Origin of the sequence: Lysinibacillus alkalisoli, from assembly GCF_014643595.1 — a bacterium.
Lineage (GTDB): Bacteria > Bacillota > Bacilli > Bacillales_A > Planococcaceae > Metalysinibacillus > Metalysinibacillus alkalisoli.
Genome location: NZ_BMJT01000001.1, coordinates 1 through 115,343, shown reverse-complemented (window position 1 = coordinate 115,343; position 115,343 = coordinate 1). Strand labels below are relative to the sequence as shown.

Annotated in this window: 100 protein-coding genes, 2 pseudogenes and 1 riboswitch (1 of these 103 running past the window's edge); of the genes and pseudogenes, 30 read left to right on the top strand and 72 right to left on the bottom strand. The window is 36.3% G+C overall.

All coding sequences use genetic code 11. From position 1 onward, the window contains the following. Nucleotides 1-224 carry the beginning of a Na+/H+ antiporter subunit A gene (locus IEW44_RS00500; protein WP_188613055.1) on the bottom strand. 2,176 nt of this gene lie to the left of the window's left edge, so only the first 224 of its 2,400 coding nucleotides appear in the window; the start codon lies at nucleotides 222-224; its stop codon lies off the left edge, out of view. 243 nt (nucleotides 225-467) lie between these two features. Here IEW44_RS00500 and IEW44_RS00495 point away from each other — a divergent pair, with 243 nt between their 5' ends. Both IEW44_RS00495 and IEW44_RS00490 read left to right on the top strand, forming a co-directional pair. Then, nucleotides 468-1,166: an adenine nucleotide alpha hydrolase family protein gene (locus tag IEW44_RS00495; protein ID WP_188613054.1), complete on the top strand. Its 699-nt coding sequence runs from the start codon at nucleotides 468-470 to the stop codon at nucleotides 1,164-1,166. 89 nt (nucleotides 1,167-1,255) lie between these two features. Continuing rightward, nucleotides 1,256-1,585, top strand: coding sequence for a hypothetical protein (locus IEW44_RS00490; RefSeq protein WP_188613053.1), 330 nt, complete (start codon nucleotides 1,256-1,258; stop codon nucleotides 1,583-1,585). A 21-nt stretch (nucleotides 1,586-1,606) separates the two neighbouring features. Here IEW44_RS00490 and IEW44_RS00485 read toward each other — a convergent pair whose 3' ends face one another. Further along, complete coding sequence (locus IEW44_RS00485; RefSeq protein ID WP_373286116.1) at nucleotides 1,607-2,500, bottom strand: 3-hydroxyacyl-CoA dehydrogenase; 894 nt, start codon at nucleotides 2,498-2,500, stop codon at nucleotides 1,607-1,609. A 201-nt stretch (nucleotides 2,501-2,701) separates the two neighbouring features. Between IEW44_RS00485 and IEW44_RS00480 the strand changes: the two genes are divergently transcribed. Then, nucleotides 2,702-3,163 (top strand): MarR family winged helix-turn-helix transcriptional regulator, encoded by a 462-nt coding sequence (locus IEW44_RS00480; protein ID WP_188613052.1) that lies wholly within the window; start codon nucleotides 2,702-2,704, stop codon nucleotides 3,161-3,163. Continuing rightward, nucleotides 3,144-4,472, top strand: coding sequence for a serine hydrolase domain-containing protein (locus IEW44_RS00475; protein ID WP_188613051.1), 1,329 nt, complete (start codon nucleotides 3,144-3,146; stop codon nucleotides 4,470-4,472). Before IEW44_RS00480 ends, IEW44_RS00475 begins: the two co-directional genes overlap by 20 nt. 65 nt (nucleotides 4,473-4,537) lie before the next feature. Here IEW44_RS00475 and IEW44_RS00470 read toward each other — a convergent pair whose 3' ends face one another. From IEW44_RS00470 to IEW44_RS00430, 10 genes are all read right to left on the bottom strand, one after another. Beyond that, complete coding sequence (locus IEW44_RS00470; protein ID WP_188613050.1) at nucleotides 4,538-5,242, bottom strand: hypothetical protein; 705 nt, start codon at nucleotides 5,240-5,242, stop codon at nucleotides 4,538-4,540. A gap of 186 nt (nucleotides 5,243-5,428) precedes the next feature. Further along, nucleotides 5,429-6,136 carry an ECF transporter S component gene (locus tag IEW44_RS15835; protein ID WP_229704124.1) on the bottom strand — a complete coding sequence of 236 codons (708 nt, stop codon included), beginning with the start codon at nucleotides 6,134-6,136 and terminating at the stop codon, nucleotides 5,429-5,431. Beyond that, nucleotides 6,124-7,755: an ABC transporter ATP-binding protein gene (locus IEW44_RS00465; protein ID WP_229704123.1), complete on the bottom strand. Its 1,632-nt coding sequence runs from the start codon at nucleotides 7,753-7,755 to the stop codon at nucleotides 6,124-6,126. Before IEW44_RS00465 ends, IEW44_RS15835 begins: the two co-directional genes overlap by 13 nt. Continuing rightward, nucleotides 7,728-8,609: an energy-coupling factor transporter transmembrane component T gene (locus IEW44_RS00460; RefSeq protein WP_188613049.1), complete on the bottom strand. Its 882-nt coding sequence runs from the start codon at nucleotides 8,607-8,609 to the stop codon at nucleotides 7,728-7,730. The genes IEW44_RS00465 and IEW44_RS00460 overlap by 28 nt, the downstream gene beginning before the upstream one ends. Beyond that, a complete protein-coding gene (locus tag IEW44_RS00455) occupies nucleotides 8,606-9,388 on the bottom strand; it encodes a DUF4430 domain-containing protein (protein WP_188613048.1) in 783 nt (260 codons plus the stop codon). Before IEW44_RS00455 ends, IEW44_RS00460 begins: the two co-directional genes overlap by 4 nt. Nucleotides 9,389-9,401: 13 nt before the next feature. Then, nucleotides 9,402-10,886 carry an S-layer homology domain-containing protein gene (locus tag IEW44_RS00450; RefSeq protein ID WP_188613047.1) on the bottom strand — a complete coding sequence of 495 codons (1,485 nt, stop codon included), beginning with the start codon at nucleotides 10,884-10,886 and terminating at the stop codon, nucleotides 9,402-9,404. Between the two features lie 81 nt (nucleotides 10,887-10,967). Next, nucleotides 10,968-12,671: an S-layer homology domain-containing protein gene (locus IEW44_RS00445; protein WP_188613046.1), complete on the bottom strand. Its 1,704-nt coding sequence runs from the start codon at nucleotides 12,669-12,671 to the stop codon at nucleotides 10,968-10,970. Nucleotides 12,672-12,754: 83 nt separating this feature from the next. Beyond that, on the bottom strand, nucleotides 12,755-13,540 hold the full coding sequence (locus IEW44_RS00440) for an ABC transporter permease (RefSeq protein WP_188613045.1): 786 nt from the start codon (nucleotides 13,538-13,540) through the stop codon (nucleotides 12,755-12,757). Beyond that, nucleotides 13,537-14,391 (bottom strand): ABC transporter ATP-binding protein, encoded by an 855-nt coding sequence (locus tag IEW44_RS00435; protein WP_229704122.1) that lies wholly within the window; start codon nucleotides 14,389-14,391, stop codon nucleotides 13,537-13,539. Before IEW44_RS00435 ends, IEW44_RS00440 begins: the two co-directional genes overlap by 4 nt. Then, entirely contained in the window at nucleotides 14,388-14,591 is a 204-nt protein-coding gene (locus tag IEW44_RS00430) for a PLD nuclease N-terminal domain-containing protein (RefSeq protein WP_188613043.1), read from the bottom strand. Before IEW44_RS00430 ends, IEW44_RS00435 begins: the two co-directional genes overlap by 4 nt. Nucleotides 14,592-14,809: 218 nt before the next feature. On the opposite strand from IEW44_RS00430, the gene pyc reads away from it, so the two are divergent. Further along, nucleotides 14,810-18,247 (top strand): pyruvate carboxylase, encoded by a 3,438-nt coding sequence (pyc, locus tag IEW44_RS00425; protein ID WP_188613042.1) that lies wholly within the window; start codon nucleotides 14,810-14,812, stop codon nucleotides 18,245-18,247. Nucleotides 18,248-18,408: 161 nt separating this feature from the next. Here pyc and IEW44_RS00420 read toward each other — a convergent pair whose 3' ends face one another. Then, nucleotides 18,409-19,155, bottom strand: coding sequence for a LytR/AlgR family response regulator transcription factor (locus IEW44_RS00420; protein ID WP_188613041.1), 747 nt, complete (start codon nucleotides 19,153-19,155; stop codon nucleotides 18,409-18,411). Further along, complete coding sequence (locus IEW44_RS00415; RefSeq protein ID WP_188613040.1) at nucleotides 19,152-20,402, bottom strand: GHKL domain-containing protein; 1,251 nt, start codon at nucleotides 20,400-20,402, stop codon at nucleotides 19,152-19,154. Before IEW44_RS00415 ends, IEW44_RS00420 begins: the two co-directional genes overlap by 4 nt. 109 nt (nucleotides 20,403-20,511) lie before the next feature. Here IEW44_RS00415 and ccsB point away from each other — a divergent pair, with 109 nt between their 5' ends. Next, nucleotides 20,512-21,588, top strand: coding sequence for a c-type cytochrome biogenesis protein CcsB (ccsB, locus tag IEW44_RS00410; protein WP_188613039.1), 1,077 nt, complete (start codon nucleotides 20,512-20,514; stop codon nucleotides 21,586-21,588). A 69-nt stretch (nucleotides 21,589-21,657) separates the two neighbouring features. Next, a riboswitch (adenosylcobalamin (AdoCbl) riboswitch) is annotated at nucleotides 21,658-21,796 on the top strand. Between the two features lie 4 nt (nucleotides 21,797-21,800). Continuing rightward, nucleotides 21,801-22,061, top strand: a complete 261-nt coding sequence (locus IEW44_RS00405; protein WP_188613038.1) for a hypothetical protein — start codon at nucleotides 21,801-21,803, stop codon at nucleotides 22,059-22,061. A gap of 179 nt (nucleotides 22,062-22,240) precedes the next feature. Here the strand turns inward: IEW44_RS00405 and IEW44_RS00400 are convergent, their stop codons facing one another. Beyond that, nucleotides 22,241-22,906, bottom strand: coding sequence for an ATP-binding cassette domain-containing protein (locus tag IEW44_RS00400; RefSeq protein ID WP_188613037.1), 666 nt, complete (start codon nucleotides 22,904-22,906; stop codon nucleotides 22,241-22,243). Between the two features lie 552 nt (nucleotides 22,907-23,458). On the opposite strand from IEW44_RS00400, the gene IEW44_RS00395 reads away from it, so the two are divergent. From IEW44_RS00395 to IEW44_RS00365, 7 genes are all read left to right on the top strand, one after another. Beyond that, complete coding sequence (locus tag IEW44_RS00395) at nucleotides 23,459-24,361, top strand: polyprenyl synthetase family protein (RefSeq protein ID WP_188613036.1); 903 nt, start codon at nucleotides 23,459-23,461, stop codon at nucleotides 24,359-24,361. Nucleotides 24,362-24,372: 11 nt separating this feature from the next. Then, the gene (gene comX, locus IEW44_RS00390) at nucleotides 24,373-24,537 is read left to right on the top strand and encodes a competence pheromone ComX (protein WP_188613035.1); all 165 of its coding nucleotides are present in this window, start codon (nucleotides 24,373-24,375) and stop codon (nucleotides 24,535-24,537) included. After that, entirely contained in the window at nucleotides 24,528-26,726 is a 2,199-nt protein-coding gene (locus IEW44_RS00385; RefSeq protein ID WP_188613034.1) for an ATP-binding protein, read from the top strand. The genes comX and IEW44_RS00385 overlap by 10 nt, the downstream gene beginning before the upstream one ends. Nucleotides 26,727-26,730: 4 nt before the next feature. After that, the gene (locus IEW44_RS00380) at nucleotides 26,731-27,351 is read left to right on the top strand and encodes a response regulator transcription factor (protein WP_188613033.1); all 621 of its coding nucleotides are present in this window, start codon (nucleotides 26,731-26,733) and stop codon (nucleotides 27,349-27,351) included. 118 nt (nucleotides 27,352-27,469) lie between these two features. After that, nucleotides 27,470-27,934 (top strand): NUDIX hydrolase, encoded by a 465-nt coding sequence (locus IEW44_RS00375; RefSeq protein WP_188613032.1) that lies wholly within the window; start codon nucleotides 27,470-27,472, stop codon nucleotides 27,932-27,934. 239 nt (nucleotides 27,935-28,173) lie between these two features. Beyond that, a complete protein-coding gene (locus tag IEW44_RS00370) occupies nucleotides 28,174-30,096 on the top strand; it encodes a bacteriocin-associated integral membrane family protein (RefSeq protein WP_188613031.1) in 1,923 nt (640 codons plus the stop codon). A gap of 3 nt (nucleotides 30,097-30,099) precedes the next feature. After that, nucleotides 30,100-30,741: an ATP-binding cassette domain-containing protein gene (locus IEW44_RS00365; protein ID WP_188613030.1), complete on the top strand. Its 642-nt coding sequence runs from the start codon at nucleotides 30,100-30,102 to the stop codon at nucleotides 30,739-30,741. Nucleotides 30,742-30,840: 99 nt separating this feature from the next. On the opposite strand, the gene IEW44_RS00360 is transcribed toward IEW44_RS00365, so the two are convergent. Continuing rightward, nucleotides 30,841-32,118, bottom strand: coding sequence for a dicarboxylate/amino acid:cation symporter (locus tag IEW44_RS00360; RefSeq protein WP_188613029.1), 1,278 nt, complete (start codon nucleotides 32,116-32,118; stop codon nucleotides 30,841-30,843). A gap of 241 nt (nucleotides 32,119-32,359) precedes the next feature. Beyond that, complete coding sequence (locus IEW44_RS00355) at nucleotides 32,360-33,406, bottom strand: DctP family TRAP transporter solute-binding subunit (RefSeq protein WP_188613028.1); 1,047 nt, start codon at nucleotides 33,404-33,406, stop codon at nucleotides 32,360-32,362. A gap of 73 nt (nucleotides 33,407-33,479) precedes the next feature. Between IEW44_RS00355 and IEW44_RS00350 the strand changes: the two genes are divergently transcribed. Beyond that, a complete protein-coding gene (locus IEW44_RS00350; protein ID WP_373286115.1) occupies nucleotides 33,480-35,078 on the top strand; it encodes an ATP-binding protein in 1,599 nt (532 codons plus the stop codon). Between the two features lie 3 nt (nucleotides 35,079-35,081). Next, nucleotides 35,082-35,792, top strand: a complete 711-nt coding sequence (locus IEW44_RS00345) for a response regulator (RefSeq protein WP_188613027.1) — start codon at nucleotides 35,082-35,084, stop codon at nucleotides 35,790-35,792. 93 nt (nucleotides 35,793-35,885) lie between these two features. Here IEW44_RS00345 and IEW44_RS00340 read toward each other — a convergent pair whose 3' ends face one another. The 7 genes from IEW44_RS00340 to kdpF all read right to left on the bottom strand — a co-directional run bounded on the left by IEW44_RS00340 (nucleotide 35,886) and on the right by kdpF (nucleotide 42,461). Then, entirely contained in the window at nucleotides 35,886-36,392 is a 507-nt protein-coding gene (locus IEW44_RS00340; RefSeq protein ID WP_188613026.1) for a YfiT family bacillithiol transferase, read from the bottom strand. A gap of 48 nt (nucleotides 36,393-36,440) precedes the next feature. Next, nucleotides 36,441-37,211, bottom strand: a complete 771-nt coding sequence (gene nadX, locus IEW44_RS00335) for an aspartate dehydrogenase (protein ID WP_188613025.1) — start codon at nucleotides 37,209-37,211, stop codon at nucleotides 36,441-36,443. Between the two features lie 449 nt (nucleotides 37,212-37,660). Continuing rightward, nucleotides 37,661-37,786, bottom strand: coding sequence for a hypothetical protein (locus IEW44_RS15970; RefSeq protein ID WP_268236340.1), 126 nt, complete (start codon nucleotides 37,784-37,786; stop codon nucleotides 37,661-37,663). Nucleotides 37,787-37,998: 212 nt separating this feature from the next. Next, entirely contained in the window at nucleotides 37,999-38,601 is a 603-nt protein-coding gene (gene kdpC, locus IEW44_RS00330; protein ID WP_188613024.1) for a potassium-transporting ATPase subunit KdpC, read from the bottom strand. A gap of 11 nt (nucleotides 38,602-38,612) precedes the next feature. Beyond that, entirely contained in the window at nucleotides 38,613-40,619 is a 2,007-nt protein-coding gene (gene kdpB, locus IEW44_RS00325; RefSeq protein WP_188613023.1) for a potassium-transporting ATPase subunit KdpB, read from the bottom strand. 13 nt (nucleotides 40,620-40,632) lie between these two features. Then, a complete protein-coding gene (kdpA, locus tag IEW44_RS00320) occupies nucleotides 40,633-42,330 on the bottom strand; it encodes a potassium-transporting ATPase subunit KdpA (protein ID WP_188613022.1) in 1,698 nt (565 codons plus the stop codon). Nucleotides 42,331-42,341: 11 nt separating this feature from the next. Then, nucleotides 42,342-42,461 (bottom strand): K(+)-transporting ATPase subunit F, encoded by a 120-nt coding sequence (kdpF, locus tag IEW44_RS16095; protein WP_188613021.1) that lies wholly within the window; start codon nucleotides 42,459-42,461, stop codon nucleotides 42,342-42,344. Nucleotides 42,462-42,664: 203 nt separating this feature from the next. Between kdpF and IEW44_RS00310 the strand changes: the two genes are divergently transcribed. From IEW44_RS00310 to IEW44_RS00295, 4 genes are all read left to right on the top strand, one after another. Continuing rightward, nucleotides 42,665-45,292, top strand: coding sequence for an ATP-binding protein (locus IEW44_RS00310; protein ID WP_188613020.1), 2,628 nt, complete (start codon nucleotides 42,665-42,667; stop codon nucleotides 45,290-45,292). Then, the gene (locus tag IEW44_RS00305) at nucleotides 45,285-45,968 is read left to right on the top strand and encodes a response regulator (RefSeq protein WP_188613019.1); all 684 of its coding nucleotides are present in this window, start codon (nucleotides 45,285-45,287) and stop codon (nucleotides 45,966-45,968) included. Before IEW44_RS00310 ends, IEW44_RS00305 begins: the two co-directional genes overlap by 8 nt. Nucleotides 45,969-46,082: 114 nt before the next feature. Further along, nucleotides 46,083-47,027: an ABC transporter substrate-binding protein gene (locus tag IEW44_RS00300; protein WP_188613018.1), complete on the top strand. Its 945-nt coding sequence runs from the start codon at nucleotides 46,083-46,085 to the stop codon at nucleotides 47,025-47,027. A 19-nt stretch (nucleotides 47,028-47,046) separates the two neighbouring features. Next, nucleotides 47,047-48,651, top strand: coding sequence for a helix-turn-helix domain-containing protein (locus IEW44_RS00295; protein WP_188613017.1), 1,605 nt, complete (start codon nucleotides 47,047-47,049; stop codon nucleotides 48,649-48,651). Nucleotides 48,652-48,726: 75 nt separating this feature from the next. Here IEW44_RS00295 and IEW44_RS00290 read toward each other — a convergent pair whose 3' ends face one another. The 8 genes from IEW44_RS00290 to IEW44_RS00255 form a co-directional block, all read right to left on the bottom strand. Then, entirely contained in the window at nucleotides 48,727-49,716 is a 990-nt protein-coding gene (locus IEW44_RS00290) for a zinc-dependent alcohol dehydrogenase family protein (protein ID WP_188613016.1), read from the bottom strand. Nucleotides 49,717-49,819: 103 nt separating this feature from the next. Further along, a complete protein-coding gene (locus IEW44_RS00285; protein WP_188613015.1) occupies nucleotides 49,820-51,010 on the bottom strand; it encodes a GTP-binding protein in 1,191 nt (396 codons plus the stop codon). A 121-nt stretch (nucleotides 51,011-51,131) separates the two neighbouring features. Beyond that, nucleotides 51,132-51,938, bottom strand: a complete 807-nt coding sequence (locus IEW44_RS00280; RefSeq protein ID WP_188613014.1) for an ABC transporter ATP-binding protein — start codon at nucleotides 51,936-51,938, stop codon at nucleotides 51,132-51,134. Next, nucleotides 51,935-52,936: a FecCD family ABC transporter permease gene (locus IEW44_RS00275; RefSeq protein WP_188613013.1), complete on the bottom strand. Its 1,002-nt coding sequence runs from the start codon at nucleotides 52,934-52,936 to the stop codon at nucleotides 51,935-51,937. Before IEW44_RS00275 ends, IEW44_RS00280 begins: the two co-directional genes overlap by 4 nt. 13 nt (nucleotides 52,937-52,949) lie before the next feature. Beyond that, on the bottom strand, nucleotides 52,950-54,077 hold the full coding sequence (locus IEW44_RS00270) for an ABC transporter substrate-binding protein (RefSeq protein ID WP_188613012.1): 1,128 nt from the start codon (nucleotides 54,075-54,077) through the stop codon (nucleotides 52,950-52,952). Between the two features lie 69 nt (nucleotides 54,078-54,146). Continuing rightward, complete coding sequence (locus IEW44_RS00265) at nucleotides 54,147-54,755, bottom strand: hypothetical protein (protein ID WP_188613011.1); 609 nt, start codon at nucleotides 54,753-54,755, stop codon at nucleotides 54,147-54,149. Beyond that, a complete protein-coding gene (locus IEW44_RS00260) occupies nucleotides 54,748-55,392 on the bottom strand; it encodes a phosphate starvation-inducible protein PhoH (RefSeq protein ID WP_188613010.1) in 645 nt (214 codons plus the stop codon). The genes IEW44_RS00265 and IEW44_RS00260 overlap by 8 nt, the downstream gene beginning before the upstream one ends. Nucleotides 55,393-55,590: 198 nt before the next feature. Continuing rightward, on the bottom strand, nucleotides 55,591-56,490 hold the full coding sequence (locus IEW44_RS00255; RefSeq protein ID WP_188613009.1) for a LysR family transcriptional regulator: 900 nt from the start codon (nucleotides 56,488-56,490) through the stop codon (nucleotides 55,591-55,593). Between the two features lie 210 nt (nucleotides 56,491-56,700). Between IEW44_RS00255 and IEW44_RS00250 the strand changes: the two genes are divergently transcribed. Continuing rightward, entirely contained in the window at nucleotides 56,701-58,149 is a 1,449-nt protein-coding gene (locus tag IEW44_RS00250; RefSeq protein WP_188613008.1) for a tryptophanase, read from the top strand. A gap of 86 nt (nucleotides 58,150-58,235) precedes the next feature. On the opposite strand, the gene IEW44_RS00245 is transcribed toward IEW44_RS00250, so the two are convergent. The 4 genes and pseudogenes from IEW44_RS00245 to IEW44_RS00230 all read right to left on the bottom strand — a co-directional run bounded on the left by IEW44_RS00245 (nucleotide 58,236) and on the right by IEW44_RS00230 (nucleotide 62,606). Beyond that, nucleotides 58,236-58,649 (bottom strand): protein-tyrosine phosphatase family protein, encoded by a 414-nt coding sequence (locus IEW44_RS00245; protein ID WP_188613007.1) that lies wholly within the window; start codon nucleotides 58,647-58,649, stop codon nucleotides 58,236-58,238. Nucleotides 58,650-58,651: 2 nt separating this feature from the next. After that, a pseudogene (locus IEW44_RS00240) lies at nucleotides 58,652-59,589 on the bottom strand (carbohydrate kinase family protein). Between the two features lie 243 nt (nucleotides 59,590-59,832). Next, nucleotides 59,833-62,313 (bottom strand): helix-turn-helix transcriptional regulator, encoded by a 2,481-nt coding sequence (locus tag IEW44_RS00235; RefSeq protein ID WP_188613006.1) that lies wholly within the window; start codon nucleotides 62,311-62,313, stop codon nucleotides 59,833-59,835. A 134-nt stretch (nucleotides 62,314-62,447) separates the two neighbouring features. Beyond that, nucleotides 62,448-62,606 carry a hypothetical protein gene (locus tag IEW44_RS00230; RefSeq protein WP_188613005.1) on the bottom strand — a complete coding sequence of 53 codons (159 nt, stop codon included), beginning with the start codon at nucleotides 62,604-62,606 and terminating at the stop codon, nucleotides 62,448-62,450. 598 nt (nucleotides 62,607-63,204) lie between these two features. On the opposite strand from IEW44_RS00230, the gene IEW44_RS00225 reads away from it, so the two are divergent. From IEW44_RS00225 to IEW44_RS00215, 3 genes and pseudogenes are all read left to right on the top strand, one after another. Continuing rightward, nucleotides 63,205-64,113: an EamA family transporter gene (locus IEW44_RS00225; protein WP_188613004.1), complete on the top strand. Its 909-nt coding sequence runs from the start codon at nucleotides 63,205-63,207 to the stop codon at nucleotides 64,111-64,113. Nucleotides 64,114-64,271: 158 nt separating this feature from the next. Next, complete coding sequence (locus tag IEW44_RS00220; protein ID WP_229704121.1) at nucleotides 64,272-66,008, top strand: methyl-accepting chemotaxis protein; 1,737 nt, start codon at nucleotides 64,272-64,274, stop codon at nucleotides 66,006-66,008. 1,073 nt (nucleotides 66,009-67,081) lie between these two features. After that, nucleotides 67,082-67,282, top strand: a pseudogene (locus tag IEW44_RS00215) (integrase core domain-containing protein); the annotation flags it as partial. 217 nt (nucleotides 67,283-67,499) lie between these two features. Here the strand turns inward: IEW44_RS00215 and IEW44_RS00210 are convergent. The 3 genes from IEW44_RS00210 to IEW44_RS00200 all read right to left on the bottom strand — a co-directional run bounded on the left by IEW44_RS00210 (nucleotide 67,500) and on the right by IEW44_RS00200 (nucleotide 71,155). Continuing rightward, the gene (locus IEW44_RS00210) at nucleotides 67,500-68,474 is read right to left on the bottom strand and encodes a hypothetical protein (protein WP_188613003.1); all 975 of its coding nucleotides are present in this window, start codon (nucleotides 68,472-68,474) and stop codon (nucleotides 67,500-67,502) included. Between the two features lie 143 nt (nucleotides 68,475-68,617). Beyond that, nucleotides 68,618-69,166: a GNAT family N-acetyltransferase gene (locus IEW44_RS00205; RefSeq protein WP_188613002.1), complete on the bottom strand. Its 549-nt coding sequence runs from the start codon at nucleotides 69,164-69,166 to the stop codon at nucleotides 68,618-68,620. A gap of 795 nt (nucleotides 69,167-69,961) precedes the next feature. Continuing rightward, complete coding sequence (locus tag IEW44_RS00200; protein WP_188613001.1) at nucleotides 69,962-71,155, bottom strand: ornithine--oxo-acid transaminase; 1,194 nt, start codon at nucleotides 71,153-71,155, stop codon at nucleotides 69,962-69,964. A gap of 217 nt (nucleotides 71,156-71,372) precedes the next feature. On the opposite strand from IEW44_RS00200, the gene IEW44_RS00195 reads away from it, so the two are divergent. Next, a complete protein-coding gene (locus IEW44_RS00195) occupies nucleotides 71,373-72,041 on the top strand; it encodes a GntR family transcriptional regulator (protein ID WP_229704120.1) in 669 nt (222 codons plus the stop codon). A 17-nt stretch (nucleotides 72,042-72,058) separates the two neighbouring features. After that, nucleotides 72,059-73,663 (top strand): M20/M25/M40 family metallo-hydrolase, encoded by a 1,605-nt coding sequence (locus IEW44_RS00190; protein ID WP_188612999.1) that lies wholly within the window; start codon nucleotides 72,059-72,061, stop codon nucleotides 73,661-73,663. 27 nt (nucleotides 73,664-73,690) lie between these two features. On the opposite strand, the gene IEW44_RS00185 is transcribed toward IEW44_RS00190, so the two are convergent. The 7 genes from IEW44_RS00185 to IEW44_RS00155 all read right to left on the bottom strand — a co-directional run bounded on the left by IEW44_RS00185 (nucleotide 73,691) and on the right by IEW44_RS00155 (nucleotide 82,749). Further along, nucleotides 73,691-74,377 carry a serine/threonine protein kinase gene (locus tag IEW44_RS00185; RefSeq protein WP_188612998.1) on the bottom strand — a complete coding sequence of 229 codons (687 nt, stop codon included), beginning with the start codon at nucleotides 74,375-74,377 and terminating at the stop codon, nucleotides 73,691-73,693. A 194-nt stretch (nucleotides 74,378-74,571) separates the two neighbouring features. Beyond that, entirely contained in the window at nucleotides 74,572-76,044 is a 1,473-nt protein-coding gene (locus IEW44_RS00180; protein ID WP_188612997.1) for a sodium:solute symporter family protein, read from the bottom strand. Further along, nucleotides 76,041-76,247, bottom strand: a complete 207-nt coding sequence (locus IEW44_RS00175) for a DUF3311 domain-containing protein (RefSeq protein ID WP_188612996.1) — start codon at nucleotides 76,245-76,247, stop codon at nucleotides 76,041-76,043. The genes IEW44_RS00180 and IEW44_RS00175 overlap by 4 nt, the downstream gene beginning before the upstream one ends. Before the next feature lie 37 nt (nucleotides 76,248-76,284). After that, nucleotides 76,285-77,895, bottom strand: a complete 1,611-nt coding sequence (locus IEW44_RS00170; RefSeq protein WP_188612995.1) for an amidohydrolase — start codon at nucleotides 77,893-77,895, stop codon at nucleotides 76,285-76,287. Between the two features lie 249 nt (nucleotides 77,896-78,144). After that, a complete protein-coding gene (locus IEW44_RS00165) occupies nucleotides 78,145-79,653 on the bottom strand; it encodes a CoA-acylating methylmalonate-semialdehyde dehydrogenase (RefSeq protein WP_188612994.1) in 1,509 nt (502 codons plus the stop codon). Between the two features lie 12 nt (nucleotides 79,654-79,665). After that, on the bottom strand, nucleotides 79,666-81,018 hold the full coding sequence (locus tag IEW44_RS00160) for an aspartate aminotransferase family protein (RefSeq protein WP_188612993.1): 1,353 nt from the start codon (nucleotides 81,016-81,018) through the stop codon (nucleotides 79,666-79,668). A 204-nt stretch (nucleotides 81,019-81,222) separates the two neighbouring features. Further along, nucleotides 81,223-82,749: a PucR family transcriptional regulator gene (locus IEW44_RS00155; RefSeq protein ID WP_188612992.1), complete on the bottom strand. Its 1,527-nt coding sequence runs from the start codon at nucleotides 82,747-82,749 to the stop codon at nucleotides 81,223-81,225. Nucleotides 82,750-82,951: 202 nt separating this feature from the next. Here IEW44_RS00155 and IEW44_RS00150 point away from each other — a divergent pair, with 202 nt between their 5' ends. Together IEW44_RS00150 and IEW44_RS00145 are read left to right on the top strand one after the other, a co-directional pair. Next, on the top strand, nucleotides 82,952-84,175 hold the full coding sequence (locus IEW44_RS00150; protein WP_188612991.1) for a Zn-dependent hydrolase: 1,224 nt from the start codon (nucleotides 82,952-82,954) through the stop codon (nucleotides 84,173-84,175). A gap of 298 nt (nucleotides 84,176-84,473) precedes the next feature. Next, nucleotides 84,474-85,682, top strand: coding sequence for an MFS transporter (locus IEW44_RS00145; RefSeq protein ID WP_188612990.1), 1,209 nt, complete (start codon nucleotides 84,474-84,476; stop codon nucleotides 85,680-85,682). Between the two features lie 52 nt (nucleotides 85,683-85,734). Here IEW44_RS00145 and ald read toward each other — a convergent pair whose 3' ends face one another. The 18 genes from ald to IEW44_RS00055 all read right to left on the bottom strand — a co-directional run bounded on the left by ald (nucleotide 85,735) and on the right by IEW44_RS00055 (nucleotide 104,254). Further along, nucleotides 85,735-86,859 carry an alanine dehydrogenase gene (gene ald, locus IEW44_RS00140; RefSeq protein WP_188612989.1) on the bottom strand — a complete coding sequence of 375 codons (1,125 nt, stop codon included), beginning with the start codon at nucleotides 86,857-86,859 and terminating at the stop codon, nucleotides 85,735-85,737. A gap of 197 nt (nucleotides 86,860-87,056) precedes the next feature. Next, nucleotides 87,057-87,323 (bottom strand): metal-sensitive transcriptional regulator, encoded by a 267-nt coding sequence (locus IEW44_RS00135; protein ID WP_188612988.1) that lies wholly within the window; start codon nucleotides 87,321-87,323, stop codon nucleotides 87,057-87,059. Nucleotides 87,324-87,426: 103 nt separating this feature from the next. Then, complete coding sequence (locus IEW44_RS00130) at nucleotides 87,427-88,149, bottom strand: 5-oxoprolinase subunit PxpA (protein ID WP_188612987.1); 723 nt, start codon at nucleotides 88,147-88,149, stop codon at nucleotides 87,427-87,429. Between the two features lie 4 nt (nucleotides 88,150-88,153). Beyond that, nucleotides 88,154-89,014, bottom strand: a complete 861-nt coding sequence (locus IEW44_RS00125) for a 5-oxoprolinase subunit C family protein (RefSeq protein WP_188612986.1) — start codon at nucleotides 89,012-89,014, stop codon at nucleotides 88,154-88,156. Between the two features lie 3 nt (nucleotides 89,015-89,017). Then, nucleotides 89,018-89,710, bottom strand: a complete 693-nt coding sequence (gene pxpB / locus IEW44_RS00120; protein WP_188612985.1) for a 5-oxoprolinase subunit PxpB — start codon at nucleotides 89,708-89,710, stop codon at nucleotides 89,018-89,020. Continuing rightward, on the bottom strand, nucleotides 89,694-90,308 hold the full coding sequence (locus tag IEW44_RS00115) for a pyroglutamyl-peptidase I (RefSeq protein WP_188612984.1): 615 nt from the start codon (nucleotides 90,306-90,308) through the stop codon (nucleotides 89,694-89,696). The genes pxpB and IEW44_RS00115 overlap by 17 nt, the downstream gene beginning before the upstream one ends. Continuing rightward, nucleotides 90,305-93,070 (bottom strand): M14 family metallopeptidase, encoded by a 2,766-nt coding sequence (locus IEW44_RS00110; RefSeq protein ID WP_188612983.1) that lies wholly within the window; start codon nucleotides 93,068-93,070, stop codon nucleotides 90,305-90,307. The genes IEW44_RS00115 and IEW44_RS00110 overlap by 4 nt, the downstream gene beginning before the upstream one ends. Nucleotides 93,071-93,087: 17 nt before the next feature. Continuing rightward, nucleotides 93,088-93,984 (bottom strand): ABC transporter permease, encoded by an 897-nt coding sequence (locus IEW44_RS00105; RefSeq protein WP_188612982.1) that lies wholly within the window; start codon nucleotides 93,982-93,984, stop codon nucleotides 93,088-93,090. 6 nt (nucleotides 93,985-93,990) lie between these two features. After that, on the bottom strand, nucleotides 93,991-94,917 hold the full coding sequence (gene nikB / locus IEW44_RS00100; RefSeq protein WP_188612981.1) for a nickel ABC transporter permease: 927 nt from the start codon (nucleotides 94,915-94,917) through the stop codon (nucleotides 93,991-93,993). A gap of 61 nt (nucleotides 94,918-94,978) precedes the next feature. Further along, a complete protein-coding gene (locus IEW44_RS00095) occupies nucleotides 94,979-96,550 on the bottom strand; it encodes an ABC transporter substrate-binding protein (protein WP_188612980.1) in 1,572 nt (523 codons plus the stop codon). Nucleotides 96,551-96,584: 34 nt separating this feature from the next. Beyond that, complete coding sequence (locus tag IEW44_RS00090; protein ID WP_188612979.1) at nucleotides 96,585-97,376, bottom strand: IclR family transcriptional regulator; 792 nt, start codon at nucleotides 97,374-97,376, stop codon at nucleotides 96,585-96,587. Beyond that, nucleotides 97,373-98,350: an ABC transporter ATP-binding protein gene (locus IEW44_RS00085; protein WP_188612978.1), complete on the bottom strand. Its 978-nt coding sequence runs from the start codon at nucleotides 98,348-98,350 to the stop codon at nucleotides 97,373-97,375. Before IEW44_RS00085 ends, IEW44_RS00090 begins: the two co-directional genes overlap by 4 nt. A gap of 17 nt (nucleotides 98,351-98,367) precedes the next feature. Further along, complete coding sequence (locus IEW44_RS00080) at nucleotides 98,368-99,330, bottom strand: ABC transporter ATP-binding protein (RefSeq protein ID WP_188612977.1); 963 nt, start codon at nucleotides 99,328-99,330, stop codon at nucleotides 98,368-98,370. 233 nt (nucleotides 99,331-99,563) lie between these two features. Next, the gene (locus IEW44_RS00075; protein WP_229704119.1) at nucleotides 99,564-100,436 is read right to left on the bottom strand and encodes a glycine betaine ABC transporter substrate-binding protein; all 873 of its coding nucleotides are present in this window, start codon (nucleotides 100,434-100,436) and stop codon (nucleotides 99,564-99,566) included. A 64-nt stretch (nucleotides 100,437-100,500) separates the two neighbouring features. Continuing rightward, nucleotides 100,501-101,403 carry a glycine betaine ABC transporter substrate-binding protein gene (locus tag IEW44_RS00070; protein ID WP_188612975.1) on the bottom strand — a complete coding sequence of 301 codons (903 nt, stop codon included), beginning with the start codon at nucleotides 101,401-101,403 and terminating at the stop codon, nucleotides 100,501-100,503. A gap of 15 nt (nucleotides 101,404-101,418) precedes the next feature. After that, nucleotides 101,419-102,270, bottom strand: coding sequence for an ABC transporter permease (locus IEW44_RS00065; protein ID WP_188612974.1), 852 nt, complete (start codon nucleotides 102,268-102,270; stop codon nucleotides 101,419-101,421). After that, nucleotides 102,270-103,457, bottom strand: coding sequence for a quaternary amine ABC transporter ATP-binding protein (locus IEW44_RS00060; protein WP_229704118.1), 1,188 nt, complete (start codon nucleotides 103,455-103,457; stop codon nucleotides 102,270-102,272). Before IEW44_RS00060 ends, IEW44_RS00065 begins: the two co-directional genes overlap by 1 nt. 158 nt (nucleotides 103,458-103,615) lie before the next feature. After that, a complete protein-coding gene (locus tag IEW44_RS00055; RefSeq protein WP_229704117.1) occupies nucleotides 103,616-104,254 on the bottom strand; it encodes a GntR family transcriptional regulator in 639 nt (212 codons plus the stop codon). 174 nt (nucleotides 104,255-104,428) lie between these two features. Between IEW44_RS00055 and IEW44_RS00050 the strand changes: the two genes are divergently transcribed. After that, complete coding sequence (locus tag IEW44_RS00050; protein ID WP_188612972.1) at nucleotides 104,429-106,294, top strand: SEL1-like repeat protein; 1,866 nt, start codon at nucleotides 104,429-104,431, stop codon at nucleotides 106,292-106,294. Nucleotides 106,295-106,383: 89 nt separating this feature from the next. Here the strand turns inward: IEW44_RS00050 and IEW44_RS00045 are convergent, their stop codons facing one another. The 8 genes from IEW44_RS00045 to aceA form a co-directional block, all read right to left on the bottom strand. Next, entirely contained in the window at nucleotides 106,384-106,785 is a 402-nt protein-coding gene (locus IEW44_RS00045) for a hypothetical protein (protein WP_188612971.1), read from the bottom strand. 71 nt (nucleotides 106,786-106,856) lie between these two features. Further along, nucleotides 106,857-108,227 (bottom strand): sensor histidine kinase, encoded by a 1,371-nt coding sequence (locus tag IEW44_RS00040; RefSeq protein ID WP_188612970.1) that lies wholly within the window; start codon nucleotides 108,225-108,227, stop codon nucleotides 106,857-106,859. Beyond that, on the bottom strand, nucleotides 108,224-108,898 hold the full coding sequence (locus IEW44_RS00035; protein ID WP_188612969.1) for a response regulator transcription factor: 675 nt from the start codon (nucleotides 108,896-108,898) through the stop codon (nucleotides 108,224-108,226). Before IEW44_RS00035 ends, IEW44_RS00040 begins: the two co-directional genes overlap by 4 nt. A 107-nt stretch (nucleotides 108,899-109,005) precedes the next feature. Further along, nucleotides 109,006-110,115, bottom strand: a complete 1,110-nt coding sequence (locus IEW44_RS00030; RefSeq protein ID WP_188612968.1) for a DUF1648 domain-containing protein — start codon at nucleotides 110,113-110,115, stop codon at nucleotides 109,006-109,008. Further along, nucleotides 110,115-110,504, bottom strand: coding sequence for a GntR family transcriptional regulator (locus tag IEW44_RS00025; protein WP_188612967.1), 390 nt, complete (start codon nucleotides 110,502-110,504; stop codon nucleotides 110,115-110,117). Before IEW44_RS00025 ends, IEW44_RS00030 begins: the two co-directional genes overlap by 1 nt. A 68-nt stretch (nucleotides 110,505-110,572) precedes the next feature. Then, a complete protein-coding gene (locus IEW44_RS00020) occupies nucleotides 110,573-111,253 on the bottom strand; it encodes a hypothetical protein (protein ID WP_188612966.1) in 681 nt (226 codons plus the stop codon). 210 nt (nucleotides 111,254-111,463) lie between these two features. After that, nucleotides 111,464-113,059, bottom strand: a complete 1,596-nt coding sequence (gene aceB / locus IEW44_RS00015) for a malate synthase A (RefSeq protein WP_188612965.1) — start codon at nucleotides 113,057-113,059, stop codon at nucleotides 111,464-111,466. 24 nt (nucleotides 113,060-113,083) lie between these two features. Further along, entirely contained in the window at nucleotides 113,084-114,364 is a 1,281-nt protein-coding gene (aceA, locus tag IEW44_RS00010; protein WP_188612964.1) for an isocitrate lyase, read from the bottom strand. 202 nt (nucleotides 114,365-114,566) lie between these two features. Here aceA and IEW44_RS00005 point away from each other — a divergent pair, with 202 nt between their 5' ends. After that, on the top strand, nucleotides 114,567-115,238 hold the full coding sequence (locus IEW44_RS00005; protein WP_188612963.1) for a LytR/AlgR family response regulator transcription factor: 672 nt from the start codon (nucleotides 114,567-114,569) through the stop codon (nucleotides 115,236-115,238). Nucleotides 115,239-115,343: the final 105 nt, after the last annotated feature.

Genomic DNA, 115,343 nt, shown 5'->3' with positions numbered 1-115,343 from the left:
AAATACGTTACAAAATTGATGTTAAATGAGGGAATCCACGCATATGTGGAAGTAAAAACTTTACCTGTTGCTACAGGCTGAATAAATCGAATAAAGAACATAAATAATGCCACTGGAACCGCTAATACGAACCAACCAAGATGCCATTGCCTTATATGTTTATAAATCAGTGGAATCAAGGCAGCTATGATAAACGGTAGCGCAATCGCTAACGAAATAAACATAGGACATGCCTCCAAACGTAATTTGACTTTTTATTGTGTTTTTGCGAAACTTGACTATCGTAAACACAGCATGCATAATAATATTCCATATGAGAGGAATTGATATTATCGCACAATAACGCTTTATTTCTATTATAAATTATACAAGACAATTATACACTTTGCACTAACACAGTATCTTTTTATTCTATTTAAAGCGTTTTTTTTAAAATGATATAAATAATATGAGGGAGGGGTTTAACAGTGAAACACTTAAAAGGCCGGCTAGATGAGAGCATTTTAGTCTGTGTCTATTATGGATTAAATGGGGAGCGCTTAATTCGTCGTGGTCATAAAATTGCAACAATGTTAGATTGTCCATTATACATTTTAACCGTTGACAGTATGCCTCTTGAAGAGTTTGACCCTGAAAAAACGAATTATATTAAATCATGGCAGCGTTTAGCGGATGAGTTAGAAGTAGAAGACTTTATCATCAAAGATCGTGAGCGTCGCCCTATTCAAAAAGTGGTACGTGAGGTAGCCACTAATTTAAATATTACACAAATCATTGTCGGTCAAAGTGCGCAAAGCCGCTGGGAAGAAATTATGCGGGGCTCTTTCTTGAATGTGCTATTAAAAGAAGTGCCTTTTGTAGACTTTCATATTGTTGCTGTTAAACGTCCAACAGAAGAAGAGGACTTTGATTTATATGAACGCGGTGTACGTGCTTACTTAACCGAAAATAATGGTGAGCATAATCTAGCCTTTGCTTGCCCGCATCAACCTACGTTAGAAGGCATTTTCTTTAAAGAAATTGGTACAGATTTTGACAATGGTATTTTTAAATATACCTACGATGGTACAATGTATGAAGTTGATGTAGTAGAAGGTAGAGTTATTGAAACAGAAGACATTCCACCTTATGAGAAATTGCGTAAAAAAAATATCATAATTAAATAAAAGATAGTGAGGCTGGGACAAAACCTGCCTCTTTTTTATTTGCAACTTATCACAAGCGATAACGTTTTAGTACTTAGGAGGGATAATATATGGAAAATTTATTTCCGATGTTTTCTTTGTTACAGCCTGTCTATTTCACTATACTCTTGTTAATCATTGCTGTACTTCTATTGATTTTAACCCAACGTAAACAATGGCTTAATCCTATAGCGGTCATTTTTGTATCCTTAAGCTGTGTGGTAATTGCTACTGTTTTACTCATTATAAATGATGTTATCATTGAACAATACAACATTAAACAAAGCCCTTTCGCACTGTATGCTTTTGTATTTGCACTTATTATTGCAAGTATCAACATCGCAACACCAAACGGTTTAAGTTATAAAAAACATATGACACATCAAAAAGAGAAGCGCTAAATTAGCGCTTCTCTTTTACATTTATGCTTTTAAAAAATCTGGTTTAGCAAAATTAGGGTTAGGATACGTATAGAAGCCTTGACCTGTTGCACGCCCTAATTTTCCTTGATCAATATAATCTGTTTTTAACATATTAGCTAATTTCAACAATGTTTCATCACCTGTTGCCTCTGCTTTAGCTTGTACAATGTTATAAGCTGTATTAATGCCAACAATATCTAAAATAGCAAATGGTCCTAGTGGTGCACCTGTACCAATCATCCATGTTTTGTCTATTGTTTCTGGGTCAGATACTTCCTTCACTAACAGCATTTCTGCTGCATCTAGGAATGGTACTAACAATGAGTTTAAAATATAGCCTGGTTGTTCCTTATGTAAAGGTAGTGCAACCATGCCAATCGATTTAGCAAAGGCAATGACTTCATCAAACACGTTAGCATCGGTATGTGGATGTTTCATTACTTCTGCTGTGTTATTCTTCCAAATTGTATTGGCAAAATGTAACGCTAAAAACTGCTCAGGACGACCTGTTGCTTCTGCAAATTGACTTGGCAACAATGTGGAAGAATTTGTTGCAAAAATGGTGTGTGCTGGCGCTACTTGTCCTAAGTTTGTGTAAAATTCCGTTTTAATTTTCACGACTTCTGGAATCGCCTCAATGACTAAGTCAGCGTCTGCCACAGCTTCTTTCAAATGGCTATTAAATTGAATACGTTCATAAGCGGTATTCACTTGCTCATCTGTTGCTTGTAAATCTGCTTTATAGTGCGGTTTCAAACCTTGAATGCGCTCCTTTGCCGCCTCTAAAGCAGCGTCATTAATATCATATACTGTTACATCATAACCATGAAAAGCTGTTTGATAAGCAATTTGACTTCCTAAAACACCACTACCTGCTACTGTTATTTTTTTCATATCAATATACTCTCCTTATCTTACTATAATGTACAATTTGTATTTCTAATTAATAATATAATATATCACACTTTTTTCTGCACATTATAACACCTAAAATTATTCCAAAAAAATAAATTCATTCAGTCATCTTATACTACACTTGACTTTTATGTAATACAAATGCATACTTTATATGAATTAAATATTAAGGTGGTTAAAATGAATCCTAAACTTCAACAACTTGTTCAACACATTTCATTTCTTCATTATGATATGAATGCGCAACTCACAAAAGCGCAACAACAACTATTTGTTGATGATTTACCTTTGAAACAAACAATGGTATTAGACTATATCCATAAACATAAGGCTTGTACGATGGGCGAACTCGCCGATTTTATGGAAACTTCTGCAAGTGCAGTTAGTCAAATTATTGGACGTTTGGAAAAAGAGCGGTATGTGCAGCGTCAAATTAACCCTAAAAATAGACGCGAAATCATGGTGCTACTCGACCTTGCTGGGGAGCGTTACTTTGCTCGGGAACAAGAAATCAACACCCTCATTATTAATAAAATCTATAGTAAAATGCCAATAGAAGATTTAGAAAAGTTGAACGAGATACTTACACAATTACATCAAATTGTAGAGGAGACGAATTTACATGATTTGGAGCAAAATTGAACAAGACTTACCTCATCGTTTTAACGGGAATGTACTACTAGCACAAGACCATAAAATACTATTACAACAAGCCTATGGCGAGAGTAATATAACTACAAAAAAGCCTCTACACAACACTACGCTTTTTAACTTAGCTTCTGTCTCAAAACCAATCACTGCCTTGGCTACACTTTTATTAATACAAAACTACAACGTCTCTTTACAAACTAATATTCAAAATATCTTCCCTGATTTCCCGTATTCCAACATTACCATTGAGAATTTATTACAACATACTGCTGGCTTACCTGATTATATGGCTCTTGTTGCTACGCATAATACTAAAGAATATGTTACAAACCAAGACATATACACACTATTGATCACACATCAACCAGATCGACTATTCCAAAGTAATGAAAATATGGCATATAGTAATACAGGTTATGTGTTACTCGCTCTCATTATTGAGCATGTAAGTAATATGTCTTTTGAAGATTTTTTGCAACAATTTATCTTTCAACCTTTGCAAATGCACAATACCATTGTAGGTTCTCCGCATATATTAAAAGAGAGAGGCGATATTGCACAACCTTATATTTATGACATATACCAAGGCGCACACATCTCCCCTGAACAATTTAAAGAAACACAACCTCTTATGTGTATGAACTTTTTACACGGAGATGGGAATATTTATGCATCCACGACTGACTTACACAAATTAGGTCTCGCCATTTTACATAATACTTTATGGGATAAAGATTTATTACGTAAAGCTCTAACACCTAGTGAACAATCTCGACAAAATGGGATGGGTTATGGTTATGGTTTTATTATTTCTGAAGATGAGGTTTTAGGTCAGTGTATTTGGCATAACGGGGGGTGGCCAGGTGTAAATACAACCTTTAAAATTTATCCACAACATCAACTTATCTTCGTTTATTTACGCAATAAAGAACAAAACCTAGACTATGATTTAGCACTTGGCGAAGCTATTGAACACGCCTACTGCACGCAGTCCTTTAATCCACCACAAAAACCCAAGCTAGAAAAAGCTATTTTACTACCTGTTTCGCAACTTCAACTCTACACAGGCACTTATCAAGTGGATGAGCACCCTGAACATGCTATTGATGTCTTCATAGATGACGAAACGCATTTAACAATTTCCTTACCTGCTACAATGCCTTTACAATTACATGCCCGTTCATTAGACACCTTCTTTGTTCGAGGTATTGGTGTAACTATAACTTTTGTCAATAATATGCTAACAATCACACAAAGTGATGCAGTAAATACGGCTACTAAAATAAGCCCTACACAATAAACAAAAAAGCAGTGAAGGAACTTACTTCCACTTCACTGCTTCTTATTTTAAAAAGAAGAGACACATTACTCAATTTTCATAATATCTAACGGTGTGATCATGCCGATTAATTTTTGCTCTTTCTTACCATGTTCTGTAATGAGTAGTGCCTCAAAACGTTTGCCACTCTCTACACCTTGTTTAAATAATTCTTCCGCTTCATACACTGTCATGTAACGACTAATAAATTTATAGTTTACACGTCGCTTCTCAAACTCCAAAATATCACCTATCGTGGGCATTTTATGTGAGAGTTTACCATGGTTAATGCGATTAGCAAACCAGTTGGTAATGCCCACTGTTGTTAATAACCCTCGAAACTGCTTACCCTCATAAATCGGAAACTGCGTATATTGTCTATTATGTATTGTTTTTAAAACTTTATGTAAGGAATCTTGAATCTGAAAAACACGCACTCGCTTTCGAAACATTTTGCCAACATGCGTAGGTCGTGATAACGTGATGTCAAGTTGTTCAATACGATCAACGATTTCATCATGTGGTTCTGCAATCACATAATCTAAAGCCGTTCGGTGATGTACAATAGCGTTACGTAAATCAGCAAATGCTCGTAAATCATCTTCATATTTACGTACGATAGCATCTTTCTTTTTGGATTGGTCAACTAAACGATAAAAAGGTAAAAAACTTTTAGCGCCTGCGATTTCTTTTAAGCGATGGTCAATGCGATTAAAGGCAAAGAGAAAACGGTCTGAGTTTTTGACAAACATTTATTTCAACTCCTATCATTTTAGACCTAAGACTATACTACCACATTTATTTTCAGACAATGATTAACTTTTTATTAAAACAAACGCTCATCTCTTTATTTCTTTTACAGTTCTGTAAAATGAGTCACATTACCATACAAAAAGACCACTGTGCGATTTTGCTTCAGTGGTCTTCAGGTCATCCATTTACTCCATGAGCCCGTACTTCTTTTTAATACGTTCCAACTTCTCTCCTATTGGTTTAGCTAATAATAACAGGAAAATAACGTTAGATACGGCATAAGTAATCGTGAATGGGATTGCTGTGACTAACGCGGCTGTATAGGCTTCCCAAGTGAAAATACCCGTTAATGACATAACTCCCCAAACATCCATACCAAAGGAAAATAATATTCCTGCAAAAACACCATATAAAATCAATGCTGTCTTTTTCTCCATGATGCCTGTCTTTGCAAGTAAACCAGCAATGAAACCGATAATACCCCACATAAACATTTGAAATGGCGTCCAAGGACCTTGTCCAAAATAAATATTAGAAACGAGCGCTGACAATGCCCCTGTTAAAAATCCAGCTTCTGCACCTAAATAAATCCCCGATATAATTGTAATCGCTGCTACTGGTTTAAACGCTGCTACTAAATAAAATAATAAACGACCTGCTACTGATAATGCCGACATAACTGCAATTAGCAAAATCTCACGTGTTTGTGTGCGTTTTTGTTCTAACGAGATGAAAAAGGGAACACAGGCTAATAATGCTATTGTTACAGAAATAAAGTAAAATTTACGGTCGCCTAAAAAAGCAATGCCGATATATAATACAATCGGTATGATAACAAATACAATAATACTCGCTACAATATTGCGTAACGGATTAGTCTTTAACTCTTGCATAACGTCACCACATCTTCTGGCGTAATCGCATTTACGAGTTGATTGCGTGAAATACGGTGTGCTGCAGTTGTATAAAAATTATTACCGCTATAAAAGGTACGCGGCATGCCTTCTGAAACGACAATACCATCGAAAAACAAAGCGCATCGGTCACTATACTTCGCTGAAAACTCAATATCATGCGTTACAATGACTAATGTAACATCTTGTTGTTGTAAACTACGTAAAATTTGTGCTAACTGTTGTTTAGCTCTCACATCTAAACCTTTTGTTGGCTCATCTAATAAAATGATTTTAGGCTGTAATAATAATAACTTTGCTAACGCTGCTTTTTGCTGTTCACCACCACTTAAATCATAGGGATGGCGCTCAAGTAAATAAGCGATATCCAACAATGATACAACTTCTTGCAATCTGTCTGTTGGCAATTGAAGCGAGGTACACATCGTTTCTAAATCTAAGCGCACCGTCTTTTCAAGAAATAATACTTTTGGGTCCTGAGGTAGCACCCCTAATACTTCTCTGTACAATTCATTATGGCCGTATTTATTTATCTTTTTACCAAACACTTTTACATCGCCACGGTAGGCTTTTTCTAGCCCTGCTAACACTTTTAACGCGGTCGTCTTGCCTGTACCATTGCCTCCTAGTAAGGTAAATAACTCTCCCTCACCTATTGTTAAGTCTAACCCTCTTAACACATCATCTGCATGTTTATCATAGCGAAAATAAACGCCTTTCACCTCTAAAACAGGTTGTCTTTTTATATCTTCTTGTATGGGTAACATAGTTTGATTGATAGCTTGTTTACTTAACCACGTTCGCCCTTCTTTAACCGTTAATGGTGGCTGACCTGTGCCGTTTAAATTATAAAAAATACGCATACTTGAAGGTAAAGCCTCTAGCAAATTTAATTGTGATAACGTTGGTAATAAAGCTGTCGGCTCACCATCAAACTGTATCGTCCCTTTGTCCATCACAATAACACGGTCTGCTAATGGCAACACATCTTCTAAGCGGTGTTCAATTAAAATAACAGTGAGGCCTAGTTCTTGGTTTAATTTTTTTAATGTTGTAATAAATTCCATAGCTGCTATGGGGTCTAATTGAGATGTTGGTTCATCTAACAATAAGATTTTAGGTTGCATTACCATCACAGCAGCTAAATTTACTAATTGCTTTTGCCCACCTGACAAAGTAGCTGTATCTTGTCTAAACCACTTTTGAATACCAAAAAAACTTGCCATCTCTGCCACACGGCGTCGAATGGTTAATGTGTCTACACCTAAGTTTTCTAAACCAAATGCAAGTTCATGCCAAACTTTATCTGTAATAATTTGGTTTTCGGGATTTTGCATCACAAAACCAATCTCTGATGCTGCTGTCCTTGCTTCTAAATCAGCCAGGTTTGTTTGTTGATACGTAATATTACCTGTCTTTGTACCATGTGGAGCGAGCTCTCGCTTTAAGTGGCGTAATAAAGTACTCTTACCGCAACCTGACTGCCCCATAATCGTAATAAATTCACCTGCTTCAACCGAGAAATCAATGGCTTGTAAAGCACATTCCTCTTCATCAGGGTACGTAAAACTTAAATTTTCGACTGCAAGGATCGCCATTGCCATCTCTCCTTCAATTCAATTACAACTGGTAATAGTAATAACATAGTGTAAATAATATAGAATAACACGTTATACCAATTAAACTCGATAGGTGAAAACGTGGGATAAAAGTAAAACGTTGTGTTGCCAATAAAGCTACCTACCACAGTGCCAATAGTTAATATGCCAATAAGGCTAAGCACAATAGTGTCGCGCAATTCAAAGCGGAATAATGAAAAAGTAGTACGCTTTGGCAAACCATAGCCTCTTGCTTTCATAGCGTCAGCTGTCTCAATCGTATTTTCCAATGCCCATGTTAATAAGATTGAAAAAATATGAACAATACTTTTGATACGATGCCAAATATTACCTACTGCATAATCCATACCAATTGTTTTTTGCGCCTGTGTAATTTGTTTAATTTGACGTTTAAATAATGGGACGAGACGCAATGTAATAGAAATGACTAAAGCAAATACTGGCACAATGCGACCAAACAAATAAATAAACTTATCTGAAGTCATGGTGTCATTGTATACCTTAAACCATAACAATACAGCGAGTAACATCAAGGCAATTGCCATACCATAAGCAATCGCCTCAACTGTCACAGCATTATGATTGACATAAAATAATACCATCTCACCATTATGACTAATTAATGGATTGATTATTGCCATACCAAGAAATAACAGTACATAAACCCAGCTACGTTTCCAAAAATGCGCACCAAATAAAATACTATTCATTAAAACGGCTGCGAGAAAGCTTAAACTCACATAAATCGGATGCATAAAAAACATCGTAATACCTATAACAGATACAAAGTAGACAAATAACACAATAGGATGATAGGTCTCAAAAGACTTCATGAGCCATCCACTTTCTGCCCCAAATCTTTACCTAAATCAACCGTGTAACTCCATTGAATTTTATCGCCATCTTGTAAAATATATTTACTCGAACCATAATTAGCGAAATTGCCATTTACACTAAACATCCACCCACTCAATTCGCCTGCTGAAAACTCGTAAAGATGATTAATACCTTCTACATACACACTATCATAAATAGAAGCCTTGGCATCTTGGTGCTCCATTTGTATTTTGTGCTCTCTTGTTGCCTGTAATAAAATATCCCAAACAGTGACTTTATCATGTGCCAACTCATAAGTTGTCTCTGGTAGAATAATGCCATCCTTCGGTACATATTTTTCACTTTGTAACGCAGGCTCTAACATATCCCAATGTTGTAATAATGTTTTAGCATCTATACTAATCGTTACTGTCTTTTTCTTTGGCTGCGGCGGCTGTGGTTTAGGGTTTGGCTGATTAGGTTGTTGAGTATTTGGTTTTGGTGTTGTAGGTACCTCTTTTTCTTTTTGTTGTTCTTTTGCTACACCTGTTTTTCTATCTTCTTGTTGTTCTGTTTTGGCTAGTGGTGTTTCACTCGTCTGTTGACTTTGCTCTGTGTCTTTTTTTTGTTCGCTCTCTGCTTCTTTAGCAGGGGCTTCTTTTACTATACTCTCTTTATTTTCTTCCATTATCCTTTCTTTAGAAGCTTTTTCGTATTCATCAACGCTCTCAATCGTACATGCACCTAAAAAAATAGTGAATAAGACTATACTTAAAGCTAAAAATATTCGTTTCATTTACTTACTCACCTCAGTTTTGCAATTGTTCATCAAAAAGGCTAAACATTTTAGCGGCTTGACCACGTGTTGTTGGATTAGCTGGCGAGAACATACCATTCACGCCCTGTGCAATTCCAAAATCATACACCATAGTAATCGCTTCTTGTTTTTCACGATCGAGTTGTGAAATATCCTTTAAAGGAGCTAACTCACTTGGCTGATAAGGCTGTTTTTGTTCATGATATGTGCGGTGTAACATAACAGATAATTGAGCACGTGTGATGTTTTTACCTGGATTGAAATTACCTTGTAAGTCTCCTTTAATAATACCAGCGTCTGCCGCTGCTATTATTTCTTGCTGTGTTTTTTTATCCAAATGTGATATATCTGGGAATGCGGTCGCGCTTGTAGGCTTCAAATCTAACATTCGTGTTAAAATGGATGCGGCTTGAGCACGTGTTAAATTCTTCCCAGCACGAAACGTACCATCTGCATAACCGCCGATGATTCCCTTTTCTTTACTTTCCATAGCATATGGATGTACCCAATGACCAAATAAATCAATAAATTGATAAGCTGTATCTGACATATCATATAAGGATGTTTTGTTATCATTGACACGCTTCATAGCAGCTAATGCATAATTAGCTTGAGATGTCGCCATACCATTAGCTCCCTTTTCCATCATGACATGTTTAAAACCACCATCTGTTGCACGATACGTCAATAAACTCGTTAATACATCGCTAAATTCACTATCTGTTTGTGGGTTGATACCATACTCGCCCAACATAGTAACTACTTGCGAAGCACTCTCTGACGTTGGATTGCCAAAGTAGTCTGGAAATGCGCCATCTGCTAATTTTTTTCCTTTAATAAATTGCTGTGCTTTTGCAATGGCTGGCGCTACGGTCTCATCATTACTGTATGGTGCTAAAGCTTGCAATGCCATTGCTGTAATATCTACATCACCTTTACCACCCGCAGTCGTTAAATTAAAGCCACCATCTGCTGTTTGTTTATTTAAAATAGCTTCAATCATACGTTGTTCGCTATTCGTACCACCTGTCGGGAATGTTAAATCTTTAGCATTAACAGCTAATAAAGCATAAATGGCCCCCATAACACCTGTTTTTGTCACTGCCGCATAATCTTTTAAAGGGGCTAAGAGATTATAACCTGCTACATTCGTTGGATCTTTAGCAATTGCAGATACGACCAAAGCCATTTTGGCATTGTCAATAGGATTGCGAGGATTTAAAATACCTTTCTTCTCCGCTACTACTCGCTCAATATCTTGATAATACTTTTGGAAATACCCTGTTGGAACAGCATAATCACCACGTGCTAAACCTAATACATACCACTCACTGCCATACTTAGCTTCTGGCATGGATTGAATAATATATTGTCCTGTTTTGTTATACTCTTGTGTAATATCAATTGTTGATGCTGATGCTACTGGTGCTACTGCAACTGTTAAGCCAAGTGTTAATGCGCCTAGCCATTTTTTCATTGTATGTCCCTCTTTCTATAATAAAATAAGACGCCTAACAAGAGCTTACCTTGTTGACGTCCCTTAGTTAGCACTGCTTGATTATTTAAAATCGATTGTTTCTAACGTTTTATACAAAATTTCTGCTAATTGTGAACGCGTTAATTGATCTTTAGGACCAAAGTTACCATTCAAATAACCATTCATAATCCCTTGTGATTTAACAAAAGCAATATCATCTACATAATCTGCATTGATTGCTTTTACGTCAGTAAATCCTAACTTCTCTGTTGTTTCTTCCACACCTGCATAGCGTAAAATACGTGCTGTAAATACTGCGGCATGTTCACGTGAAATTGTACCGCCTGGTCGGTAATTACCATTAGTATCACCCGTTGTAATACCTGCTTCATAAAGCGCTTGAATCGCATCTTCAAATGCTAAACCTTCAATATCTTTTAACGTTGTTTCTTTTGTAGGTACTAAACCTAATGAACGAGCTACCATGGCCGCATATTGCCCTCTTGTGACTTTATTAGCAGGCATAAAATTACCTTGCGAACCTTTAATAATATGGCGATTTGCTAAAAATTGAATGCGTTCACGGTTAGGAAGCTTAGCAATATCTTTTAATTCAACCGATTTCGCAATAGGCATAACTGTTTTATTTTCTTTAGTGAATACTGTGACTGTATTCCCTTTAACATGATATGGTGTTGCGTTTAATTTATCATCTGTGTAAGCAACTGCACCATCTTTACTCATAAAAGTGAAACTTGAATAGGCAGATGTAATAGGTAAGGCGATGGCATTACCATCTGCTCCCACTAAGTTGATGGCATATGTTACTTTTTCGTCTTGATGCGTGACATTAACCATGACCGCTGAAAAATCTTGCTTCAAAGAATCTTCTGTGAATAAGGCCGTTGGTATTGTCACAGTTGATAAGTCACTTTTAATTACAATGGTATCTACTTTATCAATAAGGTCCTCTAAAATTTTCTTTTCAATATTTGTATGCAAGACTGCCTCTGATGAATTTACAGTAGCTGTTGCTACACCGTCTTTAATCGCAAATTTCGGTGTATTTACAACGTTGATCGTTGTTGTCACAGGGTCTCTTGGTGTGCCAATAAACACATCATTATCCATAGCTACTGTTAAAGCACCTAACTTAGTTACTTCACCTGCTAATTGTAATTTCACTTGTTGGTTACTAACTCTTTCTACCGCCTTTACTGTGATGTCTTGCCCTGTAATCGTAAACTGGTCTTGTGCGAGCACTTCAGCAAACTCGTCCCCAACTAAGTCTAATGTTATGGACGGGTTTACAGCACCCATATCAACGATGTCCGCAGCAGTTACAGCTGCCCAGCGCGAATAATAGACATGCAATTGGTCATCCGCTTGTACTTCATAACTACCAATACCAACTTGTGGCTCCGCATCATTAATGCTATAACTCCAACCATCCCAGCCATTAAATTTGCCTGTTTGATCATCTGCTACCATATCTAAAAAGGGACCATAATCTGATTCTACTACGGAATAGGTTACGTCATTCTTCTCCACAAATTGCTTAAAAGCATCTAGTGCTGTTGCACCTTCTGCAACGTCAATCGGCCCCTCAGCTACTGTAGTACCACTAGCATTTGTAACTTTCATATTTACAGAAAATACTGCCTCTTTAGCTTGCTCTACTTTTTCTGTTACTTTTTCTGTAGCCATAGCTGAAGTAGGTGCTAAAATTGTTACACCTAGCATAACGGCCATACTTGCTTTTAACCATTTACTTTGTTTTTGCACAATCCCATCTCCCTTATTCATTTTTCTCTTATTTATTTTACCATAGTTTACTTTTTCATTGAGTGATGGAATAGATTAAAGCGTTAAATTGTCACAGTATCCTTTTTATGCTTCATCGCTATCATAGCTACGACAATGAAAATGACACTGCTCATTACACTACTGATAATACTCAACCAAACATCTTGTAGCTCCACACTATGCATGGACACACCGACTGCATAATGTGGCAATTTCCATGGTGAGATTGTCCAGTATTGACCAAGTATTGCATCTACAATAATGCCCCCATATAAAACAAGTACGCTTAATGCAATAGATAAAGCATTTTTACACCATGCGCTGCATAAAAGAGCAAAACTAATCACAAATAAAAGCCATATACTATATAGACTAAACGCAATACTCAACTCGCGTATCGTTATGGCACCATATAAAAGAGTAATATAATAAGTGCTTGCTAACATACCAACACATACACTAATTAATACAAGCGTCAACATGCTACACAGCTTACTCCATATAAATGAAGCAACAGGGATCGGTCTAATATAGAGAAGGGCGACTGCACCTTGTTCGCGTTCTTTACTAATCATCATAGCCGTAAGTACAATTACAATGACAATCCCTATCGTTTGGAACTGTGAAATAGTAGCACTTAACACCTCTAATGGGCTTAATTTTGGAAATGTTAAAGCCATGCCTTCGGGTATATTACCGACTGCCTGTAAAATATCTTTCATATAATAGGTAGTGAGTGGATCCATAATTCCCAATAAAATAAAGACTAAAGGTAACCAAATTAACCGATAACTACGCCATATTTCACGATACTCTTTTTGCATAAGTAACCATACAGGTTGATTCATTTTCCCACCTCCAAAAAAATATCTTCTAACGAAGGTTCCTTCCAGCCTAATCTTTTAATTTTTTCACTATGCGGTGCAGCAATAGCTAACAATTGATGCATCGTATAGCGAGTAGCACTTAATAACACACGCTCACCTTCTACTTTACTTGGCATCTGTGCAGCAAACTGCATAGCATCTTGAACGGTATAAAAAACAACTTCTAATTGTTTACCACCATATTTTTGTTTGACTTCTTGTAAACTACCTTGCTCTTTAATTTGACCATCTTGAATAAAAAGTACATTATCTGTTACTTGTTCTGCGTCATGTAAAATATGTGTGGCATATAATACTGTCGTATCTTGTAAATTATGAATAATATTCATTACATCACGTCGTCCAATTGGATCTAATGCCGAAACAGGCTCATCTAACAATAATAATGTCGGTTGGTGAATGAGTGCTTGAGCAATCCCTAGCCGCTGTTTCATACCTCCTGAATAACCTTCAATCTTTCTTTTGCTATCTTTTATCAAATCGACAACTTCAATTACTTTAGCACTTGCTAAAATAGCCTGTTTTTTTGTTAATCCACTCAATTGAGCTACCATCATTAAATATTCTTCAGCATTTAGCCATGAATAAAACTTAGGGTACTGTGGCAAAAACCCGATTTCTTTAGGGGGTGGTAACCAACAACGGCCTGATGTAGCAGTTGTCAACTGTGTCAACATAGATAATATCGTAGTTTTTCCTGCTCCATTTGGACCGATTAAAGCTGTTTTCGTATTTTTTTCAAGCGTAAAACTTACATTTTGGACTGCTATATGATGACCATAGTGTTTGGTTAAATTTTCTACTTTTATCATGATTGTCTTCTCCCTAAAATAAAATATAGAACAGGGCCTAACATACTGATAAAAAGGACAATTAACACCCATACTAACTTAGGTCCATTAACCTCATGTGAGCGTTTAATATCAATAAGTGCTATTCCCATTAGTAATAGTTGTATAACAATAAGCGGCAATATTAATTTCCAAGGAATACTTTGCCATACTTCTTCCATCTCAATCATCTCCTTTTTGTTATATACAAAGTATAACAAAATTGATGTACTTTTAATATAACAGATTTAAAGTCCAACTATTTGATAGAATTCAGGTTGAAATAGTTTAGTGCCTTTGATAACTTTAAAGTACTCATTGCAAAATGGGAAAATGTACATGAGCAATGATATTTTGCAAGAAACAAAGCTTATTTCGATACACTTACAAAGGGGTTGTGATGATGACTAAGCGCATTAAAAAGATTCTTGTAGCAAACAGAGGGGAAATTGCCATTCGTATTTTCCGAGCTTGTAACGAGCTTGGTATACAAACGGTCGCTATTTATTCAAAAGAAGATAGCACATCTTATCATCGTAATAAAGCTGACGAATCGTACCTAGTAGGCGAAGGGTTAGCACCGATTGATGCCTATTTAGCTATGGAGGATATTATTCGTATCGCGAAACTAAGCGGAGCGGATGCTATACATCCTGGGTATGGTTTTTTGTCAGAAAATATCGCATTCGCAGAACTTTGTGAAGAGTCCGATATTATTTTTATTGGACCTGCTACGAAACACCTCGACATGTTTGGTGACAAAGTTAAAGCGAAAGAACAAGCAAAATTAGCAGGGATCCCTGTCATACCTGGTAGTGATGGCCCTGTGACCTCATTACATGATGTAGAAGCATTTGCTAATACATATGGCTACCCTATTATTATTAAAGCATCACTAGGTGGTGGCGGTAGAGGGATGCGGATTGTACAAGAAGCAAGTGAATTAGCTGATGCTTACCAAAGAGCAAAATCCGAGGCAAAGGCAGCATTTGGCAATGATGAAGTTTATGTAGAACGTTTTGTGCATCAGCCTAAACATATTGAAGTCCAAATTTTAGCTGACCAACATGGCAACCTCGTGCACCTTTTTGAGCGAGACTGCTCTGTACAACGTCGTCACCAAAAAGTTGTAGAAGTAGCACCTTCTGTTGGGTTATCTATTGAATTGCGTAAACAGATTTGTGAGGCCGCTGTAAAATTAGGCAATAATATTAACTATGTGAATGCTGGTACAGTGGAGTTTTTAGTATCTCAGAATGAATTTTTCTTTATTGAGGTAAACCCTCGTATTCAAGTAGAACACACCATTACCGAAATGGTAACAGGCATTGATATTGTGCAATCGCAAATTTTAATCGCCGAAGGTTATGAACTACATGGCAGTGAGCTTAGTATTCCACAACAAGAAGATATTTCCACACATGGCTTTGCCATTCAATCACGCATTACAACAGAAGACCCATTAAATCACTTTATGCCAGATACAGGACGTATTAGTGCGTATCGTTCAGGCGGTGGTTTTGGGGTTCGTTTAGATGTAGGTAATGCTTTCCAAGGTGCTGTAATCACACCATTTTATGATTCTTTACTCGTAAAATTGTCTACACATGCCATGACATTTGAAAAAGCAGCTTCTAAAATGGCGCGTAATTTACGTGAGTTTCGTATTAGAGGGATTAAAACAAACATTCCTTTTTTAGAGAACGTTGTTAATCACCCTAACTTTTTAAATGGCGATTATAATACTTCATTCATTGATATTACACCTGGCTTATTCGCCTTCCCTGAACGTCGTGACCGCGGGACAAAAATGTTATCATACATTGCTAATGTAACTGTTAATGGTTTTCCTGATGTTGAAACACGCCAAAAACCAGTATTTGATAAATTAATCGTACCAAAAAGTGAAACACCAACAGAAATGGTTACTGCTAAAACAATATTAGACCAACATGGGCCTGCTGCTGTAAGCCGTTGGGTAAAAGACCAACCGAAAACATTAATAACTGACACTACATTTAGAGATGCTCACCAATCGCTATTAGCAACACGTATTCGCTCTAAAGATTTGCTTACAATCACAAAAGAAACAGCAGATTTATTACCTCATTTATTTTCGATGGAAGTATGGGGTGGTGCCACATTTGATGTCGCTTATCGCTATTTAAAGGAAGACCCTTGGAAACGTTTAGAAACGATGCGTCAACTTGCACCAAACACATTATTCCAAATGTTATTACGTGCTTCAAACGCTGTTGGCTATAAAAATTATGCGGATAATGTGATTGAGCGCTTTGTTAAAGAAGCTGCCAACGCTGGGGTAGATGTTTTCCGTATTTTTGATAGTTTAAACTGGATTGAAGGTATGCAAGTAGCCATTAATGCTGCTCGTCAAACGGATAAAATTGTAGAAGCTGCAATTTGTTACACAGGTGATTTAAACGATCCATCACGTGCGAAATATACAATTGATTATTATAAAAAGATGGCTAAGCAACTTGAAGACGCTGGTGCTCATATCTTAGCGATTAAAGATATGGCTGGACTATTAAAGCCAAATGCTGTGGAGCGTTTAGTAAGTGAGTTAAAAGCTACTGTAGACATCCCTATCCACTTACATTCCCATGATACAAGTGGCAATGGCATTTATATGTATGCGAAAGCCATTGAGGCTGGCGTTGACATTGTAGATACAGCGATAGGTGCTTTATCAGGTCTCACTTCTCAACCTAATATGCAAACATTATATTACGCTATGGAAGGCCATGACCGCCAACCTGAGGTAGCTATCAATGCTATGGAAGACCTGTCATCTTATTGGGAGGATGTGCGCAAATACTATAGCGATTTTGAAAGTGGACTTAAGGCATCCAACACAGAAGTATACCAACATGAAATGCCTGGTGGCCAATTTAGTAATTTACGTCAACAAGCCAAGGGTGTGGGTTTAGGTGAACGTTGGAACGAAGTAAAAGATATGTATGCGCGAGTCAATCTCTTATTTGGCGATATTATTAAAGTAACTCCTTCATCCAAAGTCGTTGGTGATATGGCATTATTTATGGTGCAAAATGATTTAGATGAACAAGCCATATTTGAAAGAGGCATGGCAATTGACTTCCCTGACTCTGTTGTTGAATTATTCTCTGGCTATCTAGGTCAACCTGTGGGCGGGTTCCCACAAGAGCTACAAAAGATTATCTTAAAAGGCAAAGCACCCATTACAGTACGTCCTGGTGAGCTAATTCCAACAGTAGACTTTGATGCACTTAAAGTAGAATTACAAGAAGAAATATTACGCGAGCCTACAGAGCAGGATTTACTTGCCTATGCCTTATATCCAAAAGTATTTTTGGAATATTGCCAAACACAAAGCCTATTTGGTGATATTTCATCATTAGATACACCTACATTTTTACATGGTATGACAGTAGACGAAGAAATTAGTGTAGAAATTGAAAAAGGAAAAACGTTAATCATTAAATTGATTGCTATTGGTGAGGCAGCCGCTGATGGCATGCGCAACATTACTTTTGAATTTAATGGGCAAACACGTACAGTTCGTGTTAAAGATAAAAACGTTCAAACGACTGTTAAGCAAGCAGCAAAAGCAGATGCTAAAAACCATAACCATATTGGTGCTACAATGCCTGGCGCTATCTTGAATGTTCTTGTGGATGTTGGTGAATCAGTGAAGCAAGGCGACCATCTCATTATTACAGAAGCTATGAAGATGGAAACGACGATTCAAGCACCTCGCGCAGGTGTCATTAAACAAATTTATGTACAGTCTGGTGACAGTATTCAAACCGGTGATTTACTCATTGAATTTGAATAATCTTATTTCGTACAATAGCACATCATAAAAAAGTGGCAAAGGGAAACATAAATGCTCCCTTTGCCACTTTACATTTTTATAGCTTCGCGCGCTCATAACATACTTATACTACTCGGCCCTACCATATCATGAATAATACGTTTTTTCTAAAGCATATTACATTACAATTTGGATACTATTGTTTGCCACTGTTGAATAATCGCTTTCATTTTACGAATCGCTACTGGTAATTCAATGCCATTATCTAATAATAATGTACGTTTTTTACGGTCTATCACACTGACAAAGTGCAAATTAACCATGCAACTCCGATGACATCTTATGAAATAGGGTACAATATTTTCATAGTCTGATAATTTACCATACCACTCATAATAACCATGACGCGCACATAAAATTAATTTATGTGGTTGTGCTGCTGCCTCTATACTATACACATCACGAAGGGCTATATTTTTTATACTATCTCCTATTGTCAGTTGTAAAACTTGTGCTTGTGAAGCATGCTTACCTAATTGTTGATAATATTGTGCTGCTGCCTGTAAAGCTTGTTGCACTTGGGCTTCTTGATTTGCGCTTGATTTAATAACAAAATCTAACGCCTGGACTTTATAAATAAAAGTATCACGCCAACGATTTGCATGGCTCGTTATAAAAATAATGACAGCTAATACATTTGCATTTTTAATCTGTTTGGCTAATGTTATACCATCTATCTCATGTTGCAAATCAATATCTAAGATATACACATCGGCTTGTGCTACTTTATTAAAAGTGAGTACATCTTCAGGTGTGCTAGTAGATAATACAATTTGCGCATAAGGGAGATGAAATAATATATAGTTTTGAATAATGCTCTCAAGTGTTAATCGTTGTTGTTCATGATCTTCACATAGCACAATTTTCATGCTTCTTCTCTCCTTATCATGAGTTGTTGTACGAATTGTTGTCTTTCCATATATGTTAATAATCGCACATGCGGATATTTCGTTAAAATCTGCTGTACATTAGCTAATCCCAACCCTTTCCCATTCTCTTTTGTAGTTATCCCTTTATGGAAAATTTCAGGGATATTTATCATTTCTTCTACGTTATTTTTAAAGGTACATATCATTTCATTTGGTAAAAGAAGAAATGATATATGAATATTGCCTTCTTCGCTATTCGCTTGCAAGGCATTATCGATAAAAATACCAAAAATCCGTGCTACATCAATAACATCCATATAAAAGTTTGTTATTTCCTCGGAAATTTCAATAGTGATATTAGCTTCTTGTTGTAGCTTCATCGCTAATAAACCTTTAATTGCAGGGATTTTCACGTGGCTGATTTGTTGGATCGTGTGCTGTTGTCGCCACATTTCCTGCTCTAATGTAGCAATATGTTGTTGATAAAATTGTGTTAAACTTTTTAAATCTCCCTTTATCATATATTGTTGCATAGTTAAGAAAATATTGTGGTAGTCATGTTGTAGGCTCTCTAATTTACTATTCACTTGCTCTACATGTTGAATATATTGCGCAAATTGCTCATAAATTACTCGCTCATAAACCATCTGTTGCCTTGTCAGCACCACATATAAACTACCAATACTCACCATTAAGAATATAGTAAAACTTAATACTACAATAACAAGTTGTTGACTGGTAGCTCTAATATATGAAGTGTCTTCAAGTAAAAAGAAAATCGTATAAAAAAAACATAATGCCACTATAACCGTGATAATGAATATAGTAACCGCCTTTGCAGATACATGAACATGCATAAAGTGCGCAATAAAATACCGATATAGCAATAAAAAGGGACTCACGAGGAAAAGTATAAACATCACATGCCATACAATAGACAACTCATAATGAAAAGCAAGCACCATAACAGCATACTGCGTGATCATAATGCATAAACTTATTACTACAACATGAAAAATCACCCATATATCTTTTGTAAGACGCCAAAAATAACGAATACTCGCTACAATTGTAATAATAGGGAAAAGCCAATCATAATGAGGTAATAAGTTAGCGACCAAACCAATACTTGCATTTATGAAGAAGCTTACTCGTAACCTGTGCCAAGTTAAACGAATACCACACACATAAAATATCGTTAAGAAAAAACCAAAATAATTGCCCATTATTAACAGCATAACCATCATTAGTTTGACACACCTTACATTAGAGAGTAATAAATGAACATTCATGATATTTTAATACACACACATTATAGTACCTCCTATACTGATTCATAACTGAGGAGGTATTTTAATGAATTTCATTACCATAAGTACACAATTATTATTTTTATCTTTTATTTTATTACTGCTAAGTTTAATTCCTTTAGGCTTTGTTGTTCGCAACAAAACACCACGCATGTTATTTTTAGCACATTCTTTTATTTATAGTACAATAATTTGTCAATTATTATTTATTATGACGCGTTGGATTGGTGTAGGTCATGCACCTGTTAGCAATATGTATGAGTTTATGACCTTCTTTGGTATTCTTTTTCTGCTTGTTAGCTTATTTATATATCAACACTATAAGCAAATAGCCATTTTATTATTTTCAGCTACTATTGCTATTATTATCATTGGCTACGGCGCTACATTCTCACATGATGCCTCGCCGCTAATTCCTGCTTTACAGAGCCACTGGCTAGCTGTTCATGTAATTACGGTTGCTTTATCTAGTGCCATCTTGTCTATATCGTTTATTACAAGTTTACTTTGTCTTTTACAAAAAATCGATCGTAACAAACATCCTAAAGCTCACATTGCTTTAGAATGTATTTTATTTCAACTTGTTGTCGTTATTGGTTATATTATCAATCAATTAGTAGTAGCTCGTTTTATTACTCCCACTATTTTAGCATATGACAACTCAGGATTATTCCATGCCCCACAGTGGTTAGACATCCATAAAGCCAATACGCTCTTATTGGCTTATGGCACTGGTTTTTTATTATATATAGGTCTTCGCATCATTGGCAAAAAAACGATAGTTGGTATTTTACAACCCTTTACTGTTACCTTATCGCCTCAAACTTTAGACGATATTACGTACCAAGCGATTTTAATTGGCTTTCCTTTATTTTCACTTGGCGGGTTAGTTTTTGCTATGATTTGGGCTCAACAAGCTTGGGGACGTTTTTGGGGATGGGACCCTAAAGAAGTTTGGGCACTTATTACATGGTTATTTTATGCTGGTCTTTTACACTTTCGTTTTGTTAAAGAGGCCGATGAAGAAAAAACAGCGTGGCTAGCTATCATTGGCTTTGCACTTATTATTTTTAATCAAGTTTTTGTAAACTTAATTATTGCTGGTTTACATTCTTATGCCTAACTATGTTGTTTAAACTAGCATGATAGGAAACAACAGACCATTAGTATTGCATGAAGCAATGCTATAATAGATGAAACGGAAAATGGAGAAGATTTGAGGAAACTAGTGAAAATCTAGTGCTGTCGCGCAACTGTAATAGGTCATTCCTAAAGCCAGATACTCTTTCTTCTCAAGTACAGCCATAACCTACGCGGAATAGGAGGTGCATGAGTATGACAAGAGATTTGCATACTCACAGTGCGACGGAATTTTTAGGGACCATACCTACAATACCTGAACCTGTGAAACAACAAGTCGACCTGTATCGTGCAATGCTTAAGGAACAATTGATGATGAATCTACACACTCAGCCTAAAAGTCTACAAACGTTAAGACAACAATTACTAGATGAACACGAGACAGCAACACATCCATTCATTGATCAAGCCTATGAACTTGTTAAGCATGAGCTCACAACATGGCAAGACTGGTAATATAACCATGTGGTAAAGGGATTTTAGTCAGCCCCTTTACCACTTTTATAGGGATGTTAACTTTCAAGCACACTATTTCATGAGATGAAATTTTATAGATTTTACCCACAAAAAAGTGACCACTGAGATAATTCAGTGGTCACTTTTTCTTATGGGAGACTAGTTATGAGCTAACCTCTTCATCCTAATAATTTTTTTAAATAGCGCTCACACGTTAGTTTCTCTATTTGTTCAGTAAAATCGCATTGCACCATGCTACCTTTGTCTAAAACATAAAGGCGCTCACATATGAGTGGCGGATTTTGTTTTTGAGACCCAGAAATAATAATGGTCATTCCTTGTCTCTTTAACATAAGTAACATAAAGGTTAACTCGTCTAGAGCTAATGATGTCAAATGTGACATAGGTTCATCTAATAATAAAATTCGAGGTTTTTTCATAAGTGCTCGTATGATATGCAATTGATATTGTTCGCAATTTGTTAGATTTTCTTTGTCTTTATGAAGAAATGCTTGTACATTCCAACTACATATAAAATCTTGTTGTGTGTGTAAAAAATATTCATATGCTTTCCATTCCTGCACCGTAAAAGTAGCATTATGCATAGTAGACATCGTTACAAGTTGTATCGCTTCTTTCGATTTTTCATCTTGATCAAACGAAATACGATACATGCCACTAGATGGTTTAAAAGCGCCTGTAATCAATTGAAGAAAAGCCGCTTTTTCCTTTAACTGTGTACTCATGACACCAACAATTTCACCTTGATTAACCGTTAATGTAATGTTATTCAATGTTGTAAAACCATCTATGATTTTTGTTACTTTATCTAGCATAATAGCCATCTTTTTTCACCTCTATGTTTCTCATTATATAGATGTTACTATGATTAGCGCTATGGCGGTATACCGCATACTACATTGTGCATTACTCCTAAAAAAAGAGCCAAACTGTCCAACCACAGTTTAGCTCAAGCGTTCTATCATATGTATTGCTTTAGAATAGGTGGTAAAGCAAATCTTCTATGATAAGAACTTGTCGAATAAAATTAGGATGTATAAGCCAACTTGACATCTTAAGTTAACTTAACTGGTATGACTCCATTATATAGTACATTGACCGCAATTACGATTGCGTGTTTCCGCATTACTTTATTGCGTGTTTTGCTATAAAAGGATATATATACATTTATTACATTAATGCTTTTATCCTACCTTTATTTATATTTATTTGTTTTTTCCCGACATTAACGTGCCATATCTTAGGTAATACGTATATCCCCTAGCCATACTTACATACTAAAAAATTGTAGCAAAACCTATGTATTGTATTTTTTTATTACTAAAGTTGAATATTTTTGGTAATTATATGTATAATGAGATTAGGAGGTATCGTGAATGATGTATGTAACACAGATTCATAAGGAAATGGAAACGTTGATTGAAAGCGTAACACTCACACATAATTTTAAACGTTTATTGCAAGATTGCTTAGTACGCAAACTATCTACAGAATATGATTTCTCATTTGGTAGTGTGTGCATTATGCATTTCAAAGAACTTGCTAACTATGATTCCGAAGAAATCTTTACCATTGCAGCTGCATTAGAGTTATTAATTTTAAGTGGCGATTTATTGGACGATGTTCAAGACCGAGATAGTGATGATAAATGGAATGCTACGTATGATGAATTATTATGTGCTTCACTTGCTTTTTTATCACTTTACAATGCCGTATTGGTACAATCCTCTTTTGTCTATAAAAATGAAGCTTTACAACACACTACCCAGCTACTACTACAAAGTATTAATGGGCAATATTTAGATGTAGGTACAGCTAACATGACAGAAGAGCAATACCTTACTATGACAGAAAAAAAATCAGGCGCATTATTTAATTTAAGTTGCCAGTTAGGCACTGTTTTAGCTACGGGTAATATGTGTGCAACAGTGACCGAATATGCTCTATGCTTTGGTATCATCCAACAAATTAATAATGATTTGCATGATTTACTACCAAGTAGTGCTAAAAATGATCTTGTGAATCGTAAGTTATCGCTACCAATTTTATACCTTTTGCGAGACAATAATAAAGAAACGGCTGCTATTCGGGAGTATTATCGTAATCTAGAACTTTCTCATTTCCCTATCTCTGATTATGCCTCAACAATTGTAGATAGCGGCGCTATACATTATGCTAACGCTATTAAATACATGTATAAACAGAAAGGACTGTTAGCATTACATAAGCAACAATTTCAATCACAACATACTTCCTACCTAAATAAACTATTGGAGTGAGGTGAAAAATAATGGAAAAAATCATTCGCTTTTTTATTGAAAATCCAAAAGCTGTACAACTCGTACAAAAAAATGAATTATCGCTAGTAGGTGTATCTTCTACAGAACAACAAGCAGCATTAGAGGCTTTTAATGGCCCTGTAGAACCTCTTAAATATGTTACAAAATGGAGATAAAGAAAACTTCTCTTATATTATTTTTTTGTTATCTGATTTTAATTAGTTATTTAGTATTTTTAAGTTTTAATACAAAAATTATAGAAATTACAGTCGAACAAAAAAATAATGAGTGGTTTATTACGTCTATTTATGACAAAAGTTGGGGCGACTCTTTAGGTATTAAAGAAGGTAATAAAGTTACACATATTAATGGTCAAAAAATTAAGAATTTGTCTCATGAGAAGTCTTTTAAAATTAGAACAGCTAATACCTTAACTATTATTAATGATAAAAAGGCTTTTGAATTAAAAGTTAAACAAAGTAAAAATGAGTTATTCTTCAAAGCCATTAAATTATTATATATTGTATTAGTAGGGTTTATCGCTCTTTATCTTTTAATTGGTAAAGAACATGGCTTTATACAACCAACCACTTTTATTATATTTCTACTTACTACAACAGTTGCATATATTTCTGTTGACCTATCTGTAAGTGACCATATTTTGGGTTGGCCACTATTATCCACGAGTATGATTTTAAGTTTGGTTTTATTAACCCACTATACACATATTTATGTGCAACATTTAAAACAAAGAACACCATATAAGCTTTTTACTATTAGTCTGTATAGCATAGTGATACTAAATATTGCTATGCTTTTACAGCCTAGTATGAATGCTTTTATGACAACTTTTGTGTTAGTGATGGTAGTAGGTTTATTTGTTTTGTCTTTAGCCTTGTTAATGCAAGGTTATGTACAATTAAAGTCTAAACAGCTCCTACTTCTTATCTTTTGTTTAATTGTACCTTGTTTGCCATTTATGTTGTTATTTGCTTTGCCGACAGCCGTATTTGGTGTAGCACTCATACCAGCCGATGTTGCCATGTTGTTTACTGTTTTTATTCCGATTTCATTTTTATTGGTGCAACTGCCTGAGCGTTTAGTGGATTTATCGTATCAAATGCCACGTTTGCGTTATTTTTCGGCATTTGCTATTTCGACGTCCACTATTTTAGCAATTGTGATGTATATTATGTTCAATTTGCCATTGTATCAATTAGGCTGGCTCTTTGTTACTACGGTCCTTACGATTATTATTTCTTTATATATTAAAGAGCGTGTGGATTATAATAAGCGCCATATTTTATATTCACCTCAAGGTGGATATATTCAACTCGTTTACAACAGTGTAGAGCGTATGCGTGATGCTACTACTGTTACAGAATTATTGCATCTTTGTTTAGATGAGATTAAAAAGCAACTACACATTCAACAGGTGCATATGTATGAGTATAACTTAATTGATGGGGCTGTTATGACCAATACCATTCCAGGCATTACAAAGGCGCAAGTTGAGAAAGCTCGCACAGGGCGCATGATTAAATATGATGATGGGTATGCTTTGTGCATTTATCATACGTTAGATACGAAATATATTATTACATTGACGGATTCCGACATCTTTCATATTAAACGTGAAGAAATTTTATGTTTAGAACTGCTTAGTTACTACACTAATTATTTCATTGAACAAACAAAGCGTGTAGAAGACTTAATTCAAGAGTTACAAAGAATGAAAAGTGCAGGCGTCAGTCAACCTGGGTGGCTCAACCAATTATTATGGCAGCAACTAGAAGAGGACAAGCGATTATTAGCTCAAGAACTACACGATACTGTATTACAAGAGCAAATCCATATTATTCGCAAACTAGAAAATGTAGATACTCCTTTTGTCAATGAACAACGCATCCAATTAATGAAAACTAATCAAGTATTACGCCATTATTGTGAGCAATTAAAACCTCCGTTGCTACATGAAAAGGGATTAACCATTGCATTAACACGCCTATGTGAAAATATTGAAGAAAAGACACCACTTACAATTTTACTACGAGATACAAGTGAAGATTATCATAATGAAGCTATGGCACTCGCCATTTTTAGATCCATTCAGGAACTACTTAACAACACGTTAAAACATGCGGATGCTAGCGAGGTCATTATCACATTAAATACAATTGATGATGAACTCTATGTTACTTACTCTGATGATGGAATTGGGTTTGACCTAGCTATTTTAGAACAAACAAGCTCTATGGGGTTGAATGGGATACGTGACCGCATTAAAGCATTTGGTGGTGAGATGACGATTGAATCTGAGCCAAATGAAGGCATGTTTGTCAACATCATCATAAAGGAGAGATAATTAATTGAATTTATTACTTGTCGATGACCACCCTATGATTTTAGATGGCACTAAGCAGCTTCTGGATGGGGTTGAAAATATTAATGTAGCCACTTTAAGTGATATTGAGACATTTGACAGTCATATTGCTTATCATAAATACGATCTCTATTTACTAGATATTAATCTTGGGGAGAAAAGTGGACTCCATTTAGCTGAAATTGTTAGGAGTCAACAACCTGAAGCAAAAATTGTCTTGTATACAGGTGATAATATTAAAGATTATTACAGTTTTATTGTAGACGGTAAGATTGATAATATTATTTCTAAAACGGCCTCACAAGACCAGTTTAGACGCACCATTATTGCTACTTTGCATGATGAGGTTTTATTACCTCAAGCTTTTATTCATTATGTTAATCAACAAATTTATAATCCCCCTGAAAAGCAACGCATGCGCTTTAGTACTCGGGAGAAGAAAATTTTGAAAATGCTACAACAAGGCTATACTAATCAAGCCATTGCCATTGAATTAGGACTTAAACAACGAACAATCGAAAATAACTTAACACAAATTTATTCTGTCTTAAATGTCGGCTCTCGTACTGAAGCGGTATTAAAAGCGCAAGAATTAGATTTATATTAAAGTGGCAAAGGGATAATTCTCATTCCCTTTGCCACTTTACTGTTTTTATAAGAAACGGGCTTGCGCTACTTGCCTATCATCACAACTTTTTTATACTACGAAAGGTGGAACTTCTAAAATGAGTTACATTACCCATCTACGTAAACAGATTGGACATGCACCTATTATTATGGTGGGTGCTTGTACTATCATCATTAATGAACAAGAACAACTGCTATTTCAATTGCGTAAAGATAATAATTGCTGGGGATTAGCTGGTGGTGCTATGGAATTAGGTGAATCTTTAACACAAACTGCTGCTAGAGAAATGTATGAAGAGACAGGATTAACTCCTCACCATTTAAAACTCCTACATGTATTTTCTGGGCAAGATTATTATTATCAATATCCTAATGGCGATGAAGTTTACAATGTCATTGCCGCTTATCTCTGTAATGAATATAGTGGAGATCTACAATTTGATAAGACTGAGGCTACAAATCTACGTTTTTTTGACATGCATCAATTACCAACAAACATAAGCCCACCTGACGCATTAATTCTCTCGTTTTTTTTACACAAGTTGAAAGAACAACAGACGTAGAAAAATTCTTTTGTAAGTTTATAGTATTTTAAAACAAAACATATCACATCCTATAATATATGTCTGAAATAAAATAAGCTTTATGCATGCTTCAACGATATTACATCGTTAATTTTCTCTATGCTTGCTAAACCAGCCTACAATAAAAGTTTGTACCCTTAACACTTTTTATCGCAAGTTAATTATTACTCGCCTTTGTTATTAATCTTGTAGAAGAAATACAATAAGGAAGTGTACATATGAAACGATTTTTAAAACTATTTCTGTTTTTACAAACATTAATTCTCTCGTTCTTATTCGTTAATTCCATTTATAACATTTACGAAAAAAACAACATTATTAATAATAATGACGTAGCTTATCAACTGAAAGATAATTCAGCAACGAACCGAGGGGCATTGTATGATGAATTACTACATAAGAAGACTCCTTTTGAGTTTATCAAAAATGATTTGAAATCAGATACCATTACCTATCATGTCTTTAAATCAACAAACAGCACGCAAAAAGAATATGCGATTTTAGCCTCGGACATTAGTATTAAATACTTTCCTGCAAATAAGCAAGACTTCCAAGATAGCTCAGGAATTTTTTATACAAACCCGGGATTCTCTATGTCTAGTAAGCCAGATTTAGCTATTGCACAAGTAGATCCAGATACGATTAATTACACTCAAATTCTCACGGTAAACGGGATTAATCTTCTAATTTTACTGCTATTTTCTCTCATTGTTTATTTTATATTTACATCAACTGAACTAAAAAAAATAACAGTAAAGAAAATGATAGGCTTTTCTAATTGGATGATCTCAAAAGAGTATTTATCTGCTATATGTCGATTACAAATGGGCTTTTTTATGCTCACCACTTTAATCATTACGATTTACGCATGTATGCATCAAGCAAATTGGCTAATGCTCCTACTTATTCTGTTGTTATGCTCATTCATAACAGTAGGACTGAATGGCCTTCTCATATGGTTATCACAAATATTAATCTTCAATATTAGTATAAGTTCTATGTTAAAAAACAGTAATTTTAATAAGACAATTAGTCGTATATTAATACCTGCTAAATTTTTATTTATTATTTCTTTATGCTTCTCTTTTTATTATTTAACAGCCGTCCTCAATAACATGAATCAAGTGACACAGCGCATGGAATTTTACCATTCATTTGCTAATCACTATACATCGGATGGCTTTAATAGCGATATCTATGAAAAGTTATTACATAATGACGACGAACGCAACTTATTCTCTCAAAATATTAAAAAGCTCTATACCACGTCTAATAATAGCTTTTTGGTAGATGATAGCGTCTTTCAAGTAGGCGATGAATTGAAGTACTTACTCATCAATCAAAACTTTTATTTATCTACTATTCGCGACAAGATAGATGGAAAAACAATGCATGCAAACCCTCATGATATTTATGTGTTGATGCCACGTAATGATACGATGGAAAGTGTGAAAAATGAGATTGATGAAGATTTAACTGTGACTTATGCTAACTACGATAAGTTTTACGGCGGTGAACCTCAAGTAAATCAGAAGCCGATTCATACCCATTACTTATATTATGATAATAAATTGTCATTAGAATATTTTAGCAGTCGTATGGGGGAGTTTAACAAGTCAGAAAATCCGATATTAATTGTTGATAATGGGGCTTTTTCGGGGCTATTCTATGCGGATTTATTAAATAGTAAAGCTTTGCATTTCACTGATGATTCACTAACAGCATTTTATGAACTTCTCGTTCGTTATCAATTACATGATATCGTGGTTCCTGGTAGTCTATTGACGCCTTTTGAAAAAGAAATTGAGAATGACCAATTTATGCTTAGTAATATGAGCTTCTTTATTGTGATTTTTATTGTTACTACTTTATTTGTTGTTGTGTTTTCTAATAAAATTAGGATTTTAGCCAATCGAAAAAAATATGCCCTACAACATCTACTTGGATTTTCTTTCTTTAAAACCTTTAGGTACACTATCATTTTTTCGGTGACCCTTATCTTTGCATTTCTTTTATTAGCGATCTTTATACCTATTTCTTTATTAGGCGCTAGTTTACTCTTAGTTGATTTATTTGTGTTGCACTGGCAATACAAACAGCTTATTGAACGAAAAATCAACAATTCGTTGAAGGGAGAATAAAATATGAATGCCATTCGGTTAGTAAATATTAATAAGCATTTTAAAGATAAACTCATTTTAAAAGATGTAAGTTTTGAAGTTAAGGAAGGCTCTTTTTTTGGCATTATAGGGAAAAGTGGTAGTGGCAAAACTACCATTTTAAATATTATTGGACTCATTGAAAGCTATGATACTGGTGAGTTGTTTATCAATGAAAAAAAAGTAGGTCACAATAAAAAGGAAAAATTACTACTTAGGCGTCACAAAATAGGCTATCTCTTTCAAAATTTTGGACTAGCAGATGATGAAACGGTCTTTTGGAATTTAAACATTTGCTTAACGTATAGTAAGTTGTCTAAAGAAGAAAAGAAAGAAAAAATACGACAGGCGCTGAAACAATTTTCTTTGGATGCATTGATGGACAAGTATGTGTATCAACTGAGTGGTGGTGAGCAACAAAGAGTTGCTTTAGTTAAACTAATGCTTCAAGACTCTGATATCATTTTAGCAGACGAGCCAACTTCTAGTTTAGATGTGGAGAACGAGAAACTGGTTATGGACATCTTAAAATCATTTACTGAAAAAGGTAAGACTGTAATTATTGTTACACATAATCAAAATTTGCATGAGTACTTTACAGACTCTCTTTCTTTAGAAAAACTATAAAAAACACTCACACAAAAAAGAGCCTAATTTCAGGCTCTTTTTTGTGTGAGTGTTTTACTACAATTTATTGGTAGTTCATTTGAACTCAAATTTCATCATCTATTCTTCGACTGGTTTCCCAATACCAGCACGTTTAATAGCAATTTTTTCTGCCGCTTCTGTTGGCACAAATTCATTCTCTGATTTCGATACGATTACACAAGCTACACCATTCCCAATTAAGTTGGTTACCGCACGTGCTTCGGACATGAAACGGTCGACACCTATTAATAAGGCAATACCCTCTACTGGGATCATAGGGAAAGCTGCTAGCGTAGCTGCTAACGTAATAAAACCTGAGCCTGTTACACCTGCTGCGCCCTTAGAGGTAATCATTAAAATACCTAGTAATGTAATCAGTTGAATCCACGTTAAGTCAACACCATAAGCTTGCGCAATAAAGAGTGCTGCCATAGATAAATAAATGGAAGTCCCGTCTAAATTAAACGAGTAGCCTGTAGGTACAACTAAGCCTACCACTTGTTTAGAACACCCTAACCCTTCTAATTTATTCATCATAGAAGGCAATGCTGACTCTGATGATGATGTACCGACTACAAGGAATATCTCCTCTTTTAAATAAGCAATGAATTTAAAAATATTAAAGCGGAAGTAATATGCGATTGAACCAAGGACAAAAACAATGAATAAGAACATTGTTAAGTACACAGCTAACATTAACAGCCCAAGTGACTTTAATGAAGCAATACCGAACGCACCAATCGTATATGCCATAGCACCAAATGCACCAATTGGTGATACACGCATTACAATGCTAACAATTTTAAAGAAAATCTCTGACACTTGTTCAAAAAATGTAATGACAGGTTTTGACTTCTCACCAAGTGCTGCTGCTGCAATACCAAATAAAATAGCGGCAAATAATGTTGGCAATAATTGACCATTAGCAATAGCACCAATCACGTTTTCAGGGATAATATTATATAAGAATGCCATTAAGCCTTGATCAGAATCTGCTGCTGCTGTTGTATATTTTGAAATATCAGCTTCAGATGCTTTGGATGTATCAATACCATTACCTGCATTGATAAAGAAAGCAACGCCAATTCCAATAGCTAATGCAATTGTGGATACAATTTCAAAGTAAAGAATAGCCTTACCACCAATTTTTCCTACCTTCTTCATATCGCCCATACCGCCGATACCAATCACGACTGTTAGGAAAATAATCGGTGCAATTAACATTTTAATTAATTTAATAAACATATCTGCTAGAATTTTTAAACTTGCGCCAAATTCAGGCCATATCGCCCCTACGATAATACCTAGAATAATAGCGACAATTACTTGAACGGTTAAATTTTTCAACCACTTCATCGCAGTCCCCTTCTCTCTTTACCGATTTTATAACTTAAAAGCTATGTTATCGCCAAAATATTGAGAAAAAAAGATTTAGAAATTAAAAAACTTAACGTTTATTATGGTCAGGCTTCATACTAACCTATGAAAACGCTATCATATCAACCGTTCATCTGTTATACAATGCGTATCTAAATTTCTTTTTGTTATAATACAAAATGATGTTTATTGAACAAAAGGCCCTTTTTGTTCATTTTGTTTAATTGATTTGTTCACGTAATAATTTATAATAATGGTCATCAATTTGCTTGTCATAACGTGAATAAATGGGCGCTAATTGAGCTTGCCATTGTTGCTTTTCATCTTTTGTTAATGTATGAATCGTGACATTTGGTAACTTTTTCAGTTCTGTTAAGCTCTTTTGGTTAATGTTATGACTTGTCATTAGTTGCCAATCTTTCATTTCATTCAAAGCATCCATAATTTGATTTTGAATGTTTGGTTCAAGCTTCTTCCAAAAAGATTCATTCATTAAAACGGCATAACCTAATATGCCATGATTGGATAGTGTAATATTTTTTTCAAAGGTATGAAAGCCTTTAGAATACAAATTAGAAATCGTATTTTCTTGAGCCTCTACACCCTTTTTCTCGATTTGCGTATATACATTACCAAAGCTTGTTGTAACAGGAGTTGCGCGTAATAACGTAAATTGCTGTTGCAACATCTCGCTTGGCATAATACGTATGCGTAAATTAGTAAAGTCATCTACTTGCTGTATGAGTTTATCATTGGCAGCAATCTGCTTAAAACCATTATGCCAAAAGTCTAAGCCTTTAATTTGCTCATCTTCAAGTTCGTCTAATAATGCTGTTTTCAGCGCATTATTTTGATACAATTTTTGCACTTGCTCTTCATTATGAAAGACAAAAGGTAAATCTAACACTTGCCAAGTAGGTAGTAAATCCGTCATTTTAGAAAAAGTAGGTGCAATCATTTGGATCTCATTTTTCTTCAAAGCTTCTAACTCATTATCATCACTGTATAAAATACCATTGGGATATACTTGTACAAGAACACGCCCCTTTGTCTTTTCTTTAACGAGCTCTGCAAAACGAGAAGCTGCTAAACCTTTAGGCGTATTCTCTGCCACAACATGACTAAAATGAATAATGATTTGTTCTTGTAAGCCAACTTGTTCATCATCATAAGGTAGCCCATCACTAGTGAAGCTATTTTGGCGGTAACCGATAAATCCTGCAATCAATAAGACGGTTGCTAAAGATATTGTAATAAAGTATTTCATTTACTAATCCATCCCCACGCTAATTTTTACTTAGTATAACGTGAGGTACTAAAGAAAAAAAGGAGTAAATCTATTGCGCAACTTAACAATGAATGAAAAGATTGTTTTAATGACCTTTTTTATCATTGCTTTTTCATTTTTCATTGCTGGCATTTTTGTGATAAGCAACTTACTAAAAGAACAAGAAGAAGATTATGGACAACGCGCAATGTTGATTGCACGTACCATATCTAATATGCCTGACCTTGTTCAACAACTCGAAAGTAAAGAAGCTAATGCTATGCAATATATTAATAAAACTGTAGAAGAAGTACGTGTTATCAATAAGGCTGAATATATTGTAGTCATGGATATGAACCGTATCAGATATTCTCACCCTGCTGAAAAACAACTCGGTACGCGCAGTGAATCTGACGATTTAAATCCTGCATTCAATGAACATTATTATATCTCAAAAGCAAAAGGCTCTATTGGTATGGTCATTCGTGCTTTTGTGCCTATTTTAAATCAGGATAAAAAACAAATTGGTGTAGTAGTTGTGGCTTACCCCATGCCTACCCTGCTTACCATCTTCTCTGACTATGCTGCTGAAATTAGCATTACTGTATTGTTATCTATGGTATTTAGCATGTGGGGCGCTTCCTTACTCGCAAGCCATATTAAAAAGAGAATGTTTGGCTTAGAGCCAGAAGAAATTGCTCAACTTTATGTGGAGAGACAAGAGACATTCAATGCCATTCAAGATGGTATTATAGCTGTAGACAATGAAATGAATATTACGATTTTTAATGCCAAAGCAGGAAATATTTTAGGAAAATATGACGATCCTGCTCACTACATTGGGCATAAAATTTTTGATGTACTACCTGATACTCGCCTGCCAGAAATTGTAGAAAATGGCACACCGATTTATAATCAGGAGTTGTATATTAATAAACATAGCATTTTGAGCAATCGTATTCCTATTCAAGTAGATGGCAAGAATGTGGGTGCTGTTGCCATCTTTAAAGACTTAACAGAAGTGCGTCAGTTAGCCGAGGAGTTAACAGGCGTTAAAGCATTTGTGCAAGCATTACGTGTACAAACACATGAACATAAAAATAAATTACACACCATTGCAGGTCTTTTACAACTTGGTAATACCGAACAGGCATTGTCTTATTTGCAAGCGCATAAAGAGACAGATGATAATAATGCGCAATTTTTACAGAGTCGTTTTTTTCATGAGCATATTTCAGGGCTACTACTAAGTAAAATTAGCCGAGGTAAAGAACTTGCGATTGATGTTGAGATTGATGAAGAAAGTTATTTATCGCGCTTTCCACCCTATTTAGACCATCATGATTTTGTAGTATTGCTTGGTAACCTCATCGAAAACGCCTTCGATGCCTTACAAGATACCACTCGTGAGGATAAACATATTTTAGTCTCCATCGCTGAACACGACAATATGTTAGCCATCATGGTGAGCGATAACGGTTGCGGTATGGACGAGCAAGTACGGCAACACATTTTTGAAAATGGTTTCTCAACTAAGGCAACAGAGAACCGAGGCATTGGTTTACATTTGATACAAGATATTATTCACAAAGGGAATGGCACAATTGAAGTAGAAAGTACAAAAGATATTGGTACAAGCTTTATTGTATTATTTGATATGGAAGGGGAATAATAAATGGGAATCATACAAGTTTTACTTGTGGAGGACGACCCAATGGTACGAGAGGTTAATCGCCAATTTATTGAACGTGTGCAAGGTTTCAAGGTAATTGGCATGGCCGCTAATGGAATTGAAGGTATCGAAAAAGTTCAAGCACTTAAACCTGATTTAGTATTTATGGACATATTTATGCCTGGCTTAGATGGTGTAGCTACTTTGCGTGAATTACGTCAACAAGATAGTCAAGTTGATGTAATATCTGTAACAGCAGCTAATGATGTCCCTACCATTCAAGCGATTTTACATTTAGGGGTCTTTGATTATATTATGAAGCCTTTTACATTTGAGCGAATTGAACAAACCTTAAAAAATTATCGTCAATTCAAACAAACAACGAATAATTCTCAAGATTTAACACAGCAACAATTGGACCGTTTAATTCGCAATGAATGTTTAACTGAACCACCATTAACTGTTAGAAAAAATGAAATCTTAGAAGATTTGCCAAAAGGCTTTAATAAATCAACGCTAATTAAAGTATTACAATTTTTGAAAACCCAACAAGATGGTGCTTCAGCTGATGAAGTAGCAACTGCAATCGGTGTTGCACGTGTAACAGCAAGGCGTTACCTCGACTTTATGGAAAAACAACAACTCATTAAAGTTGAAATTAGATATGGCAGTATTGGTCGACCTACGAACCAATATTATATTGAACATAATTAAAAATGACTCTATAAAATAAGGCTCAGACAATTAATTGTCTGAGCCTTATTTTTATAATAGTGCTAATACAGTTACTTCATCACAGTTTGGTGATTATTGCAAAGCGGTTTGAATATGCGCCAGATGATGCTCCTCATGCCATGCTAGTTTTGCTAATTTAGAAGCTACCGTGATCTCACCATCCGTAGCATGAATGAATGTACGTTGCCACTCGCTTGGTGTCAATGTTTGAGCTAATGCTACAATGCGTACATTTATACCCGCTAACATTTGTATAGAGCTATACACAGGTAACATTGTATCAGGTTGAATCGCCCATTTTTCTTCATTAAAAGCTGGTACGGTTGGCTTGTCCTCTGTTAAAGCTAATTTTAAACGCTGATACATATTAAGTTGAGAATCGGCAATATGATGAACAAGTTGACGTACATTCCAAGCACCTTCACGATAGGTTTTATTTAAAGCAACATCATCTAAATTACCCACCGTCTCTTCTAAACGCCCAGCATATGTGGCAATTTGCTCTAACCATTTTGTTACATCCTCTGTTGTCACTTGCGGTGGTACATATAATGCACCAATTGGAAACTTTACATCCATCTTTTCCACACCCCTTTATACTTTTTTAAATTGTACCATTACACTTTTTTACCCACCAATAGTAAAAGTATTCTCCATTCTTGTTAATGTACCTAACACACTAAGTGCCGCTAAATAGCTTGTTTTAGGGTTTTGAGGTAAGGCATTATTTTTAATCGTAAAACTAGCTTCACCAAAGTCACCTGTAATCTCCATACAATGAATATTTTTTGTAATATGTGGGTCAGCAATAATTGTAACTTTTGTTTGATCAAAGCCAATACCTGCTAATGCGAGTACAATAGATACATTCATATTTTTAGGGAATTTTTTAATTGCCTGTGTAGCTGTGCCTGTAAAAATAACACGTGCCTCTGTTACGATCGAATCTTTAATTAACGATTGAGCAGGCTTACGTGTTGTAAGTGCGACACGCTCTACTTGCCCTAATATTTGAGCATTTTGCAATAAATCTAAGCCACCAATCGCGCCTGATGGCAAATACACTTGATAAGCACTCTGTTGTATACATTGCACCATCTGCTCGTCTACTAATGCCCCTACACTAATGACAATCATGGGCTTTTGTTGTAGTACAGCAGGCATCATTTCTTTTACAGCGTCCACATTGGCTGCCTCAACTACCACATCAATGGGAGACGAAAGAAAGGACGATAAATCCGTATACAACTCAATGTCATACTTCTCCTGTAACATCTCATATTTCGCTCGGTCTCTCACATAAACGCTTGTCACGCGCATATGAGAACATGTTTCATGATGTAGTTGTTGCAGTAAAAACTGTGCGATAGCACCTGCACCAATTATGCCAATATTCATCGGTTCACCTCCTATTTCTCTTGAATCACTATGGCTTGTTTCGTATGAATAAGCAACTTCACTTGCTGTAATAATTGCCGCAATTTATCAATTTCAAGCGCGTCAATTCCTTTAAACCATTATAACAGGAGGTTATCTATATGTGAGTAAACACGTATGTGGCAACGATTCAATATGATCAGCCTACTACCCCTCGACATCTACGTGATAAGCATTTATCCGTTTGATAACGTTATGCACAAGGGTCTTATAAATGCTGCTTATTTTATTTACTAGCGTTATATGTACTGTAGACTAAAATGTGGATGATGAAGTGTCTAGACACCCAAGAAGCAGAAAAATTATTATTAACATAAAAAGATGCCACTCACACAAAAACCCTAAGGATTTGACACATATTACAATGTGCCAACCTTAGGGTAAATCAAGCTTTATCGATAAAGGATGTTTTATTTTGTGTATGAAAGCATAGCAGTTTGTGAAAAACGGCTTAAGCAGTTTGTTGCCTCAGCTTTAGTTTGGTATTCAAACATACGGTAAGTGTTTTGATCAAATACAGTTACAACCCACATCATTAAACGCTCCTTTAAAATGTATTTTGTGTACTAATACAAAGCATTTTTAAATATCTTTGTTATACATCAGAGTATACGCTCTTTTTGAAAAAAGAAAAGTGTTTTGTGAGTCTTTTCACAAAGTGTTCATATGTTTGACGCTTTCATATGACTGAGATGTGACAACCTCCTCTTTTATGTTTTTTTATCTTTAAAAGCGGTTATATAGCTAGTTAACTATTTTGAGCCATGGCTGCCTTAATTGCGAGATTTGCTGTGACAACATTTACCGTAACCTGTCCAAATATACCAAACTCTTTATTTGTTGTATTAGCCTCTATAATTTGCTGTACTTCTGTTGTACTAAGACCACTTGCTTTTACAATACGTGGCACTTGTATGTTAGCACTCGCTACTGTAATGTGTGGGTCTAATCCTGAGCCAGACGCTGTCATTAATTCTGCAGGAATATCCGCTCTTTTAACAGTTGGATTTTGCGCTAAGAATTTGGCAATATCTGCTGTCATTCGTTCTTGCAATGCTGGATTTGAAGGTGCGTAATTAAATGAGCCAGATGCCACACCCGCAAAATCCGCTAGATTTGTATACGTATTATAATGCACTGCTGAGACGCGCCCTTGTAAATAATAAGGTGCTGTATATTGTTGCCCTATTAAAGCAGAGGCAATCGGCTTGTCACCTTCTTTTATCATGCTGCCATTCGCTTGATAGGGAAACACCACCTGTGCCACGCCAGTCATCAAGAGTGGATACATTAATCCACAAATGACTAGCATAATAACAGCTAATAATAATGGCGATAATAATTTTTTCATAATGAGGCCTCCTAACTTATTAATGGTGTAATGACTAAATCGATGATTTTAATTCCGATAAAGGGAATCACCATCCCACCTAAACCATAAATTAGTAAATTACGATTTAATAAATGATTCGCATTCATTGGCTGATAACGTACACCCTTCATAGCAATAGGTATGAGTAATGGAATAATAAGAGCATTAAATAATAAGGCAGATATAATCGCACTTGTAGGGGAATGTAAATGCATAATATTTAATGTCTTCATTTGTGGGATGGCAACCATTAACATAGCAGGGATAATCGCAAAATATTTAGCCACATCATTAGCTATACTAAAAGTTGTTAATGCCCCTCTTGTCATTAACAATTGTTTACCAATCTCCACTACCTCAATAATTTTAGTAGGGTCGGAATCTAAATCGACCATGTTGGCTGCCTCTTTTGCTGCGTTTGTACCCGAATTCATAGCCAACCCTACGTTTGCTTGTGCCAAGGCTGGTGCATCATTTGTTCCATCACCTGTCATTGCCACAACCTTACCAAGTGCTTGTTCCGCTTTTATTACCGCAATCTTATCTTCTGGTCTACTCTCTGCAATAAAACCGTCTACTCCAGCTTCTTGAGCAATAGCTGCTGCTGTTAATGGATTATCACCTGTACACATGATGGTTTTAATACCCATTGCTCTCAGCTGAGCAAAACGCTCTTTCAATCCTTCTTTTACAATATCTTTTAAGTAAATAACACCTAATAATTGTCGCCCCCTCATAACAACTAAAGGTGTACCCCCCACCGAAGATACTTGTTTTACTACCTCTTCTAAATCGTTAGGAACGTGAGTAGCCATTTTTATCATGGCATCATAGGATCCTTTTCTTACTTGTAAACCCTCAGCCAAATCAACACCACTCATTCTAGTTTGTGCTGTAAACGGAATAACTGTAGCCGTTTGTAGAATGTGATGTTTATTTATTTGGTCAACACCTTGTTGTTCAGCCAATGTAATAATTGACTTTCCTTCAGGTGTTTCATCAGCTAAGGAACTCAGCCAAGCCATCTCCATTAATTCTTGTGCTGTTACACCTTGGACTGGCAAAAATGCTGTTGCCATGCGATTGCCATATGTGATGGTTCCTGTTTTATCTAAAATTAAAGTGTCCACATCACCACTAGCTTCTACAGCCTTGCCTGACATAGCAATAACATTAAATTTAGTGACACGGTCCATCCCTGCAATACCAATTGCTGATAATAAGCCACCAATGGTTGTTGGGATTAAACATACTGTCAATGCAATTAATGTTGCCACGGATAGAGAGATATTTAAATAATTTGCCATTGGTAATAATGTGACAACTACTAGTAAAAAAATAATTGTTAGACTGACTAACAAAGTATTCAAAGCAATTTCATTCGGGGTTTTTTGACGGCTCGCTCCTTCAATAAGGCGTATCATCTTATCTAGGAATGAGTCCCCTGGCATAGATGTAATCTCAATTTTCAACCAGTCACTTGTCACAACTGTGCCACCTGTCACAGAAGAGAAATCACCGCTACGCTCTTTTACAACAGGAGCTGACTCACCTGTAATTGCAGATTCGTCAACGGTAGCAATCCCCTCTACTACTTCACCATCATTTGGGATCGTCTCGCCTGCTCTCACAATAACAAGATCACCTTTTTGTAATTGCTCTGCTTGTACCATTTGTTCTGTGCCATCTGCTAAAATGCGGGTAGCTTTCGTAGTTGTTTTTGTTTGTTTAAGTGTTTGTACTTGAGCTCTGCCACGCCCTTCTGCAATAGACTCTGCAAAATTAGAAAACCAAATCGTAATGAATAAAATACTAGCTACACTTGCATTAAATAATCGACTACTCTCACCAAACATAGTAGGAAACATCGTTAAAACAACTACTAATATAAAACCAATTGCCACTACAAACATCACAGGGTTTTTCATCAAATATAGAGGATTTAATTTTTTACAGGCAGCTATGCTCGCTTGGCGTATCATCTTTTGTGTATTCATTATTATTCACTCCCTATCCAAACATAAGTAACTGTTCTGTTATTGGGCCTAAAGCAAGAGCTGGTAAAAAAGTTAATGCCCCAATTAATACAACAATCGCCACTAAAAAAATTGTGAATGTTGGTGTATCCGTCTGTAACGTACCAACGGACTCTGCATTAATTGCCTTATTCGCTAACAAACTTGCAATGGCCAATTGTAAAATCATTGTGAGATAGCGCCCAAAGAACATCACTAACCCTGTAGTAACATTCCAAAATGTACTATTATCTGCTAAACCTTCAAAGCCAGAGCCATTATTTGCGGCTGATGAAGCGTATTCATACAATATTTGTGATAAACCATGAGCACCTGGATTAGTAACTCCTGCTATACCTGCACTTGTCATAACAGCGAATGCAGAAAAGCCTAAAATTAAGACGGGATGTATTAAAATACTTAGTGCCATAAATTTCATTTCTTTTTGCTCAATCTTTTTACCTAAAAACTGTGGCGTCCTCCCAATCATTAAACAAGCAATGAAGATAGCTAATAATACGTACATCATCATATTCATTAAACCTACACCAATGCCGCCAAATACTACATTTAACATCATATTAAATAGCGGTACTAAACCGCCTACAGGGGTTAAACTATCGTGCATATTGTTAACCGTCCCTGTAGTAAAAGCTGTCGTAACCGTAGTAAATAATGCCGATTGCTCAATACCAAATCGCGTCTCTTTACCTTCCATACTGCCTTGTTGCGCAATACCTAACTCATCAATCATTGGATTGCCTTGTTGCTCTGCAAAATAGACAATTAATAAGCCTGCTAGAAATAACACGGACATTGCAGCAAAAATCGTAGTTCCCTGTTTACCGAGCCATGCCCTTTGGTGTTGAAAGCGTTTAGCAACGAGTAAACCAAATACCACAACACAGGCACCAGGCAATAACATCATGGCAAGCATCTCAATCATATTAGAAATAACTGTCGGGTTTTCAAATGGTGTACTGGAGTTTGCACCAAAGAAACCACCACCATTCGTGCCTAAATGCTTAATTGACTCAAGAGATGCTACAGGCCCTAATGCGATATCTTGGCTTGTTCCTTCAATCGTAGTTAGCGTCACATTTTGCTGTACTGTTTGCGGTGTGCCTTGCCAAACGAGTAGTAATCCTACTAAAAAAGCTAATGGTAATAATACTCGAATAATGACACGGACAAAATCAACATAAAAATTTCCTATCGTATCTGTTTTAGCAATCAATCTTTTACAAAATGCCATACACACGGCATAACCTGTGGCAGCCGACGTAAACATCATAAAGATAATGACAAGCATTTGAGATAAATAAGTTAATCCAGACTCACCACTATAATGTTGTAAATTAGTGTTTGTCATAAACGATATAATGGTATTAAAGGATAACGTAGCTTCCATATTATTAATTTGATTAGGGTTTAAAAATAACCATTGCTGTATACGTAAAGTGAAGTAGCCTATGGCAATCATGCAGGCATTGGTTATGAGTAAAGCAATAATATATTGTTTACCTGTCATCGCCTCTTGTGAAATATTAGCTAAACGATAAATACGATGCTCAATAGGCTGATAAACCTTATCCATCACCATTTTTTCTTGCATGGCTACAGCATATAAATAACGCCCTGTAATAAGGACTACTGGTAAATACACCAATAAAATAAGAGTAATTTGTAACATGTAATAACCTCCTAAAACTGCTCAGGTTGCAATAAAGCATATAGTAAGTAACTAAATAATAAGAGTACAATACTTAATAGTAGCCACACGTTGAGCGCCTCCTTATTTAAAACTCCATCGCACGATGCCATACAACACCGCAAAACTTAACACCACTATGATGAACATCATGACATCCATCATTATTAACACCACCCCATATCAGATTTGGTTTAAGCATACGCATTTTGCGCTAAAGGTAGTGTTAAGAAAATATGATTCATATTAAGAAACTATAAAGATAGGTATGTATAAACAAATGAAACGCTATAATGCAAGGAAAGAGGTGAAGTGTATGGTGCAACCTATACAAAAGAGAGGTCATTTGAAATTATTTTTAGGTTATGCAGCAGGAGTTGGTAAAACGTATAGCATGTTACAAGCAGCTCACCAGTTACAACATATGGGAGTCGACATTGTTGTGGGTTATATTGAGCCACACGCTAGACCTGATACAACAATGTTATTAGATGGGCTTGAAGTAATACCGCCCGAAGTCGTGATATATCGAGGAAAATCATTTAAAGAAGTACCATTAGATGCCATTTTAAAACGACAACCAGCAATTGTATTAATTGATGAGCTAGCCCACACTAATGTCCCCACTCAACGACATCGCAAACGTTACGGAGATATTGAGGAGCTATTGGCACATGGCATTGATGTCTACGCCACATTAAACATTCAACATATTGAGAGTTTGCATGATATGGTAGAAGACATTACCAAAATACAAGTACAAGAACGTGTACCTGACCAAATCTTAGATCATGCACAACAAATTAAAATTGTAGACATCGCACCTGAAGAGCTATTACAACGTTTACAACAAGGTAAAATTTATTCGCCTGTACAAGCTCAAAAAGCGCAACAGTCCTTCTTCACATTGGACAATTTAATTGCCTTGCGTGAGATTACTTTACGCCGAGTGGCTGATACCATTTATCATAAAAAATACGAAGAGAATGTAGCAATAGCACAGACAGATGAGCATATTTTAGTTGGCTTGAGTAGTTCGCCCACCAATGCGAAAGTAATTCGTTCAGCAGCCAGACTCGCCCAAGCTTTACATGCTAAATTTACGGCACTTTATGTACAAACGGAGGCTAACTCTATTAATAAACGGTTGCAACAACACATCACACTAGCCGAACAACTTCATGCCGAAATCGTTGTTATTCAAGACGATGATGTTGCAGCCGCTTTAGCGAATTTCGCCAAAGTAAGCGGCGTGACAAAACTGGTAGTAGGTAAAACTATTTTGCGAAAAAATTGGTGGCGATTTCATTTAACTATGAGTGAACGAATTGCTACATTAGCCCCTAAATTAGCTTTACACATCGTACCTGACGAAGAAAATCAAATAAAAGAAAAGCCATTATCACTTCCAGCCGTTAAAATCACACCTACTGATTTTATGAAAATGGCTGTTGTTTTCAGTATTACATCGGTTGTTGGGCTCATTGTGCATCATTACTTGTTAAGTGAAGCCAACATTATTACACTGTTTATTTTAAGCATTGTGATTTTATCTTTATGGACAACAAGTTCATTTATGCCTTTTATTAGTTCATTACTTGCCGTATTATTATTTAACTTTTTATTCACTGAGCCTAAATTATCTTTTCAAGCTTATCATCAAGACTATCCTGTCACTTTTAGTATTATGTTTATTGCTGGCTTTATTACGACCAGTTTAATGAAGCGCATTAAATCACAACAAGAGATGGCTGTTAGAAAAGCCTATCGTACAGAAATTCTATTAGAAGCCAATCATGTTTTACAACAAGCACAGACCAAAACGATGCTTATTCAAAAAGGTTTATTACAATTAAGCAAATTGGTGGAATTACCTATTCAATTGTATGTATTTGACGACAAACCCACTACACACTTTGTTTCTTATTTAGCATTAACTGAACAACAAACGACAACCGTAAAAAAAGATTTACATAATGTAAATGAACAAGGCGTGGTAAATTGGGTACAATTGAATCAGCAAATCGCAGGTATAACAACAGATACTTTTCCTGAGGCAAAGGCATATTATGTACCGTTAGTCACCACTCAAAAAGTGTTAGGTATTATCGCTATTCCATTAAACAAAGCGCAACCCTTACCTTCGTTTGAAAAAGACATTTTACATGCCATGATTAACGATTTTTCATTAGCATTAGAAAAGGAATATTTACAACAAGAAAATGAAAAAGCACAAAAACAAGCAGCGATTGAGCAAGCACGAGCCAATTTACTACGAGCTGTTTCACATGATTTGCGCACGCCTTTAACTAGTATTGCTGGCAATGCCGACCTTTTGCGTAAGTCATCTAATCAACTAGCTCATACTCAGCAAAACGCTATAAGTGAAGCGATTTACATGGATGCTAAATGGCTCATACAAATGGTGGAAAACTTACTTGCTGTGTCACGTTTAGAAGAGGGAAAGCTCGCTTTACAAAAAGAGGTTGAGCTTATTGAAGATCTAATAAAAGAAGCCATTGAACGTACTAATTCTTATCATGCTAAGCATACTATTCGCTACGAAGTCGTACCTGAATTGTTGTTTGGCGTCGTTGATGCACGTTTAATCATTCAAGTGTTAATTAATTTATTGGATAATGCCATTCATTACACACCTCCCACATCTACTATTACGATACGTGCTTATGTGAAGGAACAGATTTTGATTGATGTTGAAGATGATGGGCATGGTTTAGATGAGGCTACAAAGTCAACCATCTTTAAACCTTTTATCACAGGTAAAAAGTACACCGCAGATGCGAGAAGAGGACTGGGTTTAGGTTTATCATTATGTAAGACGATTGTTGCGTTACATGATGGTGAGATAGGTGTACGTGATGCATCTCCACACGGCACAATCTTTTATTTTTCGTTACCTAAAGGAGAGATAAAACATGAGTAATCATATTGTAGTCATTGAAGATGATACAGCCATTGCTAATTTAATAAAGACAACGTTAGCACTCTATCATTACAAATTTACGATAGCAAAGAATGGCACAGACGGATTAAAAGCGGTCGTGAGTCAACAACCTGATGTCATTATTTTAGATTTAGGGTTACCTGATATGGATGGTATAGACATCATTACCTCTGTGCGTTCATGGACGAGTACACCAATCATTGTAGTGAGCGCGCGCACAGAACCTGAAGACAAAATTATGGCACTTGATTTAGGGGCTGATGATTATGTCACTAAACCTTTTAGTGTTGATGAGTTATTAGCTCGCATACGAGTGGCGCTAAGAAAGCACCCTACAATCGATGAGCCTGTTTTTCACAATGGTGATTTAACGATTGATTATCAAGCTAAAATTGTTACCGTGGCGGATAAAGAAGTGCATTTAACACCTATTGAATACCAGTTACTCACCATACTAGCTAAAAATATGGGTAAAGTATTAACACATAATTATTTATTAAAAGAAGTATGGGATACTACTTTACAAGCTGACGTTGCTAGTTTGCGTGTTTTTATGGCAACGTTACGAAAAAAAATCGAACAACACTCCGCTGTCCCTATGTACATTCAAACTCACGTCCGTATTGGGTATCGTATGTTACATGTAGACCATTAAACATTTCCTACGTACATGGCGGAAAACTATACTGTTTTTTTGACGTTTTTGTTAATTGAAAAAAAACCACCTATAAATGATAATGAGAATTATTATCATAATAGGAGGCTATACATGATGAAAAGAATCATATCATTTATTACAATCCTCACTCTATTTATAGTAGTTGTAGGTTGTAGTGAAACAACTAAAAGTACAAAGAAAGAAGATATCCCTAGCTCAGAAGAAGAAGCAACAACCCAATATACAGACGCATTAAATCGCGAGGTGACCATTCCTACAAACCCTAAACGTGTTGTGGCGCTATGGTCAATTGGTGAAATGTTAACACTGGATGAAAAACCTATAGGCTCAACTTCATTCTTATTGCGCTTCTATTCTGATGAGGAGAAAAAAGATATTGAAATTGTAGGTGAAGAGTTAGCGGGCAGTTATGAGAAGATGCTATCGTTAAATCCTGACCTTATTATCGTATATGAGCGCGTAGCGGAGGACGAATTAGCACAACTAGAAAAAATTGCGCCAACTGTAACAACGCCTTTTTATGGTGACCCTGTTGAATCTCTAACACAAGTCGCTAAAATTTTAAATAAAGAAGAACAAGTGGAGGCATGGCTTGCCGATTATAATGAACGTGTAACACAAGCACGCGAAAACACTAAAGACTTACATTTAACGAATGAGAAAGCTTTAGTTTTACAATTATCACTTAAAAATATGTATATTTATCATAGCTCTACATTTCCAACAATTTATGATGCATTTCAGTTTCAATTGCCAGACAAACAAGCTGCACTACAACAAGCTGACGGCTTCACAGCTGAGCAACTCTCTCTCGAAGTACTACCTGAATTTAACGATGTTGACCGCATCTTCCTAATTGTTAATGATGATGAATCACAAGCAACCTATGATGCATTAATGACGAACCCTATCTGGCAAGAGATCACAGCTGTTAAAAATAATAAAGTGTATAACATTAATAAAAGACTATCTACTAAAGATGTATCTACATTAGACTGGGCTTTGGACGAGGTACAACAATTGTTAAAACAATAGAAATGGTGGTAGATAATTTATGAAAGTAGCAACAAAGTCATTATTGGAACATCACTATATGACTAAAATCACATACTTTCACCTTAACGCTTTTGAAACATTGCGTTATGGTGAAGGTGCTTTTAACTGTCTACTCATTATTACAAAAGGGGCATTACACTATCATTCCATCAGCCCTATATTATTAAATAAAGGCGATACTTTGATCTTGCAAGGTGTACAAAACATTACCATAAAAAATGAATCTCCCGCGACAGAAGGATACATTATTGAATTTCAAAGCGTTGCATTAGCAAGTAAAGTACATCAAAACATCCATCAAAAATTGATACGTTTAAAACCCTTTACGACTTATGTTACACATATTGAAAAACTATATAAGCAAAGTAATAGCGTCACCTCTCATGAACAGACTGCTCAACAAATTGCTTTTCAGAAAATCTGGCAACATGTAATACAAGCTTGTATCAATGAAGACATTGGCGATAGTATCACAAAAGTGAATGACTCTATCCGTTGGTTGCAGCAATACTTTATGACTAAAATTACCGTTAGCCAGCTTGCCTTACAAGCTAATGTAAGTACACGGCAATATTTGCGTATTTTTAAAAACTTAACAAATCATACGCCTATTGCTTATCTCAACCAATATCGTATTTATCGCGCTCAAGAACGCTTACTGCAAAGCAATGCGACTGTACAAGAAATCGCTTTACAAGTCGGTTTTGAGAACGTAAATTATTTTAATGCATTATTTAAACAAAAAGTAGGGTGTACACCAAAAGCTTATATTCGGCTAAAACAGAAAAACCCACGTATTCTCACTTTGCATTATGCAGGCGAATTACTTGCCATTGGTATTACACCTATTGCTGATATAGAAGTTACATGGTTGCAACTAACACCACGACCTAAAAATGCCTGTACGGTGGGATACTCCTGTTGTGATATTGATGCTGTTAAACAATTGCAACCCGATATCGTCATTTTATCTGATGCTATTGAAACAAAAATTAAAACTGCATTAGAGAACTTTGTACCTGTTATTGTCATACCTTGGGATATTGATCCTATGGAACGTCTATTACGCATTGCAAAAATATTAGGTAAAACAGTAGAAGTTCAACAATACATTACACATTATCAACAGCAAAGTGCTTTGCTACAACAGCAATATCATAATTATTATTCCACTAAACCACGTATCATTATTTTACGTTTAGACGAGCAACAAGTGTGGATTCATGCTTCTCGCTTCTTCCCCTTGTTCTATCAAATCTTACCATTCCAGCCAACTGTTTTAATGCAAGAAACGACCGAGAAATTTCAACAGATGCGGCGTATTGCCATACCTTATCACGATATTGCTTCCATCGAGGCAGACCGCATTTATATTGTCCGTGGTACAGAAGAAAAATTTCATACTTGGCTACAACAACTACAGAAATTACCAGCTTGGCGCATGTTAAGTGCTGTTAAAAATCAACACGTTTATCTTGTGCCACAAGCAGGTATTGCTAACCATTTATATAATCTTCAACAACAACTGACACACATTCCTTTGTTTCTTGAATGTGATAATGCACATAAAAATATTGTGTATCGCTTACCTAAATCTACATAAACCTGTGACCAATTGATTTATACGTAAAGCGCATAAAAGCCCCTTTCCACTGAAAAAAGGGGCTTTTTGATACCGCTAAACGTTGCCTATTAAAAATACTTTACCTTGTTCTCCACTATTTACTGCATCAATCGCCTGTGCAATTTGCGAGAATGAATACTGTTTACCTTCTGTGTATAACTTAATTTTCCCACTCTCTACTAACGCAACAACTATTTGAAAGGTCGCTTGCCATTTTGCTACAGAAGTTTGGCGATTCCAGTGGCGCAAATGAAATACTGTAGTATTCACTGTAGTATCATTTGCAATTCTAGCCCAATTTACTTGTTGCCCTGACAGTAAGCCTAGTGTAATAAAATCACCTTTAGCTTTTACACCAAAGGCTAGATTTGTCCCCGTCTCACCACCAATTGAATCAATTGCAGCATCTACACCTTGATGATGTGTTAATGCCATAATTGTCTCATGGATATTCTCGGTAGTAGCATTAATTACATGCGTGGCACCAAACGCTAACAATTCATTCGTATGCCGTTCATTACGTACGATCGCAATAAGCGTGAAGCCAATGATATGTGCCAACTGCGCGAATATTCTACCGAGTGAGGAGCCACAAGCATTGATTGCTACTGTATGATGCGGCTTTAATGATAATACTTCTGTACATACTACCCATGCAGTTAACGGATTAATATATAACTGAGAAGCCGTGATGATAGCCATATCATTTGGAACAGGGACAGTATAATCTACATGTACTTTAACCATCTCCTGCCATGTTCCTTCTCCTCTTAACGGTAATACATGTTGCCCTATGAGTTGCGATGATACATCGTCTCCCACAGCCTCTACAATGCCCACACCCTCATAACCTGGTGTGATGGGTAATCTAACACGATGAGCATAAGAACCTCTGAGTGGGATTAAATCGGATGGATTAATAGGGCAAGCTAGCATACGTACATAAAGCTCTTGGCTTGCTAATGTTACCATTGGCTTTTGTGCGAGTTGCAACACATCTTTTGGATTACCAAATTCATTACATACCAAATATTTTATTTGCATAAGATATCCTCTTTTCGTCACGATACGGCGTTTTTCCTCATCGTTTCTTATTGATATCATGTTAACGCAAACTTGATTTCTTTGTAATAAAAAGACTAAATTATTATGACCATTGCCACTCAAATGGGTCCTCTAATTGTGACCAATCACTCGCCATCTCTTCATCGGTTAGTAGACAAACATCCAATTGTTTTTCAATCATCGTTTGATTCATTTTAATGCCAATAATAACAAGTTGTGTGCCTCTATCACCGTATTGTGCGTCCCATGATGCTTTTAACAGAGGGTCTTGTAAAAATACCTCTTGTTGCGCCTGTTCAGTTAACGCTGCCACCCAATACGATACAGGCTCAAAACGAATTGCCTTACCTGCTTGTGATAATAATATGGCAACATCATTTTGCACAGCACTCCATATAATGCCTTTTGCTCGTACAATTTCCGTTGGCATATGCTCCGCCCACTCCACTAATCTTGCAGGATGAAAAGGTCGCTTAGCCTCATAAGTGAAAGAGCTAATACCATATTCTTCTGTCTCTGGTGTGTGATTTTCATGCCCTTGTTCCAATTCTTTTAACCAACCTGCCGAATCAAGTGCTGTATCAAAATCAAAAAGCCCTGTATGTAAAATCGCTTGAGGGTTAACTTTACCTTCTGTTGCATAAATCAATGTTGCTGTTGGTTGTAGCGCTTTTAATACAGCCGTCAATTGCTGTAATGTTTCTTTACTGACTAGATCACATTTGTTTACAATCAACACATCACAAAACTCAATTTGATCAATTAATAAATCAGCCACATCCCGCTCATCTCCTGCACCTACAGCCTCTTTACGTTGTAGCAAACTCTCACCCGACTGAAAATCATGCCAAAAACGATTGGCATCTACAACTGTTACCATCGTATCTAACGTACAAAATTTTGTTAAATCAATATTTAACTCATCATCAATATATGAGAATGTTTGTGCAACAGGTATGGGCTCACTAATCCCTGTCGACTCAATCACAATATAATCAATATTGCCACGCTTTGCTAACTTCTCTACTTCAATTAATAAATCCTCACGTAATGTACAACAAATACAACCGTTGGATAACTCTACAAATTTTTCTTCTGTGCGTGCAATACCACTGCCTTTTTCAACTAATGCAGCATCAATATTAATCTCACTCATGTCATTAACAATAACTGCTACACGCATATTTTGCTCATTTTTTAAGATATGATTTAAAATGGTCGTTTTACCTGCACCTAAATAGCCACTTAACACTGTTACAGGGATTTTTTTCATTATGTTAATCTCCTTTATAAAACGTAATGGTTACGATTTATAATTAAAACATATCTTTTTTATTTGTGCAACTACAAAAAAGCTTCACGCAAATGACAACTGCCATTTGCGTGAAGCTTCATTATTTACTGAGTGCTCGCGGAATCATAGTTTGCACGATACTATCGTTCTCTTCATAAATCACTTTTTTTACATCCACATCAAAGAACTGTTTCATACGTTGCTCCGTCATAATAGCCTCTACTTGCCCATAGACGACTTCTTTTTCTTTTGCTGTCATTAACACATAATCCGCAAGATAAAAGGCATGGTTAGGATAGTGTGTATTAATAATACATGAAATACCGCGTTCTTTAGCCAACTGTTTAATGGTTTGTAAAATAACAACTTGTTTTTGAATATCTAGATGAGATTCTGGCTCGTCTAAAATTAATACTTCTGGATCAGAAACTAGCGTTCTTGCAATTAAGGCTAATTGTAACTCACCACCGCTCACTTCGTTACACGTTTTATTTGCTAAGTGCTTGATACCCACAAGTGTTAAAGCCTCATAAGCGGCCTCAATATCAACTTTAGAAGGTTGAGCCAATGTGCTAATATATGGCGCTCTTCCCATCACAACTAACTCTATTATCGAAAAGCCAAACACCATTTTATGGGCTTGTGGCACGTAGCCAATACGTTTCCATAATGCTCGTTTATTTATTTTTGTCAGTGGTTTTCCATCAATATATGTTTGACCTTCTGTCCAATTTAATAAGCCTGTAATGCACTTTAACATCGTTGTTTTCCCTGCCCCATTTGGCCCTAATATCGCCATAACTTCACCTGTATCTAGTGAGAAGTTTATAGGATTTACGTACAAATTAGGTAAATTTTTTCTTCCTTTTTTATAATGGAAGTTAGCATTTTCAACAGTAATCCTCATGTCCAACCTCCTCGAGAACGACGTAATAAGTAGGCAAAGAAAGGAGCACCTATAATAGCTGTTAAAATGGATAGTGGGATTTCTGTTGCTGTAATCGAGCGAGCTAAATTATCAATAGCTAATAAATACGCACTACCTATAGCAATGGAAACAGGTAAGACATATTGATTGTTATTCCCTACTAACATACGAGCCACATGTGGAATAATTAACCCTACCCAACCAACAATACCTGCCACAGCAACTGAAGCTGCTGTAATCAATGTTGCTGCAAATATAATAACCCATTTTAGCTTGGTCACAGAGATCCCCATTGATTTTGCTTCATCCTCAGGTAAGGTCAAAATATTTAAACGCCATCTTAATCCATATAAAATGAGCATGCCAATAATAATCAAAGGCCCCGCAATCATGACATCTTGATAAGTTGCTGTCCCTAGACTCCCCATTAACCAATACGTAATTGCTGGTAACTTCTCTTCAGGATCAGCTACAAATTTTGTTAATGAAATTAAAGCATTAAACAAAGCCGATGTTATGACACCCGCTAACACAAACATAAAGATTGGCGCATTCTTTTTAGCGCCTGCTACTAAAAAGGTAAAGCCAATCGCCACTATACCAAAAGCTAAAGCCATCACTTGCGTAGTAAAGTTTTGGCCAAATAATAAAATACCTAATGATGCCCCAAAACCTGCTCCTGCCGAGACACCTAAAATATCTGGTGATACTAAAGGGTTGCCAAACATCCCTTGAAAGCTAGCACCCGCTATAGACAAACCACCGCCTATAAGCAAGGCTAATAAAATACGAGGCAATCTAATATTTAAAACAACACGCTCTTCCATCTCTGTCCAAGTTTGTTCAACATCAAAAAATTGTGAAGCGAAAATCTTAAAAACATGCTCCAAGCTCACGTCAAATCGCCCTACACTGAAAGAAATCATCGCAATGATAATTGGTAGTAACCATAGTACTATTTTTGCCCATCGTTTCATTGATATCCCTCTACTATTTCGCAGCAGCTGAGGAAGGATGTAAAATATCTTGTACATCATCCGCTGCAAGATCATACTCATAAAAATCTTTATAGTACGTTGTGATTTCATCTTCCATTTTGTAATCAAATAATTGTGGGTGATTTTGTTGAGCCATCCATTTTAACATAAGTGGTGCATCACCATTTGGTGGTGACCAACGATAAATCCCTAAAGGTATTTTGTATACTTTGCCATCTTGTACCGCTTTAATTTGACTCCAATCTTGCCCTTCTACTTTACCTTCTAGTAAATCTTGCGGCTGTGTTTGTGTAAAGTTAGTGATATAAATAATATCTGGGTTCCAAGCGTAAATCTGCTCAAGATTTACCTCTTTTTTACCTTGAATATCTTTCTCTGCAACATCAACTGCACCTGTGGCATTCAACCATTGATTACCAAAGAAATTGCGCCCTGTAACAGTAATTGTCTTATCATCATGCATAAATAACACCATAGCTCGTGGTTTATCTTTTTCTGCTAATGGTTTTAGCTTCTCGTCTAATTGCGCTTGAACTTTTTTACCTTCTGCTAAAAAACGATTGGCCCGTTCTACTGTACCAGTCATTTGACTTGTAAGCTCTAGCCAACTATTAAACGTTGCGAGTGGCTCTGCTGCTGCTGCATCAATCGCTTGAATACCTACCACAGGAATACCTGCCTCTGTTACTTTATCGATAGTAGCCTCATCATTAGCGTGTTCAATATAAACTTGTGGATTGATTTTCATTAACTCTTCAATATTGACTTCACCATTTTTAACAAATGAAGTATCAGCTCTTAAAATATCTGGTGAGATTTTTGCTAAAATGGAGTTTTCTGCTGCATTATAAGAGTTAGGGTGCATACCTACAATCTCTTTTGTCGAATTTGTAGCGACATACCAAGTAGAGTAATACGGTAAAATCCCCCCAACAACTACACTGTCAATCTCTTTTGGTAAAGTGACCTCTCGCCCAATTTGGTCTGTCACAACTTGCTCCTCTACTGTCGTTTTGGCTTCTTTAGTTGTTTCCTGTTTAGGTGTTGCTTTATCATCACTACTGCAACCTGCCAACAGCACAGTTAACGCTGTTGCGGCAAGTAAGTTTTTCGTTTTCATCCTGCTTCTTCCTCTCTTAACTACGGCATCTTGCCTTAAAAATATGCTGCTATCCATGAAAATGCTGCCTTAAATTTCGCCCTCTTTTAGCCATGGCAAAAACCCACGTAAAAAACGGGTCGTTGCTGGCATAAAATAAGAACCAAAATGAAAATCAGGATCTAAAGTTGTGTTAATCCATACGCCGTTTGTATTTACTCGGTCAATATAAAATACAGCTGCACCATCTGTTGTTGCTAACAATACTTCGCAATCTGCGGTTGGCCAATATACACCGTGTTGATGCCATGTTGCATCTTCAATCGTTAAATATTTTGTAAATAACTCGTTGGATTGAGTTGTTAATTTTAAACCACTATGCGCATTGGGGTCTAACCACCACCAAAAGTTTGTTGGCCGAAACTCCCATTGATGTGCTGGTAACCATTCTTCTGTTTGAGAACCCAACGTTACAACAATCTTGCCACGATTCGCGAAATCATAGATTTTTTCTATATTTTGATGTAAGTATTTCGCATGAGTTTGTGAGGGGATTATGAGCACATCAACATCATCAAGACTAGCCGTAGCAAACTCATAAATGGGCACACATTGATTAATATATACCGCGAATTCAGAGTCCTTATATGTGCGCTGATGTTGAGAACTCCCACCATACAGCACCGCAATATTACGCATGGTTTATCTCTCCTTTTTGTAAGTTTTTGTATTCGTCCCGCACCCATTGCCTAAGCTGTGGTGAGATACGGCTTGTTGAATTCCCGCTTTCTGTTCCCATTGTGCTAGGACCAATTAAATTATTACCTGCATGAACAAAGATGGTACCGTTTGTTGAAGTACGGTCAATGTAAGTAATCGGTGTACCGTCTGTAAAGGTGAGTAAAACTTCACTATGTGGCGGTACGGGATGATGCCCTCTCGCAAAAAAACCTTTAACACCTCGGTTGACTAGCATATGTTGCACCTTAACCCCATCAAAAATAGGGTGCGCTTGTGCTAACGCTATATCATAATCGCTGTGATGTTGAATTACTCTTGGTATAAACATTTGTTGCTGATGCAACCATGGCATACTCAGATGACCAAAGAAACATACCACTTTTCTTTGGGCTAAAAATCTATCAATTATAGCTTTATGCTTAGTTAAAAATGTTTGATCTACAAATGGTAAAACAACCATACACATATACTCAGATAGGTCTGTGTGTGGTAAATCATATTGATCCACAATTGCAAACTCTTCACTATAATTCGTTACAGAAAATATAGTAAAAGGGTGTATTACAATAAATTTTGCTGCACTCATACTTATCATTTATGCTCTCTCCTTCTCAAGCAAAAACTATAGCATTAGTGATAATGATTATCAATTTCATTTTATTCCAGTAACGTGTAATTACATACGTATTGCTTACTTTATGCCGTATTATAAAAATTTATAATAGTAGTATTGGCTTTTATAATAATAAAAAAACGTCATTGGGATCCCCAATAACGTGTACAGCTTTTGTATTTATCTTTCACAACTCAACTTATGTGTTGTTAATTGCTTTTTAATATGTTGACAAAAAGAAATTTCTAACTGATCTAATGCTTGATGACGGTTTACCATTAAACCATTTTTACGTGTCAACTTGAATCCTTTAATTGACTTAATTATAAGTTCATCATCATGAGTGGCCATCGTTTTACATGGTAAAAACGAGACACCAAGTCCCTGTACTACGGCTTTCTTAATAATTTCAAAACTTGCCATCTGTACATAATTGGCATGCACGTTTCGTGCTTGTAGGTGACCTACAATCTCTTGTTTTAAATAAAAGCTTTGTGGTAATAAAATGGTTTCGTGATTTAAATCTCTCATATAAATGGTTTGTCTTTGTGCTAATGGGTGATCTTTGCGCATAATAAAGACAAAGTCATCTTCAAATAATACTTCTTGCGTACATGTCGTTTGTAGTAACTTGTCCGCATCATAAATGGGCATCAATGCAAATTTAGCTTTATTGTTCAATAAATTAGTACGCAAATCATCGTAACAAAAGCTATTTAATTCATAAGGGCAATCTTTACAAATGGGACTATCCTCATTAAAAATATGTTGGAAAAAGTGACCTACAATATAATGGCTAATATAAAGTTGAATTGTAGGCATTTTAATTGACTCTACTAACTTCTCGCGTAGCTGATCGTCTAATCCTACGATTTTTTTAGCATAGGCTAAGACAACTTTACCTTGTTCGGTAAATGCAATTTGTCGTGATTTCCTTATAATGATTTGGCAATTCAGCTCTTTTTCTAACTGTTGGATATGTTGTGAGACGGTAGGTTGTGAACAAAATAAATATTTTGCTGCTTCCGTGAATGACCGTGACTGCTCTAAGACGATTAATGTGCGATAGCGTTCCATCATAACAAATTCGTTTCCTTTGCTTTTTATTGATAACTATTATCAATCATCATACTATACTTTACGCGTTCCTTCTCTTTTTATTTTGTACATTTTCTTGACTACACTATTTATTAAAAGCCTCTTTATTTTTCCTATTAACTGTAGTACCATAACTTCAATGGTTCAATACATTAATGCGGTGAATCAACAAATTAAATGGGGGCTATGTTCATGTCTAATATTACTTTCCATTCGGGTGAAAATATTCCGTTAGAGATGCATAAAGTACGTATTATTCAAAAATTAAATTTACCACCAGTGGAAACACGTTTAACAGCCATGCAAGAAGCTGGTTTCAATACCTTTTTATTAAAAAATGAAGATGTTTTTATGGATATGTTAACGGACAGTGGTGTAAATGCTATGAGTGATCGTCAACAAGCGGCGATGTTAATGGCTGATGATAGTTATGCAGGCTCTGCTACGTTTACACGTTTAGAAGAAAAATTAACAGACATTTTTGGCACACAATATTTTTTACCTACCCATCAAGGGCGTGCTTGTGAAAATATTATTGCACAAAGTTATGTCACAAAAGATAGCATTGTGCCTATGAATTATCACTTTACAACGACGAAGGCGCATATCACATTAAATGGTGGACACGTCGAAGAAATTTTTATTGACGAGGCATTGAACTTAACAAGTGATTGCTTATTTAAAGGTAATTTAGACACTGCAAAGTTAACACAGCTCATTGTAGATAAAGGTGCAGACAATATTGCATTTGTTCGTATGGAAGCTGGCACTAACTTGATTGGAGGACAACCTTTCTCTTTACAAAATATGCGTGATGTTAAAGCGATTTGTGAGCAGCATCAGTTACTCCTTGTGTTAGATGCTAGTTTACTTGCAGATAATTTATATTTTATTAAAGAGCGCGAAGAAGCTTGTAAAGATATGACAATACGTGAAATCACACGCGAATTAGCTGACTTATCAGATATTATTTACTTTTCAGCTCGTAAATTAGGTTTTGCGCGCGGTGGCGGTATTTGTACAAATAGTAAAGAAGCTTACGAACGTATGCGTGAATATATTACGTTATACGAGGGATTCTTAACCTATGGTGGCATGTCAGTACGTGAGATGGAGGCCATTACTGTTGGCTTAGAAGAAACAATGGATGAGGAAATGATTAATCAAGGCCCTCAATTTATCGAATATATGAATACCGCATTACAAAAACGTGGGATTCCTGTCGTTACACCTGCTGGTGGTTTAGGTTGCCATATTAATGCAAGTGAATTTTTACCTCATCTTAAACAAAGTGAATATCCTGCTGGCGCATTGGCAGCTGCCATTTATATTGCAAGTGGCGCACGTGGTATGGAGCGTGGAACTATGTCGGAGCAACGTGACGAGAATGGTGTTGAACCATTAGCACATATGGAATTAGTACGTTTGGCTATGCCAAGACGTGTATTCACATTGTCACAAGTAAAATATGTCATTGACCGCATCACTTGGCTTTACGAAAATCGTGACATGATTGGCGGCTTAACCTTCTCTGAAGAACCGAAAGTACTGCGTTTCTTCTTTGGGCGCTTACAAGCAACAACCAATTGGCCTGAACAATTAGCAACACAGTTCCGCAATGACTTTAAGGACAGTCTGTAAAAACAAGCGGCAAGAGAAATCAACGATTTCTCCTGCCGCTTGTTATTTTCTATATTTTTATAATAATCGTGAGCGTAGTATACGTTTTATTTTTCATACATTTGGCGTAATACGCTCGCCATTTCTGGACGCACATTAGCTGTTGGACGAATCTGTTGCACTTGGTCAATTGCCTCATCCACAGAATCCGCTTCACCAAGCTCTATTAATAAGGCACTTGCCATGACGCATGCTCGACCATTGCCTCCACCACAATGCATGTAAATCGTTTCACCTGCTTCGTAAGCAGCTTTAATCGTTTGTGCATTATGTTTAAGAGAGACGATTGTTTGTTCACCCTCACCAATAGGTAAATGACGATACTTATTTGGTGCGTCTTGTAAACCATTTACGCGTAAGTCAATGACTTGGTCAATGGTTTCATCTGTTAATGCTTGTTGCCCTACTTCATGTGAACCTAGAAAAATGCGACCTTCTTTTAATACACTATAATTTGTCATGATTACTCCCCCTCAATCCACTGTTTAACATCATCATAACAAGGTAATGCTGTTAAAGCTCCAATTTTAGTCGCAGCCATTGCACCTAATCGGTTGCCAAAACGCACACAACGCTCTAAATCAAAAGGTGTTGTTGGTAATCCATTATAATGCACATCTCGCAAAACACCTGCCATAAAAGCGTCACCCGCTCCTGTTGTATCCACAGCTACAATCTTTTCTGCAGGTATGTGATAAATATCGCCGTTTAATACAGCATATGTCCCCTTTTCACCTACAGTAATTAAAATAATCGGCACCATAATAGCATGTAACTTATTTAGCCCATCTTCAATCGTTGTTGTTTGAGTTAAGAAAAATAATTCCTCATCTGTTAGTTTCAAAATATCAGCGGATTCAAAAAACGAAGTAATCGTTTCTCGACAAATCGTCTCACTCTCCCAACGTAAAGGTCGTATATTAGCATCTATGGCAATAATCACACCTTTATCCTGAGCCAATGCTACTGCTCTTTGTGTAGTTGTTAAAGCTGTTGGATGAAACATTGTGCCTGAACAAACATTTAAAATAGATGCCTTTTTGAATGCCTCTTCATTCAAGTCACCTGTTGTTACTTGTAAGTCTGGTGTTTCGTCCACATACTCTTTAAATTCTCGTTCGCCATTTTCAGTTAGGTGTACGTATACACCACTGATACGCTTAGCTGGCTCATAGTTGTATCTACACCTTCTTTAGCCAACTCATCACGCACAAATTGCGAAGTTTGATCATCACCTGTAATTGTGATTAAAGAAGACGGTGCCCCAATGCGACTAATCCCCGTAGCAACATTAATCGTTGCGCCACCCATATATGTGGTAAACGTAGTATTGGTTGCATCATCTGCAATATAATCAACAAATGCATCACCATATACTAAAATATGTTCGTTATCCTTCATTCTACTACTATACCTCCAAGTGAAATTTGCATCTTACCTTGTATTAAAAAACACATTCGCCTAAATGGCAAAATAAATCTCATTTATTATGTTTGCCAAGCTTTATACAACGTATACTAAACAGCAAAATTCGCATAGCTACTTCAAGATATTGTTTTTATTTTGTCACAAAATAATGAGGCATGATTGGGTTCCATAAAAAACACCGTTAACCACTACCTTTTCATCAGTGTCTTTTATTAATTATAACTTCATAATCTTCGCAATCGCCTTAGCGCGTGAAGTCACACCTAATTTACTATAAATGGTTGATAAATACACACGTATTGTCCCTTCAGACAGCCCTAACTTAACGGCCATCTCACTATTTGAAGCACCTTCTTTTAATAAATGAATTAATGTATATTCTCTCGGTGTCAATTCCCTCTCAATAAGAGGTGTTTGAGCTTGATACTCTTTTAATAACATACGCATATACTTTTGCATCTCTGCATCTGGTTGAATTTTAGCATACATACGAACGATTGCTAACGCATCATCATTTTGAATAAACAATGTAATATAACGATAATCAATCGCTGTAGTTAAAGCGTTTTGAATAGCAATCAAGGCATTTGTCACTTGATCTAATGCTCTATAACAAATAGCCTCTAATATGCCCAGTTCAACTATCCATGTAATTTGTTGCTCATTTAAAGCATATTCCCTCATATAAGTGATTTCTTGTAGTGCTTCTTCATAAGATTGTTCTGTTATTAGTAATCGAACATAGGCAATTTTCCAAAACATATGTTGCATGGTAAAGTCAGACTCTTGTACATGTAGAATGTTAAATAAGTTTGCTCTTATATCCTTAGCACCTGATTGTACATCGATATACACTTGCGTTATGTGTAGCAGCTCTCTCCAATGATGTTCCATGTCCATCTTCAAAGCATGTTGTATCACACTATAGGCAGCATCGTAATTTTTTTGAGCCACATAAATTTTAGCTTTTAAAATATACATAGGTACACAAAGCCCCATATCTTGATATTGTCGGCCTAATAATAAAGCAGACTCCAACTCAAACAAAGCACGTGTCAACTCTCCCCTATGATAAGATGTTTCAGCCGAGACACCTATACCAAAACCAACGAGATTTGTTTCTTTAATGCTAGATCCTTCGAGAAGCTGTTGAAATAGTTCCATATCTTTGCGCCATATTAAACGTCCTCTTGCACCTATACTTGTTAATAATAAAGATGGCTGAGACGCATTATAATTCATTGGCACTTGGTCCCATCTTGAAGAAGGGATTTCTTGCTGCAGTGTATGGTGGAATAACTCTTTTAATTCCCCACCGTCCTTACCTCCTGCAAAATAAATAAAAGCATTTGTCATATTTAAAATATAAATCAAAGATTGATAATCAGGATGTGCTTGCCAACTCCCTTGTGCAATTTTATCGTTCACTTTATTCGTTAATGCTACCGCTTCATCTAACTCATAATCGATCCCTAATACAATAAGGTACATAATCAGGATCTCAAGATCAATATCATAGTTTGCAACTTTCAAAATATTTACCCATCGCTTAAACGTTACGATTTGTTGTGACGTAAATATATCTACTAAATGAGTAATCATCCATTGCTCTGCTTTTTCATATTGCTGATTCGTCAATAATAATTCAATCGCTTGCACATAATCGTCTTTTGCATATAAATGTTTGGCTGCTATGTAATAAAATTTTGCAATATCATCTTTTGTATAACGCTGTTGTAATTCTTGTTGTAACGCTGCTACAAAAAGAGGATGATAACGATAAATTTGTTCTTTCGACTTTAAACGCACAGTAAAAATATCATTTTTAGCTAATTGATTCAGATAATTTTCCGTATTAGACATTTGAGTAATAGCGATACCATTGGCCACCGTTAATTCATTTAACATAGAAGTCATCAACAAAAATTGCTGTAACTCATCATCTAATGTTGGTAACACTTCTTGTAATAAATAATTTTGAATAAATTCGTGTCCTGCTTGCATACCTTCTGTTTGCCAATTGGTTGTTAAACTAACAAGTTGAATAGCTGTAATCCAACCTTCTGTTAAATCTAATAACGTGTGTAACATCGTAGTATCAACATTTTTATCGCGATTTTTTGCGAATTTTTCGAGTTCTTGATAGGTAAAGCATAACTGTTGGCGCGAAATTTCTACTAATGTTTGATTAGCGCGCCATCTTTCTAAGGCTATTGGCAATTCTGCGCGCGTTGTAATATATAACTTTACTTGAGAAGGTAAATATTGAATGAACCGATTTACATGCTGATGAATAACAGGATTATGAATCAGCTGATAATCATCCAATATCATATGTAATGGCTCTTGATTGTTTGTGATTGCTTGTAATAACTCGTCCACTTCTAGCATGATATCTTCTCTAGTCTTTATGCTTTTTACGAGTGATGGATTTATTTGTTTCATAATCGTATAGGAAACATATTGCCAGAAACGAACGGGATCATTGTCTGCCGCATCAATTGTTAACCATGCTACTTGCTCTGATAACATATCAACATATTGACTTAATAATGTCGTCTTGCCGTACCCTGCAGGTGCCTTAATCACAAATAAACGTGTATTATCGTTATTTTTAAATAACTTCAATAACCGTTGTCGATTTAATACGCCTGCTGCTACATTAGGTGGCTTAATCTTAGTCTCTAACCAAACCATCCTGTACACCTCCTACCATATTTATGCCCATGATGCTAGTATACAAGAAAAGTAAAAGATAAAATATTTTATTTTTTATTCCTTTTTTACATATGCTAAATAATTATTATAAATATCGTATTATTATATCATTCTCACTCCTCATTCTTGAAATAGGCATACCAAGGAGACCCTATATAAAATAAAGCTAAAAATGCTAAAGCAAGAAAACTTCCCCACGAAAAATCATTTGAAAATACCATTATTCCTACACCTATGCCACCTACTATTTTTAATAAATTATACAGCGTCATTTTCCTTCACCTCCTTTATTTTTCATTACTATTACACTCAAAATATATTTTATTGAGGTATTCGCGCTTTAACACCCCTATTTTACTTAACAAAAAATAATTCTTATATTTATATATTTCTGGATATAACCAGCTTAGTCATATATGCTTAATCCTCTATGATATATCATACAATTAATTATTTAAAAATGACAAAAACAGCCATTAAAAATGGCTGTTTTTTGATATACATTTTATCTTGTTTTGCGAAATGGATATGGCATTTGAGCGTGAGTTGTCACTTTATTACATACAGAACGGTAAGAGGTGTATAAAATAAAGTCTGGTTGACAGTATGTTCATTAAAATTATTTATGGGCGGAATAATTTTAACGAATGAGCAAGTTTTGTATTGTCACATCCTTTGTTATGTATTGGGTACACTATGTAGTGTATAAGATGTCAGTCGGATTGCCTATTGAGGAATGTTAATATTGTTTGTTTTTTTAAACTATTTTTCTGTTATAGCAACTTTACCATATAGTCTGTTATACTGTTTTGATGGAGTAAATGAGTACATCTCGCTTCAAAATAGCACGTGAAAGTAGAGGTCTTTATGATGAAAGCAAATATTATATTTCCTTTAATGGTTGTCATCGCCTCTAGTTGTTACGGCGTCTTATCAACGATTATAAAAGTGGCAATGGGGCATGGCTTTACTTCTGAAGAAGCTGTTACAAGTCAGTATATTATTGGCTTTATGCTTGCCTTATTATTGTTTATACTTACGCAACGACAGCTACCTAAGATGACTAAATCAGGTTGGATTACGTTAATTGGTGCTGGTTTATTTACAGGAACAACTGGTATCGTTTATGGACAATCACTCAATTATCTACCTGCTTCTCTAGCAGTAGTTATGTTATTTCAGTTTACATGGATCGGTTTATTCATTGATTGTTTTATTAAGCGTCGACTACCAACAAGAACAGAAGTAATATCACTACTCTTTTTATTTGCGGGTACAATATTAGCCGCTGGTGTCTTAGACGTTGATTTAAGTGGTATTGCTTGGCAAGGATGGGCATTTGGCTTTGCAGCAGCTTGTAGCTTTGCTTGCTTTGTGCAAGTCAATTCGCGCCCTGTAGAAGGTGTTACAACAACAGCGCGTGTTACGATTATGTCTTTCGTAGCTTTACTGTTAATCAGTGCATTTTTAACACCTGAAATTGCTTTTAATGGCCGTTTATTTGGCGAAGGCTTATGGATTTATGGTGTCGTTTTAGGTGTAATGGGTATTATTTTACCGATTTATTTATTCTCTATTGCGGTGCCAAAAGTAGGTGGCGCATTAGCTTCTATTTTAAGCGCTATGGAGTTACCAGTAGCAATAACTGCCTCCGTCATCATTTTGAGTGAGCCTATTACAATTGTACAAATTATAGGTATTGGACTCGTATTATTTGGCATGATTTTGCCAACCTTATTAAGTACTCGAAAAACAAAACGGCAACATATAGCCACCTAATGAAAACGCCCTACATGGATGTAGGGCGTTTTTCTTATACTTTATTTTAAAGAAAATTCTGAATAATCATTTTTATCTAGCAGATTTTATACTATAATGAGAAGAAAGATACACTTCACTCTTCCAACAATACCATAAAGATGTAAGGGGGAATACATATGATGCACTCAGTACGTAATAAATTAGTATTACTTGCGATGGTTGTGATTTTAATCCCAATCTTATTAGTGGGGCTTGTCAATTATTATGTAGCAAAACAAAATTTAGATGCCAATGGAAAATTAGCACTCCAAAATAGTGTATATGCGATTGCAGATATGATTGATGAATTAAACCAAGAAGTAAAATCAGGAAATCTAACATTGGAAGAAGCACAAGAAAGAGCACGTATTAAAATAGTCGGTGCTAAAACAGATGAGGTAAATCGCAGTATTGATAACCCGATTAAATATGGGGATAACTTTTATTTTTATGCTTTTACGGATGACGATGGTTTAGCTACTGCTCACCCATCACTTGAAGGACAAAATGTTATGGATTTGCAAACGAAGAATGGACATTACTTTATTAAAGATGTAGCTAAAGTAGCCAATAATAACGGGGGCTATGTTAGCTACGAATGGCCGCTTCCAAGTAACCCAGATCAACTTGCCACTAAAATTACATTTGGTCTTAAGGAGCCTAATTGGCAGTGGATTATTGTTGCGGGAGCTTATGAGGTAGACTTTAATGCTGGGGCTAATCAAGTGTTATTTTATACATTCATTATGATGTTTGTCGCAACATTTATTGGTGTCGCACTTTATTGGTTCTTCTCTGGTCGAATGATGCGCTACATCCGCAATATTATGGAGACGACTTCCGATATTGCAAAGGGTCGTTTAACAGGGCCAGATATCCCGATTACTACAAAAGACGAACTTGGTATTCTAGCTAATAATGTGAACAATATGAAGCAGAGCTTAAATGAAATGGTTGGCAATACAAGAGAGTCGTCTACACAAATGAGAGAGTCATCCGAAACATTAAGCGCTATTACAGAAGAAACAACCGCTTCTGCTGATGAGATTCACACTGCTATTTCTGAAATTTCTAACGGTGCAGTGCTGCAAGCTGAAGAAGCCGAGCTAGCAATTGGTAAAGTGGAGATGCTGTCCTCCTTAATTGCTAACACAACAAGTCAGTATGCTGACATCACAGAGAAAATGACTTTAATTACAGAGTCTCAACAAAATGGGCAACATAAAGTGCAAGAGTTACAAGCGAACTCGGCTCAATTTTCACAAGTGATTGAAGAATTACGTCTTAATTTTTCGAGCTTGACTACACAAATGCAAGAAATTCAAAATGTCGTACAAACCATCTCTGCTATTTCTGAGCAAACCAACTTACTTGCTTTAAATGCTTCTATAGAAGCTGCAAGAGCAGGTGAACATGGTGCGGGGTTTGCGGTCGTTGCTGACGAAGTGCGCAAACTATCAGAAGATACAAATAGTGCAACCAACCATGTGCGTAATCTTTTACAACGCATTGAAAAAGATACGAGTAATTCTGATAGTAAAATGCAACATACACTAGCCTTGTCAGAGACCCAAGTCAATGCCATTCAAGAAGTGCAACATGCCTTCGCTTTTTTATCAAATGAAATTAAAGGTATTGAGTCTCACTTAGATGCCTTAGCATTAGGTATGCAAGAAGTAGATGAAAACCGTTCCGTTGTACTAAAAGCCATCAATGAGATTTCAACAGTAGCTACTGATTCTGCAGCTGCCACAGAGGAAATTAATGCTTCTATTGATGAGCAAAAAACAGCTGTTACTTCTATTATGCACTCTTCTGTACAACTCCACACGGAAGCTGAACGTATGCATGAATTAGTTGAACGTTTTACGTAAGACCATGCAAAAACCGTAACATAAAACTTAAATTAGAACGCCATTGTATTCTTAACAGGAGCCCTATGATAAAAAAACGAGGCTGGGACATAACTCGATTTTAAAGAGAAATATAAAACTCAAGTAATAATTTTCTTGGTTAAATGAATCAATTAATGTAATTGAAAGCAAAAAAATGTGAGGCAATTTTAAAAATCGCCTCACATTTTTTCTTTTGTACCAGCCTCAACATATTAGTAGCACTCAGTTTTATTAATACAAATTCCTCATAATCTTATTAAAAAAGAACACACTTACAAAAATAATAATATAGGAAAATGCAATAGGAAAGGAAGACACACGTCGTGTAAAGTAATAAATACACTCTGTAACAGGTGAAAGTATTTGCTCCTAAAGGATAGAATTCCTTTTTTCATAAGAATTATTGACGTTATACTAATAAATAGTACAGATACAATAAGATTTGCAAAAACAATGGAAAAGATGCCTTGATTAAAATTGAAAGATAGCGATGATTTTCATTAAATATATTCATAATTTCTAACCAACGATCATTAAATTCAGCTTTCAATTCCTTGTCAAAATTAGATATAGTCGGAGAATTGTCTATGAGTGTTGATGTAAACTTTTGCAATACTTCAGGAGATCTGGCTTGCATTTCTGTTTCATCATAAGAATATAACTCTAGATCTGAATTAAGTAATAATTCTAACCAATAATATTTTTTCCATACTTAAAGGTTTATATCGATAAGTCAAATGATGAAGTAACGCGCTGCAAGGCTTCCCTTGCGTCGTATAGCACACAATTGTAGACCAAGCATTAATTTTGCGTACATTAAAGAAAGAATGAGCTTGATATAAGAAGTCTTTCCCTTAATCGATTACAGGATATCAGAATTGGTGCCTATTAATTAAGGTTCTAATATAAAAAAACAAGAAAGCAAAAATAATTTGCTCTCCGACTTTTTATTTTCTAGATTATTCTAAACCTACTCACATATCTCCATGATACTTATAGTTGGCATAATCGATTGTATTTCGCAAGTTAAATTTGAGCCAATTGTTAATTAATATGATAATGCATGCATTGAATCGTTCCATGCGACACTAAAAAAAGAAGAAGTGTACCGCACACGCTACGCCAATTTTGAAGTAGCTCGTATGGCGCTGTTTCGCTACCTTGAAGGCTGGTACAACCGCAAGCGCATTCATGGCAGTATTGGCTATTTATCGCCAGATACCTTTGAGAAAATATGCCGTGCTGCAGCGTAAACGTGAGTGATGAAAATCCCCACCCCAACATTTTTGTGTGGCAACATCCTTATTTTTTTCGCTCTACATCCCAAGTAGGCGGTCAAAGGCTCTTTTCACTTTGACGGGCTACTTGGGATGTGGAACAATCCATTCGGGATGTTGCCCCAAGAAAACACTTAGGTAAAGTGTGTCCGAAAACTTGACGTAGAGCCACATTCATATATAAATTTTTAGTTTATTTCACTTCATGTAACGTATGGATAAATCCATTAAATTTATCTATATTAAAATTTACAGAAGGGCGAATAAATATTTGATAAATATAATTGCCAATCTTCCAATGAGCATACCACCCATAATATTGTGCATTTTGTTTATGTAATAACATTGTAATTTCTATATTACCTAATAAAAGTTTTTCCTTTTTAACGAGCCAACTCTGCCTTATACCAATATTTTCGCCCTCTTTATAGGAGAGATTTTCAATCATTTCTTCTGGAGCTAACCAAAACCAAATTCCATCAGTATAATTAACCTTTGATCTATATAGGAAATGGGTTTCTATACCGTATTTATTTTGATTAAATCCTATTGAGTCTAGGGAAAATTCTTGATATTCAAATGTAGGAATATAAATATTTTGCGATGAAATTCTCTTGTTGATATCGAAATTTTTTTCATACCATCGTACCCTAGAAATTTCATCTTCTTGCCACTTAGGTACTCCATATCTTGCTGTATAACTTGTTGTTGTAAATGATTTTTCTCCCCACTTTTCAATAAAAAATGGATCTAGGGGTTTAAAGGATTTAATGATACTTATAAGTTCATCATCTATAAATTTCCCTTCTAACACAGATAATTCTACATTTGTGAACCACCTAGCATAACAAGCTGCTTGATTTCCTTTGTAATCTACACCAATAAAACCGACAATACCGTTAATTTCAAAAGAATTACCAGGTGAAATAAGGTTAGTGTCAGCATAAATAGTAGGAATTCCCCAATCATAATAAAACTGTTTTACTCTCACTACTCTTCCTTTACTTAAAATTTCAAATCTTATTGAAGATCGAGAGCTTGTTGATTCTTTTTTCAAAGAAATATTTTTAACAGAACATCCAGCAGGCAAGTCAACAGGACTTAATATAACAAAATTAACAGATTGCTGCGCTAGTTCAAATGTTGAAACATTAGTAATTAAATTCAATATACAAACCTCCTTTGCTTACTAAGAACATAACAACTAACATGTATTATATTACAAATAATACTTATTTAACTAAAATGTTTCCTCAAACCTTCTTTTATTAGACGAAGGAAATTTAAGTGCGCGTCAATAATTAATGAAAATTAATCGATTATAGGCTTTGCATCAATACCAGGTATAGAAGTGCTTCCTATATGTTCAATGTTATCAGGTGCAATATCAGTATTTTGTATGATTTCATTTTTAATTATTTCAAATTCAAGTTTCCACCTTGGGTCATGACTTGTTAACCTTACCTCATTTTTTCCCAATCCTAATTCCATATTCTCTCCCCTTCCTATTGTTAGACAATATATGCTAGCGTCTCTTTTTCCTATAGTTATATTCTTCAACAAAATAAATCCTTTTTTCTCTAGAACTTTAATGCTTCCAGTATTATTAGTAAAAGTAAATGCGTATATTTTATTTATATAAATCTCTTTTAAATATTTCATTAAGTACTCTAAAGATTCGCTGATATATCCTTTTCTTGTGAAGTTTTCAGCCATCCAATAACCTATGTTAACACTATTGTTCTTCCAGTTTATTTTGTATACCGAAAGACTACCTATAAGTTGAGAATTGGATTTTAATTTAATACTGAAAAAAAGTACGATTTTGAAATCCGAAATCACAACGTTCAAAATATTCACGAATTATATCCAAATTGAAACTGGTGGGTTCTTTCCAATTCATCCAGGGACTAAGATAATCAACAGAACTATTCAGTAACACATTCAATGTACTTTAAGGGATACCAATTGCTTCACACATCTCTTTTTGAGTAAGCTAAATAAACGGCTCTGTCGTCCGTTTCTGAGCCGCAATGTACTCAATGATGTCATTCCTCCACTCGTCATAAGGGTTGTGTTGATGATCCTCTCTTGTCTTCTTGAACTTATACCAGCATCTATATCCGAGTGATATCTTGTAAGACGCATCATTTTTTACGTGGAGGGCTAATAACGCTTCTATATATTTCTTGCTCGGTTCATGGCATTTACCTGAGTATGCCGACTGCAGGACTGGTATGTAATGGCTGCATTCAGAGTAGCTTCCAGACGGGCGTTAAACTCGTCTAAAAAGCTCTCTCTATCCCATTCTTCACTATAATCGATTAAAGCAAAAGTGAACAACGTATTATTACGTCCCAATTTTCCTTTCTCTCCATTAATATTCACGGTATGGACGAGCGCATCGAACCAATCACTTTCTAAAATACTGCTTGCAGACTTTGCTTTATATTATCACTAATATGCTTGACCACTTTCAAGCCACGGAAATCATTTTGAGGAGAAATATAAAATTTAAGTAATAATTTTTTGGCTAAATGAATCACTTAATGTACTTGAAAGCAAAAAATGTGAGGCGATTTTAAAAATCGCCTCACATTTTTTATTTTGTCCCAGCCTCGTTTTTAGCTTTTATACTAACGCATTCATTGTTACTTATGCAGTAAATACTTTTTCGATTTGAGCAATTGACCAATCTAAATCTTCTTGAGAGATGATTAATGGTGGAGCAAAGCGAATTACGGTATCATGTGTCTCTTTACATAATAAACCTAATTCTTTTAATTTTTCACAATATGGGCGTGCTTCTTCTGTTAATTCCATACCGATGAATAGACCACGTCCACGTACTTCCTTAATGACTGGATTATCAATTTCACGTAGTTTACCTTTGAAATACTCACCAAGGTCATTTGAACGTTCTGCTAATTTCTCATCAAGTAATACACGTAATGATGCAATTGAAACGGCACACGCTAATGGGTTACCACCAAATGTAGAGCCGTGAGAACCTGGATTAAATACACCTAAAATTTCGCGGTTTGCAGCTACACATGAGATTGGGAAAACACCGCCACCTAATGCTTTACCTAAGATGTACATATCTGGTTCTACTTCTTCCCAGTCACAAGCAAACATTTTACCTGTACGTGCTAAACCTGCTTGGATTTCATCTGCAATAAATAATACATTGTTTTCTCGGCAAAGCTCGCGCGCTGCTTTTAAGAAACCTTCTGGTGGCATAACAATACCTGCTTCACCTTGAATTGGTTCGATTAAAAATGCAGCTGTGTTTGGCGTAATAGCCGCTTTTAATGCGTCTAAATTACCATAATCAATTAAATTAATATTTGGTAACATTGGACCAAATCCACGACGATATTCTTCGTCAGAAGATAATGATACCGCTAACATAGTACGACCATGGAAGTTACCATTACATGCGATTAGCTCTGCTTTACCTTCTTCTACACCCTTCACATCATAAGCCCAACGACGCGCTGCTTTGAAAGCGGTTTCTACAGCTTCAGCACCTGTGTTCATTGGTAATACCATTTCTTTATTTGTTAACTCACTTACTAGCTCGTACCATTCGCCTAAGTTATCACTATAGAAGGCACGTGATGTAAGCGTTACTTTATCTGCTTGTTCTTTTAATGCTTCAATAATTTTAGGGTGTCGATGCCCTTGGTTTACTGCTGAATAGGCTGATAGCATGTCTAAATATTTATTACCTTCTGGATCTGTTACCCATGCGCCTTCAGCTTCTGAAATAACAATCGGTAATGGAAAATAATTCGCTGCCCCAAATTGTTGTGTTTGTTCGATTACTTTTTCTGATTTACTCATTGATTATCTCTCCCTACCCTAAATTTTATAATCTTCAGCAATTAATATAACACACAATTCTAACTGTATACAGAACTTTTTAACAAATGAATTTTAATACGTATAACTGTATTAAAATAGTTATTTCCATTCATTGGTTTGTAGAGAAAAATTACATTTACATTCTAATAATGTTGAATTATAATTCCTGTATACAGTATACCGAGGGTGATAAATGATGAAAAGCATTAAGCCAACTACTTTAGCTGATCAAGCTTACCAAGCGATTAAAGATGCGATTACACGAGGTGAGTTTTTAGAACATGAAGTCTTGCCTGAGGAAAAAATGGCAAAGCGTTTAGGTATTAGCCGAACGCCACTACGCGATGCACTTAACCGTCTTGCATCTGAAGGCTTAATTGTACAATCTGTGGGTAAACCTGCTGTCGTAGCTGGCTTTAACAAAACTAGTGCATTAGAAACAATGGAATTGCGTGGCCTACTTGAAGTTAATAATTTAGAAAAAATAAGTCCACATATTGATGAAATATTTATTGCTCAATTGCGGGATAATGTCGCTGCGCAAACAGAAGCCATTTTGACAAATAAATACGATTTATTTATCGAAATAGACCGTGAGTTTCATTTACTATTAGCCTCAAAAAATAGCAATACTGCCTACAAAGAGCTGATTGCTAAAGTCAATGCCAGTGTTAATCGTTCCTTTTTGATTTTGTCTAACACTGTGCCTCAAAGCGCAAGTGAGGCTTTGATTGAGCATAAAGAAATTATTGATGCTTTAGAGCAAAGAGATGTCACACATGCCAAAAATAAAATGATTGTTCACATGAACAACGTTGAAAAACGCTTTTTAACCTACTATACCAACAAAGAAAACAACATCTAAGGGGGCTTACTTTTACAATGCAACGAGAGAAAGAAATGTGGCAAACGCCGCAAACACTACAACAATTATTATGTAAAGTCGTAAGTTGGGAGAGTCGAACAGGTACACAAGGGGAGATTGATTTTTCTTATAAAATAAAAGAAGAATTAATGAAATTAACTTACTTTAAACATCAACCAGATTATATTCAATTTGTTGATGCGGGGAAACAGCGTAATACCGTCACTGCGCTTTATAAACATCCGCAAGCGACGCGTACTATCGTCTTAATCAGCCATTTTGATACAGTCCATACGGCTGAATTCGGTGACTTAGGTGATTTAGCTTTCCAACCTGAATCATTAACGGCTGCCTTTAAAGAAAATGATGTGGCACTACCACAAGATGCTAAAATCGACCTGTATACAGACGAGTATCTTTTTGGTCGTGGCACAATGGATATGAAAATGGGGCTTTGTCTTCATATGCAACTGCTTGAAAAAGCAAGTTTGCACAATTGGCCTATCAATCTTTTGCTTGTCACTGTGCCTGATGAAGAAGTAAACTCTGCAGGTATGAGGGCTGCAGCTACGGCACTAAATCAGTTACGGGATCAATGGCAATTACATTATGATTTATTCTTAAATAGCGAGCCTTCTTTTTCACAAGTACCACAAGACGATAACTATTATATTTATTCAGGTACGATTGGTAAAATTATGCCTGCTGCTTTATTCTATGGTCGTGAAACGCATGCGGGCGAACCTTTAAATGGCTTAACTGGGCATTATATGGCCTCTTATTTAACGAAAGCGATGGAATTTAATGCTTGCTTTGAAGAAAGTGCTTTTGGTGAAAAAACGCCTCGCCCAATTTGTTTGCAACAAAAAGATTTGAAAGTAGATTATTCTGCTCAAACTTCTCATCATAGCGCGGCACTTTATAATGTATTTTTATTTGAACAAAATGCGGCTCAAGTAATGGCTACATTTAAAGAAATTGCAACAGAGGCAATGGCGGCATGCCAACGTGATTATGAAAATATTTGTAAAGCGACCAACGTTACACCTATTGGAACGATACGTGTTATGACGTATGACGCCTTATTACAATATGCTAATGAGACGTTAGGTGAGAAAAAGGTACAAATGATTAAAAATACAGGTTTAAATAACACCAATGACGAACGTGACCAAGCTATACAAATTTGTGACCAGCTTTTATTACATTGCTCAGAACTAGCACCAGCTACTATTTTATTTTTTGCACCACCTTACTACCCTGCTGTTAACTCATCAGAAAATACATTCATACAAGAAAAAATAGCTTTAGCCAAAGCTACCTTGGCAGACACTTACAAAGTAACTGCTAAACAAATCCACTATTTCAATGGTATTTGTGATTTGAGTTATGTTAACTATGATGCAAATGATCAAGGTTGGCACGTTTATCAGCAAAATACGCCTGTATGGGGAGAGTCGTATGACATTCCATTTACAGATATGCAACAGTTACAAGCGCCTGTTTTAAACATAGGGCCATTTGGCAAAGATGCCCATAAAATATCAGAACGCTTGCATAAGAAAAGTGCTTTTATTTATACACCACATGTATTAGAAACGGTAATTAAAAGTATGTTTTAAGAAAAAAGTTGAGTAGCGTTTTTAACACTACTCAACTTTTGTTAGTTTATATACAAATCGCAATATGCTTTTTACAAAGTCATCATAAGAAAAAGACTGTCTCCTTTGTTGATTGTAGCGCTTACGAATAGCCTCTACTAACCATAATGGCACTGCCCTTCCATCAATGAGATGATAATATTGTTTATAAGCTTTTTGTAAATGCTCCCATCTAAAATCGTCACCTGTTTTTTGGTATTCGGATACGTCAATAATCTTTACTTGCCCATCTTGGAGTATAATATTTTTCAAATGAATATCTCGAGGGTTAAGCCCCCTACTTCGAATATAATCCCTAGCCTCTTCTACAGCATCCACTACACAAGCTGGAATATGAATCCCCTCTACAATACAATCGTAGAGCGTTTTGCCAGCTTCGTAGCTCAAAACAAGGCCTTTTTCTGTTGTAGCAAAACAGTGCGGAAAATAAGACACATCACCTAAGGTTTGATAAACAGATGCTTCTACCGCCACTTTTTCCCTCTTATCCTCAGCATATATTTTGAACGCATATTTAGGCTGATGTACAGACTGAAATACAGCCGCATCTGTACCAACACCTATGCACCTCACATCATCCGCCATATTGCATACTGTTACCACTTCGTTATGTGGGTTTGATACCACTTTAATCTCAGCAAGAGAAGGCCATATCCTATCCCAATCGTTATCCATTTTATCTCTCCATTCGCTACAGAACCAATGCTATACATCAAGACGGCGAATAAGGCATAAAGTTCTATATTACGCTCAATCTTTTGGCACTGTAGAAAGAGAAGTTTAACACAAAAAAAGTGATAAAGGGGAAATAACCCTCTCCCTTTATCACTTCATACCACTTTTTCATATATTTTTTCTTCATCCCTATATTACTCAGCTACTAAGACAGGTTTCTCTGGAGTTACTATTTTTTTATGCGTGAATAAACTAACAAGTACTGCAATCACAAAATTAGCGAATAACGCTACCATACCAATATTTATATCATTTAAATAACTTGGAATGTTCGGGAAAAATGTAGCGAGTTTTGCACCTGTTACGGCATTGTATAACACAAAAGATACACCAATAATAATACCTGTAATAGCACCGTACTTATTCATATATTTTGTGCTAATAAAGCTAAGCAAGAGTGCTGGTACTAGTTGCGTAATTAAACTGTAAGACATAATATTGAGTAATGCTAATGCCTCTCCTCCAGAAATCGTAAAAACAAAAGCAATAATGATAATAACAAATACTAATACTTTAGATACCATGAGTTGTTGACGGTCTGTTGCTTGTGGCTTCACTAAACGGTAAATGCCTGTCATTAAACCAATAGATGCCGACATTAACATCACAGATGCTGGCACTAGTGCTGTCAATAAACCTGCCGCACCTACAATACCTACAAACCAAGGGTCGAAAGTTTGATTAACTAACCGTAATAATGATAAATCCCCATCTGCTAAGCCAGGTACTTGTATAATGGCAGCAAATCCTAAAAAGAACGCAAACAGTAGCAATAGTGTATAAAGTGGCAATGTGATGGCATTCTTCTTTAGGACACGCTCACCTTGCGCCGATAAAACGACAGAAAAAGATTGGGGTAATAAATAAAAACCTAATGCATTCAAAATAATCGTTGAAATAAACCACACCACACTAAAACCCTCTGAAGCAAATACTAACTTCTCTGGGCTCACAGCCTGCACTGCTTCAAACATAGGCTGTATCCCACCAAAATAATGATAAGGAATATAAATCCCTAAAAATACAATAACGAATAAAATCATAATATCTTTTAAAATGGCTGTCCATGCAGAGCCATGTATACCAGAGATCGTAACATAAATCGTAATAATCAACGCTCCAATGGCACTCGCCATAATGGGGCTTATTGCACCATTAGAGGACTCAGCTACAATAATGCCAAGCCCCTTTAATTGAATGACAATGTAAGGAATCAATGCAATCGTTCCTAACAATGCTACGACTACACCGAGTACTGGGCTTTTATAACGTGCGGCAAAATAGGTAGGCTGTGAAATGATATTATTATTTTTAGCGAAACGCCAAATTTTAGGTAACATCCAATAGGATAAAACATATGCCAAACAAATATAAGCGGGGACATAAAATGCAGCTGCACCTCTGGAGTACACCCAGCCACTCCCACCTAAAAAAGTAAATGTGGTATACACTTCACCTGCAATGAGTAAAAAGACAAATAAGGTACCAAATCCTTTATTACCTACTGCAAACTCATCTACGTTCATTTTTTTACCACGTGTTGCCCAAATGCCTAAAAATAATGCAACTGCCGCAAAAAAGAAAATAATAATTAAAGCAATATTCATGAAGGGTCCCCCTTATTATTACGATACTCCACACGATAAATAATAAACATCACAACAGAGGACAACACCATCCATAAGGCAATCCAAAATAATAAAAAGGGCAAGCCTAACACATAAGGCTCAATACGATTTGCAAATGGTACTAAACCTGCCATACCAATAAAAGGTATAATAAGTAGCCATTGCACCTTTGATTTTTTCATTCCTACTCCCCCTTATATTGATTAATAATTCTGATAATTAATAAGATGCATGTTGATATAAAATCTCCCCGTCAATCATTGTAAGTTGTACTTTTACATTTTGTAACTGCTTATGGGGTACTTGACTTAATGTCTCTGTTAGCACGATAATATCTGCTAATTTTCCTACTTCAATACTGCCTTTTATTTGTTCATCAAAACTTGCATAAGCAGCGTTATACGTATACATTCGCACAGCATCCATAACGGATACTTTTTGCTTAACACCAAAGTCTTTGCCACTCTCTGTTTGACGATTAACAGCCGCATGTATACCAATCATAGGATTACAACTGGCTACAGGCGCATCTGAACTTGCTGCACACATTGTTCCTAATTGTAATAAATCTTTTGCAGCGTACATATCGTTGGTGCGCTCACCATAATGTTGCTGATAAATATCTCCCGCTTGGGCTGGGAAAGGTGGATTAATAATAGGGATTACACCTAAAGTTTTCATGCGGTGTTGTAAATCTTTTGGTGCAATGCCTGCATGCTCTATACGGTGACGATGATTTTCTCTTGGGTGTTCTTGCAAAGCCCTCTCGACTACATTTAAATAGAGCTCAATAGCTTGGTCACCTTGTGCATGAACCGTAATTTGGTATCCTTTTGCATGGGCTTTACCTAATACTTCATACACCTCATCCTCTGTATAAATTAGCATCCCCTTATATTTGCTATTACTCGTGTAGCCTTCTCTTGTAGCAATCGTTGGCCCAGTACTACTACCATCTGTAAATAATTTAGCTGGCCCTACTTTAAAGAACGCATTACCTGTACCTGTTACCACACCTGCTTGCATCATATTAGTCGTAAACGTGTAACAATCATTTAAAGAGCCAATCATGGCATACACACGTATTTTTAATTTCTTTTGTTGGGAAGCCAGTTGTAATACACGGTAACTATCTCCATCATATGTACCTGCATCATGTACACTTGTAATGCCATGTTTTAAAAAGTGCTCTTGTGCAATAGCAATGGCCTCATATAATTCATGCTCTGTTAATTTAGCAGTTTCATTGAAACGCATATACACACTTTCAATTAATTTCCCTGTTAAATTACCTTCGGTGTCCTTTTCATAAATACCACCTTGTGGATCAGGCGTATCTTTTGTAATACCCGCACGTGCAAAACCCATCGAATTTGTAAAACCAATATGACCTGGTGTACGTGTAATGATGATGGGATGTTCACTTGTTACGCTGTCTAATTCAGCTAATGTAGGATTGCGTTGTTCTTGTAATGCTAGTTCATCGAATGCTACTGCTCGTATCCATTCGCCTTTAGGCGTTTGAGCAGCACGCTCCGTTAATAACCTTAATACGTCATCTATACTACTTGCCTGTTGTTTTTTAAAATCAACATCACGTTGAAACGCACCATAAATCATTAAATGGAGATGGGCATCAATAAACCCTGGCAACATTGTTTTTCCCTTTAGGTCTATAATGTCCGTTTCATTATGAACATAATGCTTCACCTCGTCATAACTGCCAACTGCGATAATCTTATTATCTTTTATGGCCACTGCCTCTACCACATCGTTATCCTGATTCATCGTCCAAATCTCGCCATTGCGAAAAACGATTGACGCATACATAATTTTATCCCCCTAACATGTAATCTCATATTTAGTCCGTAATAAAAATGGTGAAAACGCTTACCCTCTCTACATGCTATTATACAATTGTTAGAATGCTCAATTAATTGACATAATGTAAAATGAAACCTCGCATCTCATGTACAATAAATAAGATTTAATAAGCATATTTTTACATAAAAGAGCATAAAAGACCAAACTAATAATAAAAAGCACGACTGATTTTTTCAATCGTGCTCTTATTAAGTGTTACTCATTACTTGGGAAGGCAAAGGTTGAAGTGGTTTTTTCTGTTGGCTCTAACCAACGCTCTGAAATGGTTTTTGTTTTAGTAAAGAAGCGCGCTTGATCTGGGCCAAACATATGCCCTTCACCAAAACGAGAACCTTTAAATCCAGCAAAATTATGATAACCAACTGGAATAGGAATCGGCACGTTAACGCCTAACATCCCCACATCTACTTCGGTCGTAAATTTACGTGCAGCTGCGCCGTCATTGGTGAAAATAGTGACACCATTTGCCAGTTCTTGTGAGTTAATTAAAGCAATAGCTTCGTCTAATGACGCTACACGTACAATATTACGTGCAGGGCCAAATACTTCTTGCTCAAAAATATCCATATCCGTCGTGATATGATCTAAAAGTGTTGGGCCCACAAAGAAGCCTTGTTCATTCACCATCTCATTTTGACGACCATCACAGACAACGGTAGCGCCTTGAGCCTCTGCATGATTGATAGCTTTTACTACCATCTCTTTTGATTGCGCAGAAATAACAGGGCCAAAATCCGTATCAGCTTCTTCATAAGAGCCTACTTTTAGTGCATTAATTTTCTCTTTTAAAATAGCTACTAAACGGTCTCCCGTCTCCTTACCTACAGGCATAATCGTTGATATTGCCATACAACGCTGTGAAGCTGCACCATAAGCTGCGCCAATAAATGAATTGGCTACCTGCTCTAAATCAGCGTCTGGCATAACAACCATATTGTTTTTACCACCACCTAAAGCGGTGACACGTTTGCCATGTTTTGCACCTGTCTCATAAATGTATTTAGCAACAGGTGTTGAACCAACAAATGAAATGGCATGTACATCTTTATTTTCTAATAGCTCATTTACGGCATCCTTGTCACCATTTACAACTGTCCAAATACCATCTGGTAAACCTGCCTCTTTCCACAATTGGCTTACAAATAACGCTGTCATTGGTACTTTTTCTGAAGCTTTTAAGATGACCGCATTCCCTACAGCTACTGCCATACTTGTTTGTGCTAATGGCACCATAATCGGAAAATTGAATGGCGAAATCGCCGCAACCACGCCTAATGGATATTTAGCTGAGTAAGCATTAATTTGACCGCCTACATTTACAGAATACTCCCCCTTTGTTAAATGTGGTGCACCAATAGCAAGGTCTACAGACTCTAAACCTCGTGTAATCTCACCACGTGCATCTTCTTTTGTTTTTCCGCTCTCTGTACAAATAATTGTGAGTAATGTCTCCATATTAGCAGCTAATAAGTTTCTAAATTTCATTACAATAGAAGCACGTTTCGCTACTGATGTATCTCGCCACTGTGGGAAAGCTTTTTGTGCGAATGCGATTGCTTCGCGCGTTTCTTGTGCGGTAGCTAGTGGCACTTGTGCAATCACTTCACCTGTCGTTGGATTATATACATCACCAAACCGTCCACTCTTGCCTTCTACTTCTTGTCCATTAATAAAATGTGTTAAATGCTTCACTGCTACTGTCATTGATTTGCCCCCTTAATGATTATTCATAACTTCTACAAAGTGACTAACAATAAAATCATATTCTTCAGCTGTAATATTTAATGGTGGTGCAATCGTTAATACATTATTAAAACCTGCTACTGTCACACCATTTTTATTAATGATTAAACCTTTAGCTTTACATGCCGCAATAATAGCATTAACTTCGGCTACATCTAAAGGCGCTTTAGTCGTCTGGTCTGATACTAATTCGATCCCAATCAATAAACCCTTACCTCTAATATCGCCAACCTTAGCATGTGTGCCTAATTGTGTTTGTAAATCTGTTAACATTTGTGCCCCTAATTGTGCCGAACGCTCAAACAGCTGTTCATTCTCCATAATCTCAATATTTTTTAATGCGACTGCACAGGCTACAGGCGAGCCACCAAACGTATTCACATGGCGCATAAAATCATAGTCACCTGCACCTGTGAAAGCCTCGTAAATATCACGCCTTACAGCTGTAGCTGATAGAGGCATGTAAGCACTTGTTAAACCTTTCGCCATCGTTACAATATCAGGCTTTATATTATAATTTTGATGTCCAAAAGCTTTACCTGTACGTCCAAAACCACAAATCACTTCATCTACAATTAATAACGTTCCATGCTTGTCACACACTTCTTTCACGCCTCTTAAATAATCCTCATGTGGCATAATAACACCACCACCTGTAATAATAGGCTCCATAATAACTGCTGCTACCGTTTCCCCCATCTCCCAAGTTAATGTTTGGTCAATAGCTTGTACAGATGGCAGCGTTGTAGGTTCTTGATTGATAACGGCCTCAGGATTGCGGTATTGGTCTGGTGGTGCCACATGTAAAAAGCCAGGAGCTAGTGGTTCGTACTTATATTTACGTTGAGCTTGCCCTGTTGCGGCTAATGCCCCCATAGTGTTGCCATGATAAGCACGGTAACGAGACAATATTTTATAGCGACTACCATCACCACGTTGCTCATGATATTGACGTGCAATTTTAAAGGCTACTTCATTAGCTTCCGACCCACTATTGGAATAAAATACAACGTACTCATCGCCTAATAGCTTACTAATCTTTTCACTTAATTGAATGGCTGGCAAATGGCTACTTGATAATGGTGTATAAGAATTTTTCAGCATCTGTTCATAAGCCACTTCAGCAATTTCCTTACGCCCATAACCAACGTTTGTACACCATAAACCGGACATAGCATCTAAGTAGTTGTTGCCATCAATGTCAGTTAACCATGCTCCTTGTGCCTTATCGACAATAAATGTTGCTTCAGGATTATATGGTTTCATAGCATGCCATACATATTGTTCATCTTTTGTTTTCCAATTATGTTCAACCGTTTGTTTCATAACCCTCACCCCTAAATGTTGTTATCCTTATTTTGCATTGGAATGATAGCAAGCGTCATTATACATACTGTCAAATAGATAAAACCTTATATTGCACACTACGTTCGAGCAATCATAATGAGTTACCTCCTGAAATCCAGAAAAAACGAGCACATTTGCGATATGTTATACACATCTTAATGAGCTCGTTTTCTAACACTTTGTCTATTGCGGTGTAGTTTTTTGCGTGGCTACTAGTAACATCATTTCTAATAAAATACGATGGTGATAATTCATTAAATCCATAGCTAAAATTTGTTCGATTTTTTCTAAGCGATGGTATAACGTTTGGCGTACAATAAAAAGTTTCTCTGCGGTTTCTTTCTTTTGACCATTACATAAAAAGTACATTTGTAATGTATCCATTAAACTGCCATTATGTTTCGTATCATATGTGCTTAATAATTCAATACGCTCTGCTACCATCCGCATAATAAACGGATCTTTTTGTAAAGTAAAAATCATATGATGCAAATTTAAATCATCATAAAAATAAGGCAAGTCCATATTTTTCATCCGAATATGTAGAGCTGTCTTAGCCGAGCTTACACTTTCTACAAGATTATTATACTGCACACCATACTTACCAATACCAATTAAAATCTCTGCACGATATTGGGAGATAATATCATTCATCGCTCTTTTCATACGAGCGCGATAACTTTCTTTATCACGTAAATCGCCCAAAATAAAAATAACATATTGCTGTTGTTCTAAAATAAAACAACGAAAACCTTCCTTCTCCATCAATTGTCGTAAATTAATTTTGTAATACATTAAATCTTTCTTTTTACGATCTCTTTTTAATTGATGCACCATAACAAACCAAGGTTGGTCACACAAGCTTATACCTTGGTCTTGCAGAAAGTGTGTGACTTCATCATCACTTGCCGCCCCGTCTAGCCATTGCTCTAAAAACTGGCGATGTTCACTTTCTAATTTTTCTTCCGTATATAATTCACGTAATGCATATTGGGATAATGTCACTACTGTACGATCCAAAATTAACGTATCTAAATCCGTCAAGTCTCGGTCCAATGCGTAAATATACACTTTACCATAAGGTTGTTCAAACACATGAATATCACGTGAGGCGAGTCTTTTTGTTTTCCTATGGCTTAAATGTTCGAATACTTCTTTATTACGATTAGGAATGAATGTTGTGGGCTGGTCTTTAGACTCGTAAACGACGCTTAACTGCAAATATTTTTGCATATACATTAATATTTGTTCAGCATCCGTCACTTTTAATGAATATTTATTAATTTTCTGGGCATAATCCTCCAACACTTTTAAGGCTTCATACTGTTGCGAAATGATTTCGGTGTGAATACTTTGTGTAATATCGACAAAGCGTACTTGTTTATGAAAAACAATAATAGGAAGCTGCAATTCATCTGCCACTTTTTTGACTCGCTCAGGAATCGCTGCTAAATATCTTCCATACTCGATACAAACACCTGCTGCATCAACAGCCGCTAATTGTTGAATAAATTGAATAAAACCTGATTCATTATTTTTCAACTCCATACCTGTCATTAATAATAATTCGTCACCTTTAATTAACTCCTGTACTTCTAACACTTCCATAATATGAATCCACTTCACTGTATGATGCAAACCTGCTTTTCCTGCTATAATTTCTGCATCTTTGAACTGTTTATGAGATAAAATCTCTTGCACTGTCAACATATTTTCCCCTCCACCATTGTATGATTTAAGACATCAACACCCCCAAAATTCTTGAAATCGCAATATTATATAGCGAAAAACACCATTTTTTCTTACAAATCGTCTACACTCTCTATTGTAATGTTTCACGTTTTGTTAGTACAATATTTTATTAGGTTTATGATATATTCATTGCTAATACAACGAAAAAAGGAGGAAAAAAATGTTTAAAACAAATCGAAAGCGGTTACAAAGTTATTTAGAAACGTTTAGTCAGTTTGGCAAAACATCAAATGGTGGGGTAACACGTTTATCACTCTCACAAGAAGATATTGCGGCACGCACATACTTCAAAGAGATATGCGAAGCTAGTGGATTAACAGTCTGTTCAGATGATATGGGCACAATGTATGCTACGCTACAAGGTCAAAAATTGTTACCTCCCATCACAATGGGCTCACATGCGGATACGGTGATAAAAGGCGGGCGTTTTGATGGCATTTTAGGTGTTGTGGCAGCACTTGAAGTTGTTCAAACGATTCAAGACAACAATATTACACTTGACCACCCTCTAACAATTATCAATTTTACTAATGAAGAGGGAGCTCGTTTTGAACCATCACTTATGGCCTCTGGTGTGTTATCTGGGCAATTTGATAAAGAGAAAATGCTTGCATCTACAGATACAAAAGGTGTAACATTTGCACAAGCACTTACAAATAGTGGATTTGAAGGTAGAAAGGAAAATCGTTTGCAACAAGCGACTGCCTATGTGGAATTACATATCGAACAAGGGCCTGTATTAGCACATCATCAACAAACAATTGGCATTGTTGAAGGCGTATTGGGTATGGTATGTTATGATATCACCTTACTTGGTGAATCTAATCATGCTGGCACAACACCTATAAATATGCGTAAAGATAGTATGTTTGCTACCATGAAAATTATCTCAATATTACAAAAACAATTGCAACAACTGCCCGATGATTTAGTCTATACGATTGGTCGCATTACAGCCTTGCCTAATGTGCATACTGTCATTCCTAACCAAGTCACCTTCTCACTAGAAGCTAGACATCAAAATCCTAAAATCATCACACAAGTTGAACAAATCATTCACGATTTGCCAACAATGATAGACCAATGTGAGTTACAGTTCGCTAAATTATGGGCGCGTGATACTGTTCACTTTGCAAAGCCTGTAGTGGAAGCTGTAACAGCAAGTACAAAAGCTTTAGGTTTATCCCACCGTCATATGTATAGTGGGGCAGGTCATGATGCTCAGTTTATGTCTCATATTGTACCTTCAGCTATGATTTTTGTACCTAGCACACATGGTTATAGTCATCGAGAAGATGAGTACACATCTTATGAAGATTGCTCACAAGGAGCCGATGTCTTACTTAATACTGTATTAAATTTAGCGGGTTATCCCCAAACCTAAGCTAATTTAATAAATAGATACACCCCCGAAAAAACATCATTGCTACGAGAGAATCCCCACTCTAATGGCAATGATGTTTTATATTATTATTTTTTTGAATGCTTATATTTAGTAATGATACAACACCTATGCTAATGAACATCATAGAATATGAATTCATAATTCTGTGAGTAAATAACAATAATTTCTTTAAACTCGCCATCAAAAAGTGCATCAGTAACCCGTAATATAAATATCACCTTGTTCATCTGTTACGCAAGAATTAAAATAGAATAAAAGGAAATATGAGGTATTTAAAGTGTTAATTAATTCAAATTTCTCGCGTTTATTATTTGGTAGACTATTTGTGAATATGGGAGATAGCCTTTATTATATTACTATTATGTGGCTCATTTATGATTTAACAGAGAATACGATGTTTACAGCTATCGCAGGTGCTTTGTTTATGTTACCTGAAGTGTTTGCCTTTTTTTACGGCCCTTTTATTGATCATTGCAACAAAAAGAGAGCACTCATCCTCTTCTCTTTATTACAAGCACTTGTCATGGTGATATTATATGTTGTTTATACAACGACCCCTTCTTACTTCGTGTATATTCTCTTATGTATCATACCATTTCTCGCATTTTTATCGGAGTTCACATACCCTATTGAAAATGTCTTAGTACCCCGCTTTGTTAAAAATAAGGACTTAACAAAAGCTAATTCATTGATGGCTATTGCTGCAGACGGTGTTGATTTATTGTTTAATGCCATCGCAGGTATACTGCTTGCCATCCTATCTATTACATCTATTTTTTTAGGTAATGCACTATTATTTTTATTAGCTGCTCTTATGTTTCTACGATTACATACAAAAGAATCTACACAAGATATTAAGATGGCAGAATACGATGGCAATAAAGCCTATTTTACTGATTTAAAAGAAGGGCTACATTTTGTAAAGAAAAAAGAAATTTTAATGTTGATTATCCCTTTTATTATATTAAATTTATTGCTTGCCACCTTCACTGTTAACCTACCTGCTATCGCCAAATTAATCACAGGTTCTGCCATATCCTATGGCTTGCTGTTAACAATGGCGGGGCTTGGCGGTGTAGTAGGTGCAATGCTAAGTAATGTGGTGACACAACGCTTAAAAATAGGCACAATTATGATTAGTACCGTATTATTTTACGGATTATGTTGGCTAATTGGTATTTCATTGGGCGGTATTTTCGTTTATGTTTTTGCATTCTTAGCAAGTATATTCATTGGCATTATCAATGTTATCTTTACTGTACTTTTTCAAGAATTACCACCTGCAAACATGTTAGGACGGGTGAACACGACAATTACAACATTAATTACCATTTGTATGCCATTAGGTGCTTTATTTGGCGGCTGGCTACCCACATTATTGGGTGTTAAATATGCGACAATGTTAAATGCTAGTTTAATTATACTGTTAGCCCTTGTTCTACTATTATTGAAAGACGTTAGACAGCTAGATATCTCGTCATCTTAATAACTACAAAAAAAGCACGACTGAACAATACATGTTCAGTCGCGCTTTTTATTTATTGAACCGCTGCTTGTAACGCTTGGTCAACAGTTACATACTGATAGCCTAAATCATTGGCTACAGCTTCATACGTAACAACACCGTTGGCTACATTAACACCTAATTTTAAGGATGAATTTTTATCAATGGCTACAGCTAATGTTTGATTGGCAATTTGTAGCGCATATGGTAATGTCACGTTCGTTAATGCTTGTGTAGAAGTACGTGGCACAGCACCTGGCATATTTGCTACTGCATAATGAATCACACCATGTTTTTCATACGTTGGTGATTCATGCGTTGTAATGCGATCAGAAGTAGCAAAAATGCCACCTTGGTCAATGGCAATATCCACTAATACAGAGCCTGACTTCATATTTTTTACCATAGCTTCTGATACGAGCTTAGGCGCTTTAGCACCTGGAATTAATACCGCGCCTACTACTAAGTCGGCTTGCGCTATGGCCTCTGCAATATTATAAGGATTAGACATTAACGTTTGTACATCTCGTCCAAACAAATCTTCTAGCTCTCGCAAACGGTTGGCATTCACATCTAAAATTGTCACATTTGCTCCTAAACCGATTGCCATTTTAGCAGCGCCTGTACCTGCAATACCGCCACCCACAATCACTACATTTCCCTTATTAACACCTGGCACACCGCCCAGTAAAATACCTTTACCACCATATGTTTTTTCTAAAAACTGTGCACCAATTTGTACAGACATACGCCCCGCTACTTCGCTCATTGGCGTTAACAATGGTAACGTACGATTCACTTCCACCGTTTCATAAGCGATAGCTGTTGCGCCACTCTCTACTAAAGCTTTTGTTAATGCTGGTTCTGCTGCTAAATGTAGATATGTGAAGAGCAATAAATCGCTGCGGAAATAAACATACTCTGATGCTAGTGGCTCTTTCACTTTTAGTACCATTTCAGCTTGCCAAGCTTCAGCAGCTGTAGCTACAATTGTTGCCCCTGCTGCTTCGTATTCTTGATCTGAATAACTACTACCTAAACCTGCATTTGTTTCAATTAATACGGTATGCCCTGCTTTATAAAAAGCATCTACGCCTGCTGGTGTAATGGCTACGCGATTTTCATTATTTTTAATTTCTTTTGGAATGCCAATAATCATGATGAACTAACTCCCTTCAAAACGTAAGAATTAGCTCCATTATGCTATTTTTTTGTTTGATTAGCATTATACATTATGTTAAATCAAAACACTTCAGCATTTCACATTAGTAGCTAGCTTATATTTTCCTTATAAAGTTAATTCAACATAAAAAACATGCACTCGTTTGCAAACAAGCACATGTCAATTGAGTTTTGTTATCTACTTTTAACAACAAGGTTCATCGCTTCTTTAATCATTTCATTTACTTTCTCATCGTCGCCGTCTGCATTGCGTACACATTCTAATAAATTTTGACTGACAATTACACCCACTGTACGATCAACTGCTGAACGCACTGCTGATAGTTGAGTAATGACCGATTTGCAATCTTGTTCTTCATTCATCATTTTTAAAATACCACGTAATTGTCCTTCCATACGTTTCACACGATTTTTGATTTGGTCATCATATTCATAACTCATCTTATTCACTCCTCACACTTCATAACGCGTATTCTTTCCTATATTATATCATGCCAATAAAAAAGCACCTAGTAGGCACAAATTAGCCTACTAGGTACCTGGTTTATCGTTGTTGTAATTGGTATACTTCTTTAGCAAAAGCTAATGCATGAGCGCCATCACCATGAATACAAATGGTTTGTGCATTCACGGTTAATATTTCATTAGTTATCGTTTGTACTTGGCTATGTTTGATTAAACGTTCAACATGTTGAAGCATGTACGCTTCATCTTCAATCATGGCATTATGTTGCTGACGACTCACTAATGAACCATCTGCGTTATAGTTACGATCGGCAAATACTTCTTCATAAACGGCTAAACCTTGAGCCTTTGCTAACTTTGCCATCTTGCTACCTGAGAGGCAATACAATATTAGTTTAGGATTAAAATCCAAAATCGCTGCAATAATAGCATTAGCCATCGTTTCATCATTAGCACTTTGATTGTATAAGGCCCCGTGGGGTTTGACATGATGTAATGTCCCACCTGCTACTTGTACAAAGCCTTGTAATGCACCCATTTGATACATCATCAAGGCATAGATTTCTTGAGCAGATAATGTCATAGCACGCCGTCCAAAACCTTGTAAATCAGGATAACCAGGGTGTGCACCAATATTTACTTGATGTTTTAATGCTTGTTGTACTGTCTTTTGCATCACCATAGGGTCGCCTGCATGAAAACCACATGCGATATTAACGGATGTCACATAAGGTAAAATAGCTTCATTATGGGCTAACGTATAAGCACCAAAACTCTCGCCAAAATCACAATTAATATCCATCTCCTCACTCCTTCACCCATTCAAATTGTAACGACTCATACGTTTTCAATTGAGCTACAATAGCTAAATCAGCTTCATGTACAGTAGCAATAATAGGATAACCGCCTACCGTTTGTGCATCAGCCATTAAAATAATAGGCTGCCCACTTGTAGGCACTTGAATGGTGCCAAATTGTGTGGATTCTGATAAAATTTCGCGTGGAGAGGCTAATGTTAACATCTCACCGCTAAAATAATACCCCATACGATTACCACCTGTGTATTGATAACTTGTTGTGAGAAGTGCTTCTCTGCTTGTTGTGGTAAATAACTCATAATGCACACCAGGATAAATGCGCACCTTTTTACAGGAGAAGTTAGGCAATGCCTTACCCCAAATCCCTCGGCGTGGCTCTATTTTTCTACAGATTTGACTAGTTAATACCATGCCACGCATAATCGGTAAACCGATATTCCCCTTCTCATAAGCTGAACGACTACCTAAAGTTAATGGTGCCTCAAATCCACCTATCGTATGCAAATAGACAATAGAACCTTGTTGCACCGTTTTTATCGTTAATTCATCCCCTGCATACAAAGTAAATGTTACCCACATCGCAATTGGTTCACCATTTAATAAACAAATCGCTGGTGCTCCTGTCATCACATAGGACTGCGTAGTTAAAGCCTCAAAACAAAAGCCACCTATAAAAATTTCTAACGCTACAGCATTGGTATCATTTTGTAAAATTTCATTGCCAAGTTGATAAGATGTAGCATCCATAGGGCCAGAAGTAGGTATGCCATAGTTACGATAGCCAAATCGTCCTTGATCTTGCAAAGAGCCAAATACGCCTACTTTCTTTACTCGTAATAATCGTGCCATCAACTACAACTCTTTTCTTAACAAATTCTCATACTCTTTTTTGGTAATACGTTCTAATTTCACTTGCTGATTTGGTTTGATTAAAAAATGAGGTGTCCGTTTTGGATGAAATAAAGCGATGGGTGTGCGTCCGATAATATTCCATCCACCTGGCGAATCAATCGGATATATCCCTGTTTGCTCGCCACCTATCCCTACTGTACCTGCTACCACATGTTTCCTTGGCACTTCTAAGCGCGGCATATGTAATCGCTCATCTAATACACCCAAATAGGGGAAACCAGGTAAAAAACCCATTAAGAAAACGTCATAAACGGGCTTACTATGGCGTTCAATAATCGCTTCATAACTTAATTTTGTATACGTCATAATACGTTCCATATCAAGTGCAAACTCCTCGTCATAACAGACAGGGATCGTAATGCTTTGCACTTTTTCGTTATGTTGGCTCCCTTGCCACTCTACCCAATATTGTGGCATTTGTTGCACTGGCAATGTCGTATCTTGTAAAAAAACAGTAACTGTATGATAACTTGGGACAATTTCTCTAATTTGAGGTGCATAATGTGTCTGTAAAAACATTGTAAAACTACGCACTAAAGCTAAGTTATTTTGAGAGACTTCTTCTTGAAAAGCAAAACGTAATGTATGGCCATTAACATACATATAAGTGGGAAAATCAACGTTTAGCTTCACGAACGCTCTCCTCAATACAAAGCTTCACAGCATCAACTAAATCACGTGTATGCCATCCTGGAATTCTGCCGTGTGCAATAGATAACTCAAAGTTAGCTGGAATATGGATAAAACCTGCTAAAACAGCATCTCGTGATTTAGCATAACGAATTCCCTCATACATAATGTTATTACACAAATAAGTACCTGCTGAGTTAGATATGGTTGAAGGATAGCCTGCCTCTTTTAAAGTATTCACCATATTTCTAATTGGTAAATTTGTAAAATGACCATCTGCCTCACCCGTATAAATCGCTTCATCTATAGGTGTGTATCCATTGTTATCTGGCTCGCCATCTTTAACATTAATCGCGATGCGCTCTGGTGTAATTTTATAACGCCCTCCTGCTAAACCAAGTGAAATAATAATAGATGGGTTCACTTCTTCAATATATTGCTGAAATTGTGTTGCAGACTGTTCAAAGTCCACAACCATCGTACGACTCACAACCTCATATCCATCTATTGTTAAACCATTTAAAGCTTCAACAACTTGCATAGTAGGGTTTACTTTGTAATCTAAGAAGGGTTCAAAACCCGTCAATAATATTTTTGTCATGCTTCTCTCTCCTTTAACACAATAGGTCGTTGTTTATTCCACATTGCTTCACCTTTTATTACAGGTGTTTCATATACTTGTTGGATAATAGCCCAATTGAATAAGTATTGTGCTTCTATACAACTTGTTAACTCATCACCATACACGACTTCATCTGCTGCCTCCGAAATAACATCGGCTGCTACCCATTTGGGATAACGTAAGATGGATACAGAGGGATAGGTTGGTGTCACAGTAGCCTCTTGATAAAAATTAATATTGCCCATCGCTTCAACAGGATACTTGGTTTCATTCCATGCTGTACCGTACTTTTCAAACCTTGAACGCCAATATTCATTTTCTTGTGCGAATGGCGTATTAGCAAAAATTGTATTAATTTGAGTAGCAATACTGGCTAAATTCACTTGATGTCGATGTGTGTAATCACTATTGCCATAACGACCAATTCCATAGATTTTAGCGCTTGGCAAATTATAAGATACAGGGAATAAGGGTGGCGTTGTATAACCTGCAAAAGGTTGAACCCACTCATGTGCGGGTATACCATGATTATCAATAATAATGTCTGGTGCCCATCGTTTAAGCATAGTAGGTACTACTGCTGCCTCACCAAAAATACTTTCCTTAAATTTCATATGAGCAAACTCTAAGCCAACAGCATTAAATCGTGCCGCATGATGCTTCCATTCAGGGTGTTCTTCACAAAGCTCCTGTAATAAATGAGCACCATCCGGGTTTGCCATAGGTATGATAATAAAATTGAGGCGCTCTAAGTAATGGGCATGCGTTGTTTGAAGTTGCTCTAATAATAAAGAGACTGCAGGAGTGCTAGAAACTTCATTGGCATGATGCCCTGCTTCAATAAGAACCGTATGTTTATACGTTGTTTTCTTTAATGGTGAATAATACGTCCCCCCTAAACGCTGAGTAACTTCTACTACTGGAATTAACTCCCCTAAATAAGATTGATGATGCTGTGTAATAGTTGCACAAGTATAACTCTCAACTTGTTGATACCATTGATTCTTATTCATTTTTGCTTCTTTAACTACCACTCCATGCGACATACCATCTAATGTATAATATGCTCTTAACATTTTGCCTGTGTTATCACATGTAATACGATGTGTAATCATTCTTTTTGGTGTCTCATTTTGCCAATCATAACGGATAATTCTAGCATGCGTCTCTTCATACATGTTAGTATTGATATGAATGTATGGTACTACACCGCCAGGAGCTGTATACGGAGCTTGCTGCTGCTTTATGCCTAACTGTTTAAAATAGTGTAATGTATTAAAATATACATCCTCATACAAAGCTTCAAATGAAGAGTTACGCTCTGACTTCACAGGGATACGCTCTTCAATACCACTTGATGTATAATGAATTGCCAATTTATTAAATAAAGGCTTAACCGTTCCTGCACCCTCGTCATAAACCAGTTGCTGTGCAAGTTTCGGCAAATATTCCTCTGTATATTTACGATAAAATAACTCTCTATCTGTTGCCATAATTGTAGGCGTACCATCTAAACAATAACCCGCTGTTGTTGGACTAACTGTATGATGCCCATCAATATAGGGGAAAGTTTGGCATAGAGGTGTAAGTTGGGCATAATCTTCACCATTGATCCTAATATGATAAACATCCTCTTGCATGTTGTTAAGTTCAAACTGAATTGCGTCTTTCTCAATGCCATACTGAGTAGCAATCATTTCATCTACAGGATACATTTCCATAATCCAGCGATTATTTAACTCTAAGCCTCGTTCACAATCACCTGTTTTACATATAATTTCTATCTTTTTAATGGTTTGTGAATAACTTGGCAACACTTCTTCTAACAACCAATAATACCCTGTTTTAAAGGCTGACCTTACACATATCTTTTCAATGTCATTGTACTGCCTAATTGTCTGTTGAAACACTTGACGTTGTGATTGGTCTAATGTCATATAAACATTAAGTTGCGTACCTTCTAACCCCTGTAATTCATGTAAAAGACGTGTTGCCTCAGATGGTGCATGCCAAACTGTCTCTTCTGAAGGTTGAATCTCACGTTGTAATTGTCGCTCCCATACACCAAGTAGTCCACCTTCACCAACATGGTGTTCTTGTGCTATTTTTGCTACTACGTTAGGCAATGTTGCAACACCACCTGTAAATAAAATGGTATTCACATCTTGTAATTGTATAGTATTTTCTGTTGTTATGCGATAAATAAAAGTGCTATGACTACTGCGTTTTTCACTTACTGGTAAAGTGAGAGAAGTATGATACAAACCTAAACGTAAGACAAAATAACAAATATTTTTCAACATAGACACCGTATATAACTCATTATCAATACTAATATCTAGATGTTGAGTAGGTGTAGCTTCTTTTTTCATACCCGTTCCTATTGCTGACCAAAGATCTGTTAAGCTCTCATAAACAGGTAACTCATGTTGCTCTGTACAAGAGGATTGATAATATTGTGCTTGTTCATAAAATAGTTGTGACAATTTTTCGTTATCGGTATATTGAAAAATAAAATGATGACCCTTTTTAATAATTTGATTTATTGTTGTTTGTTCTACTGTAATCTGATACTTTTGCCCACAATCTTCAAAAAGATTAAAGCTAATCTCTTCTGAGGCAACACCTAATGCGCTACAAAAATCAATCAACCCTGCAATATAGGGTTGGTCTTGCGTTAATTTAATATAAACAGAAGGCATGCCTGTTTGTGTAATATCAGCTATAATATTGTATCGCATAATACACCCCTTATTTATTACATATTTGGATCTAATCGGTCACGTAACCAATCCCCTAAAAGATTGAAACCAAGTACTGTCATCATAATTGCTACACCTGGAAATACCGCTGTCCACCATGCTGTTGTTACATAGTTACGACTATCTGCCAACATTCCTCCCCATGAGGGAATTGTTGGGTCTACTCCCAATCCTAAAAATGTTAGAGAAGCTTCTAGTAAAATAAATTCCGCAATATACATCGTTGCTAATACAATAATAGAAGAAGCTACGTTAGGTAAAATATGTTTCATAATAATTTTGATATGTGTACCACCAATAGCTTTTGCTGCCTGAATATATTCTTGCTCCTTAAGAGATAATATTTCACCTCTTATTAAACGTGCAAAGCCAACCCAATAGGTAAGCCCTAATATAATAATGATTTTTTCAATACCTGTTCCTAATGCACTCATAATCACAATAGCAAATAACATAAAGGGGAAAGCCAATTGAATATCAGCGATGCGCATAATAAAATCATCAAACCATTTGCCAAAATAACCTGCAATAACGCCTAAAAAAGTACCTAAGACTAGTGAAATCAGTACACCAGAAATACTGACAATTAACGAAATTTGCGCACCATAAATAATGCGACTTAATAAATCACGCCCTACTTGGTCGCCACCTAAAAGATATTGCGACTTACCTGTATCATCCAACCACATAGGTACATCTAAACGATGAGCTAAATCCGCTTTACTCGCATCAAATGGTGCAATAACACCTGCAAATAATGCGGTAAATATAGCTATCGAGACTAAAATAATGCCTAATACTCCTGTAGGATTTTTCACAATAAATTTCCCAATACGCTTCCCTAGTGAGGGCTTTATCTTTTTCATATCTTTATTTTCTGTCACTTGTACCATAAACGATCAGCCTCTCCCTGTACGTATTCTTGGATTAATAATGGAATAACTTAAATCAACGAGTAAATTAACAACGACCATAACGATTGCTAAGACAATAACGCCACCTTGTACAACAGGATAGTCGCGCTGATTAATTGCATCTACAATTAACCGCCCAATACCTGGCCATGCAAATACCTGTTCCACAATAACTGCACCACCTAGTAATGCCCCAAATTGTAATCCCATGAAAGTAACAGTTGGCAATAATGCATTGCGAAATGCATGTTTAATAATGACAACCCAATCTTTAATACCTTTTGATTTAGCTGTTGTAATGTATTGCATCTTTAAAACGTCTAACATCGAAGAACGAATTAATCTTGCTAAAATACCAGATAAAATAAGCCCTAATGTTAAAGACGGTAAAATTAATGCTGAAAAACTATCAAAACCTGATGCTGGTAACCATTTCAAAGATACAGAGAAAATTAAAATTAACATAATACCTAGCCAAAAGTTAGGGAATGAAATACCGATTAATGAAAAGATACGCCCAAAAATGTCTACAGATTTTCCTTTTTTAACTGCAGAAATAATCCCTACAGGAAACGCAATCAATACAGCAACAACCATGCCACCCATTGCTAATAAAAATGTTGGCCAAGCTCGTTCTAAGATCAAATCTAATACGGGCTGATTAGAACGATAAGAAACACCTAAATCAAACTGCACTAAATCTTTCATAAAAATGAAATATTGCTCTGGTAAAGATTTATCCAGACCTAACTTTTCTGTAATTTGCTCTACTGCCTCTTTTGTTGGCTCTCCAGCGCCAAACATAACTGTGACAGGATCTCCAGTTAAGCGTATTGCAAAGAATATAATCATTGAAATTGCAATGATTACTAGCAGTGTATGCAACAATCTTTTCATAATGTACTTTGCCATTATTTCAACCCCTTATTATTAAATAAAGAGATAGTATGTTTTCATACTATCTCCTCGACAATTATTTTACGGACACACCTGCAAAATTCATGCGATCATCATGTGGTGGTACAAAACCTTCTACACGTTTATTAATTGCGTATAAATCGACTACTGAATATAAATTAACTTCAGGTGCATCTTCATAAAGCACTTCTGTCAACTCTTTGAAGATAGCTTCACGTTTAGCATTGTCCGTACTTTGACGTTGTTCTGATAATAGTTTTTCTACTTTTTCATTTTTATATGATGGATTCCAAAATTCGCCTTCATGATACATTAAATAAGCTGTATTATCGAAGTCTAATGTCCAGCCACCCCACCCATTACGATACATGTGACCTACTTCACCTTTTGGAATTAAATCTGAGTTCATTGTAGTAGAATCCGCTGTTTTAATTTCTACTTTTAAGCCAACCTCTTCTAAGTAATGCGAAACAACTTGAGCAATTTCTTTGAAGTTGCCATCATTACCTGGTAAATAAAACTCTAATGTTGTATCAGCAGGTACTTTTGCTTCTGCTAACAATGCTTTTGCTTTTTCTGGGTCATATGGATACGGGTCTAAATCTTTGTTATAGCCAAAGGAATATTCACTTTGGAAAGAACTAATTTGTTTACCATAACCACCTAAAATCGTTTCAATAATACTCTCTTTATCAATTGCATAGTTAATCGCTTGACGAACACGTTTATCGTCTACAGGAGCTTTAGCTGTATCAAAGCGAATCGCATAAGCTGTTGGTGTACCCACTTCAAGTAACTCTAAATAATCTTGTGCTTTAATGGTATCCACTTGTGCCACTTCTACACGTTTCATAATGTCAACTGAGCCTGATTGTAATTCAGCTAAACGGGTTGATGCTTCTGGGATAACTTTAAACGTGACTTTATCAACTTTATAAGCACCAGCATTCCAGTAAGCCTCATAACGTTCTAATACAGCTTGTTGATCACGTTTATATTCTGTCATCTTGTAAGGCCCTGTACCTACAGGGTTATTATTAAAGTGCTCATCGCCTTTTTCAGCAATATATTTCGGTGGTACAATTGACGCGCCATAACCTGCTAACTTTGTTAATAACACAGGGTCTACTTCTTTTAAATAAAATGTCACTTCATTGTCGCCAGTGATCTCCACTTTATCTATGGATTCATAATTGGCATATTGCGGACCTGCTTGCCCTTCTTCACCTAATAAACGGTCAAATGTAAATTTAACGGCCTCAGCGTTAAATGGTTCTCCATTTTGGAAAGTAACATTTTGACGTAGTTGGAAGACGAGTGTTTTATCATCTGTATACTCCCACGACTCTGCTAAACCAGGTCCTACCTCTAAATCTGTTGTACGATTAACTAACCCTTCAAAAATAGATGTTGCTACTGTACTCCAATCTAGTAAAAATGTATCGATTGGATCCCAATTCTGTGGATCACTTGATACAGCAATCACTAATTCATTTCCGCGAGAAACATCAGGCTCTTTACTTGAACCTTCTTTTTTGTTTGCATCCCCTTCACCTTTACCACCACATGCTGCTAGTACTAGCGTTAAACATGCCATGATGATGAACAATAACTTTTTCCCCTTCATGTTGCCAACTCCTTTGTCTATAAATGCTTTATTATTATTCCCCGTATGGATATGGGTGAGAATAACCTAAATCTTGTGATAATTTTGCTGCTGCTTGCCACATCTCTTGTAATAGTATGGGTACTTTATCTTTTGGTATCGTGGCTTCAATACCTGCCATACTAATCGAGTATTGTACGTTATTATCAGCATTAAAAATGGGTACTGCTAAGGCCACAGTGCCTTCTTCTAGTTCAGACACACTATAGGCATAACCTGTTAACTTGCTATTAGTTATTTGTGCTTTAATTTGTGCTTCATCTTGAGGTGTACCACTTGCAAACTTTGTACGCTTCTGTTGTAAGACAGCATTCACTTTTTCTTCATCTTGAAAAGCAAAAATAATACGTGAACATGCTCCTGCATACAAAGGAGCACGCCGGCCAATTTTAGTGTAAAGTAATACTGGATTTTGGCTTTCAACCTTTTCAATATACAAACCTTCTAAGCCATCCATATAAATTAACTGGACTGCTAATTTAAATTTGTCACGCAAAGCTGCCATATATGGTAATGCCATGCTCCTTATTTCAATTGAATTAGCAGAGACTGCACCTAATTCAATTAATTTGGGGCCTAAAAAATAATGATCTCCAGGTACCATCTTGTTGCCTACTAATTCATTTGGCCGACGCAAGAAACCAACATCTGTAAATGTTTTTAAAAAGCGTAAGAGCGTAGGCTTAGGGATCTTTGTAGCTTGTGCCATTTCATCTAAACGCCATGTTGGTCGCTCGTAGGTAAATAACGATAAGATATAGACACCCTTTTCTAATGTTTTACTCACTTATGCACCACGACCTCTTCTTCGTATAGTAAACATGACACTTGATGTTCTGGTTCATGCATTTGTAGCTGTGGGCTGTGCGTTTTACAAATTGCCATAACATTTGGGCAACGTGTGTGGAAAGTACAACCTGAAGGTGGGTTTGTTGGACTTGGAACATCGCCATGTAAAATAGTACGTTGTTTACTTTCATTGGGATGTGATTTTGGCAAAGCTGACAACAAAGCTTGAGTGTAAGGGTGTTTAGGATTAGTGAATAACTCATGTTTATCTGCTACCTCGACTAATTTACCTAAATACATTACACCTATGCGGTCACAAAAGTGATGGACAACATTTAAATCATGTGAAATAAAGATAAAAGTCAAATCAAATCTCTCATTCAAATCCTTCATAATATTTAATACTTGGGATTGAATAGACACATCGAGAGCTGATACTGGCTCATCTGCAATAATTAATTTAGGATTTGATACTAACGCTCTGGCAATCCCAATACGTTGACGTTGACCACCCGAAAACTCATGAGGATAACGCTCCAACTGCTTTTCTGTTAAGCCTACTTGTTTGGCCACTTCGTACACACGTTCTTTACGACTTTGTTTCGTACCTGTATTAAAGTTAATTAAGGGCTCCTCAATAATATTGAAAACTTTCATCCTTGGATTTAATGACGCAAATGGGTCTTGGAATACAATTTGCATATCTTGCCGTTTTTGTCTCATTTGTTTCGCAGGTAGCTGTGCAATATCTTCACCTTCTAGCCACACTTCTCCTGCAGTTGGTTCGATTAAACGAATCAATGATTTCCCCATTGTTGACTTACCACAACCTGATTCACCCACGATGCCAAAAATCTCACCTTTGTTCACATGAAAAGACACATCATCCACTGCTTTTAATACATGATTTTTGCCATGGCCTGTCTCATAATATTTTTTTAAATGTTTAACCTCTATCAATGGTTTTGTCATTTCAACCTCTCCTAACCTCACTGATGATAAAGCCAGCATTTTACCTTTTGATTATCTACAACAATAAACTCAGGTTGCACTAGGCATTTTTCATGTGCCGCTGGGCATCGCTCATAAAAGCGACAGCCAGATGGCATATCTGCCGGTGCTGGTACCACACCCTCAATTGTCTCTAAGCGCTCTTTCTCGTTATTAATATTAGGTAATGAATTAAGTAACCCTTTTGTATAGGGATGTTTTGGTTGGTCAAATAAGTCAGCGACAGAAGCTTCTTCTACAACCTCACCTGCATACATCACGATAACGCGATCACAAACTTCAGCAATAACGCCTAAATCATGTGTAATTAATACAATTGACATATCCATTTTGGCTTGAATACTTTTCATTAACTCTAGAATTTGTGCCTGTATCGTTACATCTAACGCTGTGGTAGGTTCATCTGCAATAAGGATTTCTGGATTACAAGAAAGAGCCATAGCAATCATGACACGTTGACGCATCCCGCCTGATAATTGGTGCGGGTATTCATCCACTACTTTGTCTGGTCTAGGAATCCCTACTAATGTCAGCATTTCTATCGCTCTTACTCTCGCTTCTTTTTTAGAAATTGTTTCGTGATTGCGAATCATTTCTATAATTTGATTCCCTATTTTATACACAGGGTTTAATGAACTCATGGGCTCTTGGAAAATCATCGCTATTTTTTTACCTCGTATTTTGCGCCATTCTTTTTGAGATGTCACATTTAAGGGGTTACCATCTAATAACACCTCACCACCCTGCCAATGAATACCACTTGGTAACAAGCCCATTAGAGAGAAAGAAGTCATACTCTTACCACAACCTGACTCTCCTACAATGCCAAGCGTCTCGCCTTGCTGTAATTGAAATGACACACCATTTACAATTGGCACATCCACTTTATCTTCTGTGAAACCTACTTTTAGGTCAGAAACTTTCAACACTTCTGTTGCCATACAAACACCCCTCAATTCCCTTATGTTACACATTTTACGTTCCATATATTGAAACGACGTTTTATTTATTGAATCATTTTTTAAAAGCATACAAAAAAATGATAACGTTTGCAATAATATTTCTGAAAATTTTATTATTTTATAAAATTAAAACTTTAATAGAATACTATTAATTTACACAAAAAGACATAAAATCGAATAATACGATTTTATGTCCTTCCATTTATTTTATGCTATTTTGTCCACTCTTTTACTTTATCTTCATTATCATCTACCCATTTACGAGCCGCTTCTTTTGCATCCATGCCATCAGCAATGTCTAACATTACTTCCCCAATATCTTCTGGTGTCCAGTAAAAATTATCTAGCACTTTAAAAGCTTCTGGTTGGTCTTTATCTAATTGTAATCTTGTTATTGTATGGATAGCTTCGTCGCCACCATATACATTTTCTGGATCATCCAAGTATTTCAAGTCGTATTTTGTGAATTTCCAGTGTGGTGACCAGCCTGTGACAACAATATCTTCTTTATTATTATATGCTTGTGTTAATGCTGCTGTCATTGCACCTGAAGAAGATGGCATAACTGTCCAATCTTTTAGGTTTGGATATTGGTCACTCAATGCCTCTGTCAACATCATCATATTAGCACCTGGTTCAATACCAGTAATCGTTTTACCTGCTTCATCTTTTAAATCCGCAATCGAATCTACATCCATATAGGCTGGTACAACAAGCCCTACTTTTGTTCCTTCTAAATTAGGTCCTAAATCCATCACATCATCTTTATACGTATCCATTTTTGGCCCATGCATCGTTGGCAGCCAACCTGCTACCATGGCATCTGTCTCGCCACTTGCTATAGACTCCCACATAATAGCGTTGTCTAAAGGCGTCACTGTTACTTTGTAGCCCATATCCTCTAAAACTGTTGCAATAACGTTTGTAGACGCTACTTCTGTATCCCACTCTACATACACTAACTCAAGTTCTTTATTAGTTTCTTCATCTGTTTTGCTTTCTGCTTCTTTATCATCCTTCTTATCCCCACAAGCACTTAGTACAAGCACTACTGTGAAAAATAAAGGTAACAACCATTTTTTCATATTCTTTTTAGCTCCTTTATCATAAAGAGCAGAAGACATATCGGCTTCTGCTCCTCTAAGATGTTTACTTCACGTCTTTTGTCCATTCGTCAACTTTATCTTGGTTTGCTTCAATCCAGTCTTTTGCAGCTTCTTTAGGGTCTTTCCCATCAGCTACTGCTAACATAACTTCTTCTAAGTCATCTGACGTCCAGTGGAATGCTTCTAATACTTTGTACGCATCAGGCATATCTTTTTCTAAATCTTTACGTGCAAATGTATTGATGGTCTCTTCACTACCAAATACACTCTCTGGATCTTCTAAATATTTTAAGTCAAATTTCGCGAACTTCCAGTGTGGTGACCAGCCTGTTACGATTACATCTTCCTCGTTTTCAATCGCTTGTTCTAATGCTACTGTCATCGCACCTGAAGAGGATGTTTGAACCGTCCAGCCATTTAAGTTGTCATATTCTTCAACGGCTTTTTCGGCTGCGCCTACTACACCTGCACCTGGCTCAATACCTGTAATTGTTTTGTTCGCCTCATCTTTTAAGTCTGCAATCGAGTTAACAGCCATGTATTCAGGTACTACAAGACCAATTTTAGCTCCTTTTAAGTTCTCGCCCACTTCAACCATATCATCTTTATATTTCTCATATTGGGCTTCATGTGTGTGTGGTAACCAAGCTGCTACCATAGCATCTGCCTCACCATTTGCTACAGCTTCCCACATTACGGCATTATCTAAAGGCGTTAATTCTACTTTATAGCCTAAATCTTCAAGCACTGCACCAACTACGTTTGTTGAAGCAATCTCTGTATCCCACTCCACATAGGCTAAGTTAATCTCTTTATTGTCGCTACTACCTTTACTGTCATCTGTTTTTTTATTATCGTCAGCTTTATCATCGCCACCACATGCTGCTAGTGCTAATGCTGCTGCCATTGTCATACTTGCTAGTGTAAATTTCTTATTCATTTTCATTACGGTCATCCCCTCTTATTTCTTCTGTTTATTTAAACTTTGTGTCAAGCGGTCTAAAATAATCGCTAAAATTACTAACGAGATCCCTGCAACAAAGCCTGCTCCCGCTTGTGAACGTTGTAATGCTGATACAACATTTCGACCAAGACCATCTGCACCAATCATGGAAGCAATTACTACCATAGAAAGAGCTAGCATTACGGTTTGGTTAATACCTGCCATTATCGTTGATTTAGCTAATGGTAATTCCACTTTAAATAGTTTTTGAGAAGCTGTACTACCAAAAGAATCGGTTGCTTCTACTAACTCCTTTGGCACTTGTCTAATACCGAGATTTGTCATACGTACTGTAGGTGGTAAGGCAAAGATAATCGAGGCAAATACCCCTGGTACTAAGCCAATACCAAAGAACGCTACTGCTGGGATCAAGTAAACAAAGGCAGGCATTGTCTGCATAAAGTCTAATATAGGTTTTATAATTTTTTCTGCAGTATCACTCTTAGCCATTAAAATACCCGTTGGGACACCTATAATGACAGATAGTAAACTTGCATAAATAACAAGGTTAAAAGTATCCATCAATTGTGGCCATAATCCTTGGTTATATACTAATAACAAGCCGAGTAAAGTAAAGATGGAAAGCCCAAACTTTTTACCTGTAATAAAAAAGGCTAATAAAACAAGGGCAATAATAAAGACAATAGCTGGCACATCTTTTAACCAATCAGCCGTTTGCTCCATCACGGCTTTCCCGTTGTCTTTAATAAAGGTAAAACTTGTGCGGAATGTCGTAGTCAACCATGACATAGCGTCATCCACCCATTCTGCTAATGGGATTTTATTCATCTTATCTAAGATCGAATCCATCATTCCACCTCCTCATTCTTCGCTAGCGCTTCAATTACAACACCACGAATAATGACACCTAATAAACGTTTGTCTTTCACAACTGCAACAGGTGTAGGTGAATCATAAATCACATTAAATACATCTTGAATTAATGTCTCTGGTGTAACTGTGTTGATATCTTGCTGTAAAACTTCAGAGAGGTTAGCCTTACCCTCTTTAGCAGCTTTTAATGCATCATCTGCTGTTACATAACCTTTTAAATTACGCTGACGATCAATCGCAAGTAATAGGCTGACTTCCTCTTCACGCATACGTTGTAGCGCTACTTTAGGTCCGTCATGGTCAATATTAATAGTAACAGGACGCACCATAATATTTTCCGCTGTTAATACTTTTGAACGGTCAACATCTTCTACGAAATTACGTACATAATCATTGGCAGGGCTTGTTAAAATCTCTTCACCAGTACCAATCTGCATAATTTGCCCATCCTTCATAATGGCAATACGGTCACCAATACGAAGTGCCTCATTCAAATCATGGGTAATAAAAACAATTGTTTTTTGGACATTTTCTTGTAGTTCAATGAGTTCATCTTGCATTTCTTTTCGGATTAAGGGGTCTAAAGCGGAGAATGCTTCATCCATTAACAAAATCTCTGGGTCGTTAGCTAAGGCACGTGCTAAACCTACACGTTGTTGCATACCGCCTGATAATTGATTTGGATATTGGTCTTTATAAGCAAGTAGGCCTGCGTTCTCTAACGCTTGCTCTGCTTTTTTACGGCGTGTTTCTTTGTCTTTCTTACGTATTTCAAGTCCATATTCCGTATTTTGAAGTAACGTACGATGTGGGAATAAGCCAAAGTTCTGAAAAACCATGCTCATTTTTTCGCGTCGCACTTTACGCAACTGCTCTTTATTCATTGTGGCAATATTAGCGCCATCAATATAGATATTACCGCTAGTCGGCTCGATCAGACGATTCAGTAAACGTACGAGTGTTGATTTACCACTGCCAGATAGACCCATAATAACGAAAATCTCACCTTCATTAACGGTGAAACTGGCATCGTAAACACCTACTGTAGCGCCCGTTTCTTTTAAAATATCTGTTTTACTGCGTTGCTCGCTCACTAAACGCGAGGCTTCTTTTATATTCCGCCCAAATATTTTGGACACATTTTCTACTTTTATTTTTTCCAAAAGCGACACTCCCTCTTCTTTTGCTCTTCTCTCTCTCAAACAAAAGTAACAACTTAACATTAACAAAAGGTTGTTACTTATGTCAATTTTATATTCCCTATTTTTAGCACATTAAAACCCCTGTACTCCTAGATATAGCAAGGGAGTAAGGGGTTACATTAATTTTTATATAAAAAGTTTTTTACACGCTCATAACAGGTCTCATTACCAATAAAATAAATCATATCGCCTTCTTTAAAAGTAGCATACGGCCCTGGAGAAAGTAATAAACCATCACTACTTTTAATGCCTACAATGGTAGCTTCTGTATTTTGCCAAAAATTCATCGTTTGTAAACTCTCATCAATATAAGGTGTTTCATTTGTAATGGCTATTTGAAATGGTACAAATGGATTGATAGAACGAAATCTCTCTGTTCTTTCAATTAATTGAGTCATCGTATCTTCAAACGCTAATAATTCTTCGCGTTGTCTTGCTAAACTATTTAACAAATCATTTTGCATCTCTTGGACAGACTGCACATCCTCATAACTGTGTACAAATTGAGCAGCTTTTTCAAAAGATGTGATCATAACGCCACTGCCTTTAGTAGCAACTACAATATCTAAATCTTGCAATACAGCAACTGCTCGCCTTGCTGTCTCAGCAGAAACACCATATTGGCTCGCTAAAGAAGAACGAGCATAAATTTTCTCACCAACAACATAATGACCAGCTACAATTTTGCTTGCGATGTCTGCCGCTATTTTTTGATACTTAGGTTGACGAATCGGCAATGTTTTTTTCATGTTTGCCATGGTATTCCCTTCTTTCAAAATTACTCAATAATATTTCATATTATATAATGTTTTATGTATTTAGCCACTGTCAGTATTTCCTTTATTACTTAAAATATCTTATATTTTTGACGATAAATGAGATAAGTGTTTATTTTTTTCATATAATTTTCAAATTTGAAGGGAGGAACAATCATGATCAGTCAAAAAATGATGTTAGATCAATGTTTGCAACTAAAAAAAATAGAACTACACCCTATTGCTAATCAGCTACAACTCGCTTATGAAAATGCTAACGCCAACCCACGTGTTGCTTTACAAAGTGCACAAGTTGTTATTCACGACTTAGTAAAAGCTTCCTATTGTCAGGAAATGAACGTAAAGGAAGTGACAAGCCCCACTCGAACACTACTCACATCCAAACCATTCATTGCTAAAATCCAACCGAGGCGCATTCACTTATTAATGAATTTGGTTTATAAAATGACACGTCAACAAAGTAATGACGTTGTCACAGCTAAAACAGCACGAATTGTTGTCGACTACTTGGCAGACATTGTTGAATGGTTTTTGGCGAGGGTTGAGCAACTACCAGTGCCACAAGAGCACTACATGCAAGAAGTAACACCATTAAATCCCTTTGATTTATCATCAGAAGAAGACCATACACAAGCTGCACAATGGTTTGCACAGGCGGCTAATCATGGACATGCGAGTGCGCAATATAACCTTGGCGTCTTATATGAAACAGGACATGGTGTAAAAAGAGACTTAGCTAAAGCCATACAGTATTATAAATTAGCTGCAGAGCAAGAAGATGCCAATGCTTTATTTAGTTTAGGCTTACTGTATCATGTTGGCACGCAATTAGAAACCGATTACAATAAAGCGATGTCGTATTATAAACGAGCAGCGGCTAAAGGTAATGATAATGCCATGTATCATATTGGTGTGTTATACAATCAAGGGCTTGGCAGAGAAGTCGACTATGTTAAAGCTGCCAAATGGTTTACACAAGCAGCGGCTAAAGGTAATACAAACGCTATGAATAATTTAGGTTTTATGTATTATAATGGCAATGGTGTCACACAAGACGATAAACAAGCCGTCGCTTATTTTCTGCAAGCAGCACAAGCTAATGATGCCAGCGCTCAGTATAATTTAGGTTTTTTATATCGTAAAGGGCAAGGTATTGAGCAAAACTTTGGCAAGGCGGCATACTGGTTTCAATTAGCGGCATTACAAGACCATATAAATGCACAATTCCAACTTGCTTTACTCTATCAAGCAGGTTTAGGTGTCAAACAAGACTTACAAGAGTGCATGAAATGGTTAAAGTTAGCCGCTTCTGATGACCATATGAACGCACAATATACATTAGGTATGCTCTATGCCCAACAACAAGAGCATGACCAAGCGTTACAATGGTTACAGTGGGCTTGTGAAAAAGGGCATGCGCCTGCAATGTATGAGCTTGCTAGGCTTTACATACACTTAGCACAAATAGAGAAAGCACAACCGCTCTTAGAGCAAGCAGCGACAAAAGGCAATGCCGATGCACAAATCATGCTAGCTCAACAATACCAACAACAAGGGCAACTCACCAAAGCCGAGCAGTGGCTAAAAAAAGCGTTACAACAGCAACAACCCGACGCTTACGTTGCTTATGGTTTATTCACATTACAACAACAGCAGTTTGAAGAAGCGCATCACTATTTGCAACTAGCGGCACGCGCAGGTCATGTAGAGGGTGCTTACCAATATGGGAACTTATATGATAAGGGAATAGGTGTAGCACAAGATTATCAAAAAGCGGCACCGTGGATTGAATTTGCCGCAACAAAAGGACATGCCAAAGCACAATATCAATTAGCACAAATGTATTATAGGGGAGAAGGCTTCTCTAAAAATATAAAACAAGCGATTAAATATTATCGTTTGGCTGCTGCACAAAATCATAAGAAAGCACAATATCAATTAGGGATGTTATATAAAAAGGGAGAGGGTGTCACACAAGATTATAAAGAGGCGGCACGTTGGTTCAATCAATCATTAACGTAATACATACAATATTTGAGAAAACATGCTTGAATAGATGTTTTAATATAAATAGGCACTGATGGAACAATATCCACCAGTGCCTATTTTATTTATGCTGTTTTTTGTGGTTTCTCTATCATAAATGTCACAATAACAAATAATGCAAAGCTAATTAATAACGTTGTGCCACCTGCAATAAAGAATATAAGGTTAAACACATGCGGTGTATTAAATGGATTGAGATTAAATAACCACATGCCAATCGCTAAACCAAATGCGCCAATTAACCCTGTAATAACTTGTGCTGTCACTAATTTTTTTACTTTAACGGTGTACATTGTATAAAAAATGCCCCATGCAAACATACTTAGCCAACCGACTAATAAAATGTGAACATGAATCGCCTTTAATGCATAGCTTCCGGCTCCAGCCATATGCGAACCAATATAAGTACCTAACAAACCAAATATCGCTGCAAAGCGAATTAAACGAATTGCCCATTGTTTTTCCATGGTAATTCCCCCTGTTGTTCAATTGTACTTTTAGTGTAAACGCGCTATATGAACTTTAGGTGAACTCCATATTACAAACAAGGCAATGTCACAATAATCGTTGTGCCGTTATTTTCTTGGCTATCAATATGGATCGTACCTTGATGACGTTCAATAATTTGTTTAACAATGGGCATACCTAAGCCTGTGCCATGTGCCGTGCGCGCACGATCTGCCCTGTAAAAACGTTCAAAAATACGTAACTGGTCATCTGTTGTCATGCCAATACCACTATCTTGGATGCAAATCATAATGGCTCCCTGAGATGGCTGCGCCTTTACTGTAATATGACCACCTTGTACATTATATTTGATGGCATTCGTCAATAAATTATCCCAAACATTTTGTAATAAGTTTTCATCCCCGTTGTAAGTAAACTCTTCAATTTCATACGTTAATTCCAATTCTTTTTCTTCTAATTGCCAACGATATTTTCTTATGGTCTCTCTTAATTGAGTACTTAAAGAAAAAGGTTTGCTCTTTAATAAACGTTTAGAGCTGTCTAATGTATTTAATAATAATAATTGTTTGGTTAAATTGGATAAGCGTTTGGTCTCTACTTCAATAATGGCTGCATACTCCAGACGTTCGGCTTCCGTCGTGGCAGTGGCAATTAACTTGGTATACCCTTCAATATTTAACAATGGTGACTGAAAATCATGTGAAACATTACTAATAAATTCTTTACGCAATAAATCATTCTCTTGTAGTTGCTGTGACATTTGTTGAAAGCTATTGGCCAACTGCCCAATCTCGTCCTCACGTTCAATATTTAAAGCCGTTGCGAATTGCTCATCCGCTACATTATGTGTAGCAATCGTAAGCTTTTTAATGGGGTTAATAATGGTACGTGCTAATAACATAACGCCAATCAAACTCAAAATAAACATCGCTGCCATTAAGGCACCTAAAATACGATGTACTTCTGAAAATAACAATTTAATATTAGGTCGCATAAATAAAGCATATGTCTCATCTTTATAAGAAAAAGGTACACCTACTGTATTGACTAACTCATTAGCAAAAAAGCCTGTGACAAATGTCTCTTTAGGGAAGTCACGCATACCATGGTACGCTTCACCATTTAACACTTGCGCCACAGCACTTTGAGGCAATACTTTATCTCGATAAGCACCACCATAAAACTGCCCTTCTCCCTTATCATTCACCACATATAATTGGTAACCTACTTCTCCTAGCATGCTGAGATAATCTTGTAACACGAGATTTTGTTGTTGTTCAATATACGTCACCATTTGCTTAGCAATTTCAATATTTTTCTCATCATTAGGTGCTTTAATGACTTGGTGATAGTACGTATTTGTAATAAAGAAACCGATAAAGAGGCTACCAATCATTAGTAAGAGCGTCGTCAGTGTAAATTTACTGTATAGCGTTTTCATCCTTGAACCTCAAGCTTGTAACCTACACCACGCACTGTCTTAATAGCAATATATTGTGTGTATTTGTTCATGCGTTCTCTGAGGCGTTTAATGTGGGTAGTTAATGTCTGCTCATCTCCCTCATAATCATAACCCCATATTTGCTCCATAATAGCGGTGCGTGTAAATACTTGATTGGGTCTTGAAGCGAGTAGCGCAAGCAATTCAAATTCTTTTAATGGCAACATTAATGTATGTGTGCCAATGACTACCTCAAATCGATTGCGATCAATTGTCATTTCTCCTACATGAAATTGCATTTGATTTTTCTTATCGTATCTTCGCAAGATAGCTGCCACTCTAAAAAGTAATTCTTTAGGTTCAAAGGGCTTCACCACATAATCATCTGTCCCTGCTAAAAAACCTTGCGCTTTATCCTCAAGCTCACCCTTAGCTGTTAACATTAATACGGGAATATCGTAATCTTCACTTATCACTTTTGTTAACTCATAACCATTCATACCTGGCATCATTACATCGACTATTGCTAAGTCTGGCAACTGCTCGTCCATTTGACGAAGTGCTTGCTCCGCACAATCTGCTTGAATTACTTGATAACCTGCTTGTCTCAAATGAATAGATACTAGCTTTAAAATATGTGCATCATCATCAACGACTAATACAACATTCACAAAAAGCCCTCCCTGAATTTATTATTGGTTGTTTTAGTATAACAAACCCTAAAGTAAGTTGACTTATCTCAGCACAACAAAAAAGAATAGACGTATGTTGTCTACTCTTAATTAAGTACCCCAATTAGTATACCCATCACTATCATCAGTATGACAGGTAAAACAACTAAAATATAACTCCATGTATTGCCTAAATTTAATGTCCACCCTAAACCTAAACGTTTTTCTAAAAAAACAGAGCTATCTTTGCGGTTACAATAAACAAAACCGAGCCACCAATACTGATCATCATCAACGTCTGCTAAGTTGCTAACAATATCCTGCTCATACAGCATACGGCAGCGCTTCTTTATACTAAATAACGCAATAGTTGTTAACGTATTAATAAACGCAAAGCCCATAAAGATAGCCATTACATATGTTGGTTTAGCTAATGTATGATGTACTAGTGCTAGCCCCATATAACTAACTAGTAAAATAAAACTCATTGCCAGTACAAAAAAATAATAACTCATATATTTTCGCAAACGTAATTGGGCTGTTATAGATGCCTCTTTAGCATTAACTAGCCCCACAATCGCAGAGCGTTTCAAACCATAAAACATCCCAAACGTCACCCATAGTTGCATCAACAAAAAGAATGGCAATGCTAACACACTACTATAATTTTTATGCAGAAATTGATCCGCCTTACCCTCAAAGTTAAAGTGGATTGGAATTGCATCTGGTAACAAAGCATAGTGTCGCATCAAATAAAGAAAGAGCACAACAGGAAATAGAAACAATACCAAATAAAAATGTGTAGGCAACATCGCATCTCGCTGTCTTGCTGTGAGGTCCACAACACGTACTTGCTTCACTTGTCCAAACCAATTTTCTTGTTGTTTAGTGCGGTTTATTTTCTTATGAAAATACATATAAATACTTACAGCGACAATCTGTACAAATAACATGACAACAATAATCATGATGACTACTTGTTCTTCGTGCCATTGAAAAACAACTGTTGCCAATACAAATATTACGATAATACCTATAAAGCTCAACAAACAAACGAATTTACTATAGTTTTTTTTGGCTTGTGTTAACACCACATGTTGGCTTTGTTGTGGTGGAAAAGTAACGCCAAAAGCAGTTGTACTTTTTACAACGCTAGGTAAAAATGCTTGAACACCTGTTGTTACAACATAAATAAATAAAAAAATAGCGATGATCATTACAACATGGCTTCTTTCGTTGTAAGCTCTCGCAATAATTGTTGCAACATGTTTTCCAATTGTTGCTCTGTTGCACCTAACACTATACCTTCTGCTAATACAGGTTTTAACGCTTGTTGTAAATAAAGGAGTTGTTGTTCATTCAAGGCATCTCCAGCACACACGACTGCGCCTGACTTGGCTTTAATCGTTACTACACCTTTCTCTGCTAAAGCTTTATAGCTTTTGTTCACAGTATGCATATTCACACCTAAATCAGCTGCCATTGCACGCACAGATGGTAATGTATCACCAACTTTAATTTCACCTTTTACAATACCTTCAATAATTTGTCTTGTTAATTGCTCATAAATAGGAACCGAAGACGTTGGTTCGATCATAATAAACATACTTTTTCACTCCTACTTGTTATAAGAAAAGTATAACAAATAACCTTGCTTCACAAAAGGCTCTACACTCATTTTACAGAAAACCAATCTAATAAAATATAACAGCGCTGTTTCATTAATAAATAACGTGCTTCGTCATTTGTACTGTTTGCCACTTCTTTTATCTCTTGCTCCAATTGTTGTTCCCAATTCTCTTGTTCTACTTGGAGTCGCTCTTTATTTGTGGTAGATAATGTCGTTTGAAGCTGCTGATATATACTCTGCATAAGCGCAGTTATCTCTTGTGTAGCTTCTCTGATAGCGCCTGTTTCAATCATAATATCTAAATTGGTTAATTGCTCCCGGTACGCTACAACAGCACGTTGCTGTTCTTTATTCTCTGCCTTGGTTTGTTCTTGTTCTTCATAGGTTTGTTGTGCAGCTGTTTCTTTTAACTCTTCTAATTGATGTGTTAGTTCATGCAAGCTTTTCTCAATCAATTGTGCTTGTTGATGTTGTTGTAAGGTAGTTATTGCTTGTTCTAATTCTTGTATATTTTGTTGTTGTACGTATTTTTCCGCTTGCTCTAATTGCTCAATAAGTTGTAGTTGTGTGGCTTGCTCTTCAGATGTCGCCATACGCTGATATAATGCTTTAGCTTGTGGCACATCATTATTTTGCAAGGCTTCCTGGGCTTGTTCTTGAGATGTATCTTTCGTACAGGCTGATAAAATAATAGTACAGAAACCAATTAACATATATTTTTTCACGCAGTTACCTCCTAATTTGCCACTATTTTACCATAATAAAAGAGGCTATGCTTTTGCATAGCCTCTTTTTTAGACCCCTTTTGTTTAAACCTGTTCTTACACTTCTCATTGTTAAACTTATTGTCGAGTATAAGTTTAATCATTACGCTGCATTCGACTTCAGCGCAATCTATGTGCTATTTATATTTAGGAGAGTTACTGTGACAAATTTTACGCTAATTTTTCATAGCCTGGTAATGTTAAAAATTCTGCAAAATCGTCTTGTGTAATTAAAGTTTTGAATAATTCCGCTGCTTCTGCATAGCGGCCTTGTTCATAAGCTTGTTCCCCAACAGCTTCTTTAATTTTAACAAGTTCTTCTTCTAATACATCTAAAACAAAGCGCTCCGTGATGCCTCTTCCATCTTCCAAAATCCCTTTATCATGGCGTATCCATTGCCACACTTGTGTGCGTGAGATTTCTGCTGTTGCAGCATCTTCCATTAAATTATTAATTGGCGCTGCACCTTGTCCGCGAAGCCAAGATGCAATATATTGAACACCAACACTACAATTTACCCGTAAACCTTCAAGAGTAATCGTCCCTTCTGGAACTGCTAATAAATCATCTGCTTTAACAGTGACGTCCTCTCTTTTTTTATCAATTTGATTTGGTGTTTTCATCACACCATCAAATTGTTCCATAGCAGTAGCAACCATACCTGGATGTGCTACCCATGTGCCATCATGACCATCTGTTGCTTCACGATGTTTGTCTTCAGCCACTTTAGCAAATGCAATTGCATTCGCTTCATCATCCCCTTTAACAGGAATCTGTGCAGCCATCCCACCAATTGCGGGTGCATTTCGTTTATGACAAGTTTTAATACATAATTGCGTATAAGCACGCATAAATGGCACTGTCATGGTTACTTGCCCTCTGTCTGGTAAAATCACATCTGGCTGATTACGCAAACGTTTAATAAAGCTAAAGATATAATCCCAACGTCCACAGTTTAACCCTGCAGAGTGTTCACGTAGCTCATATAAAATTTCATCCATCTCAAAAGCAGCCGTGATTGTTTCGATTAATACTGTTGCTTTAATAGTCCCTTGTGGAATGCCAATATACTCTTGTGCATGTACAAAAATATCATTCCATAATCGAGCTTCTAAATGACTTTCTAATTTTGGCAAATAGAAGTATGGGCCTGTGCCTTTAGCTAACGCATTTTTAGCATTATGGAAAAAGTATAGACCGAAGTCAAAGAAGCCACCTGAAATCTCTTCACCATTCACCAATAGATGTTTCTCCATCAAGTGCAGACCACGTGGGCGCACTAGTAATATAGCACATTGGTCTTGTAAGCGATATGTTTTGCCATTCGACTCTTGATAAAATTCAATCGTCTTATTAATCGCATCTCGCATATTAATTTGCCCACTAATCATATTCTCCCATGTGGGAGCTGAGGCATCTTCAAAGCACGCCATAAACATTTTTGCACCTGAGTTTAATGCATTAATTACCATCTTACGGTCAACAGGACCAGTAATCTCAACACGTCGATCTTGTAAATCCTCAGGGAGTGGCGCAATTGTCCAATCTCCCTCGCGAATTTCTTTTGTTTCAGGTAAAAAGTCGAGTTTTTCACCTTGATCGAGGCGCTGTTGGCGCTCTTGACGTTTCGCTAACAACGCTTTGCGACGACCGTCAAATTTCTCATGTATAGACTGCAAAAAAGCTAATGCTTCAGGCGTTAAAACTTCCTTTGTTTGTGCATTTTGTTCGCCAATGATTGAAATAGCACTTGTTGCTTGTTCCATACAAAAACCCCCATCCCTCAAAAATTAAAACTGTGCTGTTTCTGTAGAGCCAGCCATAGCTGTTGTTGATGATGTACCACCTGAAATCACTTGTGATACTTCATCAAAGTAACCCGTACCTACTTCACGTTGGTGTTTTGTCGCTGTATAGCCTTTAGACTCAGATTCAAATTCAGCTTGCTGTAAGCGAGAGTATGCAGCCATACCTTCATCTTTATATGCATTAGCTAATTCAAACATAGAGTGATTTAATGAGTGGAAACCAGCTAGTGTTACGAACTGGAATTTATAACCCATTTTACCTAACTCACGTTGATATTCAGCAATCTCTGCATCTGAAAGATTAGCTTTCCAGTTAAATGATGGTGAGCAGTTATATGCCAACATTTTTCCTGGGAATTTAGCATGGATTGCATCTGCAAACTGACGAGCCTCTTCTAAAGATGGATGCGAAGTTTCACACCAAATTAAGTCTGCATAAGGTGCATAAGCTAGACCACGTGCAATAGCTTGGTCAATCCCTGCACGTGTACGGAAAAACCCTTCTGGTGTACGCTCGCCTGTGATGAAGTCAGCATCACGTGGATCTACGTCTGATGTCACCATATCTGCTGCGTCAGCATCTGTACGAGCGATTAAAATGGTTTCTGTCCCTAATACATCCATTGCTAGGCGAGCAGCAATCAAGTTACGTACCGCATTTTGTGTGGGTAGTAATACTTTACCACCTAAATGTCCACATTTTTTTTCTGAAGCTAATTGGTCTTCTAAGTGAACCCCTGCAGCTCCAGCTTCAATCATACCTTTCACTAGTTCAAATACATTTAATGGACCACCAAAGCCTGCTTCTGCATCTGCTACGATTGGCGCGAACCAATCAAAGCCATCGTTGCGTCCTTCAGAATGGTCGATTTGATCTGCTCTTTGTAAAGATTGATTGATGCGTTTTACTACTGCTGGTACTGAGTTTGCTGGATATAATGATTGGTCAGGATACATTTGACCAGAAAGGTTTGCATCTGCTGCTACTTGCCAACCTGAAAGATAAATCGCTTTCAAACCTGCTTTCACTTGTTGAACTGCTTGATTTCCTGTTAAAGCACCTAAAGCATTAATGAATGGCTCTTCGTTTAAAGACTTCCATAAACGTGCAGCTCCGCGTTGAGCTAATGTTTGTTCAATCACTACAGACCCCTGTAATTTCACTACTTCTTCTGCTGAATATCCTCGTTCGATACCTTCCCAGCGTTTATTTTCTGCCCATTCTTTTTCTAATGTTTGAATTTGTTCTTGACGTGTTGACATGTAACTCCACACCTTCCCTTTTTATATACAGTTCAACTTTTTTACATTTAACTGTTCCATAACAGTCGAACTTGTTGTAAATTAATATATAACAGAAAGTTTTAAAAGTCTTTGTTTTACGACAGAACTATATATTTGAAAGATGAGTTATCAATAGTCATGACAAAAACAGAAAATTCAAACGATATAGGGGTGGATTAAAATGATACAGACAATCGAAACTGAAGTAAAAAAAGTAGTCATGCAATACCAAGAGTTACTAAAGGACTGGTTACCAACTCATAGCTCCATTGCCATTGCGCAAAATGATACGTATATTTATTTCTCCTCCACAAATGAAAACTTTCAATTGAGTGTAGGTACACCTGTTTTAAAAGAAAGTATCGCTTATCGTGTTCTACAAAAAAACAGTAAAATTGATGCCATGATTGATAGTACATTATTTCAACAACCTTATTATGGTGTAGGCTATCCTATTACATTATCTAACAAGCCAGCAGCATTAATCATTATTTTGCCGCCAAGTTTCCAATTTCCACAGGTAGAGCCTTTATCTTTTTTAACAGGAAAAAATGAAGAAGGTTGGTTTCCTATAGCCCTTGAAGACATTATGTATATCGAAAGTTTACAGAAGAAAACATGGTTTTATTGTAAAAGTGAGCAACTAACTACTACAATCACGCTAAAAGAATTGCAATTAAGATTACCTAGTTATTTCATTCGCATACATCGTTCTTACATTGTAAATATCTTATTCATTAAAAATATTTCAAGAGATATGAGTTCTAGTTTTCAGCTCATTTTAAAAGATGGCACGACTTTACCTATCAGTCAATCTTATATTAGCGAAGTACGAGAAATACTAAGCTTTTAATTTTAATATTACTCATAACAAAAACCCCTGTTACGATTTTCGTAACAGGGGTTTTAACAAGTGCCTAGCAACGTTCTACTCTCGCAGGACCTACGTCCAACTACC

Excerpts from the sequence above, each read along its gene's own strand:
- IEW44_RS00490 (WP_188613053.1), top strand. The coding sequence starts at position 1,256 with ATGGAAAATTTATTTCCGATGTTTTCTTTGTTACAGCCTGTCTATTTC.
- IEW44_RS00485 (WP_373286116.1), bottom strand. The coding sequence starts at position 2,500 with ATGAAAAAAATAACAGTAGCAGGTAGTGGTGTTTTAGGAAGTCAAATT.
- IEW44_RS00480 (WP_188613052.1), top strand. The coding sequence starts at position 2,702 with ATGAATCCTAAACTTCAACAACTTGTTCAACACATTTCATTTCTTCAT.
- IEW44_RS00475 (WP_188613051.1), top strand. The coding sequence starts at position 3,144 with ATGATTTGGAGCAAAATTGAACAAGACTTACCTCATCGTTTTAACGGG.
- IEW44_RS00470 (WP_188613050.1), bottom strand. The coding sequence starts at position 5,242 with ATGTTTGTCAAAAACTCAGACCGTTTTCTCTTTGCCTTTAATCGCATT.
- IEW44_RS15835 (WP_229704124.1), bottom strand. The coding sequence starts at position 6,136 with ATGCAAGAGTTAAAGACTAATCCGTTACGCAATATTGTAGCGAGTATT.
- IEW44_RS00465 (WP_229704123.1), bottom strand. The coding sequence starts at position 7,755 with ATGGCGATCCTTGCAGTCGAAAATTTAAGTTTTACGTACCCTGATGAA.
- IEW44_RS00460 (WP_188613049.1), bottom strand. The coding sequence starts at position 8,609 with ATGAAGTCTTTTGAGACCTATCATCCTATTGTGTTATTTGTCTACTTT.
- IEW44_RS00455 (WP_188613048.1), bottom strand. The coding sequence starts at position 9,388 with ATGAAACGAATATTTTTAGCTTTAAGTATAGTCTTATTCACTATTTTT.
- IEW44_RS00450 (WP_188613047.1), bottom strand. The coding sequence starts at position 10,886 with ATGAAAAAATGGCTAGGCGCATTAACACTTGGCTTAACAGTTGCAGTA.
- IEW44_RS00440 (WP_188613045.1), bottom strand. The coding sequence starts at position 13,540 with ATGAATCAACCTGTATGGTTACTTATGCAAAAAGAGTATCGTGAAATA.
- IEW44_RS00435 (WP_229704122.1), bottom strand. The coding sequence starts at position 14,391 with ATGATAAAAGTAGAAAATTTAACCAAACACTATGGTCATCATATAGCA.
- IEW44_RS00430 (WP_188613043.1), bottom strand. The coding sequence starts at position 14,591 with ATGGAAGAAGTATGGCAAAGTATTCCTTGGAAATTAATATTGCCGCTT.
- pyc (WP_188613042.1), top strand. The coding sequence starts at position 14,810 with ATGATGACTAAGCGCATTAAAAAGATTCTTGTAGCAAACAGAGGGGAA.
- IEW44_RS00420 (WP_188613041.1), bottom strand. The coding sequence starts at position 19,155 with ATGAAAATTGTGCTATGTGAAGATCATGAACAACAACGATTAACACTT.
- IEW44_RS00415 (WP_188613040.1), bottom strand. The coding sequence starts at position 20,402 with ATGATGGTTATGCTGTTAATAATGGGCAATTATTTTGGTTTTTTCTTA.
- ccsB (WP_188613039.1), top strand. The coding sequence starts at position 20,512 with ATGAATTTCATTACCATAAGTACACAATTATTATTTTTATCTTTTATT.
- IEW44_RS00405 (WP_188613038.1), top strand. The coding sequence starts at position 21,801 with ATGACAAGAGATTTGCATACTCACAGTGCGACGGAATTTTTAGGGACC.
- IEW44_RS00400 (WP_188613037.1), bottom strand. The coding sequence starts at position 22,906 with ATGGCTATTATGCTAGATAAAGTAACAAAAATCATAGATGGTTTTACA.
- IEW44_RS00395 (WP_188613036.1), top strand. The coding sequence starts at position 23,459 with ATGATGTATGTAACACAGATTCATAAGGAAATGGAAACGTTGATTGAA.
- comX (WP_188613035.1), top strand. The coding sequence starts at position 24,373 with ATGGAAAAAATCATTCGCTTTTTTATTGAAAATCCAAAAGCTGTACAA.
- IEW44_RS00385 (WP_188613034.1), top strand. The coding sequence starts at position 24,528 with ATGGAGATAAAGAAAACTTCTCTTATATTATTTTTTTGTTATCTGATT.
- IEW44_RS00375 (WP_188613032.1), top strand. The coding sequence starts at position 27,470 with ATGAGTTACATTACCCATCTACGTAAACAGATTGGACATGCACCTATT.
- IEW44_RS00370 (WP_188613031.1), top strand. The coding sequence starts at position 28,174 with ATGAAACGATTTTTAAAACTATTTCTGTTTTTACAAACATTAATTCTC.
- IEW44_RS00365 (WP_188613030.1), top strand. The coding sequence starts at position 30,100 with ATGAATGCCATTCGGTTAGTAAATATTAATAAGCATTTTAAAGATAAA.
- IEW44_RS00360 (WP_188613029.1), bottom strand. The coding sequence starts at position 32,118 with ATGAAGTGGTTGAAAAATTTAACCGTTCAAGTAATTGTCGCTATTATT.
- IEW44_RS00355 (WP_188613028.1), bottom strand. The coding sequence starts at position 33,406 with ATGAAATACTTTATTACAATATCTTTAGCAACCGTCTTATTGATTGCA.
- IEW44_RS00345 (WP_188613027.1), top strand. The coding sequence starts at position 35,082 with ATGGGAATCATACAAGTTTTACTTGTGGAGGACGACCCAATGGTACGA.
- IEW44_RS00340 (WP_188613026.1), bottom strand. The coding sequence starts at position 36,392 with ATGGATGTAAAGTTTCCAATTGGTGCATTATATGTACCACCGCAAGTG.
- nadX (WP_188613025.1), bottom strand. The coding sequence starts at position 37,211 with ATGAATATTGGCATAATTGGTGCAGGTGCTATCGCACAGTTTTTACTG.
- IEW44_RS15970 (WP_268236340.1), bottom strand. The coding sequence starts at position 37,786 with ATGATGTGGGTTGTAACTGTATTTGATCAAAACACTTACCGTATGTTT.
- kdpC (WP_188613024.1), bottom strand. The coding sequence starts at position 38,601 with ATGAAAAAATTATTATCGCCATTATTATTAGCTGTTATTATGCTAGTC.
- kdpB (WP_188613023.1), bottom strand. The coding sequence starts at position 40,619 with ATGAATACACAAAAGATGATACGCCAAGCGAGCATAGCTGCCTGTAAA.
- kdpA (WP_188613022.1), bottom strand. The coding sequence starts at position 42,330 with ATGTTACAAATTACTCTTATTTTATTGGTGTATTTACCAGTAGTCCTT.
- kdpF (WP_188613021.1), bottom strand. The coding sequence starts at position 42,461 with ATGGCATCGTGCGATGGAGTTTTAAATAAGGAGGCGCTCAACGTGTGG.
- IEW44_RS00310 (WP_188613020.1), top strand. The coding sequence starts at position 42,665 with ATGGTGCAACCTATACAAAAGAGAGGTCATTTGAAATTATTTTTAGGT.
- IEW44_RS00305 (WP_188613019.1), top strand. The coding sequence starts at position 45,285 with ATGAGTAATCATATTGTAGTCATTGAAGATGATACAGCCATTGCTAAT.
- IEW44_RS00300 (WP_188613018.1), top strand. The coding sequence starts at position 46,083 with ATGATGAAAAGAATCATATCATTTATTACAATCCTCACTCTATTTATA.
- IEW44_RS00295 (WP_188613017.1), top strand. The coding sequence starts at position 47,047 with ATGAAAGTAGCAACAAAGTCATTATTGGAACATCACTATATGACTAAA.
- IEW44_RS00290 (WP_188613016.1), bottom strand. The coding sequence starts at position 49,716 with ATGCAAATAAAATATTTGGTATGTAATGAATTTGGTAATCCAAAAGAT.
- IEW44_RS00285 (WP_188613015.1), bottom strand. The coding sequence starts at position 51,010 with ATGAAAAAAATCCCTGTAACAGTGTTAAGTGGCTATTTAGGTGCAGGT.
- IEW44_RS00280 (WP_188613014.1), bottom strand. The coding sequence starts at position 51,938 with ATGAGGATTACTGTTGAAAATGCTAACTTCCATTATAAAAAAGGAAGA.
- IEW44_RS00275 (WP_188613013.1), bottom strand. The coding sequence starts at position 52,936 with ATGAAACGATGGGCAAAAATAGTACTATGGTTACTACCAATTATCATT.
- IEW44_RS00270 (WP_188613012.1), bottom strand. The coding sequence starts at position 54,077 with ATGAAAACGAAAAACTTACTTGCCGCAACAGCGTTAACTGTGCTGTTG.
- IEW44_RS00265 (WP_188613011.1), bottom strand. The coding sequence starts at position 54,755 with ATGCGTAATATTGCGGTGCTGTATGGTGGGAGTTCTCAACATCAGCGC.
- IEW44_RS00260 (WP_188613010.1), bottom strand. The coding sequence starts at position 55,392 with ATGATAAGTATGAGTGCAGCAAAATTTATTGTAATACACCCTTTTACT.
- IEW44_RS00255 (WP_188613009.1), bottom strand. The coding sequence starts at position 56,490 with ATGATGGAACGCTATCGCACATTAATCGTCTTAGAGCAGTCACGGTCA.
- IEW44_RS00250 (WP_188613008.1), top strand. The coding sequence starts at position 56,701 with ATGTCTAATATTACTTTCCATTCGGGTGAAAATATTCCGTTAGAGATG.
- IEW44_RS00245 (WP_188613007.1), bottom strand. The coding sequence starts at position 58,649 with ATGACAAATTATAGTGTATTAAAAGAAGGTCGCATTTTTCTAGGTTCA.
- IEW44_RS00235 (WP_188613006.1), bottom strand. The coding sequence starts at position 62,313 with ATGGTTTGGTTAGAGACTAAGATTAAGCCACCTAATGTAGCAGCAGGC.
- IEW44_RS00230 (WP_188613005.1), bottom strand. The coding sequence starts at position 62,606 with ATGACGCTGTATAATTTATTAAAAATAGTAGGTGGCATAGGTGTAGGA.
- IEW44_RS00225 (WP_188613004.1), top strand. The coding sequence starts at position 63,205 with ATGAAAGCAAATATTATATTTCCTTTAATGGTTGTCATCGCCTCTAGT.
- IEW44_RS00220 (WP_229704121.1), top strand. The coding sequence starts at position 64,272 with ATGATGCACTCAGTACGTAATAAATTAGTATTACTTGCGATGGTTGTG.
- IEW44_RS00200 (WP_188613001.1), bottom strand. The coding sequence starts at position 71,155 with ATGAGTAAATCAGAAAAAGTAATCGAACAAACACAACAATTTGGGGCA.
- IEW44_RS00195 (WP_229704120.1), top strand. The coding sequence starts at position 71,373 with ATGAAAAGCATTAAGCCAACTACTTTAGCTGATCAAGCTTACCAAGCG.
- IEW44_RS00190 (WP_188612999.1), top strand. The coding sequence starts at position 72,059 with ATGCAACGAGAGAAAGAAATGTGGCAAACGCCGCAAACACTACAACAA.
- IEW44_RS00185 (WP_188612998.1), bottom strand. The coding sequence starts at position 74,377 with ATGGATAACGATTGGGATAGGATATGGCCTTCTCTTGCTGAGATTAAA.
- IEW44_RS00180 (WP_188612997.1), bottom strand. The coding sequence starts at position 76,044 with ATGAATATTGCTTTAATTATTATTTTCTTTTTTGCGGCAGTTGCATTA.
- IEW44_RS00175 (WP_188612996.1), bottom strand. The coding sequence starts at position 76,247 with ATGAAAAAATCAAAGGTGCAATGGCTACTTATTATACCTTTTATTGGT.
- IEW44_RS00170 (WP_188612995.1), bottom strand. The coding sequence starts at position 77,895 with ATGTATGCGTCAATCGTTTTTCGCAATGGCGAGATTTGGACGATGAAT.
- IEW44_RS00165 (WP_188612994.1), bottom strand. The coding sequence starts at position 79,653 with ATGACAGTAGCAGTGAAGCATTTAACACATTTTATTAATGGACAAGAA.
- IEW44_RS00160 (WP_188612993.1), bottom strand. The coding sequence starts at position 81,018 with ATGAAACAAACGGTTGAACATAATTGGAAAACAAAAGATGAACAATAT.
- IEW44_RS00155 (WP_188612992.1), bottom strand. The coding sequence starts at position 82,749 with ATGTTGACAGTGCAAGAGATTTTATCTCATAAACAGTTCAAAGATGCA.
- IEW44_RS00150 (WP_188612991.1), top strand. The coding sequence starts at position 82,952 with ATGTTTAAAACAAATCGAAAGCGGTTACAAAGTTATTTAGAAACGTTT.
- ald (WP_188612989.1), bottom strand. The coding sequence starts at position 86,859 with ATGATTATTGGCATTCCAAAAGAAATTAAAAATAATGAAAATCGCGTA.
- IEW44_RS00135 (WP_188612988.1), bottom strand. The coding sequence starts at position 87,323 with ATGAGTTATGAATATGATGACCAAATCAAAAATCGTGTGAAACGTATG.
- IEW44_RS00130 (WP_188612987.1), bottom strand. The coding sequence starts at position 88,149 with ATGGATATTAATTGTGATTTTGGCGAGAGTTTTGGTGCTTATACGTTA.
- IEW44_RS00125 (WP_188612986.1), bottom strand. The coding sequence starts at position 89,014 with ATGGCACGATTATTACGAGTAAAGAAAGTAGGCGTATTTGGCTCTTTG.
- IEW44_RS00115 (WP_188612984.1), bottom strand. The coding sequence starts at position 90,308 with ATGACAAAAATATTATTGACGGGTTTTGAACCCTTCTTAGATTACAAA.
- IEW44_RS00110 (WP_188612983.1), bottom strand. The coding sequence starts at position 93,070 with ATGCGATACAATATTATAGCTGATATTACACAAACAGGCATGCCTTCT.
- IEW44_RS00105 (WP_188612982.1), bottom strand. The coding sequence starts at position 93,984 with ATGGTACAAGTGACAGAAAATAAAGATATGAAAAAGATAAAGCCCTCA.
- nikB (WP_188612981.1), bottom strand. The coding sequence starts at position 94,917 with ATGGCAAAGTACATTATGAAAAGATTGTTGCATACACTGCTAGTAATC.
- IEW44_RS00095 (WP_188612980.1), bottom strand. The coding sequence starts at position 96,550 with ATGAAGGGGAAAAAGTTATTGTTCATCATCATGGCATGTTTAACGCTA.
- IEW44_RS00085 (WP_188612978.1), bottom strand. The coding sequence starts at position 98,350 with ATGACAAAACCATTGATAGAGGTTAAACATTTAAAAAAATATTATGAG.
- IEW44_RS00080 (WP_188612977.1), bottom strand. The coding sequence starts at position 99,330 with ATGGCAACAGAAGTGTTGAAAGTTTCTGACCTAAAAGTAGGTTTCACA.
- IEW44_RS00075 (WP_229704119.1), bottom strand. The coding sequence starts at position 100,436 with ATGAAAAAATGGTTGTTACCTTTATTTTTCACAGTAGTGCTTGTACTA.
- IEW44_RS00070 (WP_188612975.1), bottom strand. The coding sequence starts at position 101,403 with ATGAAAATGAATAAGAAATTTACACTAGCAAGTATGACAATGGCAGCA.
- IEW44_RS00065 (WP_188612974.1), bottom strand. The coding sequence starts at position 102,270 with ATGGATTCGATCTTAGATAAGATGAATAAAATCCCATTAGCAGAATGG.
- IEW44_RS00055 (WP_229704117.1), bottom strand. The coding sequence starts at position 104,254 with ATGGCAAACATGAAAAAAACATTGCCGATTCGTCAACCTAAGTATCAA.
- IEW44_RS00050 (WP_188612972.1), top strand. The coding sequence starts at position 104,429 with ATGATCAGTCAAAAAATGATGTTAGATCAATGTTTGCAACTAAAAAAA.
- IEW44_RS00045 (WP_188612971.1), bottom strand. The coding sequence starts at position 106,785 with ATGGAAAAACAATGGGCAATTCGTTTAATTCGCTTTGCAGCGATATTT.
- IEW44_RS00040 (WP_188612970.1), bottom strand. The coding sequence starts at position 108,227 with ATGAAAACGCTATACAGTAAATTTACACTGACGACGCTCTTACTAATG.
- IEW44_RS00030 (WP_188612968.1), bottom strand. The coding sequence starts at position 110,115 with ATGATCATCGCTATTTTTTTATTTATTTATGTTGTAACAACAGGTGTT.
- IEW44_RS00025 (WP_188612967.1), bottom strand. The coding sequence starts at position 110,504 with ATGTTTATTATGATCGAACCAACGTCTTCGGTTCCTATTTATGAGCAA.
- aceB (WP_188612965.1), bottom strand. The coding sequence starts at position 113,059 with ATGGAACAAGCAACAAGTGCTATTTCAATCATTGGCGAACAAAATGCA.
- aceA (WP_188612964.1), bottom strand. The coding sequence starts at position 114,364 with ATGTCAACACGTCAAGAACAAATTCAAACATTAGAAAAAGAATGGGCA.
- IEW44_RS00005 (WP_188612963.1), top strand. The coding sequence starts at position 114,567 with ATGATACAGACAATCGAAACTGAAGTAAAAAAAGTAGTCATGCAATAC.